97 protein-coding genes and 3 tRNA genes (1 of these 100 only partly in view) are annotated in these 98,226 nt (G+C 70.2%); 40 read left to right on the top strand and 60 right to left on the bottom strand.

All coding sequences use genetic code 11. The features are described from left to right. Window positions 1–178: 178 nt before the first annotated feature. Window positions 179–925, top strand: coding sequence for a DNA repair protein RecO (recO, locus tag IEY89_RS09890; RefSeq protein ID WP_189146909.1), 747 nt, complete (start codon window positions 179–181; stop codon window positions 923–925). A 58-nt stretch (window positions 926–983) separates the two neighbouring features. Next, a complete protein-coding gene (locus IEY89_RS09885) occupies window positions 984–1,832 on the top strand; it encodes an isoprenyl transferase (protein ID WP_189146908.1) in 849 nt (282 codons plus the stop codon). 81 nt (window positions 1,833–1,913) lie between these two features. Here the strand turns inward: IEY89_RS09885 and IEY89_RS09880 are convergent, their stop codons facing one another. The 5 genes from IEY89_RS09880 to IEY89_RS09860 all read right to left on the bottom strand — a co-directional run bounded on the left by IEY89_RS09880 (window position 1,914) and on the right by IEY89_RS09860 (window position 6,415). Continuing rightward, window positions 1,914–3,089, bottom strand: a complete 1,176-nt coding sequence (locus IEY89_RS09880) for an MFS transporter (protein ID WP_373287214.1) — start codon at window positions 3,087–3,089, stop codon at window positions 1,914–1,916. Window positions 3,090–3,248: 159 nt separating this feature from the next. Continuing rightward, window positions 3,249–3,668 (bottom strand): Fur family transcriptional regulator, encoded by a 420-nt coding sequence (locus IEY89_RS09875; protein ID WP_189146906.1) that lies wholly within the window; start codon window positions 3,666–3,668, stop codon window positions 3,249–3,251. Between the two features lie 59 nt (window positions 3,669–3,727). Continuing rightward, complete coding sequence (locus IEY89_RS09870) at window positions 3,728–4,630, bottom strand: metal ABC transporter permease (RefSeq protein WP_189146905.1); 903 nt, start codon at window positions 4,628–4,630, stop codon at window positions 3,728–3,730. Next, a complete protein-coding gene (locus tag IEY89_RS09865) occupies window positions 4,630–5,415 on the bottom strand; it encodes a metal ABC transporter ATP-binding protein (protein ID WP_189146904.1) in 786 nt (261 codons plus the stop codon). The genes IEY89_RS09870 and IEY89_RS09865 overlap by 1 nt, the downstream gene beginning before the upstream one ends. Before the next feature lie 28 nt (window positions 5,416–5,443). Beyond that, window positions 5,444–6,415: a zinc ABC transporter substrate-binding protein gene (locus IEY89_RS09860; RefSeq protein WP_189146903.1), complete on the bottom strand. Its 972-nt coding sequence runs from the start codon at window positions 6,413–6,415 to the stop codon at window positions 5,444–5,446. A 243-nt stretch (window positions 6,416–6,658) separates the two neighbouring features. Here IEY89_RS09860 and IEY89_RS09855 point away from each other — a divergent pair, with 243 nt between their 5' ends. Next, the gene (locus IEY89_RS09855; protein ID WP_189146902.1) at window positions 6,659–8,041 is read left to right on the top strand and encodes a glycine--tRNA ligase; all 1,383 of its coding nucleotides are present in this window, start codon (window positions 6,659–6,661) and stop codon (window positions 8,039–8,041) included. 153 nt (window positions 8,042–8,194) lie between these two features. Here IEY89_RS09855 and IEY89_RS09850 read toward each other — a convergent pair whose 3' ends face one another. From IEY89_RS09850 to IEY89_RS09840, 3 genes are all read right to left on the bottom strand, one after another. Beyond that, window positions 8,195–8,401, bottom strand: coding sequence for a hypothetical protein (locus IEY89_RS09850; RefSeq protein WP_189146901.1), 207 nt, complete (start codon window positions 8,399–8,401; stop codon window positions 8,195–8,197). 99 nt (window positions 8,402–8,500) lie between these two features. Further along, the gene (locus IEY89_RS09845) at window positions 8,501–9,223 is read right to left on the bottom strand and encodes a response regulator (protein ID WP_189146900.1); all 723 of its coding nucleotides are present in this window, start codon (window positions 9,221–9,223) and stop codon (window positions 8,501–8,503) included. After that, window positions 9,220–10,662, bottom strand: a complete 1,443-nt coding sequence (locus tag IEY89_RS09840; protein WP_229695126.1) for a sensor histidine kinase — start codon at window positions 10,660–10,662, stop codon at window positions 9,220–9,222. Before IEY89_RS09840 ends, IEY89_RS09845 begins: the two co-directional genes overlap by 4 nt. 225 nt (window positions 10,663–10,887) lie before the next feature. Between IEY89_RS09840 and IEY89_RS09835 the strand changes: the two genes are divergently transcribed. The 3 genes from IEY89_RS09835 to IEY89_RS09825 all read left to right on the top strand — a co-directional run bounded on the left by IEY89_RS09835 (window position 10,888) and on the right by IEY89_RS09825 (window position 14,842). Continuing rightward, entirely contained in the window at window positions 10,888–11,580 is a 693-nt protein-coding gene (locus IEY89_RS09835; RefSeq protein WP_189146899.1) for an ABC transporter ATP-binding protein, read from the top strand. A gap of 29 nt (window positions 11,581–11,609) precedes the next feature. Continuing rightward, entirely contained in the window at window positions 11,610–13,979 is a 2,370-nt protein-coding gene (locus tag IEY89_RS09830) for an ABC transporter permease (protein WP_189146948.1), read from the top strand. A gap of 200 nt (window positions 13,980–14,179) precedes the next feature. Then, entirely contained in the window at window positions 14,180–14,842 is a 663-nt protein-coding gene (locus tag IEY89_RS09825) for an MEDS domain-containing protein (RefSeq protein ID WP_189146898.1), read from the top strand. Here IEY89_RS09825 and IEY89_RS40505 read toward each other — a convergent pair. Then, a complete protein-coding gene (locus tag IEY89_RS40505) occupies window positions 14,823–17,507 on the bottom strand; it encodes an ATP-binding protein (protein WP_229695125.1) in 2,685 nt (894 codons plus the stop codon). The two genes, IEY89_RS09825 and IEY89_RS40505, sit on opposite strands and share 20 nt — an antisense overlap. A 130-nt stretch (window positions 17,508–17,637) precedes the next feature. Further along, a complete protein-coding gene (locus IEY89_RS09810; RefSeq protein ID WP_189146897.1) occupies window positions 17,638–19,149 on the bottom strand; it encodes an MFS transporter in 1,512 nt (503 codons plus the stop codon). Between the two features lie 65 nt (window positions 19,150–19,214). Here IEY89_RS09810 and dusB point away from each other — a divergent pair, with 65 nt between their 5' ends. After that, window positions 19,215–20,369 carry a tRNA dihydrouridine synthase DusB gene (gene dusB, locus IEY89_RS09805; RefSeq protein WP_189146896.1) on the top strand — a complete coding sequence of 385 codons (1,155 nt, stop codon included), beginning with the start codon at window positions 19,215–19,217 and terminating at the stop codon, window positions 20,367–20,369. Between the two features lie 136 nt (window positions 20,370–20,505). Here the strand turns inward: dusB and IEY89_RS09800 are convergent, their stop codons facing one another. The 3 genes from IEY89_RS09800 to IEY89_RS09790 all read right to left on the bottom strand — a co-directional run bounded on the left by IEY89_RS09800 (window position 20,506) and on the right by IEY89_RS09790 (window position 26,420). After that, window positions 20,506–22,209, bottom strand: a complete 1,704-nt coding sequence (locus IEY89_RS09800) for a sulfatase-like hydrolase/transferase (RefSeq protein ID WP_373287218.1) — start codon at window positions 22,207–22,209, stop codon at window positions 20,506–20,508. 768 nt (window positions 22,210–22,977) lie between these two features. Next, complete coding sequence (locus IEY89_RS09795; protein ID WP_189146895.1) at window positions 22,978–24,915, bottom strand: amylo-alpha-1,6-glucosidase; 1,938 nt, start codon at window positions 24,913–24,915, stop codon at window positions 22,978–22,980. Beyond that, window positions 24,912–26,420, bottom strand: coding sequence for an MGH1-like glycoside hydrolase domain-containing protein (locus IEY89_RS09790; RefSeq protein WP_189146894.1), 1,509 nt, complete (start codon window positions 26,418–26,420; stop codon window positions 24,912–24,914). The genes IEY89_RS09795 and IEY89_RS09790 overlap by 4 nt, the downstream gene beginning before the upstream one ends. A 119-nt stretch (window positions 26,421–26,539) precedes the next feature. Between IEY89_RS09790 and IEY89_RS09785 the strand changes: the two genes are divergently transcribed. The 3 genes from IEY89_RS09785 to IEY89_RS09775 all read left to right on the top strand — a co-directional run bounded on the left by IEY89_RS09785 (window position 26,540) and on the right by IEY89_RS09775 (window position 31,748). Beyond that, the gene (locus IEY89_RS09785) at window positions 26,540–27,751 is read left to right on the top strand and encodes an ROK family protein (protein ID WP_189146893.1); all 1,212 of its coding nucleotides are present in this window, start codon (window positions 26,540–26,542) and stop codon (window positions 27,749–27,751) included. Between the two features lie 439 nt (window positions 27,752–28,190). Further along, window positions 28,191–30,938 (top strand): pyruvate, phosphate dikinase, encoded by a 2,748-nt coding sequence (gene ppdK, locus IEY89_RS09780; protein WP_373287213.1) that lies wholly within the window; start codon window positions 28,191–28,193, stop codon window positions 30,936–30,938. 294 nt (window positions 30,939–31,232) lie between these two features. Further along, the gene (locus IEY89_RS09775; protein WP_189146891.1) at window positions 31,233–31,748 is read left to right on the top strand and encodes a VOC family protein; all 516 of its coding nucleotides are present in this window, start codon (window positions 31,233–31,235) and stop codon (window positions 31,746–31,748) included. Here IEY89_RS09775 and IEY89_RS09770 read toward each other — a convergent pair. Both IEY89_RS09770 and IEY89_RS09765 read right to left on the bottom strand, forming a co-directional pair. Beyond that, window positions 31,735–32,340 carry a hypothetical protein gene (locus tag IEY89_RS09770; RefSeq protein ID WP_189146890.1) on the bottom strand — a complete coding sequence of 202 codons (606 nt, stop codon included), beginning with the start codon at window positions 32,338–32,340 and terminating at the stop codon, window positions 31,735–31,737. The two genes, IEY89_RS09775 and IEY89_RS09770, sit on opposite strands and share 14 nt — an antisense overlap. 69 nt (window positions 32,341–32,409) lie before the next feature. Then, on the bottom strand, window positions 32,410–33,570 hold the full coding sequence (locus IEY89_RS09765) for an alkaline phosphatase PhoX (RefSeq protein WP_189146946.1): 1,161 nt from the start codon (window positions 33,568–33,570) through the stop codon (window positions 32,410–32,412). Window positions 33,571–33,813: 243 nt separating this feature from the next. Between IEY89_RS09765 and IEY89_RS09760 the strand changes: the two genes are divergently transcribed. After that, window positions 33,814–34,656, top strand: a complete 843-nt coding sequence (locus IEY89_RS09760) for an SAM-dependent methyltransferase (RefSeq protein ID WP_189146889.1) — start codon at window positions 33,814–33,816, stop codon at window positions 34,654–34,656. A 162-nt stretch (window positions 34,657–34,818) separates the two neighbouring features. Then, window positions 34,819–35,745, top strand: a complete 927-nt coding sequence (locus IEY89_RS09755) for an oxidoreductase (RefSeq protein WP_189146888.1) — start codon at window positions 34,819–34,821, stop codon at window positions 35,743–35,745. 63 nt (window positions 35,746–35,808) lie between these two features. Here the strand turns inward: IEY89_RS09755 and nirD are convergent, their stop codons facing one another. Genes nirD through IEY89_RS09740 form a run of 3 tightly spaced genes read right to left on the bottom strand, consistent with a single transcriptional unit; the run spans window position 35,809 to window position 40,039 of the window. Beyond that, window positions 35,809–36,171, bottom strand: a complete 363-nt coding sequence (gene nirD / locus IEY89_RS09750) for a nitrite reductase small subunit NirD (RefSeq protein ID WP_189146887.1) — start codon at window positions 36,169–36,171, stop codon at window positions 35,809–35,811. Further along, window positions 36,168–38,783 (bottom strand): nitrite reductase large subunit NirB, encoded by a 2,616-nt coding sequence (nirB, locus tag IEY89_RS09745; protein ID WP_189146886.1) that lies wholly within the window; start codon window positions 38,781–38,783, stop codon window positions 36,168–36,170. Before nirB ends, nirD begins: the two co-directional genes overlap by 4 nt. Next, entirely contained in the window at window positions 38,783–40,039 is a 1,257-nt protein-coding gene (locus IEY89_RS09740; RefSeq protein WP_189146885.1) for an NAD(P)/FAD-dependent oxidoreductase, read from the bottom strand. Before IEY89_RS09740 ends, nirB begins: the two co-directional genes overlap by 1 nt. 185 nt (window positions 40,040–40,224) lie before the next feature. On the opposite strand from IEY89_RS09740, the gene IEY89_RS09735 reads away from it, so the two are divergent. Further along, entirely contained in the window at window positions 40,225–41,010 is a 786-nt protein-coding gene (locus tag IEY89_RS09735; protein ID WP_189146884.1) for a sulfite exporter TauE/SafE family protein, read from the top strand. Between the two features lie 12 nt (window positions 41,011–41,022). Here the strand turns inward: IEY89_RS09735 and IEY89_RS09730 are convergent, their stop codons facing one another. After that, window positions 41,023–41,667 carry a class F sortase gene (locus IEY89_RS09730; protein ID WP_229695133.1) on the bottom strand — a complete coding sequence of 215 codons (645 nt, stop codon included), beginning with the start codon at window positions 41,665–41,667 and terminating at the stop codon, window positions 41,023–41,025. 183 nt (window positions 41,668–41,850) lie between these two features. Next, entirely contained in the window at window positions 41,851–42,402 is a 552-nt protein-coding gene (locus tag IEY89_RS09725) for a GVDTG sorting domain-containing protein (protein ID WP_189146882.1), read from the bottom strand. Between the two features lie 285 nt (window positions 42,403–42,687). Between IEY89_RS09725 and IEY89_RS09720 the strand changes: the two genes are divergently transcribed. The 4 genes from IEY89_RS09720 to IEY89_RS09705 all read left to right on the top strand — a co-directional run bounded on the left by IEY89_RS09720 (window position 42,688) and on the right by IEY89_RS09705 (window position 45,210). After that, window positions 42,688–43,290 carry an NADPH-dependent FMN reductase gene (locus IEY89_RS09720; protein ID WP_189146881.1) on the top strand — a complete coding sequence of 201 codons (603 nt, stop codon included), beginning with the start codon at window positions 42,688–42,690 and terminating at the stop codon, window positions 43,288–43,290. Between the two features lie 246 nt (window positions 43,291–43,536). Continuing rightward, window positions 43,537–43,857, top strand: coding sequence for a hypothetical protein (locus IEY89_RS09715; protein WP_189146945.1), 321 nt, complete (start codon window positions 43,537–43,539; stop codon window positions 43,855–43,857). A gap of 314 nt (window positions 43,858–44,171) precedes the next feature. Then, complete coding sequence (locus IEY89_RS09710; protein ID WP_229695124.1) at window positions 44,172–44,687, top strand: hypothetical protein; 516 nt, start codon at window positions 44,172–44,174, stop codon at window positions 44,685–44,687. Window positions 44,688–44,883: 196 nt separating this feature from the next. Beyond that, the gene (locus IEY89_RS09705) at window positions 44,884–45,210 is read left to right on the top strand and encodes an antibiotic biosynthesis monooxygenase family protein (RefSeq protein ID WP_189146880.1); all 327 of its coding nucleotides are present in this window, start codon (window positions 44,884–44,886) and stop codon (window positions 45,208–45,210) included. 74 nt (window positions 45,211–45,284) lie between these two features. Here the strand turns inward: IEY89_RS09705 and IEY89_RS09700 are convergent, their stop codons facing one another. Next, window positions 45,285–46,082 carry an SAM-dependent methyltransferase gene (locus IEY89_RS09700; RefSeq protein WP_189146879.1) on the bottom strand — a complete coding sequence of 266 codons (798 nt, stop codon included), beginning with the start codon at window positions 46,080–46,082 and terminating at the stop codon, window positions 45,285–45,287. A 157-nt stretch (window positions 46,083–46,239) separates the two neighbouring features. After that, on the bottom strand, window positions 46,240–47,865 hold the full coding sequence (locus IEY89_RS09695) for a M4 family metallopeptidase (RefSeq protein ID WP_189146878.1): 1,626 nt from the start codon (window positions 47,863–47,865) through the stop codon (window positions 46,240–46,242). Between the two features lie 227 nt (window positions 47,866–48,092). Between IEY89_RS09695 and IEY89_RS09690 the strand changes: the two genes are divergently transcribed. The 8 genes from IEY89_RS09690 to IEY89_RS09655 all read left to right on the top strand — a co-directional run bounded on the left by IEY89_RS09690 (window position 48,093) and on the right by IEY89_RS09655 (window position 56,461). Further along, window positions 48,093–48,506, top strand: a complete 414-nt coding sequence (locus IEY89_RS09690; protein ID WP_189146877.1) for a gamma-glutamylcyclotransferase family protein — start codon at window positions 48,093–48,095, stop codon at window positions 48,504–48,506. A gap of 205 nt (window positions 48,507–48,711) precedes the next feature. Beyond that, window positions 48,712–49,641: an SCO3242 family prenyltransferase gene (locus IEY89_RS09685; RefSeq protein WP_189146876.1), complete on the top strand. Its 930-nt coding sequence runs from the start codon at window positions 48,712–48,714 to the stop codon at window positions 49,639–49,641. Between the two features lie 49 nt (window positions 49,642–49,690). Continuing rightward, the gene (locus tag IEY89_RS09680; RefSeq protein WP_189146875.1) at window positions 49,691–50,539 is read left to right on the top strand and encodes a sugar phosphate isomerase/epimerase family protein; all 849 of its coding nucleotides are present in this window, start codon (window positions 49,691–49,693) and stop codon (window positions 50,537–50,539) included. A 110-nt stretch (window positions 50,540–50,649) separates the two neighbouring features. After that, a complete protein-coding gene (locus IEY89_RS09675; RefSeq protein ID WP_189146874.1) occupies window positions 50,650–51,267 on the top strand; it encodes an EboA domain-containing protein in 618 nt (205 codons plus the stop codon). Window positions 51,268–51,269: 2 nt separating this feature from the next. Continuing rightward, window positions 51,270–52,136 carry a TatD family hydrolase gene (locus IEY89_RS09670; RefSeq protein WP_189146873.1) on the top strand — a complete coding sequence of 289 codons (867 nt, stop codon included), beginning with the start codon at window positions 51,270–51,272 and terminating at the stop codon, window positions 52,134–52,136. 7 nt (window positions 52,137–52,143) lie between these two features. Continuing rightward, a complete protein-coding gene (eboE, locus tag IEY89_RS09665) occupies window positions 52,144–53,310 on the top strand; it encodes a metabolite traffic protein EboE (protein ID WP_189146872.1) in 1,167 nt (388 codons plus the stop codon). Further along, a complete protein-coding gene (locus tag IEY89_RS09660) occupies window positions 53,307–54,743 on the top strand; it encodes an alkaline phosphatase family protein (protein WP_229695123.1) in 1,437 nt (478 codons plus the stop codon). Before eboE ends, IEY89_RS09660 begins: the two co-directional genes overlap by 4 nt. Window positions 54,744–55,270: 527 nt before the next feature. Next, a complete protein-coding gene (locus IEY89_RS09655) occupies window positions 55,271–56,461 on the top strand; it encodes a cytochrome P450 (RefSeq protein WP_189146871.1) in 1,191 nt (396 codons plus the stop codon). A 27-nt stretch (window positions 56,462–56,488) separates the two neighbouring features. On the opposite strand, the gene IEY89_RS09650 is transcribed toward IEY89_RS09655, so the two are convergent. Both IEY89_RS09650 and IEY89_RS09645 read right to left on the bottom strand, forming a co-directional pair. Further along, on the bottom strand, window positions 56,489–58,597 hold the full coding sequence (locus IEY89_RS09650) for a molybdopterin oxidoreductase family protein (protein ID WP_189146870.1): 2,109 nt from the start codon (window positions 58,595–58,597) through the stop codon (window positions 56,489–56,491). A 207-nt stretch (window positions 58,598–58,804) separates the two neighbouring features. Then, window positions 58,805–59,509, bottom strand: coding sequence for a SanA/YdcF family protein (locus IEY89_RS09645; RefSeq protein WP_189146869.1), 705 nt, complete (start codon window positions 59,507–59,509; stop codon window positions 58,805–58,807). Window positions 59,510–59,730: 221 nt separating this feature from the next. On the opposite strand from IEY89_RS09645, the gene IEY89_RS09640 reads away from it, so the two are divergent. The 4 genes from IEY89_RS09640 (at window position 59,731) to dnaG (ending at window position 65,592) form a co-directional block, all read left to right on the top strand. Next, window positions 59,731–60,639 (top strand): sirohydrochlorin chelatase, encoded by a 909-nt coding sequence (locus IEY89_RS09640; protein WP_189146868.1) that lies wholly within the window; start codon window positions 59,731–59,733, stop codon window positions 60,637–60,639. 147 nt (window positions 60,640–60,786) lie between these two features. Beyond that, the gene (locus IEY89_RS09635) at window positions 60,787–62,148 is read left to right on the top strand and encodes a deoxyguanosinetriphosphate triphosphohydrolase (protein WP_189146867.1); all 1,362 of its coding nucleotides are present in this window, start codon (window positions 60,787–60,789) and stop codon (window positions 62,146–62,148) included. A gap of 206 nt (window positions 62,149–62,354) precedes the next feature. Then, window positions 62,355–63,620, top strand: a complete 1,266-nt coding sequence (locus IEY89_RS09630) for an NAD(P)/FAD-dependent oxidoreductase (RefSeq protein WP_189146866.1) — start codon at window positions 62,355–62,357, stop codon at window positions 63,618–63,620. A 58-nt stretch (window positions 63,621–63,678) separates the two neighbouring features. Continuing rightward, entirely contained in the window at window positions 63,679–65,592 is a 1,914-nt protein-coding gene (dnaG, locus tag IEY89_RS09625) for a DNA primase (RefSeq protein ID WP_189146865.1), read from the top strand. A gap of 152 nt (window positions 65,593–65,744) precedes the next feature. Here the strand turns inward: dnaG and IEY89_RS40500 are convergent, their stop codons facing one another. Next, window positions 65,745–66,014 (bottom strand): hypothetical protein, encoded by a 270-nt coding sequence (locus IEY89_RS40500; protein WP_229695122.1) that lies wholly within the window; start codon window positions 66,012–66,014, stop codon window positions 65,745–65,747. A gap of 296 nt (window positions 66,015–66,310) precedes the next feature. Between IEY89_RS40500 and IEY89_RS09615 the strand changes: the two genes are divergently transcribed. After that, window positions 66,311–67,714, top strand: coding sequence for an RNA polymerase sigma factor (locus tag IEY89_RS09615; protein WP_189146864.1), 1,404 nt, complete (start codon window positions 66,311–66,313; stop codon window positions 67,712–67,714). Window positions 67,715–67,782: 68 nt separating this feature from the next. Here the strand turns inward: IEY89_RS09615 and IEY89_RS09610 are convergent, their stop codons facing one another. The 4 genes from IEY89_RS09610 to IEY89_RS09595 all read right to left on the bottom strand — a co-directional run bounded on the left by IEY89_RS09610 (window position 67,783) and on the right by IEY89_RS09595 (window position 73,519). Further along, window positions 67,783–69,717: an ABC transporter ATP-binding protein gene (locus IEY89_RS09610; RefSeq protein WP_189146863.1), complete on the bottom strand. Its 1,935-nt coding sequence runs from the start codon at window positions 69,715–69,717 to the stop codon at window positions 67,783–67,785. Then, on the bottom strand, window positions 69,717–71,450 hold the full coding sequence (locus IEY89_RS09605; protein WP_189146862.1) for an ABC transporter ATP-binding protein: 1,734 nt from the start codon (window positions 71,448–71,450) through the stop codon (window positions 69,717–69,719). The genes IEY89_RS09610 and IEY89_RS09605 overlap by 1 nt, the downstream gene beginning before the upstream one ends. 149 nt (window positions 71,451–71,599) lie before the next feature. After that, window positions 71,600–73,060 carry an FGGY family carbohydrate kinase gene (locus IEY89_RS09600; protein WP_189146861.1) on the bottom strand — a complete coding sequence of 487 codons (1,461 nt, stop codon included), beginning with the start codon at window positions 73,058–73,060 and terminating at the stop codon, window positions 71,600–71,602. Between the two features lie 153 nt (window positions 73,061–73,213). Beyond that, a complete protein-coding gene (locus IEY89_RS09595) occupies window positions 73,214–73,519 on the bottom strand; it encodes a YtxH domain-containing protein (protein WP_189146860.1) in 306 nt (101 codons plus the stop codon). Window positions 73,520–73,719: 200 nt separating this feature from the next. Here IEY89_RS09595 and IEY89_RS09590 point away from each other — a divergent pair. The 5 genes from IEY89_RS09590 (at window position 73,720) to IEY89_RS09570 (ending at window position 74,822) form a co-directional block, all read left to right on the top strand. After that, window positions 73,720–73,792, top strand: a tRNA-Asn gene (locus tag IEY89_RS09590). Window positions 73,793–73,798: 6 nt separating this feature from the next. Beyond that, window positions 73,799–73,871, top strand: a tRNA-Asn gene (locus IEY89_RS09585). A gap of 167 nt (window positions 73,872–74,038) precedes the next feature. Beyond that, a tRNA-Ile gene (locus tag IEY89_RS09580) sits at window positions 74,039–74,112 on the top strand. 103 nt (window positions 74,113–74,215) lie between these two features. Further along, on the top strand, window positions 74,216–74,560 hold the full coding sequence (locus tag IEY89_RS09575) for a hypothetical protein (RefSeq protein WP_189146859.1): 345 nt from the start codon (window positions 74,216–74,218) through the stop codon (window positions 74,558–74,560). After that, entirely contained in the window at window positions 74,553–74,822 is a 270-nt protein-coding gene (locus IEY89_RS09570; RefSeq protein ID WP_189146858.1) for a hypothetical protein, read from the top strand. Before IEY89_RS09575 ends, IEY89_RS09570 begins: the two co-directional genes overlap by 8 nt. A gap of 249 nt (window positions 74,823–75,071) precedes the next feature. On the opposite strand, the gene IEY89_RS09565 is transcribed toward IEY89_RS09570, so the two are convergent. Then, window positions 75,072–75,272 carry a hypothetical protein gene (locus IEY89_RS09565; protein WP_189146857.1) on the bottom strand — a complete coding sequence of 67 codons (201 nt, stop codon included), beginning with the start codon at window positions 75,270–75,272 and terminating at the stop codon, window positions 75,072–75,074. A gap of 157 nt (window positions 75,273–75,429) precedes the next feature. Here IEY89_RS09565 and IEY89_RS09560 point away from each other — a divergent pair, with 157 nt between their 5' ends. The 3 genes from IEY89_RS09560 (at window position 75,430) to IEY89_RS09550 (ending at window position 77,503) form a co-directional block, all read left to right on the top strand. Further along, window positions 75,430–75,678, top strand: coding sequence for a GntR family transcriptional regulator (locus tag IEY89_RS09560; protein ID WP_189146856.1), 249 nt, complete (start codon window positions 75,430–75,432; stop codon window positions 75,676–75,678). A gap of 155 nt (window positions 75,679–75,833) precedes the next feature. After that, a complete protein-coding gene (locus IEY89_RS09555; protein WP_189146855.1) occupies window positions 75,834–76,112 on the top strand; it encodes a hypothetical protein in 279 nt (92 codons plus the stop codon). Window positions 76,113–77,221: 1,109 nt separating this feature from the next. After that, window positions 77,222–77,503 carry a hypothetical protein gene (locus IEY89_RS09550; RefSeq protein ID WP_189146854.1) on the top strand — a complete coding sequence of 94 codons (282 nt, stop codon included), beginning with the start codon at window positions 77,222–77,224 and terminating at the stop codon, window positions 77,501–77,503. 163 nt (window positions 77,504–77,666) lie between these two features. Here the strand turns inward: IEY89_RS09550 and IEY89_RS09545 are convergent, their stop codons facing one another. The 26 genes from IEY89_RS09545 to IEY89_RS09420 form a co-directional block, all read right to left on the bottom strand. After that, window positions 77,667–78,335 (bottom strand): collagen-like domain-containing protein, encoded by a 669-nt coding sequence (locus IEY89_RS09545; protein ID WP_189146853.1) that lies wholly within the window; start codon window positions 78,333–78,335, stop codon window positions 77,667–77,669. Further along, entirely contained in the window at window positions 78,332–78,601 is a 270-nt protein-coding gene (locus IEY89_RS09540) for a Z-ring associated ZapG family protein (protein ID WP_189146852.1), read from the bottom strand. The genes IEY89_RS09545 and IEY89_RS09540 overlap by 4 nt, the downstream gene beginning before the upstream one ends. Before the next feature lie 9 nt (window positions 78,602–78,610). Next, window positions 78,611–78,805, bottom strand: a complete 195-nt coding sequence (locus IEY89_RS09535; protein ID WP_189146851.1) for a hypothetical protein — start codon at window positions 78,803–78,805, stop codon at window positions 78,611–78,613. A 9-nt stretch (window positions 78,806–78,814) separates the two neighbouring features. Then, the gene (locus IEY89_RS09530) at window positions 78,815–79,561 is read right to left on the bottom strand and encodes a peptidoglycan recognition protein family protein (protein ID WP_229695121.1); all 747 of its coding nucleotides are present in this window, start codon (window positions 79,559–79,561) and stop codon (window positions 78,815–78,817) included. Between the two features lie 77 nt (window positions 79,562–79,638). Continuing rightward, window positions 79,639–79,893: a hypothetical protein gene (locus IEY89_RS09525; RefSeq protein ID WP_189146850.1), complete on the bottom strand. Its 255-nt coding sequence runs from the start codon at window positions 79,891–79,893 to the stop codon at window positions 79,639–79,641. A gap of 11 nt (window positions 79,894–79,904) precedes the next feature. Then, window positions 79,905–80,417 carry a hypothetical protein gene (locus IEY89_RS09520; protein WP_189146849.1) on the bottom strand — a complete coding sequence of 171 codons (513 nt, stop codon included), beginning with the start codon at window positions 80,415–80,417 and terminating at the stop codon, window positions 79,905–79,907. A gap of 9 nt (window positions 80,418–80,426) precedes the next feature. Beyond that, complete coding sequence (locus IEY89_RS09515; protein WP_189146848.1) at window positions 80,427–83,309, bottom strand: hypothetical protein; 2,883 nt, start codon at window positions 83,307–83,309, stop codon at window positions 80,427–80,429. 4 nt (window positions 83,310–83,313) lie between these two features. Further along, window positions 83,314–85,218, bottom strand: a complete 1,905-nt coding sequence (locus tag IEY89_RS09510) for a phage tail tape measure protein (protein WP_189146847.1) — start codon at window positions 85,216–85,218, stop codon at window positions 83,314–83,316. After that, complete coding sequence (locus IEY89_RS09505; protein ID WP_189146846.1) at window positions 85,202–85,549, bottom strand: phage tail assembly protein T; 348 nt, start codon at window positions 85,547–85,549, stop codon at window positions 85,202–85,204. Before IEY89_RS09505 ends, IEY89_RS09510 begins: the two co-directional genes overlap by 17 nt. Window positions 85,550–85,599: 50 nt before the next feature. Continuing rightward, window positions 85,600–86,007 (bottom strand): hypothetical protein, encoded by a 408-nt coding sequence (locus IEY89_RS09500; RefSeq protein WP_189146845.1) that lies wholly within the window; start codon window positions 86,005–86,007, stop codon window positions 85,600–85,602. Between the two features lie 23 nt (window positions 86,008–86,030). Beyond that, on the bottom strand, window positions 86,031–86,462 hold the full coding sequence (locus IEY89_RS09495; RefSeq protein ID WP_189146844.1) for a phage tail tube protein: 432 nt from the start codon (window positions 86,460–86,462) through the stop codon (window positions 86,031–86,033). 33 nt (window positions 86,463–86,495) lie between these two features. Further along, window positions 86,496–86,915 (bottom strand): DUF3168 domain-containing protein, encoded by a 420-nt coding sequence (locus IEY89_RS09490; protein WP_229695132.1) that lies wholly within the window; start codon window positions 86,913–86,915, stop codon window positions 86,496–86,498. A 2-nt stretch (window positions 86,916–86,917) separates the two neighbouring features. Further along, window positions 86,918–87,295 (bottom strand): HK97-gp10 family putative phage morphogenesis protein, encoded by a 378-nt coding sequence (locus tag IEY89_RS09485; RefSeq protein WP_189146842.1) that lies wholly within the window; start codon window positions 87,293–87,295, stop codon window positions 86,918–86,920. Window positions 87,296–87,301: 6 nt separating this feature from the next. Next, window positions 87,302–87,481 (bottom strand): hypothetical protein, encoded by a 180-nt coding sequence (locus IEY89_RS09480; RefSeq protein WP_189146841.1) that lies wholly within the window; start codon window positions 87,479–87,481, stop codon window positions 87,302–87,304. Next, the gene (locus tag IEY89_RS09475) at window positions 87,481–87,819 is read right to left on the bottom strand and encodes a hypothetical protein (RefSeq protein ID WP_189146840.1); all 339 of its coding nucleotides are present in this window, start codon (window positions 87,817–87,819) and stop codon (window positions 87,481–87,483) included. The genes IEY89_RS09480 and IEY89_RS09475 overlap by 1 nt, the downstream gene beginning before the upstream one ends. Continuing rightward, on the bottom strand, window positions 87,812–88,180 hold the full coding sequence (locus IEY89_RS09470; RefSeq protein ID WP_189146839.1) for a phage head completion protein: 369 nt from the start codon (window positions 88,178–88,180) through the stop codon (window positions 87,812–87,814). The genes IEY89_RS09475 and IEY89_RS09470 overlap by 8 nt, the downstream gene beginning before the upstream one ends. Continuing rightward, a complete protein-coding gene (locus IEY89_RS09465; protein ID WP_189146838.1) occupies window positions 88,177–88,770 on the bottom strand; it encodes a head-tail connector protein in 594 nt (197 codons plus the stop codon). The genes IEY89_RS09470 and IEY89_RS09465 overlap by 4 nt, the downstream gene beginning before the upstream one ends. Before the next feature lie 18 nt (window positions 88,771–88,788). Continuing rightward, window positions 88,789–89,262, bottom strand: coding sequence for a hypothetical protein (locus tag IEY89_RS09460; protein WP_189146951.1), 474 nt, complete (start codon window positions 89,260–89,262; stop codon window positions 88,789–88,791). A 1-nt stretch (window position 89,263) separates the two neighbouring features. Continuing rightward, complete coding sequence (locus IEY89_RS09455) at window positions 89,264–89,632, bottom strand: hypothetical protein (RefSeq protein ID WP_189146837.1); 369 nt, start codon at window positions 89,630–89,632, stop codon at window positions 89,264–89,266. Window positions 89,633–89,647: 15 nt separating this feature from the next. After that, entirely contained in the window at window positions 89,648–90,511 is an 864-nt protein-coding gene (locus IEY89_RS09450; protein ID WP_189146836.1) for a phage major capsid protein, read from the bottom strand. Window positions 90,512–90,526: 15 nt separating this feature from the next. Further along, on the bottom strand, window positions 90,527–91,252 hold the full coding sequence (locus tag IEY89_RS09445) for a hypothetical protein (RefSeq protein ID WP_189146835.1): 726 nt from the start codon (window positions 91,250–91,252) through the stop codon (window positions 90,527–90,529). Between the two features lie 49 nt (window positions 91,253–91,301). Continuing rightward, window positions 91,302–92,285 (bottom strand): hypothetical protein, encoded by a 984-nt coding sequence (locus IEY89_RS09440; RefSeq protein WP_229695120.1) that lies wholly within the window; start codon window positions 92,283–92,285, stop codon window positions 91,302–91,304. Continuing rightward, complete coding sequence (locus IEY89_RS09435) at window positions 92,282–93,778, bottom strand: phage portal protein (protein WP_189146833.1); 1,497 nt, start codon at window positions 93,776–93,778, stop codon at window positions 92,282–92,284. The genes IEY89_RS09440 and IEY89_RS09435 overlap by 4 nt, the downstream gene beginning before the upstream one ends. 10 nt (window positions 93,779–93,788) lie before the next feature. Then, the gene (locus IEY89_RS09430) at window positions 93,789–95,414 is read right to left on the bottom strand and encodes a terminase large subunit domain-containing protein (protein WP_189146832.1); all 1,626 of its coding nucleotides are present in this window, start codon (window positions 95,412–95,414) and stop codon (window positions 93,789–93,791) included. Further along, window positions 95,398–95,877, bottom strand: a complete 480-nt coding sequence (locus tag IEY89_RS09425; RefSeq protein ID WP_229695119.1) for a hypothetical protein — start codon at window positions 95,875–95,877, stop codon at window positions 95,398–95,400. The genes IEY89_RS09430 and IEY89_RS09425 overlap by 17 nt, the downstream gene beginning before the upstream one ends. A gap of 164 nt (window positions 95,878–96,041) precedes the next feature. Continuing rightward, the gene (locus IEY89_RS09420; RefSeq protein ID WP_189146831.1) at window positions 96,042–96,188 is read right to left on the bottom strand and encodes an HNH endonuclease signature motif containing protein; all 147 of its coding nucleotides are present in this window, start codon (window positions 96,186–96,188) and stop codon (window positions 96,042–96,044) included. 241 nt (window positions 96,189–96,429) lie between these two features. On the opposite strand from IEY89_RS09420, the gene IEY89_RS09415 reads away from it, so the two are divergent. Further along, entirely contained in the window at window positions 96,430–96,735 is a 306-nt protein-coding gene (locus IEY89_RS09415; RefSeq protein ID WP_189146830.1) for a DUF4873 domain-containing protein, read from the top strand. Between the two features lie 106 nt (window positions 96,736–96,841). Beyond that, window positions 96,842–97,291, top strand: a complete 450-nt coding sequence (locus tag IEY89_RS09410; RefSeq protein ID WP_189146829.1) for a hypothetical protein — start codon at window positions 96,842–96,844, stop codon at window positions 97,289–97,291. A gap of 87 nt (window positions 97,292–97,378) precedes the next feature. Here IEY89_RS09410 and IEY89_RS09405 read toward each other — a convergent pair whose 3' ends face one another. The 4 genes in view from IEY89_RS09405 to IEY89_RS09390 are tightly spaced (at most 14 nt apart) and all read right to left on the bottom strand, a layout consistent with a single transcriptional unit that may run on beyond the window. Beyond that, window positions 97,379–97,579, bottom strand: a complete 201-nt coding sequence (locus tag IEY89_RS09405; RefSeq protein ID WP_189146828.1) for a hypothetical protein — start codon at window positions 97,577–97,579, stop codon at window positions 97,379–97,381. A 14-nt stretch (window positions 97,580–97,593) separates the two neighbouring features. Beyond that, complete coding sequence (locus IEY89_RS09400; RefSeq protein ID WP_189146827.1) at window positions 97,594–97,842, bottom strand: hypothetical protein; 249 nt, start codon at window positions 97,840–97,842, stop codon at window positions 97,594–97,596. Beyond that, the gene (locus IEY89_RS09395) at window positions 97,835–98,035 is read right to left on the bottom strand and encodes a hypothetical protein (protein WP_189146826.1); all 201 of its coding nucleotides are present in this window, start codon (window positions 98,033–98,035) and stop codon (window positions 97,835–97,837) included. Before IEY89_RS09395 ends, IEY89_RS09400 begins: the two co-directional genes overlap by 8 nt. After that, window positions 98,032–98,226, bottom strand: the 3' portion of a protein-coding gene (locus IEY89_RS09390) for a hypothetical protein (protein ID WP_189146825.1). Its footprint extends 60 nt past the window's final position; only the last 195 of its 255 coding nucleotides appear in the window; its start codon lies beyond the right edge, outside the window; its stop codon occupies window positions 98,032–98,034. Before IEY89_RS09390 ends, IEY89_RS09395 begins: the two co-directional genes overlap by 4 nt.

Raw genomic sequence — 98,226 nt, 5'->3', positions numbered from 1 at the left:
TCCGGAAAGCAAAAGGGTCCACCGACTCCGTCGGCGGACCCTCAAGAAAGATCGAGGCTAGGCTCATACCGAAAGTCTTACCGGTTGAGGGGGTTCGGCACCAGCTGAATCCGCCTCCTTCACCGGTAAGAGGTACGGCCCCGCCTGAGGCTGCCGTTCCGTACGCGACAATGACCCCATGAGCCTGTTCCGTGACGACGGTGTCGTGCTGCGCACCCAGAAGCTGGGGGAGGCCGACCGGATCATCACGCTGCTCACGCGCGGTCACGGGCGGGTACGGGCCGTGGCCCGGGGAGTGCGCCGGACCAAGTCCAAGTTCGGGGCCCGGCTCGAACCGTTCTCCCACGTCGACGTGCAGTTCTTCTCGCGGGGGAGCGACCTGGTCGGGCGCGGGCTGCCACTCTGTACGCAGAGCGAGATCATCGCTCCGTACGGTGGCGGGATCGTCACCGACTACGCCCGGTACACCGCCGGGACGGCCATGCTGGAGACGGCGGAACGGTTCACCGACCACGAGGGCGAGCCCGCCGTGCAGCAGTACCTGCTGCTGGTCGGCGCCCTGCGCACCCTCGCCCGCGCCGAGCACGAGCCCCATCTCATCCTCGACGCGTTCCTCCTGCGCTCCCTCGCCGTCAACGGGTACGCGCCCACCTTCAGCGACTGCGCGCGGTGCGGGATGGCGGGGCCCAACCGGTTCTTCTCGGTGGCCGCCGGAGGCTCCGTCTGCGTCGACTGCCGGGTGTCCGGCAGCGTCGTACCCTCTCCCCAGGCCCTCGAACTGCTCGGCGCGCTGCTGACCGGCGACTGGGAGACCGCGGACGCGTGTGAGCCGCGTCACGTCAGGGAGGGGAGCGGACTGGTGTCCGCCTACCTGCACTGGCACCTGGAGCGCGGGCTGCGTTCCCTGCGCTATGTAGAGAAGTAGAGAAGCAGAAGCAGCACCACAAGAACCTGTACAGCAGCAACAAGGAGACGAGAAGCGCATGGCCGTACGCGGAATCCTGGGGCGCCAGCGCCGCGAGTACAAGACGCCGGAACCGCACCCCTCCGGCGCCACCGCGCCGAAGCTCCCCGGCGAGCTCGTACCGAACCATGTGGCGTGCGTGATGGACGGCAACGGGCGGTGGGCCAAGGAGCGCGGGCTGCCGCGTACGGAAGGGCACAAGGTCGGTGAAGGCGTCGTCCTCGATGTCCTCAAGGGATGCCTGGAACTCGGCGTCAAGAATCTCTCCCTCTACGCCTTCTCCACCGAGAACTGGAAGCGGTCACCGGAAGAGGTCCGCTTCCTCATGAACTTCAACCGTGACGTCATCCGGCGCCGGCGCGACGAGATGGACGAACTCGGTATCCGGATTCGGTGGGTCGGGCGTATGCCCAGGATGTGGAAGTCCGTCGTACAGGAACTCCAGGTCGCCCAGGAGCAGACCAAGAACAACGACGCCATGACGCTCTACTTCTGCGTCAATTACGGCGGCCGAGCCGAACTCGCCGACGCCGCAAAGGCGATGGCGCGTGATGTCGCCGCCGGAAAGCTCGACCCCGACAAGGTTTCCGAGAAGACCATACAGAAGTACCTCTACTACCCGGACATGCCGGACGTCGACCTTTTCCTTCGCCCCAGTGGTGAACAGCGCACCTCCAACTACCTGATCTGGCAGTCGAGTTATGCCGAGATGGTGTTCCAGGACGTGCTCTGGCCCGACTTCGACCGGCGCGACCTGTGGCGCGCCTGCGTCGAATTCGCCTCCCGCGACCGGCGGTTCGGCGGCGCGGTCCCGAATGAGCAACTGCTGGAAATGCAGCGGGACATGAAGGGCAACGTAGAGGCCTGAGCCGAGCGTGGGGCAGCGGCACCCGGCGTCTTGCGACGCGACGCCGGGTGCCGGGTGGTGCGACAGCCCTGGGTGCGTGCGTCAGTCCCCGGTACGGGGCAGCAGCAGCGGCGTCGTGAGGATCAGGACGCCCGCGGCCCCGACGGCGGCCAGGGGCGTGGTGAGCGCCGCCAGCAGCCCCCACAGCGCGGTCAGCGCCGCGACGGTCAGCTTGCTGGAGACCGACCAGGCGGAGAGGGTGCGGGCGACCCGGTCCGCCGGGGTGTGCTGGAGCCGGTAGGTGGCGTACACCGGGTTGAACACGCCCATGCTGGTGATCAGGCCGAACTGCACGACCATCACCAGGACGAGTCCCGTCGTACCGCCGTGCACGAACACCATCCCGACCGGCCAGCACACCCGCAGCGTGCCGAAGGTGAGCATGATCCTGCGCTGACCGTACCGCGCCACGAGCGGCCGGGACAGGCGCGAGCCGACGAGGCCGCCGACGCAGGGCACGGCGAAGGCGAGGGCGTACTGCCAGGGCGCGAAGCCGAAGCGGCCGAGCATGAGGACGGCGACCAACGGCGCCGTCGCCATGATCAGCCCGCTGACCAGCACGGTGTTGAGGAACAGGGGCCGCAGCACCGCATCGGCCAGGATGAACCGCCACCCGTCGACCAGGTCACCGGCGCGCGGACGCAAGCCGCCGGCCCGTACCTCCTCCCGTACGGGCAGAGCTTCGCGCTGCCCGCCGATGGCCCGGAGACCGGCCGCCGACAGCAGAAAGCTCACCGCGTTCGCGACCACCGTGGTCACCGGTCCGAGCAGTCCGATGGCGGCCCCGCCCAGCGGCGGCCCGAGCACGCTCGCCGTCCACATCGTGGACTCGAACCGGCCGTTGGCGACCAGGAGTTGGGACGGCGGCAGCAGTCCCTTGAGATACGCCCCGCTGGCGGAGGTGAAGGTGATGTCGGCAGCGGCGACCACGACGGCCACCACCACGAGCTGCCCGAAGGAGAGCACGCCGAGCGCGTAGGCGGCGGGGACGGTGAGCAGCGCCCCGCACCGCACGAGATCCATGGCGACCATCACCGGCCGCTTGCGCCGGAACTCCACCCAGGGCCCCAGCGGCACCGCCACCACCGCCCCGACGGCCAGCCCTGCCGCGGCCAGCAGTGACACCTGCGCGGGCCCCACCTGCAGCACGAGAACCGCGATCAACGGAAACGAGTCGAACGCGAGCCAGGTCCCGGCCAGACTGGCCGCATAGGACACCCACAACCACCGAAACGGCGCCCCCAAAGAGGCACCGCTCAATCGACCGTCTGTTGCCCTGACATGACCCACGGCAAGAAGCTATCCGACGGGGGACGGCATTCAGGGGCGCGGGGAACTGCGCGACAAGCCACAACGCACCCGCAGCCGAACCCGAACCTACCCCCGCCCAACCGCAGAGCACTCCGCACAGGTACCGAAGATCTCCACCGTGTGAGCCACGTTCACGAACCCGTGCTCCACGGCGATCGCCTCCGCCCACGTCTCCACGGCCGGTCCCTCGACCTCCACCGCCTTGCCGCACATACGGCAGACAAGGTGATGGTGGTGGTCACCGGTCGAACAGCGCCGGTAGACCGACTCCCCGTCCGACGTCCGCAGGACATCCACCTCACCCGCGTCCGCCAGGGACTGGAGGGTGCGGTAGACGGTCGTCAGGCCTACCGAGTCGCCCTTGTGCTTGAGCATGTCGTGGAGTTCCTGGGCACTGCGGAACTCGTCGACCTCGTCCAGCGCCGCCGCCACAGCGGCACGCTGGCGGGTGGATCGTCCCTTGACGGGCGGGCCGGCCGTCGTCACCGTTGTTCTCCTCACGTCCGCGCTTGCCGGGCCATTGTGCCAGCCCGGACCGTGCGCGGTCAGACGCCCGCCTTGCCGGCGGCTTCCCTGCTGGCCGGAATCACACACTCCGCCGGGTCCCCGGCCGTCTGCGCGGCAGCCGCCGCACGGGCCCGGCGGCGGGCCACCGGTGTCGCCAGCGCGGTCAGCGCGACGAACGCGCCGATGGTCAGCAGCACGATCGTCGCACCGGGCGGAACATCCTGGTAGTACGAGGTCACCGTGCCGCCGATCGTCACGGACACCCCGATCGCCACCGCGACGGCGAACGTCGCCGCGAAACTCCGGGTCAGTTGCTGGGCGGCGGCGACCGGAACCACCATCAAGGCGCTGACCAGCAACAACCCCACCACCCGCATCGCCACCGTCACCGTGATCGCCGCCGTGATCGCGGTGAGGAGGTTGAGGACCCGGACCGGCAGGCCCGTCACCCGGGCGAACTCCTCGTCCTGGCTGACCGCGAAGAGCTGCCGGCGCAGACCGATGGTGACCAACACCACGAAGGCCGCGAGCACGCAGATCGCCGTCACGTCGGATTCGCTGACCGTGGACAACGACCCGAACAGGTACGAGGTCAGGTTGGCGTTCGAGCCCGTCGGCGCCAGGTTGATGAACATCACGCCGCCGGCCATACCGCCGTAGAACAGCATCGCGAGGGCGATGTCGCCGCGCGTCTTCCCGTACCAGCGGATGAGTTCCATCATCACCGCGCCGATGACGGCGACGCCCGTAGCCATCCACACCGGTGAGGTGTTCAGCAGGAAGCCGAGGCCGACACCCGTCATCGCGACATGGCCGATACCGTCGCCCATCAGCGCCTGGCGGCGCTGGACCAGGTAGATGCCGATCGCGGGGGCCGTGATGCCGACGAGTACGGCGGCCAGCAGGGCCCGCTGCATGAAGGCGTAGTCGAGGAATTCCATCAGCTCAGCAGTCCCGTCCGGATCGGTTCGGCGTCGTGAGCCGCGTGCGGGTGTACGTGGTCGTGGCCGGGCAGGGCGTGCTGTCCGACCGCCTTGGGGGGCGGCCCGTCGTGCGTCACGCACCCGTCGCGCAGGACGACGGCCCGGTCGATCAGCGGTTCCAGCGGTCCGAGTTCGTGCAGGACGAGCAGCACCGTCGTACCGGCCGCGACCTGCTCCCGCAGCGTCCGGGCCAGCACCTCCTGGCTCGCCAGGTCGACGCCCGCCATCGGCTCGTCCATGATCAGCAGCTCGGGTTCGGCGGCGAGGGCGCGGGCGATCAGTACGCGCTGGTGCTGACCGCCCGACAGCGCGTTCACCGAGTCCTTCGCGCGGTCCGCCAGCCCCACGAGAGCGATGGCCCGCTGTACGGCCACGTGGTCGGCCTTGCGCAGCATGCCGAAGCGGGCACGGGAGAGCCGGCCCGACGCGACGACCTCGGTGATCGTCGCGGGCACGCCACCGGCCGCGGTCGTCCGCTGCGGTACGTAGCCCACGCGCCGCCAGTCGTCGAAGCGACGCCGGGGGACACCGAACAGCTCGATCTCGCCCGCGCTGACCGGGACTTGGCCGATGACCGTGCGGATCGCGGTCGACTTTCCCGAGCCGTTGGCGCCGAGCAGCGCGACGACCTCACCGTGGCCCACGGTGAGGTCGATGCCCCGCAGGACCGGGCGCGAGCCCAGCTCCGCGCGAACACCGCGCAGGGAAATGACCGGTTCGGGCCTGCCCGGCTCGCTGCTCATGCGTGGTACCTCCGCTGTGTCACTGGCGTTACTTGGCGCCCAGAGCCGTCTGCAGCGCCTTGAGGTTGGCTTCCATGACCGTGATGTAGTCGGTGCCCCGGGACTTCTCGGTGATGCCCTCCAGCGGATCGAGAACGTCCGTCCTGAGGTTCGCGTCCTTGGCGAGGGTCTTCGCGGTCTTGTCGGAGACCAGTGTCTCGTAGAAGACGGTGGTCACTCCGTCCGCCTTCGCCTCCTGCTGGAGCTCCTTCATCCGCGCGGCACTCGGCTCGCTCTCCGGGTCCACGCCGGTGATGGCCTCCTGGGTCAGGCCGTAGCGCTCGGCGAGGTAGCCGAAGGCCGCGTGGTTGGTGAAGAACACCTTCGTGGCGGTGTTCTTCAGGCCGTCCTCGAACGAGGTGTTGAGCGAGGTCAGCTTCGCGGTCAACGCCGTGGTGTTCTTCTCGTATTCCGCCGCGTTGGCCGGGTCCGCCTTCTGGAGGGCGGCGGACACACCGCCGGCGATCTCGGCGTACTTCACCGGGTCGAGCCAGACGTGCGGGTCGAGGGCGGAGGCCTCCTCGTCGGAGTGCGCTTCCTCGGCGGGCTCCTCGCCCTCGTGGCTGTGCTCGGTGCTGCCGTGGTCCTCAAGGGTGGTGAGGGTCGCCGCGTCGATCTTCGTCTTCGCCTCGGACTGCGCCACCGCCTCGTCGACGGCGGGCTGGAGGCCCTTGAGGTACAGGACCGCGTCGGCCTTCTGCAGGTCCACGGTCTGCTTGGCGCTGATCTCCAGGTCGTGCGGCTCCTGGCCGGGCTCGGTCAGCGTGCTGATGGAGACATGCCTGCCGCCTATCTGCTCGGCGAGGTACTGCATCGGATAGAACGACGCCACGACGTCGAGCTGCCCGGTGATGTTCCGGTCGGAGGCGTTCGAATCCGAGGAACAGGCGGACAGGGCGCCGAGGCCGAGCGCGGTGGCCGCCGCGATCGCGGTGCCCGATATGAGTCGTCGTACGTTCATGACAGTCATTTTCAATGATTCTGGAAACGATTGTCAACAAGCGGGTTTTTTGGGCGCCCGTCGGGCACGGCGCGTGGTAGTGGCGGGGGCACCCGCACGGCCCGCTACCGGAACCGATTTGATTGGGGGGCGGGCCCCGCCGGTAACCTGAGTCATTCGCTCTGAAGCGCGTCCGCCTCCGCCCGTACGGAGCGCGTCCGCTTCATCGCCCGTCGTCTTAATCGTCGTAATGAAGAGAGCACCGTGGCCGCCGACAAGATCGACACCATCGTCAGCCTGAGCAAGCGCCGTGGCTTCGTATTCCCGTGCAGTGAGATCTACGGCGGTCAGCGCGCCGCCTGGGACTACGGACCGCTGGGTGTCGAGCTCAAGGAGAACCTCAAGCGTCAGTGGTGGCGCTACATGGTGACGTCGCGCGAGGACGTCGTCGGTATCGACTCGTCCGTCATCCTGGCCTCCGAGGTCTGGGTGGCCTCCGGCCACGTCGCCACCTTCTCCGACCCGCTCACCGAGTGCACCTCCTGTCACAAGCGCTACCGCGCCGACCACCTGGAGGAGGCCTACGAGGCGAAGCACCACCGCCTCCCGGAGAACGGCCTCGCCGACATCAACTGCCCCAACTGCGGCAACAAGGGCCAGTTCACCGAGCCCAAGCAGTTCTCCGGTCTGCTGTCGACGCACCTCGGCCCGACCCAGGACTCCGGTTCGGTCGCCTACCTGCGCCCCGAGACCGCCCAGGGCATCTTCACCAACTTCTCCCAGGTGCAGACCACTTCGCGCCGCAAGCCGCCGTTCGGCATCGCCCAGATGGGCAAGTCGTTCCGCAACGAGATCACGCCCGGCAACTTCATCTTCCGCACCCGTGAGTTCGAGCAGATGGAGATGGAGTTCTTCGTCAAGCCGGGCGAGGACGAGAAGTGGCAGGAGTACTGGATGCAGGAGCGCTGGAACTGGTACACCGGCCTCGGTCTCCGCGAGGAGAACATGCGCTGGTACGACCACCCGGCCGAGAAGCTCTCGCACTACTCCAAGCGCACCGCCGACATCGAGTACCGCTTCCAGTTCGGCGGCAACGAGTGGGGTGAGCTGGAGGGCGTCGCCAACCGCACGGACTACGACCTCACGGCCCACTCCAAGGCCTCCGGCCAGGACCTCTCCTTCTTCGACCAGGAGGCCGGCGAGCGCTGGACGCCGTACGTCATCGAGCCCGCCGCCGGTGTCGGCCGCGCGATGCTGGCGTTCCTCCTCGACGCGTACATCGAGGACGAGGCGCCCAACGCCAAGGGCAAGATGGAGAAGCGCACGGTGCTCCGCCTCGACCCGCGCCTGGCGCCGGTCAAGGTCGCGGTCCTGCCGCTGTCCCGCAACCCCGAGCTGTCCCCGAAGGCCAAGGGTCTGGCCACCGCCCTGCGCCAGAACTGGAACATCGAGTTCGACGACGCGGGCGCGATCGGCCGCCGCTACCGGCGCCAGGACGAGATCGGTACGCCGTTCTGCGTGACGGTCGACTTCGACACGCTCGACGACAACGCGGTCACGGTTCGTGAACGGGACACGATGAAGCAGGAGCGCGTGTCGCTGGACCAGATCGAGGGGTACTTGGCTCAGCGTCTCGTTGGCTGCTAGGTCCTGCTGACCTGCTGCCGTTCTGGGGGCTGCCGCCCCCAGGCCCCCGCTTCGGCCTGAACGGCCCCGTCCTCAAGCTCCCCCAGAGGGGGGACCCCCGGACGGGCTGACAAGTGGCCCCGGAGTCCTGTGACTCCGGGGCCACTTGGCGTTCTAGCCCGCCGTCGGGTCCACCGTTGCCTGGTGCTCCTCGGCGAGGTGTTCCTCCGCCTTCAGCCAGGGCAGGAACTGCACCTTCTTGCGCCAGCCGCACGTGTCGCAGTTCATGAGGCGCTGTGCCCCGGTGCGCGTGACGTGGACGATGTGTTCCCGCCCGTGCTGGTCCCAGCGGCTCACCTTGCTCGTGTTGATCTGCAACATGACCTCTCCGCTGTCCAGGGGATGCGTCAGCTAGGAGTGTGCAGCAAGAGCAACATCAACAGGGGTCGGCTGTGTGAAGAGTTGACAGTCCCTCGGCGCTCAGGGCTCGGTACCGGGGGCGATCAGGCCCGTCTCGTAGGCCAGTACGACCGCCTGGACCCGGTCGCGCAGCTCCAGTTTCGACAGGATGCGGCCGACGTGCGTCTTGACCGTGGTCGGGCTCAGGAACAGACGTTCCGCCAGCTCGGCGTTGCTCAGGCCCGTCGCCATCAGGCGCAGGACCTCCAGTTCACGGGGTGTCAGACCCGACAGGTCGGCGTGCCGGGCGGGGGCCCGCGCGGGCTCCTGGCGGTGGGCGAAGCGTTCGATCAGGCGGCGGGTGATCGCGGGGGCGAGCAGGGCGTCGCCGGACTGGACCAGGCGTACGGAGGCGACCAGGTGCTCGGGGGTGACGTCCTTGAGGAGGAAGCCGCAGGCGCCTGCCGTGAGGGCGGCGTAGACGTAGTGGTCGAGGTCGTAGGTGGTGAGGATGACGACGCGGGTCCGCCCGGCCTCCGGGGCGTCGTCGGCGAGGATCCGCCGCGTGGCCTCGATGCCGTCCATGCCGGGCATCCTGATGTCCATCAGGACCACATCGGGCCGGGTACGGCGTACGGCGGCCACCGCCTCGGCCCCGTCGGCCGCCTCGGCGGTCACCTCGATGCCGTCGGCGGCCAGGATCATCCCGAAGCCCGTACGGACCAGCGCCTGATCGTCGGCGATGACGGCACGCAGCGGTGGGTGGGGCGGGCGCTGCGGCTGGTGTGGACGGGGCTGGTTCACGGGGTCCGCCACGGGACTCTGGCCGTGATGCGGTAGCCGCCGGCGAGGGTGGGGCCGGCGGTCAGCTCGCCGCCGTAGACCGCCAGCCGTTCCCGCAGCCCGATAAGACCGCGGCCGGTCCCGTTGTCCTTTCCGTTGCTGTCGCCTTCCGGCGGTGGGGAGTTGGGTGCGGTGGCGCGCGTGTTGCCGACCTCGATCTGGAGGCAGTCGTCGGTCCAGCCGATCAGGACGGAGGCCTCCGCGCCGGGCGCGTGCCTGATCGTGTTGGTCAGCGCCTCCTGCACCACGCGGTACGCCGTCAGGTCGACCCCGGGCGGCAAGGGGTCGGGCGGCAGTGACACGGCGACGACGACCGGGGTCCCGGCGCCGCGCACCCGTTCCGTCAGGGCGTCGAGCCGGTCCAGGCCGGGCTGCGGCTCCAGACCGTCGGCGGGTGTCTCCTGGGGACCGCCGGTGTCCGGGGCAGTCAACAGGCCCATCACATGCCGGAGTTCGGCCATCGCGGCCCGGCCCCCGGCCTCGACCGCGAGCAGCGCCTCCTTCGACCGTTCGGGCGCGACGTCCATCACCTTGCGTGCCGCGCCGGCCTGGATCACCATCACGCTCACATTGTGCGTCACCACGTCGTGCAACTCGGCGGCGATCCGGGCCCGTTCCTCCGCCACGGCCCGCCGCATGGCCTCCTCCTGGGCCTGTTGCAACCGTGTGAACCGGTCCCGGCCGGCCGCGAGTCGCCGCCGCCAGAAACGGACCAGGCCGGCCAGCACCCCAGCGATCAGCAGCACGACGCCGGGACTCGACCAGCCGGGGAGCAGGGGCTCGGCCCGCTGGAACGCGAGGCCGGCCAGGACGGCGCCGACGACCATCGCGGCCATGGCCCCCACCCGGTAACGGCTGTGCATGACAGCGCTGTAGGCGCCGATGACGCAGGTCAGCACAGTGATCCAGGAGGCTTCGTCGCCGATGGCCACGGCCGCGGCCAGTACCACCGCGAACACGGCGAGCGGGTACCGGCGCCTGGCCAGCAGCGGCAGCGCCGACAGGACGACCAGGGGCCAGGGAGCGAGGGGCGCCTCGCCCTCCATGACCGGCGGGCGGGGTACGGGCGGGACGGGCGGCGGGGTCGGCGGCACGACGTCGGCCCCCGGCACGCGCACGCTCACGCCGCCGCTCTCGTACACCGTCTTCGGGAGGAAGCGCACCGGGCCGTCGCCGGGATAGGCCGCGGCGACGAGCAGCGCGACGACGGTCAGCACGACCGCCAGCGCCAGATCGACGCGTACCGCCCGCCGCGACAGCGGAGCGGGTTTCGACTCCGGCCGCAACGCGTCACGCAGTTGCTGACGCCAGTGCCGATGCCAGTGCCAAGAGCGCCGGTGCCGGTCCTCCGTCTCCCTCGGCGTCTCCAACGGCGTCGTCTCCATCGGAGTCGTGTCCATCGGCACATTGTGCGGCCGGTCGTCCCGCCCCGCGCCCCTTCGCACCGAACAGCTCAACAAGCCGTTCGTCAGGCCTACTTCGCAGGGATGACCCCACGGGCGGATCCTCCGCGGGGAGGGCCGGACGTCGGTGCTGCGGCCGACGCGCCGGGGCGACGCCCGCCCCTACGTTCACCGGGTCCGGACAACTTTCCGCTCGAACCGACCGTAGGGACAGGCGAGTTCATGACTCAGGTGATCCAACTGGAGGACGTGGCCAAGCGCTACGGAAGTGCGGGCAGGCCCGCGCTGGGGCCGCTCACGCTCTCCGTCGAACAGGGCGAGGCCCTCGCCGTGACCGGCCCCTCCGGCAGCGGCAAGTCCACCCTGCTGAACCTCGTCGCGGGCCTTGACCGGGCGACCGAGGGCACCGTGTCCGTGGCCGGCCGACGGCTCGACGACCTGACCGAGCACGCGTTGGCCCGGTTCCGCCGCGAACAGATCGGTATGGTCTTCCAGTTCTTCAACCTCCTCGACGACCTCACCGTCACCGACAACATCCAGCTCCCCGCCCAACTGACCGGAACCGCACGGCGCGAGACGGCGGCCCGCGCCGGGGAACTGATGGAGCTGCTCGGCATCCAGAAGCACGCCCGCGCCTGTCCGGGCCGGCTCTCCGGCGGCGAACGCCAGCGCGTCGCGGTGGCCCGGGCCCTGGTCAACCGCCCCGCCCTGCTGCTCGCCGACGAGCCGACCGGCGCCCTCGACACCGCCTCGGGCGAGGACGTACGGGAGCTGCTGGTCGAGCTGCACCGTGGCGGGCAGACCATCGTGCTGGTCACACACGACCTGGCGCTCGCCGAGGCGTGTGCGAGCCGGACGATCCACCTCGTCGACGGTCACCTCGCCCTCGACACCCGGGCGGGGGCGGCCCGGTGAACGGATTCGGCGCCGGCTTCGGTTTCGGCATGGGAGGTGCGCTCGGCCGGGTCGTACGGTCGGGAGTGGGGCGCCGCCGGGTGCAGACCGTGGTGATCGCCATCGCCACGATGATGGCCGTGGCCTCGGCGGTGGTCGCCGGGTCGCTGATCGTCGCCTCGAACGCGCCCTTCGACCACGCCTTCGCGCAGCAGCACGGCGCGCATCTGACCGTCCAGTTCGACCGGGCCAGGGCGAGCACGGAGCAACTGGCGGCCACCGGGGAGGAGGCGGGTGTCACCGCGAGCGCGGGACCGTACCCCGCCACGACGATCAAGCCGGTGGACGCGGGGGGCGGCCACCTGCCGACGCTGACGCTCGTCGGACGGTCCGGTCCGCAGGCCGACGTGGACGATCTGGACCTCAAGTCCGGACGCTGGGCGGCGAAACCGGGTGAGATCGTGCTGAACTCGTCGTTCTCCGGCCCCAACCTCGGGCTCGGCTCCACACTCCGGACCTCGGACGCCGCCGACAGCCCCACCCTGACGATCGTCGGCTTCGCCCTGTCGGTCAGCAGGACCGCCGACGTCTGGACGACCCCCGCCCAGGCCAGGGCACTGGCGTCGAAGGAGGCCCCGCTCACCAACCAGATGCTGTACCGCTTCGACTCGGCCGCGACGGAGAAGGAACTCACCGCCAACCGTGAGCGGCTCGGCGCGGCCGTGCCGTCCGGTGCGCTGCTGGGCAGCCAGTCCTATCTGGAGACCAAGCGCGACGCCGACGAGGGCGCGGCGCCGACCATCCCCTTCCTCATCGCGTTCGGTGTTCTCGGCATCGTGATGTCGGTGATCATCGTCTCCAGTGTGACCAGCGGCGCGGTCGGCTCCAGCCTGCGCAGGATCGGCATCCTCAAGGCCATCGGCTTCACCCCGCGCGAGGTCGTACGCGCCTATGTCGCCCAGGCGTTGATCCCGGCCGCCGTCGGTATCGCGCTCGGCGTCGTCCTCGGCAACCTGCTGGCCGTCCCCCTCCTCGACGACACCGAGCAGGCGTACGGCGCCGCCACGCTGGGCGTGACGTGGTGGGTGGACATCGTGGTGCCGGCCGCCGGGCTGCTGGTCGTCGGGCTCGCCGCGCTGGTGCCCGCGCTGCGCGCAGGACGGCTGAGCACGGTCGAGGCCATCGCGGTGGGCCGGGCCCCGCGCACGGGGCGTGGCCAGTGGGCGCACCGGGCGGCGGGACGGCTGCCGCTGCCCAGAGCGGTGACGTACGGCCTCGCGAGCCCCTTCGCGCACCCGGTGCGCACGGCCGCGATGCTGCTCGCGGTGGCCTTCGGCACCGTCGCGGCGACCTTCGCGGTGGGGCTGACCGCGTCCCTGACGGCGGTCGGTGCCGCCGCCGATCCCGAGGAGCGCGCCGCGGTCACTGTGTTCGGCGGCGGCGGACCGGGGACCGGCCCCGGTGGACCTGTGCGGCAAGAGGGTGCGGGCAGGTCCGAGGCCCCGGCCGCCGATCCGGAACGCATACGCGCCGCCGTCGAGGCGCAGGAAGGTACTGCCTCGTACTACGCCATGACCCGGAACGACGCCACCGTGGCCGGCGTCACCGGCTCGGTACCGGTCGCCCTCTACCAGGGGGACTCCCGGGCCGGCAGCTACGAGATGATCTCCGGACACTGGCTCGACGGGGCCGGGCAGACCGTGGTGGGCTCCGGTTTTCTGGAACGCACCGGCACCGAGATCGGCGACACCGTGCGGGTGACCTACGAGGGGGACACCCGCACCCTGCGCATCGTCGGCGAGGCCTTCGACACGTCGGACGGCGGCATGGCGATCCACGGGAACACCGCCGACTTCCCCTCGGCCCAGCCCCGGATGTTCCTCGTCGAGGTGAAGCCGGGCGTCTCTCCCGCCGAGTACGCCGCGAAACTCGCCGACGCGGTGCGGCCGTTGGGCGGCGACGCCATGGCCAACGCCCCTTCGGAGCAGGACAACTTCATCATCGTCCTGGAGTCGATGGCGGCACTCCTCACCCTCATGCTGGTCTCCGTGGCCGGCCTCGGCGTCCTCAACTCCGTCGTCCTGGACACCCGGGAGCGCGTCCACGACCTCGGCGTCTGCAAGGCGCTGGGCATGTCACCACGCCAGACGGTGAGCCTCGTCCTCGCCTCGGTGGCCGGGATCGGCGTGCTCGGCGGCCTGATCGGCGTACCCGCAGGCTTCGCGCTGCACGGCTTCGTACTGCCGGTGATGGGCCATGCGGCGGGTACCGAGCTACCGCCGTCCGTCCTCGACGTGTACGTGCCGTGGCAACTGCTGCTCCTGGGACTGGCCGGGGTCGCCATCGCGATGCTGGGCGCGCTGCTCCCGGCGGGCTGGGCGGCGAGGGTGCGTACGGCGACGGCACTGCGCACGGAGTGAGGGGGAGTGTGAGTGGGGAGTAGGAGGCGAGGGAGTGGTCGGGAAGGGGGGATAGCTGGTCGGGTTCGGTTGAATACTCGGTCGAGGGCGGTCAATTCCGGTCTCTGTGCGGGGTGTTGGGGGTGGCGACAATGTCTGCGCGCAGATGCTTCCCTACCGTCGCCAGGAGTTGATCATCAACGCCCGGGGAGGCGCCCTCGATGACGGAACACGCCCATGGAGTGCCCGACGCCCAGGCCCACTGGCAGGTGCTGACCTCCTGCACCCGCACCGGACAGGCCCGCGGCGAGAAGGTGCTGCTCGTCCTCGACCCCGTCGACGACGGCGCCCTCGCCCGTCTCGACACCGACATGGCCTGGGGAGCGCGGACCGGCGTGAGCGACGACCAACTCCTCGACTACGAGGCCTGCATGGAACCGCTGTTCGTGGATCCGCGCCTCACCGCGATGTGCTGGTACAGCCGCTACCAGTACACCGACCACCTGGTGGCCGCGATGCGGACGGTCCACCCGCTCCGGGTGATGGCCCACCTCGACGCCCTCGAAGTGACCCCTGCCGACGGCTCCTCCCCGCTCCGGTACGCCCTCGACCTGACCAACCTGACCTATATGGAGGCCCAGACCGCCTGGCAGCTCATCGGCTTCGCCCGGGGCCTGCCCGACGGCGACACCCTCGACGTCCGCTGCGGACCGATCCCCGAAGCGGTCCTCCGAGGCCTCGGCTCCGACGACGTACGGCAGTTGAGGCTCCGCACGGTAGACGTGGAAGCAGGGGCAGCGGCAGCGCTGGAAGGCGAGCCGGTGTCGGCTGCGGAGTCAGAGGCGGAGGCGGGCTCGGGAACAGTCAGCGGGACAGGCCGCTGAACCAGGCCGCGACCTGGCTCCGGGCCGCGAAACCCAGCTTGGCGAGGATGCGCTCGACATGCCCCTCCGCCGTACGCCGGGAGATCACCAGTCGCTCCGCGATCTGCCGGTTCGTCATGCCCGACGCGATCAGCGCGGCCACCTCCAGCTCGCGGCGCGTGAGCCCGCTACCGGGCACCGGCGGTGCGGTTCGCGCGGTGCGCCCGGCTCCGGACGCGCTGCGCGGCTCGCCCAGTGCGTACGCGAGGGCCTCGCGTACCGACAGCTCGTAACCCCGCCGGTGGGCCTCGCCGTACGGGCCGTCGCCGGGCGCCCCGCGGGTCTGCCTGCGCCCGGCCGGCGGGTCGTGGCCGAGGTCGTACCGGATGCGGTGCGCCGCGCCCCGCAGCACGGCCGCCCGCTCGGTGTCGCCCCGGGCGGCGGTGACGACGGCCAGCATCTCCAGGGCACCGCCGACGGCGTGCGGCTCGCCGGTGACGTACGGCAGCCGCAGACAGCGCCGGGCGCTCTCGGCGGCGGCCTCGTGCTCGCCCAGGGCCCAGCGCGCGGTGGCGAGTGCGCTAAGGACGTACGAGCGGACCCACTGCTCGCCGTACGCCTCGCACACGGCGAGGGCGTCCACGCACAGCGGCACGGCACGCTCGGGACGGCCGTGGAAGGTGAGCGTGGCCGCCATCTCGACACGGCTGAGGAGGTGGAAGGCGAGCAGACGTCGCTCGTCGTCCCCGACGCGCCCTGTTTGCCGCCCCAGCACGTCGGCCAGGGGTCTGACGTCCGGTATCTGGTGCGGGGCCAGCGTCGGGGGACAGGGTGCGCCGGACCGGAGGACGGCGTTCGTACGGCTGCGGACCAGCGGAATCAGGGCGGCGGCCCAGTGGGCCCGGGTCAGCTCGGGCGGCGGGCGTCGGCCCCCGCGCAGGAGGAGCCGCTGCCACCAGTGGCGCAGCTCCGACCAGGCGCCGCGCGCGATCCAGTAGAACCACAGGCTGCCGATCAGCCGCAGCCCGCGCGGGGCCTCGCCGGGGGTGGTCAGACAGAAGTCGAGTGCCGCGCGCAGATTGTCGTGCTCGGCGCGCAGACCGGCCAGTGTGGCCGGCTGATCCGGCCCGAACCAACCCCGCTCATGCTCCTCCGCGACCCGCACGAAGTGCGCGCACAACCGCCGCCGGGTGTCCCCGGCCGCACCGAGCGCCTCCAGCTTCTCCAGCCCGTACTCCCGGAGAAGGGCGAGCATCCGATACCGGGTACCGCCCACCTCTCCGGCCCCACCCACCTCCCTGACCAGAACAGACTTCTCCACCAGCCCGACCACGGCATCCAGCACGGCGGCCCGGGCGACACAGGCGGCTGCACCGACCGCTCCGGCCCGGGCACTCGTTCCGGTCCCGGTCCCCCTTCCTGTTCCGGACCCGGCTTCGCCTCCGGCCAGGGTCGGCGGCTCGTTCGCGTCGGCGGGAGCGGCCGGGGCGGGGTCGCCGTGCGGGCGGTGTGTCGTGTCCGGCTGGGCCGTCTCCGACCTGTTGTCGGCGCGGGTGGTTCCTGGCGGGTGGGGCTCGTCTCCGGGGTGGGCCTGTTCCGCTCGGGTGGCAAGGGTGTTGGTACGTACGGCTTCGGCTCGGGTTCCGGGGGCGGCCGGGCTTCCGGGCCGGGTCGGCGGCGGGGTGGACTCGCCGGATGGGCGGGTCGTGTCCGATGGGGCCGTCCCCGTCCCCTCAGCGGCGCGACCGGCTCCCGCCGGGGCGGGCTCACCGGCGGCGCCGACTCCGACCGTGTCACCCGATCCCCCTCCGAAGGAGTCACCGCACACCGCCTCCGCGCCCGCCAGGTCGAAGCTTCCGGTGAACACCGAAAGGTGGGCCCAGGCGAGCTGTTCTGCCGGGGTGCACAGGTCGTGGCTCCAGTCCACGGCCGAGCGGAGGGTCTGGTGACGGGGTGGGGCGGCCGGGCTGCCGCAGGTGAGCAGGCGGTAGTGGGCGCCCAGGTGGTCCCCGAGGCGTTCGTCGAGTTGCTCCACACCCAGGGCGTGCATCCGTACGGCCGCCAGTTCGATGGCCAGCGGGAGGCCGTCCAGGCGGTGGCAGAGACGGGCCACGGCCGCCCGGTTGTGGTCGGTGATCTTGAAGCCCGGCGCCACGGCAGCCGCCCGGTCGGCGAACAGGCGCAGCGCGGGGAACTCCCTGCCGGAGCGGACGTCCCCGGGGGCCGGAGTCGCCAGCGGGGACACCGGGAGCAGGTGCTCCTCGGTGAGGCCGAGCCGGTGGCGGCTGGTGGCCAGTACGCGGACGCCCCCGGTCGCCCCGAGCACCGCGGCCGCCAGCGAGGCACAGGCGTCGGTCACGTGCTCGCAGTTGTCCAGGACCAGCATCAGCCGTCTGTCGCGCAGCTGCTCGACGACCGTGTCCAGCGGCGCCCGGCCCGTCTCGTCCCGGATGCCGAGCGCGTCCGCCACCGCGTGCGGCACCAGCGCGCCGTCCCGTACGGCGGCCAGCGGCACCAGCCACACCCCGTCAGGGAAACCCCGTACGGCTTCCTCCGCCACCCGGGCCGCCAGCCGGGTCTTGCCGACCCCGCCGGGGCCGGTGAGCGTCAGCAGCCGGGTGGCGGCCAACAGCCGTCTGGCCTGCGCGAGTTCAGGGCGCCGGCCCACGAAACTGGTTGCCGGCACGGGGAATCCGACCGTACGCCGCGACCCGACTGCCCCCACGATCGGCCACGCCCTCTTCGAGTTCGACGAGTTGCTGGTGCCCTTGCGTGATCTTCAACGGTGATCGTCGGCAATGGGTTACCGCAACGGTTCACCTCGTGGTGCGCGCCCCCGACGCACCCCGCACGCCCTTCTTCCCGCCCCCGTCCTCCGGCGAGGCACCCTCGCCGTCCCCGTATGCGTCTCCGTCCCCGTCCCCCAGACGACCGGCCGCCCGCTCCGCCGTACGCCGGGCCCAGCCGCCGGTCGTGACGGCGCCCAGGATCAGTACGGCCAGACCGCAGCCCGCGATGATCCACCAGCCGGGCCGCGCCGCCGCGGCGAACACCTCCTTGTACGGACCCGCCCCGATGCCCGACGCCAGCACCGCGCCGATCACCGCGACCCCCAGCGTGCCGCCGGTCTGGCGGCTGGTGGAGGCGACCGCGGCGGCCACCCCGGCCTGGGAGCGGGGCATGCCCGAGACGGCCGTGTTGGTGATGGGCGCGTTGACGAAACCGAAGCCGAGGCCGAACAGGAAGTACCCGATGACCAGCGTCACGTTCGACGACTCCGCGTCGAAGGCGGCGAACAGGACCCCGCTCACCGTCATCCAGACCCCGGCCATGAGCAGCGGGAACCGTGGACCCCGGCTGCCGACCAGCCGCCCCGAGATCGGCGCGCACACGAAGCACATCACCGCCATCGGCAGCATCCACAGACCGGCGTGCAGTGCGGACAGCCCCCGCACGTTCTGCAGGTACAGCGTCGACAGGAACAGGAACCCGCTCAGCGCGGCGAACGCGCTGACCGCGATCACGGTCGCCCCGCTGAACGGCACCGACCGGAAGAACCGCAGGTCGATGAGAGGTTCGGTGCGCCGGGGCTCGTAGTACAGCAGCCCGAGCAGCGCGGCCAGGGCGAGCGCCCCGAAGGCGAGGGTGTGGGTGAGCGGCGAAGCGGGCGCCTCGATGATCGCGTACGTCAGCGAGCCGAGCAGCGCGATGACCAGGACCTGACCGACGGGGTCCGGACGGCGGGCCCTCGGCGCCCGGGACTCGGGGACGTACCGCAAGGTCAGCAGGAGCGCGGCGAGGCCCACCGGCAGGTTGATCCAGAAGATCGAGCGCCAGCCGACGGTGTCCACGAGCAGGCCGCCCACGATCGGGCCGGCGGCCATGGATATACCGACGACCGCGCCCCACGCCCCGATCGCCCGGGCCCGCTCGCGCGGGTCGGTGAAGGTGTTGGTGATGATCGACATGGCGACCGGGTTGAGCATCGAGCCGCCGATCGCCTGGATCATGCGGAACACGATCAGCCAGTCGAGGCTCGGGGCGAGCGAACAGAGCACCGAGCCGAGCGTGAACAGCACCAGCCCGGTCAGGAAGACCCGGCGGCGGCCGATCCGGTCGGCGGTCGAGCCCGCCAGCATCAGCAGCGAGGCCAGCACCAGCGTGTACGCGTCGAGCGCCCACTGCATACCGGCAACACTCGCGCCCAGGTCCCTCTCCATGGAGGGGAGCGCGACGTTGAGCACGGTGACGTCGAGACTCACGATCAGCAGGCTCATGCAGCAGATCGCGAGCACCAGCATGCGGCGGCGGGGACTCAGCTCGGACATGCGGTCCATAGTACGGCTAACTAACGACTTTGGCTGTACTCCGTTCGGTGCGCGAGAATGGCCCGATGTCCACGCCCGTGACCACCCCCGCAAACCTCCTCCGGATCGGCCCGCACACCGTGCAGCCGCCGGTCGTCCTCGCCCCCATGGCCGGGATCACGAACGCGCCCTTCCGCACCCTGTGCAGGGAGTTCAGTGGGGGCAAAGGCCTGTTCGTCAGCGAGATGATCACGACCCGGGCGCTGGTCGAACGCAACGAGAAGACGATGCAGCTGATCCACTTCGACGCGACCGAGAAGCCGCGCTCGATCCAGCTGTACGGCGTCGACCCGGCGACCGTCGGCAAGGCCGTCCGCATGATCGCGGAGGAGGACCGCGCCGACCACATCGACCTCAACTTCGGGTGCCCCGTCCCGAAGGTGACGAGGAAGGGCGGCGGCTCGGCCCTCCCGTACAAGCGGCACCTGCTGCGCGCGATCCTGCGCGAGGCGGTGTCCGGCGCCGGGGACATCCCCGTCACGATGAAGATGCGCAAGGGCATCGACGACGATCACATCACCTACCTCGACGCCGGCCGGATCGCGGTGGAGGAGGGCGTGACGGCCATCGCGCTGCACGGCCGTACCGCCGCCCAGCACTACGGCGGCACAGCGGACTGGGAGGCGATCGCCCGCCTCAAGGAGCATGTGCCGGAGATCCCCGTGCTCGGCAACGGCGACATCTGGTCCGCCGAGGACGCGCTGCGGATGGTCCGGGAGACCGGGTGCGACGGCGTGGTGGTCGGCCGCGGCTGCCTCGGCCGGCCGTGGCTGTTCGCGGACCTGGTGGCCGCCTTCGAGGGGCGTACGGAGGCCATCGCACGCCCGTCCCTCCGCGAGGTCGCCGACATCATGGTCCGGCACGCCACGCTGCTCGGTGAGTGGATCGGGGACGAGCCGCGCGGGGTCATCGACTTCCGCAAGCATGTCGCCTGGTACCTGAAGGGCTTCGCGGTGGGCTCCGAGATGCGCAAGCGCCTGGCCATCACGTCGTCCCTGGAGGAACTCCGGTCCGGCCTCGACGAGTTGGACCTCGACCAGCCCTGGCCCCTGGGCGCGGACGGACCCCGCGGCCGTACGTCCGGCAACAACCGGGTGGTGCTGCCGGACGGCTGGCTGAAGGACCCGTACGACTGCGCGGGCGTGAGCGAGGATGCGGAGCTGGACACCTCCGGGGGGTGAGTTTTCCCCGGTAGCCTGTCGTCCGCGGGTTCGTCGTGGCTGGTCGCGCCCACGCGGCGGAGCCGCAGATCGACACAGCCCCGCGCCCCTGTGTGGGGGGCGTTGCCCCCGCACACACGGGCACATCTCCCGTCGTTCACGGATGGGGTGTCGAGCCGTACGCCGTCAGGAACTTGTCGCGGAAGGCGCTCATCTTCCAGACCGGGGCGTCGCCGGCGGGGCGGAGGCCGTCCGTCCAGTTCCAGTCGGCGATCCTGTCCAGGATCTTCGGGTCCTTGGCCACGACCGACACCGGTACGTCACGGCTGGCGTTGCTGCCACTGACCCGGGACATGGGCTGGTGGTCGCCGAGGAAGACGAGGACGGTGTCGTCGGTGCCGTACCGGGTCAGCCAGTCGATGAGACTGGTGATCGAGTACTGGATCGACTTGCCGTACTCCGCCTTGGCCTCGGGGCCGTTGTAGAGGACGTCCTTCGGGTCCTTGCCCGCCTTCTCGATCGCGTTGAACACCGTGCCGTCGCCGAGCTGGTCCTGCGGGACCGTCTTCGGAAGCGGCGCCCAGGGCTGGTGGCTCGACGTCAGGATGATCTCCGACATCAGCGGCTTGTCGCTCTTCCTGCCGTGCTCCAGACGCTGGAACGCCTCCAGTGCGTACTGGTCCGGCATGGTCGACCAGCTGAACTTCGGTCCCTTGTAGCCGAGATCCCTGGACGAGTAGTTCTTCTCCAGGCCGTAGAACTTCTCTTCCGGCCAGCCCTTCTGCACGCCGGGCATCACACCGACCGTCCGCCAGTCGCCGGTGCGCCGGAAGACCTCGGGGAGGGTGAGGCGGTCGCTGTTGACGAGGGTGTTGTAGCGCTGTTGGTTGTTGATCCACAGGCCCGACAGGAACGTGGAGTGGCCGAGCCAGCTGTTGCCGCCGAATGTGGCCGACGTCAGCCAGCCGCTCTTCGCGGCGAAACCGGCGTCCGTGATGGCCTGCGTGCTGTCGGCGAGCGTCTTGTCGACGCCGGGCGCGATGCTCGGGTCCTCGATCGCGCTGCGGCCGTAGCTCTCGATGAACGTGAAGATGACGTCCTTGCCGCGCAGGTCCGGCACCAGCTGGTCGCCGGGCGTCTTGGCGAAGGGGTCGTTCTTGGCGAACTTCTCGAACGCCGCCTCGTCGCGGAACGTGTCGCTCGCCCGGCGCGCGTGCACCTTCACGACTCCGGCGGTGTGGTCCGAGGCGATCGGCACCCCGCCGATGGTGAGGCCGAGAGACATGGAGGTGATCCAGACGGTGCCGGCGATGAGAGTGGCCTTGGTGGCGACGACGTTGTTGCGGGCGAGCAGGTTGCTGAGCCGCACGCTGGCGAGGGCGGTCCCGACGGGCAGGCACAGCGCGAGCAGGATCACGGCGACGGTGACGGCGATCGACCCCGTCGTGCCGATGGCGTCTGAGATGTACGACTGGGCGTCGTCCAGCAGTACCCAGTCGAGCACGACGTTGAAGTGCCGGCCCAGGAACTCGACGAACCCCATGTCCAGCAGGTTCAGCACGGTCAGCGCACCGAGGGACGCGCCGATGCAGGCCGCCGTGATCACCCGCGGCCGACGCGGCATCGCGAGGAGCACCACGGCCCCGACGATCGCCTCCGCCGGGAGCCGGAGGAACTCCGAGATCCGGAAGTTGCCGACGGTGTTCGGCATCTGCAGCGCGAAGAGAACGAGCAGTGCGGAGAGGGCGGTCGCCGCCCAGCCGAGGTTACGGGGGGCGAGGGGCAGCCGGGTGCGCCAGTCATCCTTGGGGGCCGCGTCCTCGGCCTCGGTGGCTCCCGTTGGCTTATGGGGCCCTTCGATGGCCCCGGTCGGCTTGGCGGGTGCGCCGGTGGCCGTGCCGGGCTCGTCGGGCCTCAGGGTGGACGTGGTCGGGTCCTCGGCTGCCGGTGCGGGCTCCGTCTCCCCCTTCGGTTCGCCCTCGGCCCCCGTCGCCGGACCCTCGCGAGCCGGTTCGGTTTCCGCCTCCGTGGCCGGTGCGTCCCCGGTCTCCGTCGCCGGGTCCTTGGGCGTCGGTTCGGTCTTCGCCTCTGCGGCCGGTGTGTCCCTGGGCTCTGCGGTCGGGTCCTCGGCTGCCGGTGCGGGCTCCGTCTCCCCCTCCGGTTCGCCCCCGGTCTCCGTCGCCGGGTCCCCGGGAGCCGGTTCGGGCTTCGCCTCTGCCGCCGGTTCGCCCCCGGTCTCTGTCGCCGGTTCGGCGTTCGCCGACGGTTCCTCGATCGCCGTATCGGCCGCGGCCGTTGTTTGAGTGACGGTGGCCGCCTGGCTCTCCGTCGCGCTGGCGTCCGTGTCCGGCGATGGCGTCTCGGTCGAAGGCGCCTCGGACGGTGCCTCGGAAGGTCCCTCGGGGGTGGCGTCCGTCGATGGGTTGGTGCGAGTGAACAGAGGCACCCCGGAGGTCCTTCCGTGTGAAGCCCGTGCAGGAAGCGGCGGACCCGGCGCGGGAGCCGAGGTCCGCCACCATCCCGTACGGCGGGCCCTCGGCCTCCGTTCAGCCTCCGGGCCCAAGCACCCGGCAAACACCGGGTAAACGCCTCACCACGTGACCGGCCACACACCTCGTCGTACGTTCCCTCAGGCGCCCCCGACCGCCGTGAGCAGCGCCAGCGGGGCCGCCGCGGACCGGGACTCCCGTACGCACGCGTGCGGGTAGGGCACCGGTTCGCCATGGGTGTCGCGGCCGTAACCGGCGAGGACCTCGGGGAGGCGGTGGCCCGTGGCGGTCGCCGCGTCGACGAGCGCGTGGGCGACCGTACGGGCCTCGTCGTGCAGGCCGTACCGGGAAAGGCCCAGCGTGATCAGGGCGTTGTCGTGCGGCCAGACCGAGCCCCGGTGGTAGGAGAGAGGGTGGTAGGCGGACTGACCCGAGGCCAGCGTCCGGACGCCCCAGCCGGAGAAGAAGTCCGGTTCGACCAGGCGCCTGCCGACCTTCTCGCCGAACTCCTTGTCGAGGAGCCCCGACCAGAGCAGATGGCCCGCGTCGGAGGCGAGCGCGTCGACCTGTTTGCCCTCCCCGTCGAGCGCGAGGGCCGGGAAGGAGTGCCGGGTCATCCAGAAGTCCCGCTGGAAACGGTCCCGGAGGTCGGCCGCCGCCTGTTCGAGGAGGGCGGCGTACACCTCGTCGTCCCATACCGTGCGGGCGAGTTGGGCGGTACGGCGCAGGGCGTCGTACGCGTAACCCTGGGCCCCCGCCGCCATCACCGGGCCGCTTGCGCGGGTGCCGTCGGCCGAGCAGATGGCGCCGGGGGAGTCCTTCCAGTTCTGGTTGGCGAGGCCGCCCTGGTCGGCCCGGTAGACCAGATAGCCACGGGACGTCAGGCCGCCGTGGTCCAGCATCCAGCCGATCGCCGCGCGGGCGTTGGCTTCGAGGCGCCGGGCCAGCGCCGTGTCGCCGGTCTGCTCGACGTACGCCCCGAGGAGCACCAGGAACAGCGGTGTCGCGTCGACCGAGCCGTAGTAACGGCCGTACGGCACCTGCCCGAAGTGCGCCAGCTCGCCGTGCCGTACCTCGTGCACGATCTTGCCCGGCTGGGCCACGGAGTCGGGGCCGACCTCGGTCGCCTGGGTCGCGGCGAGCGCCGGGAGCGTGGCGGCGGCGAGCTGGGGACGGTAGGGGAGGGCGAAGAGGGAGGTGAGGAGGGCGTCGCGGCCGAGGAGGGTGAGGAACCAGGGCGCGCCGGCGGCCGGTACACGCAGTTCCTCGCCGTCCGGTCCGGTCGCGGGGACCTGGAGGGACGCCAGGTCGGAGAGGCCGCGTGCGCAGGCCGCCGCCAGCTCCGGCCAGCCGGTGGGGAAGGCGACGCCCTCGACGAACTCCCCTTCCAGAGCGCGGAGTTGCTCGTTGGCGGCGGTGGGTGAGACGGGGACCTGCGGCGCCTTGGTCGCGCCGTGCGGGCGGGCCGCGACGCGCAGCGTCAGTTCCGCCGAACCGTGCGGTTCGAGGTCCAGGGTCCAGACGAGGCGCCGGGCGCCGGTGCCGGTCTCCTCGACGCCGTCGGGCGCGGGCTCGGCGGTTACCGTCGTACAGGACAGCCACTCACCGCGCCGGTAGCTGAACTCGACCCCGTCGTCGAGGACTTCACGCTTCCGGACGGCGCCGGACTTGACGTACGTCCGGTAGTCGGAGCGCAGCTCGAACTGGTCGGTGAAGTCGGCGTCGGCGGTGACCGCGATCCGGACCGTCACCGGCACCGGACGGTTGCTGGTCACCCGCAGCGCCTCGACGAACGCGCCGTCCGCGACGGCCTGTTCACGGAAGAGTGTGTAGGCGGGCGGCTCCTGACGGCCCCCGCGCGGCACGAGCACACAGCGCGCGGTGTCCCCGTCGGCGACCGGGCTGAGCGTCTCGGGCACTGCGCCGTCGACGGTGAGCTGCCAGCGGCTCAAGTGCCGTGCGTCGCGCACGAATAACCCGTCGGGCTGGCTGCCCCCGCGTACGCCGCTGATGTCCCCTCCGTCGCCCACCGCCGCGAACGTCCCGCCGTGCACGAGCAGATGATGCCGGTCCGTCATGCCCGTTCGCCTCCCTTGTCCTTCATGTCGCTCGTCTGACTCATGCCACTCATGCCACTCACGTCGTACCTGTCGAACGCGTGGGTGATGTCGCTGTCGCCGAAGGGCTGTTGGTGCAGCAGATCGAGGGTGAGCGCGGCGGTCCAGCCGAAGCCGAGCGCCCCGCAGGCCTCACCCGTGTACGGGTCCACGTACTCCGCGAACTCCGAGGCGTCGGCGGTCTCCAGCAGGGCCGTGCGCAGCGCGTCGGCGTGCGCCTGCTCGCCGTGCTGCCGCAGTCCGCGCTCCACCAGCCACCCGGTGTTGAACCAGGCGGGCCCCCGCCAGTAGCGGTGCGGGTCGAAGGCCTCGCCGAGCAGGTCGTAGGACGGTACGAGGCGGGCGGCACCGCCGACCTCGAAGTGCGGCCCGCGCGCCGTGCGGACGAGGGTGGCGGCGATGTCCCGGGGCAGCGTGGGCAGGAGGAGCGGGACGAGCCCGGAGACGCCGCGCTCGGGGACGAGGGTGCCCTCCACCACGTCGCGGCAGAAGAACAGTCCCTCCGCCGGGTCCCACAGGCGCTCCACCAGGGCCGCCGTCAGGCGTTCCGCGCGGGCGTGCCGGGCCGTCCCCGTCGCGCCCAACTCCCGGGCGATACGGGCCAGCGCGTGCTCCGACGCGATCAGCAGCGCGTTGAAGGAGGGGTCCTCGACGGCGAACTCGCCGGTGCCGGCTCCATATCCCCCGCCCAGCCCATCCCTGTATCCCCCGTCCCGGTAGTCGGTGGCCAGCCGCACGTACCGCCCGTAGTCCAGGTCGGTCGGCCGGTCCTCGGCGGCTCCGTGGTCGAGGTCGGCGCGGCGGAAGGAACGGGCCGGCGCCGGGGTGACGCGGCTCAACGGGGCGTCCCAGCAAGGGCTGTTGTCCATACCCTGTTCCCAGGGGTGCACGACCGACGCGAGGCCGCCCCCGCCCAGGTCGCGGCGGTGCAACAGATAGCGGTGCCAGGCGGCGAGCCGTGGGTAGGCGCGGGCGAGGAAGCCGCGTGCCCGGGACAGGCCGGGGTCGGCCTGGTGCACCAGCCAGACGGCCAGCGCGTGCACCGGTGGCTGCACGATGCCGGACGTCTGTACGGTGCGCGGGGCGCCCGCAGCGCGCCCCGCGGTCGAGGAGCGCCAGAAGTCGGGGCTCGGGAAGTACGCGTCGAGCGGGACGGAAGGGTTGAAGACGATGTGCGGGATCCGCCCGTCGCCCCACTGGGCGGAGAGCAGCGTCTCCAGCTCCGTCTGCGCACGCAGGGGCGACAGATGACGCAGACCGATCGCGATGAACGCGGAGTCCCAGGACCACTGATGCGGATACAGGCCGCGCGAGGGCACCGTCGAGGTGCCGGTCCAGTTGCCCTCCAGCACCTCGGCCGCCCTGATGTGCAGGGCGTGCGGGCCATGTGTCGTAACGTCCGCTTCGTATACGAAGGAGTGCGCCGTCGTGCGGGCACGGGAGGTCAGCTGGGCAGTGCGATCCACTCGGGGCTCCCCGAAGACGTTCGGCCCGACCGGTTCGGTCGCGCCACCGTAGAGTTACGTCTATTTAACACGCATAACTCAATATGTAATGCAAGCTTGAGAAACACAAGGGGGTGCGCATGAGTGGTCGTGCTCAGGCGAGCGCCGGCGATCTGCTCGAACTGGTACGCAGTGGACGCGCCACGACTCGCGGTGCCCTGCAACAGGTGACGGGTCTCTCACGCGCGACGGTCGGACACCGTCTGGACCGGCTGTTCCGCGCGGGCTGGCTGCGCGAGGGCGCCTCGGGCCCGGTCGACTCGCCGCTCGGCGGGCGCCCGTCGATCACTCTGGAGTTCGACGACGCCCACGCCGTGGTCCTCGCGGCGGACCTCGACACCCGTCACGCCCGCGCCGCCGTTCTCACCCTCACGGGTGAACTTCTCGCGGAACACTCGGGCGCGCTGGCCGTCGACGACGGCCCCGAGGTCGTCCTCGGCGAACTCGGCCGCTGGTTCGCGGAACTCCTGACGAAGGCGGGCCACCGGCCGTCCGAGGTCTGCGGCATCGGCCTCGCGGTACCCGGTCCGGTCGACATGGACACCGGTCGCGTCGTCCAGCCGCCGATCATGCCCGGCTGGGACGGCTACGACACCAGAGCCCGGCTGGCCCGCGCCTTCGCCGAGCACACGGGCGAGCCGGGCGCGGCGGGGGTCCCGGTCCTGGTGGACAACGACGCCAACCTCATGGCGTACGGAGAGCAGCGCTCCGGCTACCCCGGCTGCTCGGCCTTCGTCCTGGTGAAGGTCTCGACGGGTATCGGCGCGGGCGTGGTGGTCGGCGGTTCGGTGTTCCGGGGCATCGACGGCGGCGCCGGGGACATCGGGCACATCCGCGTCCCGCAGGGCGCCGAGGCGCTGTGCCGGTGCGGGTCGTACGGCTGCCTGGCCGCCATCGCGAGCGGTGGTGCCGTCGCCCGTCGGCTCGCCGAGACCGGGGTGCCGGCGGCGTCGGGCTCGGACGTACGGGACCTGCTCGCGGCCGGGCATCCGGGGGCGCTCGCGCTCGCGCGGGAGGCGGGCCGGAGTGTGGGGGACGTACTGGCGACGGTGGTGACGCTGCTCAACCCCGGTGTGCTGATGATCGCGGGGGACCTGGCGGGCACGCCGTTCCTGACCGGCGTACGGGAACTCCTCTACCAGCGGGCGCTGCCGCGCTCGACCGCTCGTCTGGACGTGGTGACGTCGAGGCTGGGGGAGCGGGCGGGGCTGGTGGGGGCCGGGGCGATGGTCGTGGAGTACCTGTACGCGCCGGAGCGGGTGGAGGAGCGGTTGACGGCGCTGGGGGTGTGAGCCGGCGAGGGGCCTGCGGCAAGGGGCCCTGTGACAGGGGTGTTTCCCCTTCGCGTCGGTGTCCGCATGGTGAAATCCGGGCGCCCGCGAGTGCGTGATTCTCGCCACCCTTGATAGGGGTTGCGCTCAGATGAGCGCCACGCAGGCGACTGCACTTCTCAAAGGGTGGCACTCAGTGCCACCCTTTGATCGTTCATCGAGAGAACTCAGGCGTGTCGTCATCCGCTCAACTGAGCGATAAAATGCGCATAGGGACGTGCCTGCGTTCAAGAAGTGAAAACATGCCGCTCGTGCAGCCTGCCAAGCTGTGACTTTGGATCTGCTGGCTGACGACTGGTTACAGGCACATGACGCGCAAGTGGACGTACCCAGACGCCTTCGATCTGGGTATGTTCCTGGCCGTCAGGGCAGCCACCGCGTCCTCAAGGAGTTGGGACCCGTGTCGGAAAACAAAGATCCCCACGTAGTTCAGCCGGGCAACAGCGTTGAGGGCGTGAAGTTCGTTTACGACTTCACCGAGGGCAACAAGGACCTCAAGGACCTTCTCGGTGGCAAAGGTGCCAACCTCGCCGAGATGACCAACCTGGGCCTGCCGGTGCCTCCGGGCTTCACGATCACCACCGAGGCCTGCAAGACCTACCTCGACAGCGGTGAGGAGCCGGCGGCACTGCGTGACGAGGTGAGCGCGCATCTCGCGGCCCTCGAAACGGCGATGGGCAAGAAGCTCGGCCAGGCCGACGACCCCCTCCTCGTGTCCGTCCGCTCGGGGGCGAAGTTCTCGATGCCGGGCATGATGGACACGGTGCTGAACATCGGCCTCTCCGACAAGTCGGTCCAGGGCCTCGCCAAGCAGGCCGGCGACGAGCGCTTCGCGTGGGACTCGTACCGCCGCCTCATCCAGATGTTCGGCAAGACGGTTCTCGGCGTCGAGGGTGAGCTGTTCGAGGACGCGCTGGACGCGGCGAAGACGGCCAAGAAGGTCGCGGTCGACACGGAGCTGGAGGCCGCGGACCTCAAGAAGCTGGTCACCAAGTTCAAGAAGATCGTCAAGACCGAGGCGGGCCGCGACTTCCCGCAGGACGCCCGCGAGCAGATGGACCTCGCGATCCACGCGGTCTTCGACTCCTGGAACACGGACCGCGCGAAGCTCTACCGCCGCCAGGAACGCATCCCGGGCGACCTCGGTACGGCGGTCAACATCTGCTCGATGGTCTTCGGCAATTTGGGCCCCGACTCGGGCACGGGCGTCGCGTTCACCCGCGACCCGGCCAGCGGCCACGCGGGCGTGTACGGCGACTACCTGCAGAACGCGCAGGGCGAGGACGTCGTGGCGGGCATCCGCAACACGGTCCCGCTCGCGGAGCTGGAGCAGATCGACAAGAAGTCGTACGACCAGCTGATGCAGATCATGTCGACCCTGGAGAACCACTACAAGGATCTCTGCGACATCGAGTTCACCATCGAGCGCGGCCAGTTGTGGATGCTCCAGACGCGCGTCGGCAAGCGCACGGCGGGCGCGGCCTTCCGTATCGCCACACAGCTCGTCGACCAGGGGGTCATCGACGAGGCGGAGGCGCTCCAGCGCGTCACCGGAGCCCAGTTGGCCCAGCTGATGTTCCCGCGCTTCGACGAGGCGACGAAGGTCGCGCAGGTCGGCCGGGGCATCGCGGCCTCGCCGGGCGCGGCGGTCGGCAAGGCGGTGTTCGACTCGTACACCGCGGTGAAGTGGTCGCGTTCGGGCGAGAAGGTCATCCTCGTCCGCAGGGAGACCAACCCCGACGACCTCGACGGCATGATCGCGGCCGAGGGCATCCTCACCTCGCGCGGCGGCAAGACGTCCCACGCGGCCGTCGTGGCGCGCGGTATGGGCAAGACGTGCGTGTGCGGCGCCGAGGAGCTGGAGGTCGACACCAAGCGGCGCCGGATGACGGTCCCCGGCGGGCACGTGGTGGAGGAGGGCGACCTCATCTCCATCGACGGTTCGAGCGGCAAGGTGTACCTGGGCGAGGTCCCGGTCGTGCCGTCCCCCGTGGTGGAGTACTTCGAGGGCCGGATGCACGCGGGCGCCAACGACGCCGACGAACTGGTCGAGGCGGTCCACCGGATCATGGCCTTCGCGGACCGGAAGCGTCGTCTCCGTGTCCGGGCCAACGCGGACAACGCCGAGGACGCGATGCGGGCGCGGCGGTTCGGCGCACAGGGCATCGGCCTCTGCCGTACGGAGCACATGTTCCTCGGCGACCGTCGCGAGCTGGTGGAACGCCTGATCCTGGCCGACACGGACGCCGAGCGCGAGGAGTCCCTGAAGGCGCTTCTCCCGCTCCAGAAGCAGGACTTCGTGGAACTGTTCTCGGCGATGGACGGCCTGCCGGTGACGGTCCGTCTCCTCGACCCGCCGCTGCACGAGTTCCTGCCGGACATCACCGAGTTGTCGGTACGGGTCGCCCTCGCCGAGTCCCGCAAGGACCCGCACGAGAACGACCTGCGCCTGCTCCAGGCGGTGCACCGGCTGCACGAGCAGAACCCGATGCTGGGCCTGCGGGGCGTACGGCTCGGCCTGGTGATCCCCGGCCTGTTCACCATGCAGGTACGGGCGATCGCGGAGGCGGTGGCCGAGCGCAAGAACGCCAAGGGCGACCCGCGCGCCGAGATCATGATCCCGCTGGTGGGCACGGTCCAGGAGCTGGAGATCGTGCGCGACGAGGCCGAGCAGGTCATCGCCGAGGTCATCGAACAGACCGGCGTGGAGCTGAAGTTGGCGCTGGGCACCATGATCGAGCTGCCGCGCGCCGCCCTGACGGCGGGGCAGATCGCGGAGGCCGCCGAGTTCTTCTCGTTCGGCACGAACGACCTGACCCAGACGGTGTGGGGCTTCAGCAGGGACGACGTGGAGGCCTCCTTCTTCACGGCCTACCTGGAGAAGGGCATCTTCGGAGTCTCCCCCTTCGAGACGATCGACCGGGACGGCGTCGGCGCGCTGGTCAAGCTGGCGGTCGAGGCGGGCCGCGCGGTCCGCCCCGACCTGAAACTGGGCGTGTGCGGCGAACACGGCGGCGACCCGGAGTCGGTCCACTTCTTCCACGAGGTCGGCCTGGACTACGTCAGCTGCTCACCGTTCCGGATCCCGGTGGCGCGACTGGAGGCGGGGCGGGCGGCTTCGTCCTCGGCGGGGAGCGATCACCGGTAGGGCGATCACAGGGTAGGGGCACCAGCGGCTCCACGAGGCCCTAGAGACGCCGGAACCGTCGCCTGTCACCCCGACCCTCAGCGACACGGCAGCGGTTCCGGAGCACGAGAGAGGGCGGCACCCCTGTGCGGGGGGTGCCGCCCTCTCGTTGTCCGTGCTCATGGCGACGCGTGTCCGGACGCCCGCCGCACCACTTGGCCCCTCCGACTCGGCTCCGGCGGTCATGTAGGTCACCCCCTGGCCTAGACCGCCCCTAGCGTCGGGAGGACCAGCACGTGCTCAGGAGGGAAGAAGATGACCGTAAAACCGATTCCGGACGGCTACCGCACCATCACACCGTGGATCATCTCGCAGGACACGGCCGGGCTCATCGAGTACCTGAAGAAGGCGTTCGACGCCGAGGAGATCGCCCGGGTCGTCGGGGAGGACGGCCGGATCGGGCATGCGGAGGTGCGGATCGGCGATTCCGTGGTCATGCCGTTCGACGCGCCGCCCGGCTGGCCGCCGACGCCGGCCTTCCTGCGCCTCTACGTCGAGGACGCCGACGCCACGCACCGCAGGGCTGTTGAGGCCGGCGGCACGTCCGTGACCGAGGTGACGCACCTCTTCTTCGGCGACAGGATCGGGCGGGTACGCGACCCGCTGGGCAACCTGTGGTGGTTCCAGACGCGAGTGGAGGACGTCGGCCCGGAGGAGATGGAACGCCGTCTCGGTGACCCGAAGTGGGCCGAGGCGATGGCGTACGTCCAGGGTGCCGACTTCTTCCCGGGACCTCTGGGCTCGGGGGACGATCCCCTCAGCAATAGGTGATCGGGCACCCCCGTCTGAGCGAGTGCTGTGCCGCCCGCAGGTACAGCGCAACGTAGAAGGCGGCGTCCAGATCCTCGCCCCACGGCCCCGGCCGGGCCGCCGCCAGCTTCGCCGCCGTGCCGTCCAGGAACCAGTTGGTCAGGTCCAGGTTGTCGCACAGCTCCGGGACCTCGGGCGGCAGTGCGACCGCCGCTGCCAACTTCTCGGCGATCAGCAGGACTTGAGGGGCACCCGCGATCACCGTCACGTCGGAGTACGAGGACTCGACCGGCAACTCGATCTCCTCGTCCAGGGGCACCGGCACCAGTACCGTCCAGCCGCAGAGCCTCTCCGTCTCCGCCTCCGAGAGGTGTGCCCGGCACAGCGCCACGAAGCCGTCCATCGGCGGGGCCAGTTTCTCCTCGAAGGACCGGCCCGAACCGCGTACGAAGTCCGCTGCCTCGGGTACGGAGTCGTACCGGGGCAGGCCGCGGCGTACCAGCTCCGCGTTCAGGCCGGCGGCGATCTTCGCGCGCCCACCCTCGTCCTCGCCCTCCTCCTCGCCCTCACCGAACCAGTCCTCCGCACCGACATCGACCAGGTATACGCCCATGCCCGCAACGTACCGCGCACCACTGACATCGACGCCGGTGCGCAGTACGGACGTACGGCCCGGCGGTGCCTACGAGCGGAACGGGCCCGTCACCTCGTAGGTGATCCCGCCCGAGGAACTGCCGCTCGTGCCGCGCTGGCTGGAGAAGTACAGGCGGCTGCCGTTGGGGGAGAACGCCGGGCCCGTGATCTCCGAGCCCGACTGGCCGTCGATGCGCAGGAAGGGGGCGATCACGTCGTCCGGCGTGATCACGCAGATCTCCATGTTGCCGCCGTCCTCCGCCACGAACAGGTCGCCCGACGACGTGCCGGTGATGTTGTCGACGCCGGTCAGCGGGGCCGTGCCCGAGGTGACGAGGGAGTCGTCGTACGCCAACTCGTAGGTGTTCGTCAGCAGGTTGAGCTGCCAGACCCTGTTGTCGCCCTTGGTGGTGAACCAGACCTTGTCGTCGGCGTAGTAGCAACCCTCGCCGCCGTTGAAGGACTTGGAGCCGGAGACCTGGGTGCGGGTGGTGGTGGGGGAGCCGTCCGGGTCGGGGATCGTCGTCCAGGTGTACGAGCCCGAGGTCGCCGTGCCGGCCACCAGGACCTGGAGGGTGCCGGACGACAGGTTGCCCCACGTCGTGGGAACGAAGCGGTAGAGGCGGCCGTTCGTCTCGTCCTCCGTCAGGTAGACGACCTGGCGGACCGGGTCCACTGCCGCCGCCTCGTGCTTGAAGCGGCCCATCGCGGGGCGCTGCACCGCGGCGCTCGTGCCCCACGGGTCCGTCTCGTAGACGTACCCCAGCGACACCTCCTCGCAGGACAGCCAGGTGTTCCAGGGGGTCTGTCCGCCCGCGCAGTTCTGGCGCGTGCCCGACAGGATGCGGTACGCGGAGGTGATGGTGCCCGTCGACGAGAACCTGACCGCGCTCGCGCCGCCCGAGGGATTGATCTCCGAGTTGGAGACGTAGATCCAGCCCGTGCCGTCGGCGTAACAGGCCCCGCCGTCAGGGGCGTTGTGCCAGGTGTACGACGTTCCGGTGACCGTCTGGCCGGAGCGGGCGATGACCCGGCTGGTGAAACCGGCGGGGAGTCTGATGCCGTTGGCGTTGGGCGCGGCGAGGGCTCCGTACGGGCCTGTGCCCGGCTGGGCGGGGGCGGCGTGGGCGGCGCCGCGCCACAGGGTGCCGCCGAAGACGGCCGCCGAGCCGCCGATGACGGCGGCGCGCAGAAGGGTGCGGCGTTCCACGTGTGCGTTCACTCGTGCGTCCACTCTCGCTCCAAAGGGGGGTGGCGTGACGTGCGGTGACGTCAGGGACCCTAGGACGGCGGAATGGAATTGTCATGTACGCGCAGTGGAGTCCCGGTTACCGTTTCGATGGCCGGAATTCTCTGGTGCCCGAAGGTGGATCTTCGTAACTTCGCTGGCGCGAGGGCGAGTTGACCTACGTTGGTGCTCAATGATCAGCACCGGAACCCAGGAGGCTCTGCCGTGTCAGACGACGACCCCACCGTCACCCCCACCCCCTCGGTCGGCACCGGCGCACGGGCACGGGCGCACATCGACACCTCCAAGCCGCACTCGGCCCGCTTCTGGAACTACTTCGTCGGCGGCAAGGACAACTACGAGGTCGACCGGGAGATCGGGGACCAGATCAAGGAGATCTTCCCCGGTCTCGTCGACGTCGCGGTCACGAGCCGGCACTTCCTGGGACGCGCGGTCCGCTATCTGGCCGACGAGCGGGGCGTACGTCAGTTCCTGGACGTCGGTACCGGGCTGCCGACCGCCGACAACACCCACGAGGTCGCGCAGCGCGCCGCCCCGGACGCCCGGATCGTGTACGTCGACAACGACCCCATCGTGCTGGCCCACGCGGACGCCCTGCTAGGCAGCACCCCCGAGGGCCGGACCGTCTATCTGAACGCCGACCTGTACGCGCCCGAGACCATCCTCGAAGCGGCGGCCGACACCCTCGACCTCTCCCGGCCGGTCGCCCTGATGATCCTCAACACGCTCGGCCATGTCGCCGACCACGACCAGGCGCGCGACCTGGTGAGCCGGCTGATGGCGGGCCTGCCGTCGGGCAGCCATCTGGTGATCAGCGACAGCACCGCCACCAGCGAGGGCATGATCGCCGCGTCGGAGGCCTACAACGCGAGCGGTGCCGTGCCGTACTACGTACGCAGCATCGGGGAGATCGCCGCCTTCTTCGACGGCCTCGACCTGGTGGACCCGGGTGTGGTCCAGGTACCCGAGTGGCGCCCCGACCTCCGGAGCCCGGCCGGTCCCGCCGTGTCCGTCGACGCCTACTGCGGGGTGGGGCGCAAGCCCTGACCCGGCAGGAGCAGAGGTCCGGGGGCGGGAGGTGACCCGGACGTGGATCTGGCCATCGGGGTCCCTTCCGGCGCAGTCTGGGACCCGCATCCGGATCTGGACCTGATCCGGACCTGATCCGGAACCGCCGGACTCGTCGTCGCCCACGGAGGTAACCCGAACATGCCGGACTGGAACACACAGGACATCCCCGACCAGAGCGGTCGCATCGCCGTCGTCACCGGCGCCAACAGTGGGCTCGGGTACGTCACCGCACGGGAGTTGGCGCGCAAGGGGGCGCGGGTGGTGCTCGCCTGCCGGAGCGAGGCGCGCGGGAACGAGGCGGTCGGGCGACTGCTGGCCGAAGTGCCGGACGCCATCGCCGAGTTCTGGCCGCTCGACCTGGGAGACCTGGGCTCCGTACGGGAGTTCGCGGACGAGCTTCCGTACGAGCGGCTCGATCTCCTCGTCAACAACGCGGGCGTGATGGCGTTGCCGTACGGGACGACGGCGGACGGGTTCGAGACGCAGTTCGGGGTCAACCACCTCGGGCACTTCGCGCTCACCGGCCTGCTGTTCCCGGCCCTGCTCGGTACGCCCGGCGCCCGGATCGTGAACCTCTCCAGCGGTGCCCACGCGCTCGGCAACATCGACATCGACGACCTCAACAGCGAGCGGAAATATCGGCGTTGGACCGCGTACGGGCGTTCCAAGACGGCCAACCTGCTCTTCACGCACGAGCTGGCGCGCAGGCTGGCCGCGATCGGCTCCGGTGTCGTGGCCGCCGCCGCGCACCCCGGGTACGCCGACACCAACCTCCAGACCGCCTCGGCGAAGATGGAGGGCCGCAGGGGCACCGAGCGGGTCATGGAGATCGGCAACCGGTACCTCGCCCAGTCCGCCGAGGCGGGCGCCCTGCCCACGCTGTACGCGGCCATCGCGCCGGACGTACGGCCCGACGCGTTCATCGGGCCGTCCTTTCTGGGCTGGCGCGGTTCGCCCGCGAAGTCCTGGCGGGCGTCCTGGACGCTCAACGACCGCGCGGGGGAGCGGCTCTGGGCCGCCTCCGAGCAGCTCACCGGGGTGACGTACGAGGGTCTGAAGACGTGAGTGCGAGCGGCGCCCCGGCCGGGGAGGCCAAGGCGCCGCTCACACGATCTTCGCTCGGATGCGTCAGGCGGCGGCGCGTACCTCGTACGCCCGCACGGCCACCGTCTCGTCGTCCAGGCAGCGGCCCGACTCCAGGTCGAAGCGCTGCTTCAGGAGCGGGGAGGCGACATACGGGCGGCCCTGGTGGGTGCCGGTCAGGCCGCGGGAGAGGACCGCCGCGCCGCCGAACGGGTCGCGGTTGTCGATGGCGTACAGGCTGCCCGCGCGGTCGCGGAAGATGGCCGCCTGCCTGCCGTCCGGCAGCAGGGCCGCCACGCCACGGCCCGGCAGCAGGAGACTCAGGTCGCAGACCGTGAACCAGTCGTCGGCGCTGTTGTCGAGGCGCAGTTGAATCTTCAGGTCGGTCGTCTCGGGTGCCAGGGTCATCGCTGGGCGCTTCCTTCCAGGACGTCATCGGCGGGGCGCAGGCCGATGGACAGCAGCGGCAGGTCGGGCTTGATCTGGTCGCGCTCGGGGACGAAGCCGACGACCGGGTCGGGGGTGTCCGGCGCGTTCACGAAGGACACGAACCGGGAGAGCTTCTCGGGGTCGTTGATGGTGTCGGCCCACTCGTCGCGGTAGTGGGCGACGTGCGCGGTCATCAGCGACTCCAGCTCCTCGCAGATGCCGAGGGAGTCCTCCACGACCACGTCCCGCACGTGGTCCAGGCCGCCGGGGATCCGCTCCAGCCAGGTCGACGTGCGCTCCAGACGGTCCGCCGTGCGGATGTAGAACATCAGGAACCGGTCGATCAGCTTGATCAGTTCGGCGTCGTTCAGGTCCTGGGCCAGCAGGTCCGCGTGGCGCGGGGTGGCGCCACCGTTGCCGCCGACGTACAGGTTCCAGCCGCCCGAGGTGGCGATGATGCCGAAGTCCTTGGACTGGGCCTCGGCGCACTCGCGGGCGCAGCCCGACACCGCCGACTTGAGCTTGTGCGGCGACCTGAGACCCCGGTAGCGCAGCTCCAGGTCGATCGCCATCCGGACCGAGTCCTGGACGCCGTAACGGCACCAGGTCTGGCCGACGCAGGACTTCACCGTACGCAGCGACTTGCCGTAGGCGTGGCCCGACTCGAAGCCTGCGTCCACCAACCGCGTCCAGATCAGCGGGAGTTGCTCGACGCGGGCGCCGAACATGTCGATCCGCTGACCGCCGGTGATCTTCGTGTAGAGGCCGAAGTCGCGGGCGATCTCGCCGATGACGATCAGGCCCTCGGGGGTGATCTCACCGCCGGGGATGCGCGGGACGACCGAGTACGAGCCGTTCTTCTGCAGATTGGCGAGGAAGTGGTCGTTGGTCTCCTGCAGCGCCGCCTGCTCGCCGTCGAGGACGTAGCCGCTCGCGCCGATGGTCGGGGCGAGGGAGGCGATGATCGAACCGACAGCCGGCTTGCAGACGTCGCAGCCGTCACCGCCCTTGGCGCTGTCGCGGCCGTAGCGGTCGAGCAGGTCCTGGTAGGTGTTGATACGCAGGGCGAGGACGATCTCGTACAGCTCCTCGCGGGTCTGCGAGAAGCAGCCGCACAGGCCCTTGTCGACGACGACACCGCTCGCCTCCAGCTCGGCGGTGACGAGCTGGCCGAGGACCTTGACGCAACTGCCGCACGTCGTACCGGCCTTGGTGCACTTCTTGACCTCGGGCACGGTAGTGCAGTTGTGCTCGGTGACCGCGCCGCGGATCGTGCCCTTGCGGACGTTGTTGCAGGAGCAGATGATCGCGTCGTCCGGCAGCGCGGTCGGACCGAGCTGGACCGGGCCGCCGGCGCCGGCCGGGAGCACCAGGGACTCGGGGGAGACCGGCGGGACCGTACCGGTGAACGCGCGCAGCGTGCCGTAGGCCTCCGCGTCGCCGACGAGGATGCCGCCGAGCAGCGTGCCGTCGCGCCCGATGACGAGCTTCTTGTACAGACCCGAGCGGGAGTCGGAGTAGACGACGTCCAGGCAGTCCTCGGCGGTGCCGTGCGCGTCACCGAAGGACGCCACGTCCACGCCGAGCAGCTTCAGCTTGGTGGAGAGGTCGGCGCCGGTGAACGTCAGCTCCTCGGCCTCGTCCGCGGCGATGGCGGCGGCAGCCGTCTCCGCCTGCTCGTAACCGGGGGCGACCAGGCCGTACACCCGGCCGTCGGAGGCGAGCGCGCACTCGCCGATCGCGAACACGTGCGGGTCGTTGACCGTACGGCACTGCTCGTCGACCGCGATGCCGCCGCGCTCGCCGACCGTCAGGCCGGACTCGCGGGCCAGCTGGTCGCGGGGGCGGACACCGGCGCTGAACACCACGAGGTCGGCGGAGAGTTCGGAACCGTCGGACAGCTTCATACCGGTGACCGCGCCGTCCTCGTCGACGACGATCTCCTGGGTACCGACGCCCGTGTGGACGGACAGGCCCATGTCCTCGATGGTCCGCAGCAGCGCGGCGCCGCCGCCTTCGTCGACCTGCACCGGCATCAGGCGCGGCGCGAACTCGACGATGTGGGAGGTGAGTCCGAGGCCCTTCAGCGCGCCGGCCGCCTCAAGTCCGAGCAGACCACCGCCGACCACGGCACCCGTCGTACGGGTACTGGCGTACTCCTCGATGGCGAGGAGGTCCTCGATGGTGCGGTAGACGAAGCAGCCCCTGGCGTCCTTGTTGGGGACCGGCGGCACGAAGGGGTAGGAGCCGGTGGCGAGGACGAGGACGTCGTAGTCGACGACCAGACCCGAGCGGGCGGTCACCCGCTTCGCCTCGCGGTCGATGGTCTCCGCCGGGTCACCGATGTGCAGCTCGATGCCCTCCTTCTCGATGAACGCCATGTCGGTCATCGAGAGCTCCTCGGGCGTCTTGCCCGAGAAGTACGAGGTCAGCGCGACGCGGTCGTACGCCGGACGCGGCTCCTCGCAGAGCACGACCACGCGGTGCGCGGCGGTCAGGCCGCGCTCGGCGAGGGCTTCGAGGAAGCGCTGGCCGACCATGCCGTGGCCGACGAGCACGATCGTGGGGGTGGCCCCATCAGTGGCGGTCATTAGGAGCCTCCATCGTTGGTGAGCAGGTGGAGCAGTGGACCGCCGTCAGTGGGGAGCGGCTCTGCTCCCTCCCAGGCCCGAGCGAGGGCGCCGACGGTGCCGAGTTCGCCGACGAGCACCCCGCCGACCAGCCGGTCGTCGCGGACGACGACCTTGCGATACGTGCCCCGGGTGGCGTCGGCGAGCTGGATGACGTCGTCGCCGGGGCGGGGGGTCGGCTCGCCGAAGGCGGCGAGATCGAAGGGGTTGCCGGTGTCGGCGGTGAAGTCGGTGAGGGTGAGCCGGGTCAGGGCACGGGTGCCGGTGTAGCGGGCGGTGGCAGCACCCGACGCACCCGCCTCGCTCGCGATCAACTCGGCCAGGACATTTGCCTGTTCGAGCGCGGGGGTGGCAAGCCCGTAGATCGTTCCCTGGTGCTGGGAGCAGTCTCCGAGGGCCCGGATGTGCGGGTCGGAGGTGCGGAGTTCGTCGTCGACGAGGATGCCCTTGTGCACGGCGAGCCCCGCGTCGCGCGCGAGCCCCACCCGGGGGTGGACACCGCAGGCCAGCACGACGAGGTCGGCGTCGAGGGCGTAGTGGTCGGCCAGCTCGACCGAACGAACCCTGCCGCCCACGCAGCGCACGTCCCGCACCCGGCACTCGGTGTGCACCTCGACGCCCAGCTCGTTGAGGTGCCGCAGCACCAACGCCGAGGCACCAGGGTCGAGCTGACGTTCCATCAGCCGCTCGCCCTGCTGGGCGAGAACGACCTGGGCACCGCGTACGGCGAGGGCGCGCGCGGCGGACACACCGAGGAGACCACCGCCGATGACAACGACCCGCGCCCCCGGACGTACCGCCTTGGACAGCCCCAGGCAGTCGTCCATCGTCCGGAACGCGTGGACGCCTTCCGGGAGTTCGTGATCCGGGGTGAACAACCCACGCAGGGGCGGGAGTACGGGGTTGGAGCCCGTCGCCAGCACCAGCGTCTCGAAGCGGATCGCGGAGCCGTCGGAGCAGTGCACGGTCCGGTCGGCGCGGTCGATGTGCTCGGCGCGGGCCCGGACCAGCCGGTCCGGCGTCGGCAGGGCGATCACCTCGGGGGCGTACCGCCCGGCGAGGACCTCGGCGAGCAGCACCCTGTTGTACGGGCGGTGCTCCTCCTCGCCGACGAGCACGACGTCCGAGGCGGACAGGCCGAGCTCGCCGAGCCGCCGGGCGAGCCGTACGCCCGCGAGCCCGGCGCCGATCACCACCACACGCGCATTCGAGGTCATGTACTGCAGCGTGCGTTGCCGGTGTTACCCGGCCGCATCACGTCTGTTTCCCGGGGGGCACGCTTCCCTCAGCGGGGGCCGGGAGTGGGTGTGAGGGTTCGGGAGGGGCGGGGCGGGTGGCTGTGAGGTGCACGAACGATATCCCGTGGCCGTCACCGGCGGACGTGCCACCTAAGCTCGTGATCATGCCCGACATATCTCTGCCCATGATCGTCGCCCTCTGTGCCGCCGCCCTCGCGGCCGGCTGGATCGACGCCGTCGTGGGCGGCGGTGGCCTGCTCATGATCCCCGTACTGCTGCTGGGGCTCCCGAACACGTCGTCGGCGGCGCAGTACGCGCTCGGCACCAACAAGGCCATGGCGATCGTCGGCACCACGGGCGCGGCCGTGACGTATACACGCAAGACACCGGTGGACGTACGTCTGGCGGTACGCATCGGACTGGCCGCGGTCGCCGGGTCGACGGCCGGGGCGTTCGTGGCGGCCGGTATGAGCACGGACGTCCTGAAGCCGGTCATCATGGTCGTCCTGCTCGGCGTGGGCGCCTTCGTGATCTTCAAGCCCGCCTTCGGTACGGCCCCCGCGACCACCCCGGTCTCCGCGCGCCGCGTCCTCGCCGCGATCGGACTCGCGGGCCTGGGCGTCGGCTTCTACGACGGCCTCATAGGCCCCGGCACGGGCACGTTCCTGGTCCTCGCGCTCACCGCGCTGCTCCACCTCGATCTGGTGACCGCCTCCGCCACCGCCAAGATCGTCAACTGCTGCACCAACGCGGGCGCCCTGGCGATCTTCGCCTGGCAGGGCACGGTGTACTGGCAGCTGGGCGCGCTGCTGGCCGCGTTCAACCTGGCCGGCGGGATGGTGGGGGCTCGAACGGCACTGAAGAAGGGGAGCGGGTTCGTACGGGTGGTGCTGCTGGTGGTCGTGTTCACGCTGGTGGCGAATCTGGCGTACCAGCAGTGGCTGGCCTAGCGGGGCTCAAGCCTAGCCCGACGGGTGTCGGCTGCTGCCGGTGAGGTGGGCGAAGACGACGACGTTGCCGTCGTAACCCGACCCCGGTGTGTAACCGCCCCCGCAGGTGATGACCCGCAACTCGGCCCGTTTCGCGGCCCCGTACACCTTCTCGTCGGGGAAGTCCTTCGTGTCGTACACCTCGACGGCGTCCACGGTGAAGAGAGCGGTGCTCCCGTCACGCCGCTCGACCTCGATCGCGCCGCCCTTCTTCAGAGCGCCGAGCCGGTAGAAGACGGACGGCCCGTCGGCGTTGTCGACGTGCCCGGCGACGATCGCGGTGCCCGTCTCGCCGGGCGCCGTGCCGGCCTCGTACCAGCCGGCCAGGTCCTCGCGCTCGGCGGGCGGCACGTCCAGGCTGCCGGTGGGGGTGAGGCCGAGGCCCATCAGCGGGGCGTTCACGCCGATGGCGGGGATGCGGATGCGCAGGGGCGGGGAGGGTGCGAGGGCCGGGGACTCCGGTACGGCGGACTCCGGGTGGGCGGGCTGCGTACGGGCCTGGGCGGCGGACGGCTGCGGCGGGGCGTGCGTCGCACCGCCGCCGCGTACCAGCCAGGCGCCCGAGCAGAGGGCGGCGACGGTGACGACGGCTATGGCGAGGTTGGCGAGTCTGCGCACGGGGGCCTCCTGGATGCCCCTTGTTCCACCCTGATGCTTCTTGCACTTCTTGTGCTTCTTATGCCTCTTCATGCGTCTTGTGTTTCTGATGGTTCGTCCTGCCCCCCTCCGGGCCGCGAGGGGCGTCGGGCCCGGAGGGGAGGGGACGTGCGGTACCGGCTGACGGGCGGCGGAGGACGTCCGTCAGATCCTGTCGCCTCTCGCCCGGCGATGCAGGAGCCAGGTACCGCCCGCGGCGGCGACGGCGAGAGCCGCCACGCCGGCCGCGGTCTGCACGGGGTCGGGACCGAGCGCGCCACCGACCCCCGTCTTCACACTCCCCCTGGGGTGCGCGGGAGGATGTGCGGGCGGCCGGGTCGAGGTGAGCGTGACAACAAGATCACCGCTGAGCCGTCGGCCGTCCCCCTCTCCATCACACCGGGCGACGATCTCGTACGTCCCCGGCTGCGCGCCCGGCGGTACCCGGAACTGCCCGACGGTGGCCTCCTTGTGCGTACCGGGCGCGAGGACGAAGGCCCCGGCGCCCACCGCGCTGGCATCCCCGGCGGCGGTACCGCCCGCTCCGCAGGCCGTCGTGTTGACGGTGACCTGGGTACCGGGGGTGACGGTCGCCGGGTACACCTCCAGCGTCCCGCGGCTGCCTGCGTACGCGGGCGCGGCCACGACCGCCGCCCCCGTGAGGGCGACGGCGAGCGCGGTACCGGTCAGCAGACCGGCGGCGGCGGTACGTCGCATCGGGCTCGCTCCTCCGAGAGCTTGCGAACGGGGTGGTCTGCTACCGAGGTAAGTGGCAGGGGTCCGGACGCGCTCCCTGAGGGGCCGTCAGGAATACGGTGAACGGGTGGCGGAGGGCTGCCGGAAACGACCGGCGCGTCGGCATTCGGGCAGGTCACCGCCGTACGACTGGCGTGTCGCGAAAAGAACCGGAGGGGCGGGGCCGGGGGTGTGAACGGGTGACGAGGAGGGGAGACGAATCCAGGGCTTGACCTCAAGAAAGCTTGAGGTATGAGGCTGTACCGCATGCGGACACACACTGAATCGACTGAATCTGTTGAACCCGTACGGGTGACCGTCGTCGTCGGCAGCAACCGCGAGGGCCGCTTCGGCCCGGTGGTGGCGGAATGGCTGCTGAACCGGATGGAGAAACGCGACGACGTCGTGGCGGAGGTCGTGGACGTCGCGGACACCGCTCTCCCGACGACGTTCGCGACCGACGCGGACGCGAAGGCCCAGCTGGCGGCGATCACCCCGAAGCTGGCGTCGGCGGACGCGTTCATCGTCCTGACCCCCGAGTACAACCACTCCTACCCGGCCGGTCTCAAGAACCTCATCGACTGGCACTACACCGAGTGGCAGGCCAAGCCGGTCGCCTTCGTCTCGTACGGCGGCGTCTCCGGAGGCCTCCGCGCGGTCGAGCACCTCCGCCAGGTCTTCGCGGAACTCCACGCGACGACGGTCCGGGACACGGTGTCGTTCCACAACGCGGGCGCGTCGTTCGACGAGGAGGGGCAACTGAGGGACCCGTCGGGGCCGGACGCGGCGGCGAACGTGATGCTCGGGCAAGTGGCTTGGTGGGGGCGGACGTTGAGGGAGGGGAGGGCGGCTCGGGCGTACGGGGGGTAGGGCGGCCGGGTCCCCCTGCCGCGCCCCAGGTCCATGACCGGCGACCATGCCGGTCATGGACACCATCGTCGAGATCCCCATACCCCCTCCGACGAAACAGCCGGTCCGCACCGGTTCGCCGCACCCCTCCGTGGGGGACGACATCACCCCAGCGCGGGACTGTCACGTTGTGGGTCCATAGGGCGCCGCCATAAGGTCACCTGCATGTCTGTACGTCTTCGTATGCGTCAAGCACTTCCGGAAGCGATGCGCGCCCGCGACAAGGTCGCGGTGAGCGCACTGCGGGCGACACTCGGTGCGCTGGACAACGCCGGGGCGGTGCCCGTGGGCGAAGCCGAACTCCGCGGCGTAGCCCTTGAACAGTCGCCGGTCGGGGCCGGCACCACCGAGGCGGCGCGGGTCGAGTTGAGTGAGCGCGATGCGGAGGATGTCGTACGCGCCGAGGCCGCCGAACGCCTGGAGGCAGCGGCGCAGTTGACCGCACCCGCACACGCCGACCGAGCCGCACGGCTCCGTGCGGAGGCCGCCGTACTGCTCCGCTTCCTCGACGGTCCCGGCGCCGCGTAGGAAACGGCGGGATCCCATTCGGACGGACTTGAAGTGCAGTGCGGTTCCAGGGGAGTTGGAGCCTTCGGGCTGACACTGCCCGCGCATGCCGGCGAAACCGAAGGGGATTCGGCCTCGCAGCCCGGGAGGCCGGCTGTCACCGCGCTCGCTGCGACGCGATCGTCCCTGCCTACGGCGTCGATGCGATGTCTCCTCCGGCTACGGGGCCACAACGAGGGTGCAACGGGTAGGCGGCGGCGCGGCAGTTGGACGCGGATCGTCCCTACGATCCGGCGTACGGGGATACAGATGGTGACCCCGGGTCAGGGGGCGCTGTGCAGCCGACAGTTTCGTACTCGTTGGTCCAGCGCGTCGTGGGTGCTTTCGCTGCCTGCGCGGCCCTGGCCGCAACCTCGGGGTGCACAGTCCCCGTTGACGCCGTCACCGGCATCTCGGTGACCGACGACGGTCATCTGGTCGGCGTCATGATGGTCTGCGGACATCACATCGACGGCGCGACCCTCCACGGGGCCGGCGCCGACGACGACAGTGAGGTGACCGTCGGTTCATGGGACGCCGCCCGACCCCTCAAGGCCGGTCTCGCCACCTGGACCCTCGACGCGCCTGCCGCAGGCTGGACCGCGACCACATCTCTCAAACCGCTTACCGCCAGGACCACTTACACCCTCTACGGCTGGACCGAGGACAACTCGTGGTCGTCGAGCGGTGTCACCTTCACCCTGACCGACCGGGACCGGCTCACGCCGGGAACGGTCCGCTACGGGGGCGAGGAATCCGCGATCACCGTCCCGGTCGAGGAGTTCAAAGCGAGGGCCTGCGAAGACGGTTGACGGCGTGAGCCGGTGATCGTCGGTGCCGTCGTCGACGGCTGAGGCGTGGCCGAGCCGGCTGTCGGCAAGCCTGTCCGGTGCGAGCTGGACGTCGTACACGGCGCAGGTCCGAACGCGAACCAACAGGAGTCGCAAGCCGTGCCTGCCACGCCCCCGCGCGAAACCGTCAGCGGCACCCTGCGGCAAGATGGGCCTCATGAGCATCGTAAAGATCAACGTCCTCACCGTTCCCGAAGAGCAGCGCGAGACGCTGGAGAAGCGGTTCGCGTCGCGGGCCGGTGCCGTCGAGGGGTCGGACGGGTTCGAGTGGTTCGAGCTGCTTCGGCCGGTCGAGGGCACCGACAGCTACCTGGTGTACACGCGGTGGCGCAGTGAGGAGGACTTCCAGGCCTGGATGGCGGGACCGATGCAGTCGGCGCACCGCCCCGCGTCCCCGGGCGGAGAGCAGCCCAAGCCCGCCGCCTCCGGCTCGACGCTCTGGTCCTTCGAGGTGGTCCAGCAGGCTGCCCCCAAGCAGGGCTGAGCCCGCCGTTGCGGCGCGCCGAGCCGCAGTAGCCGTACTCGGCGCGCCGGAACATCCGTCACGGGACGATCGTGTCAGGGCTTGCGTCCCACTCCGCCGTGCTGACCGATGGCCGGCGCCGCCACCCCGGACGCGCTCGTCTCCGGCCGCCACAACGGCACCGAGACCACCCCCGGCTCCACCAGCTCAAGCCCTTCGAAGTACCCCTCGATCTGCTCCACCGGCCGCAGGAAATACGGCACCGCGCCCGTCTCGTTGTACGCGTCCTGCGCCTGCTCGTAGTCGGGGTCCGTGCCCCGCGAGCCCTCGTTCAGGGAGAGGTAGCTGCCGGACGGGAGGCCCGCCAGCAGGTCGCGGACGATGCCGCGCGCCACCTCGTAGTCCGCCACGTGGCCCAGGATGCCGCTCAGGATCAGGGCTGTCGGGCGGGTGAGGTCGAGCGTCCTGGCCGCCGCCTCCAGGATGCGGTCCGTGTCGTACAGCTCGGCGTCCACATAGTCCGTCGCGCCCTCGGGAGTCGACGTCAGGAGCGCTCGGGCGTGGGTCAGGACCAGCGGGTCGTGGTCCACGTACACGATGCGCGCGTCGGGGGCGACCGACTGGGCCACCTCGTGCGTGTTGTCCACCGTGGGCAGGCCCGTGCCGACGTCCAGGAACTGGCGGATGCCCGCCTCCCCGGCCAGATGGCGGATCGTACGGCCCAGGAACGCGCGGCTGCTGCGGGCGATCGTGACGATGCCGGGGAAGACGGCGGTGTACGCGTCGCCGGCCGCCTCGTCCACGGGGTAGTTGTCCTTGCCGCCCAGCCAGTAGTTCCAGATGCGGGCGGAGTGCGGTACCGAGGTGTCGATCCTCTGTTCGAATTCGGACATGCTGGCATCGTCTCCTCGGTCGCGGCGGGCGCATTGGTGCAGGGTTCAACTTAAGGCCCAAGGTCAACCATACGTATCCCGCTTGCCCGAGTCAGCACGCAACCCGGTGACCACCCCGGCGAATTCCCGGGGTGGCCCCCGTCCCGCACTCTCCGGCTCAGCCCACCGACACGGCACTCCAGGCGGCGCCCACCGCCGCGTACTCCGTGCTGCTCGTCCCGTACAGATCACGCGCCGCGTTCAGCGTGGCCGTGCGGGCGCCCGCGTAGTTCGTCGACGACGTCATGTACGTGGTCAGCGCCTTGTACCAGATCGCACCCAGCTTGGCCTGGCCGATGCCCCCGACCGTCGAGCCGTTGCACGTAGGGGAGTTGTAGCTGACACCGTTCAGCGTCTTGGCGCCGCTGCCCTCCGCCAGCAGATACGCGAAGTGGTTCGCCACGCCCGAGGAGTAGTGGACGTCCAGGTTCCCGACGCCCGAACTCCAGCAGTTGGCGGAGTTCCCGTCCTTCGACGGCTGGTCCATGTAGCGGAGCGCCGACCGGCCGAAGCCCGGCTTGACGATCTTCTCGCCGATCAAGTAGTCCCCGGGATCGGTGGAGTTGGCCGCGTTGAACTCCACCAGCGTGCCGAAGATGTCCGACGTCGCCTCGTTCAGGCCACCCGACTCGCCCGAGTACGTCAGGTTGGCCGTGGCCGACGTCACGCCGTGCGTCATCTCGTGGCCGGCCACGTCCAGCGAGACCAGCGGGCCGAACGTCGTACCGTCACCGTCGCCGTACGTCATGCAGAAGCAACTGTTGTCCCAGAAGGCGTTGTTGTAGTTGTTGCCGTAGTGCACGCGGTTGTACGAGCCGACCCCGTTGCCCTTGATGCCGCTGCGCCCGAACGTGTCCTTGTAGTAGTCCCACGTCTCGTCGGTGCCGTACTGCGCGTCCACCGCCGCCGAGGCCCGGTCCGCCGTCGCACCCGCGCCCCAGTGGTTGTCGGCGTCCGTGAAGAGCGTCGCGGGGGCGCGGATGATGCAGATGCCGAAGATGCACAGGTCGGTGCCGTTCTCGGCGTCGCCGGTGTACGTGTTGCCGCGCGTCGGGTCCTTCAGCTGGTACGTCGATCCGGAGACCGTCGTCTCCAACGGAACCGTGCCGCCGTACAGGGACTTGCCGTCGCCCGTCGCGGTCTCGATGCTGTCCCAGGCGTCGATCTGGGCGCCCGTGCGCGCGTCGGTCACCACGGTCCGGGCGACCGGGTTGCCGGCCGAGTCCAGCGCCACCGCGTTCGTCTGCCAGGCGAGCTTCGGGGTGCCGTGCAGGGCGTCAACCACCAGCTGGGGCTTGGAGGTTGTCCTCTTCAGCGCCTCGCCCCGGTTCGCCGCGCGCAGCGCCGAGGCCGCCAGGTCGGCGGCCTTCGGGGCCGACACCGCCGGGCTGATCGTGGACAGGGATATAGGCCGGGTCGTGGCGCGGCTCGCACCCCGGTAGGTGCCACCTGGCGTCAGGTGGACCACGAAGTCGCCGCCCAGGACGGGGAGTTGCCGGTAGGTGCGGTCGTAACGGACGTGCTGGCTGCCGTCCTTGTCGATGACGACGTCTCGAACCGTGGTGCCCTGTGCGGCGGTCAGGCCCAGGTGAGCGGCCTGGTCCGCGAGTGCCGTCACCGCGTTCCTGATCGCGGTGTCCCTGGTCGGCCTGTCGGCCGCGTCCGCGGTGGGGGAGAGCGCGGCGGCCAGCAGAACGGCGGTGGTGGCGGCTGTACCGGCCGCGGCGAGACGGGAGGATGTCATCGGTCTCCTTGGGGACGAAGACGGCGGGGAACGCTCAGATTTAAGGGTTCATGACATGTCGTGTCCATAGCGAAGGCATCTTCACCTCGACTTATGGCGAGAATCGTTTCCCCATCCCCACGAACCCCTCTCACGAACCCATGAACCCCTCTCGCGAACCCATGAACCCGCCCCGCGAACCCACGATCCGCCCCACGAACCCGCCCTTACGAATGCGAGACCGACGCGTGAGACTCCCGTTCTTCGTCTACGGCACCCTCCGCCCCGGCGAGCCCAACCACGACCACTTCCTGCGCGGTCGTACACAGTCGGAGCGGCCGGGACGGCTCGCGGACGCGGTGCTGTACGACGGGCCCGGCTACCCGTACGCCGTGCCGGAACCCGGCGGAGTCGTGCACGGGGAACTGGTCGCGGCGTCGCCGGATGAGTACGACGAACTGCTGGCCGAACTGGACGAGTTGGAGGAGTGCGTACCGGGTGACCCGCACAGTCTGTACGAGCGGGTCGCGCGGCAGGTGACCCTCGACGCCGACGGGAGCGCCGTACGTGCCTGGGTGTACGTCGCCGGCCCGATCGTCGCCGCACGGTTGCGGGCGCACGGAAGGCTCATCAAGGGCGGGGACTGGCGGGCACGTTACTGAAGGCGGCGGCATGGTCACACGAAGGAAATGTCAATGAGGTCCAGTTGTCGTGTTCCTCACAAGAAGCAACATGGGTCAAGAGTATTAGCTTTCAATAATTTTCGGTAATGATTGGCGCATGAGTGACCGGAAATTACTTCCCCCCGCCGGTTCCCGACAGCCCCCGCAACACGCCAATTTTCAACTGCCCCCACTTTCTGACCTGGTGAGCCTTGTCAGAGCCCCGGCCGCGCTGAGTGTTCCCGGCGACATCCTGGCGGGCGCGACCGCGGCGGGCCGTCCCCTTGGTCCCCGGACGGCCGGCGCGATGGCGTCCTCCGTCTGTCTCTACTGGGCCGGCATGGCCCTCAACGACTACGCCGACGCCGCCGTCGACTCGGTCGAGCGGCCCACCCGGCCGGTGCCCTCCGGCCGGGTGCCGCGCCGGACGGCGCTGGCCGTCGCCACCGGCCTGACCGGCGCAGGCCTCGGACTCGCCGCCGTGTCGGGCGGCCGACGCGGACTCGCCGTCGCCCTGCCCCTGACGGCGCTGATCTGGGCGTACGACCTGAAGTTGAAGTCGACTCCGGCCGGTCCGGCGGCGATGGCGGGCGCGCGTGCGCTCGACGTGCTGGCGGGCGCGGTGGCCGGCGGCGGCAGCCCTCCGTGGCACGGGCCCCGTGGGGGCGGCACGGCCGGAGCGCTCGCTCGCGGCGCCGTCCCCGCCCTCCTCACCGGGGTGCACACCTACACGCTCACCGCCCTCAGCCGCCACGAGATCTCCGGCGCACCGGCGCGGCTGCCCGCCACGACGCTCGCCGTGTCGTCTGCCACGGCACTGTCGACGGTGCTGCCTTCCGTACTTCCGGCCCTTCTGCCGCCCCGGCGCACCCTGCCCCGAGAGGAGGTCGCCCGAACAGCCGTCGCCTCCGCCGGAGTTCTCGCCTACCTGGGGACGTACGGCTGGGCCCAGGTGCGGGCCGTACGCGATCCACGCGCGAGTTCCGTACGGCGTGCGGTGGGAGCGGGCATCCTCGCCATGGTCCCCCTGCAGGCGGCGCTCACGGCGCGCGCCGGAGCGCCCGTCGCCGCCGCGCTCCTGGGAGCCCTGCACCCGGTGGCGCAGCGCCTGGCGAGGCGGGTGTCCCCGACGTGAGCCATGTCATCAATTGTCCCATGAGTCGTGTGACGAAGGGTGGCGGGCCATGGGCCTGAGATTCGGCTACGGCACCAACGGATTCACCCACCACCGCCTCTCCGACGTCCTCGGCGTCCTCGCCGACCTGGGCTACGACGGCGTCGCCCTCACCCTCGACCACAACCATCTCGACCCGTACGCAGACGACCTTGACCGCCAGGTCGCCACCGTGGGGCAGCAGTTGGCGAAGCTCGGGCTGACCGTCACCGTCGAGACCGGGGCGCCCTACTTCCTCGACCCCTGGGGCAAGCACCAGCCGACGCTGATGTCCGGCCGACCGGAACGCCGTGTCGAGCTGCTGCGACGTGCCGTACGCATCGCCGCCGGACTCGGCTCGCCCAGCGTCCAGTTGTGCAGCGGACCGACCCCGGACGACATCCCGGAGGCGGAGGCCTGGCGGCGGCTGGCCGCGGGCGTCGGGGCGGTGCTGGAGACGGCGGAGGCGTACGGGGTCGCGCTGGCCTTCGAACCCGAGCCGCACATGTTCGTCGACACGATCGGGAAGTGTCTGAGACTGCGCGAACTGCTCGGCGGGCACGAGCTGTTCGGCGTCACCCTGGACATCGGACACGCCCATTGCGTGGAGGAACCGTCGCTGCTCGACTGCGTCGACCTGGCCGCACCGCACCTGCTGAACGTCCAGATCGAGGACATGGTCCGCGGTGTCCACCGGCATCTGGAGTTCGGCGCCGGCGAGATCGACTTCCCGCCGGTGCTGGCGGCGCTGACCGACCTCGGGCATCGCGGCCTGGTGTCCGTCGAGATCCAGGGCGGCGCTCTGGACGCCCCCGACATCGCCCGCAGCTCCCTGGAGTTCCTGCGTCGCGCCGAGGCCCGCAGCCTGCTCGCCTCCTGAGGCTGCCGCCCCACCACTTGTCCACGAGAATTTCGCGATCCCCTCCTCGGTCTTCTCCAGCCTTCTCCGGCCCCCGTCTTCCCCTCCAACTCCCTTTCTGGAACCGCGCCATGCCGCTTTCCGATGCATCCCCTCTGCCCCTCACCCCCGAAGCCCGCGCCTGGCTCGACACCGCCCTGGCCGAGGTCGCCGCCGACCCCGCTGCCATCCGCACCCGCTTCCCCGCCGTCCGACGCCACTGCGGACGCGGCCCGTTGCCCGACGGCCGCACCATCGACGAAGCAGCCCGCGTGCTGCTCCTCGCCGCCCTGCCCCTGCGCGACCAGGCCCTCGCCGACGAGGTGGCAGCGCTGCACCGCTACGGCGACCCCGCCGAACAGCGCGCCGTTCTAAGGGCGTTGCCACAGATCGACCGGGAGGGGACCGGCCGGTTCCTGGATCTCGTACGGGGGACCCTGCGCGGCAACGACAACACGCTGATCGAGGCCGCCCTCGGCCCGTACGCGGCGGCCCACCTCCCGGCGGACGAGTACCGCCAGGCCGTCCTCAAGTGTGTCTTCTGCGAGATCCCGCTGGCCCGCGTCGCCGGACTCCACGACCGCGCCGACGCCGAACTCACCCGCATGCTCGGCGACTTCGCCCGCGAACGGACGGCGGCCGGACGCCCCGTACCCGAGGACATCGCCCCTCTGGTGCGCCCCTTCACCACCACCCACGGAGCCATGTGACCATGCGCATCTTCGACCCCCACATCCACATGTCCTCCCGCACCACCGACGACTACGAGGCGATGTACGCGGCCGGGGTCCGGGCCGTCGTCGAGCCCGCCTTCTGGCTCGGCCAGCCCCGCACCTCGCCCGACACCTTCTACGACTACTTCGACTCGCTGCTCGGCTGGGAGCCGTACCGGGCCGCCCAGTTCGGCATCCAGCACTTCTGCACGATCGCCCTCAACCCGAAGGAGGCGAACGACCCGCGCTGCCTCCCCGTCCTCGACGAACTGCCCCGCTACCTCGCCAAGGACCGGGTCGTCGCCGTCGGGGAGATCGGCTACGACTCGATGACCAAGGAGGAGGACGAGGTCCTCGCCCGTCAGCTCCAACTCGCCGTCGCGCACGGCCTGCCCGCCCTCGTCCACACCCCGCACCGCGACAAGGCGGCCGGGACCCGGCGGACCCTGGACGTCGTACGGGAGTCGGGCATCGCCCCCGAACTCGTCGTCCTGGACCACCTCAACGAGCTGACGGTCGGCATGGTCCTCGACAGCGGCTGCTGGGCCGGGTTCTCCGTCTACCCGAGGACGAAGATGAGCGAGGACCGCATGGTCCGCATCCTCCAGGAGTACGGCCTCGACCGTGTCCTCATCAACTCGGCTGCGGACTGGGGTAGTTCGGACCCCCTGAAGACACGTAGGACCGGCGACGCGATGCTCGCCGACGGCTTTACGGACGACGACGTCGACCGCGTCCTGTGGCGCAACCCCGTCGCCTTCTACGGCCAGAGCGGACGCCTCGACCTGGACGTCACGGACGGTGAGCCGAAGCCCGACGAGACCTCGTCGTTCGAGGGCAACTCCATCCGGCGCGGGGGAGAGTGAGCCGACCGTGCGCTTCCTCCACCCCGACGGCACCCCCGTCCACCTCGCGTACTGCAGCAACGTCCACCAGGCCGAGGACCTCGCCGGGGTCGTCGCCCAGCTCGGCGCTCACGCCGAACCCGTACGGAAACGGCTCGGCGTCGGCAGGCTCGGCATCGGCCTCTGGCTGGCCCGCGCTGCCGTCAGTGAACTAGCTGCCGACGAAAGGGCGTTGGCGACCCTCAAGGGTGAACTCGCGGCGCGTGGCCTGGAGACGGTCACTCTCAACGCCTTCCCGTACGAGGGGTTCCACCGCGAGGTCGTCAAGAAGGACGTCTACCTCCCCGACTGGGCGGACCCGGCCCGTCTCGCCTACACCCTCGACTGCGCCCGCGTCCTCGCCGCCCTCCTTCCCGCCGACGCGCGACGCGGCAGCGTCTCCACCCTCCCGCTCGGCTGGCGCACCCCGTGGGCGACAGAGCGCGCGGACACGGCCCACCGCGCTCTGGACCAACTAGCGGAAGGGCTGACGGAGTTGGAGTCGGACACCGGCCGCCGTATCCGAGTCGGCTTCGAACCGGAACCGGGGTGCGTCGTGGAGACCACCACCCAGGCGGTACGGGAGTTCGCCGACGTGGACCGTGACTATCTTGGTGTCTGCCTGGACGCCTGCCATCTCGCCGTCCAGTTCGAGGAGCCCGGTGAAGCACTCGGGCGGCTGGCCGACGCCGGCCTGCCGATCGTGAAACTCCAGGCGTCCTGCGCGGTCGAGGCTCCCGACCCGACCGACCCGCGCGCCCGCGCAGCCCTGCGGGAGCTGGCCGAACGGCGGTTCCTGCACCAGACGCGAACGGTCAGCGAGGGGCGGGTAGTCGGCGTCGATGACCTGCCGGACGCCCTGGACGGCGGCGGGCTTCCGGCGGCCGGCGCCGACAGCCCCTGGCGCACGCACTTCCACGCCCCGCTGCACGCCGAGCCCGAACCACCCCTCCGCACCACCGCCGACCAACTCACCACCGTCCTCACCGGACTTGTCGGCGGCCCGCGCGCCGCCTGCGACCACATCGAGGTCGAGACCTACACCTGGTCCGTCCTGCCCCGCCCGCCCGCCGACCTCGCCGCCGGCATAGCCGCCGAACTCGTCTGGGCCCGCGACCGGTTGACCGGCCTGGGCCTCAAAGAGGACCACTCATGACCGGCCGCAGGGAACTCCTCATGATCGAAACCCCGAACACCAACCGACTTGTCGTGCTGGACATCGTCGGTCTCACCCCCGCCCTCCTGCGCCACATGCCCGCCGTCGCCGCCCTCGGCGACCGCGGCTTCCAGTCCACCCTCGGCACCACGCTGCCCGCCGTCACCTGCACCGCCCAGTCGACCTTTCTCACCGGCGAACTCCCTTCCACACACGGCGCGGTGGCCAATGGCTGGTACTTTCGCGACCTCGGTGAAGTACTGCTCTGGCGGCAGCACAACGCCCTCGTCGGCGGCGAGAAGATCTGGGACGCGGCCCGAAAGCGGTCGCCCGGCTACACGGTCGCCAACATCTGCTGGTGGTACGCCATGGGCGCCGACGTCGACTGGACGGTGACCCCGCGCCCGATCTACTACTCCGACGGCCGCAAGGAACCCGACTGCTACACCTGGCCGCCCTCCCTGCACGACGAACTCACCGACCGCCTCGGCCCGTTCCCCCTGTTCACCTACTGGGGACCGAACGCAGGCATGCCCTCCACCCAGTGGATCCTGGGCGCCGCCCGCCAGATCTTCGACGAACACGACCCCGACCTGACCCTGGTCTACATCCCGGAGATGGACTACGAACCCCAGCGTTCCGGCCCGCAGTCCGACGCGTCGATCCGCGCTGCCCGCCAACTCGACGACGCCCTGCGCCCGTTGATCGACCACTTCCTCGCCGCCGGCGCCACGGTGGTGGCGCTGAGCGAGTACGGCATCACTCCGGTCTCCCGCCCCGTGGACATCAACCGGGCCCTGCGCCGGGCCGGACTGCTGGAGGTGCACACCCAGGACGGCATGGAGTACCTCGACCCCTGGACCTCCCGCGCCTTCGCCGTCGCCGACCACCAGCTGGCGCACGTCTACGTCCGGGACCCGGCCGACGTTCGGGAGGTCGCCAAGATCGTCGGTGAACTCGACGGTGTGGAGCAGGTGCTGGGCGAGATGGGCAAGGCGGCCCAGGGCCTGGACCACGAGCGCTCGGGAGAGCTGGTCGCGGTGGCGGACGCCGACGCCTGGTTCACCTACTACTACTGGCTCGACGACGACCGCGCCCCCGACTTCGCCCGCCAGGTCGAGATCCATCGCAAGCCCGGCTACGACCCCGCCGAACTGCTGTGGGACGACACCAACCCGTCGGTGAAACTGCACGCGGCCGGTCAACTCGCGCGCAAGAAGCTGGGGTTCCGCTATCGCATGCAGACCGTCCCGCTGGACCCCTCGGGCGTCCGCGGCAGCCACGGCCGCCTCCCGAGCGACCCCGACCACGGCCCCGTACTGCTCTGTTCCGAACCGGAGCACGGCAGCGAGGCCATCGCCGCCACCGACGTCAAGGGCCTGCTCCTGAAACTCGCCGGCCTGCCGTCGGACACACCCACGGAGCACGCCTAGGCCCCGACGGCGGTGTGGCGCCAGCCGTGCCTGGGCGCTGGCTTTGTCTCGGGCCCGACCGTGGCTTGGCCCCGACCGTGGTGTGGGCGCCAGCCGTGCCCAGGCACTGACCTTGCCTCGGCCCGACCAGGGCTTGGCGTCGATCGTGCGGCAGGCGCAGGCCAGGCTCGGGCACACCGCCTGTGCCTGGGCAGCCGCCTGTGCTTGGGCACGGCAGCCCGGGCACCGGCCGTGCCGTAGGCGCCGCTGATACCCGGACATTCCCCCCTTCGCCCCCTTCGCTGCCCCCTGGCCCCGGAAACCCGGCCCCTGGATCCTCCGGATCGCCCCCGGACCGACCACCCTCCGCGCACCAGTCACATCCCCGGCCTCGGTCACATCCCGCGCACCGGCCTCGACCACGCCCCCTGCATCGACCACCCTCCATGCCCCGACCACCTCCCCCGGCCCCGACCACACCCGCCAGACCGACTACCCCGCCCCGCCCCCCGCCCACGCCACACCCCCACCACGCGGAGACACCGACCATGTCCGAGACCACGTTCCCCCCGCTCCCCATGCGGCGTACCGCCCTGCTCGACCCGCCCGCCGAGTTCACGCTGCTGCGCGAGCAGGGCCGGATCAGCCGTATCGCGCTCTGGGGCGGCAACACCCCCTGGCTGATCACCCGGCACGAGGACGCCCGTGCCGTGCTGGCGGACGCCCGCTTCAGCGCCGAGAACCGCCGGGAGGGGTTTCCCGGCCTCCAGCCGACCCCGCCGCCTCCCACCCCCGGCCAGCTCTTCGCCATGGACGCGCCCGACCACACCCGGCTGCGCCGGATGCTGATCCCCGACTTCACCTTCCGCCGCGCCGAGGAACTGCGCCCGTCCATCCAGCAGTTGACCGACCGGCTCATCGACGACCTGGTGGCCAAGGGGCCCGACGCCGATCTGGTGGAGGACTTCACCCTGCCGCTGCCGCTGCTCGTCATCTGTGAACTCCTCGGAGTGCCGTACGCGGACCGGGAGTTCATTCATCGCCAAGCCGCCGCGTTCGCCACCGTGACCGACGGGCCCGAGGCGATGCGGGCGGGCTGGGGCGCGCTGTTCGGGTATCTCATGGAGCTGCTCGCTGCCAAGACCGCCGACCCCGGCGACGACCTGCTGAGCAGGCTCGCGGCCGAACGTGTGGCCACCGGCGAGGCAACCGCCGCCGAGGCGGCCGGGCTTGCCGTGATGCTGCTCATCGCGGGACACGAGACGACGGCGAGCATGCTGTCGCTCGGCGTGGTGACCCTGCTGTCCCACCCCGCCCAACTGGCCGCGCTGCAAGCCGATCCGGAGCTGGTGCCAGGAGCGGTCGAGGAACTCCTGCGTTATCTCACGGTCGTTCACGTCGGGATGCGGCGCATCGCCACGCAGGACGTGGAGATCGGCGGTGTGACCGTACGGGCCGGGGAAGGTGTCGTCGTCGCGCTCCAGGCCGCCAACCGGGATCCCAGCGCGTTCAAGGACCCGGACACCTTCGACATCACCCGGGAGTCCCAGCATCACCTGACGTTCAGCCACGGCCTGCACAACTGCCTCGGCCAGTCCCTCGCCCGCGCCGAACTCCAGATCGCCCTGCCCACCTTGTTCCGCCGCCTGCCCGGCCTACGGCTGACGGCGCCGGCCGAGGTGAACGCCCACGAGGGCCGCGCGGTCCACGGAGTACGCGCCCTGCCGGTCACCTGGTAGTACGACGACCTCCAACTCGCCTGTCCCTCAAGGGAGTACGGTCTCCAGCCGTACCGCGCACGCCTTGAACTCCGGCATCCGTGAGGTGGGGTCGAGGGCGGGGTTGGTCAGCGTGTTGGCCCGGCCCTCGCCCGGCCAGTGGAAGGGCATGAAGACGGTGTCGGGGCGGATCGCGGTGGTGATCCGCGCCGGCGCCACCGCCCGCCCGCGCCGGGACACGACGGCGATGGCGTCCCCCTCCCCGGCGCCCAGCCGCGCGGCCAGCCGGGGGTGCAGCTCCACGAACGGCCCGGGCGCGGCGGCGTTCAGCTCGTCGACCCGCCTCGTCTGGGCCCCGGACTGGTACTGGGCCACGACCCGCCCGGTGGTCAGCAGCACCGGGTACTCGGCGTCCGGCTCCTCGGCGATCGGCCGGTACGTCACGGGCGCGAACCGGGCCCGCCCGTCCTCGGTCGCGAACCGGTCGAGGAAGAGACGGGGGGATCCGGGATGCGCGGCGGCCTGTGACCGGTTCCCGTCCGGCTGGTCGTCCTGTGCCGGGCAGGGCCAGAAGACGCCGTTCTCCTCGGCGAGCCGCCGGTAGGTGATCCCCGAGTAGTCGGCGATCCCGCCCGCGCTGGCCCGGCGCAACTCCTCGAAGACCTCCTCGGGTTCGACCGGGAACCCCTTCTCCACCCCGGCACGGGCGGCGAGTTGGTGCAGAACGTAGAGATCGCTGCGGACCCCGTCCGGGGGACTCACGGCTTGCCGACGCAGCAGCACCCGACCCTCCAGATTGGTGGTCGTACCGGTCTCCTCCGCCCACTGGGTCACGGGCAGGACGACATCGGCGAGCGCGGCGGTCTCGGACAGCACGACATCCGCGACAGCCAGGAAGTCCAGGGATTCCAGGCGCTGTTGGATGTGCGCGGCCCGGGGCGCGGACACCACCGGGTTGGACCCCATCAGCAGCAGGGAACGGATGTCGGAGCCGAGCGCGTCCAGGAGTTCGTACGCGCTCAACCCGGGCCCGGGCAACGAGTCCGGGTCGACACCCCACACCCCGGCCACATGGCGCCGCGCCTCCGGGTCGGTGAGCTTGCGATAGCCGGGCAACTGGTCGGCCTTCTGGCCGTGTTCACGCCCGCCCTGCCCGTTGCCCTGCCCGGTCAGGCACCCGTATCCGGAGTACGGCCGCCCCGAACGCCCGGTCGCCAGGCACAGGTTGATCCACGCGCCCACCGTGTCCGTCCCCTTGGACTGCTGCTCGGGCCCGCGCGCCGTGAGCACCATCGCGTTGGCCGGCGCGCAGAACATCCGTACGGCCTCCCGGAGTTGGGGCACGGGCACCCCGGTGATCCGCTCCACGTACTCCGGCCAGTGGGCCATTGCCGCAGCACGCGTCTCCTCCCAGCCGCTCGTCCGCTCCTCGATGAACGCCTCGTCGGTACGCCCCTGGGACACGACCAGGTGCAACAGGCCCAGGGCGAGCGCGAGATCGGTACCGGGACGCGGCGCGAGATGCAGATCGGCCTGCTCGGCGGTACGGGTCCGACGCGGATCGATGACGATCAGCGTTCCCCCGTTCTCCTTGAGTTCGGTGAGATAGCGGAGAGCGGGCGGCATGGTCTCGGCGAGATTGGAGCCGACCAGGATGACGCACCCGGTCTTGGGGATGTCCTCCATCGGGAAGGGCAGCCCCCGGTCGATCCCGAACGCCTTGTTCCCGGCAGCGGCGGCGGACGACATGCAGAAACGCCCGTTGTAGTCGATCTGGGAGGTCCCGAGAACGACCCGCGCGAACTTCCCCAGCGCGTAGGCCTTCTCGTTCGTGAGCCCGCCCCCGCCGAAGACACCGCACGCGTCCGGGCCATGCTCCGTACGCGTGCGGGTCAGTCCCTCGGCGACCCGGTCGAGAGCCTCCTCCCAGGTGACGGGTACGAGGACCCCGTCACGCCGGACCAACGGCTCGGTCAGTCGCAGCGCCGGCGACAGCAGGGCGGGTGCGGTGCGCCCCTTGCCGCACAGGGCCCCACGGTTGACCGGGAAGTCGACGCGCTCGGAGACCGTGACGCCCCCGCCTGCTGCCGGCGTGAGGTTCATACCGCACTGCAGGGCGCAGTACGGGCAGTGCGTGGGCGTCACGGAGGTCTCCATACCGCCAGCGTGCGGCGCCCGTGTTACACCTCGGAACGTCCCCCGTTACGCAGCAGGCACGGGGACCTCCCGGGGACCCGGGCCCGCCGGTGAGGTTCCCTGGCTCTTCAGCCTGTCTGGGGGTCTCCCCTCCGGGAGAGGGACGGGACGGGTAGGGGCGGCGGGAGCGGCCCCATCCGTCAGCGGCTCCGCCGCGGGCCGCCGTGTTCACCCACCCAACGCCCGCTGAACCCCCACCTCCACCGGCCCCAGAAACCGCGGATCAGGCTCGAACACCGCATCCACCGCCGCCTTGCCCGCCGCGAAGATCTCCCGCGCCCCGCCGTAGTACCAGGTCACGTCATGCTTGGCCTCGACCCCGACCCCGTACGAGTCCACCCCCGCCGCCTCGCACAACGCGACAGCACGACGAATATGGAACCCCTGACTGATCAGCACCGCCCGGTCGACCCCGAATATCCTCTTCGCCCGGACACAGGAGTCCCACGTGTCGAACCCGGCGTAGTCGCTCACGATCCGCCCGTCCGGCACCCCGTGCCGTGTCAGATACGCCCGCATCGCATCCGGCTCGTCATAGTCCTCGCGACTGTTGTCCCCGGTGACGAGCACCACCCTGACCCGCCCCGCCCGGTACAGCTCCGCCGCCGCGTCCAACCGGTGCGCGAGGTAAGGAGACGGCTCCTCGCCCCACAAACCGGCACCGAAGACGACAGCGACATCGGTACGCGGCGCGTCCGAGACATCGCGCAGCCGGTCACCCGCGGCGACGAACATCCATGTGGCCGGCAACAACGCCAGCACGCACAGCGACATCACGGCCTGCACGGCCCGCCGCTGCCCGGTCCGCGTACGAGGCAGACGCACACGCGAACGCAAGGACACCCACGATCCACGCGCCTTCGGGCTGCTCATCGGACGGGTCCTCCTCAGGTGACCGCGGTGGCCTTCGACCAAGGAAGACGCCCCCGACACCGCCCCGGTTCATCCCTCCCGACGTGACCAGCTTCACTCGCTCGCGAAAGACCGCAGGTCAATCCACCTCACACACCCCTTGCCCCTCACCGTGAACCCCCGGAAAAGACCCGTCATTCATGCGCAACGGCGTGGCAACCTCCTGCCGTCACGATCGGTACATGACGTCGTCGCCCCGTTCTTACGACGAGTCCACGCAGCCCCCGCAGAGCCCCCGGCCGCCCGGAGGCGCCCACCTCGACAGGACGGCGCGAATCATGGACCGGATCACCAGCCACCTCGGCAGCCAGCTCAGCCTCGTACCGCTCGACGGCAGCCGTCGCCCCGCCCCGCCCGCACTCGTCCTGGTGGGCCACGGCAGCCGTGACCCGCGAGCCCTGAGCACCGTCGGCGCGCTCGCCGAACGCGTCCGCGAACTGCGCCCCGACCTGCCCGTGCACCTGGGGCACATCGAGCTGAACGCGCCCCTGCTCCCGGACACGCTCGCGGGCCTCGGCACCGCCGAGGCCGTCCTCGTACCGCTGCTGCTCAGCCGCGGCTACCACGTCAAGCAGGACATCCCGGAGATGGCCGCGGCGGCATCGGCACGCACGCGTGTGGCCGCGCCGCTCGGCCCGCACCCCCTGCTCGTCGAAACCCTGTACGCCCGCCTCGTCGAGGCCGGCTGGCGCACCCGGATGACCGACGAGCAGCGCCGGACGAGCGCGGTCGTCCTCGCCGCCGCGGGTTCCCGCGACCCCGACTCGGACGTGGACACCCGCCGCACCGCCCAGCTCCTCGCCGACCGCCTGGGCGTGCCCGTCGTCCCGGCGTACGCCACCACCGCAGCGCCGACCGTCCCCGCAGCCGTGCGCGCCCTGGCCGCCCGTGGCCGTCACCGCGTCGCCGTTGCCTCCTACTTCACCGCCCCGGGCCGCTTCGCCACGGAATGCGCCGAGGCCGCCCCCTGGATCGCCTCGGCCCCCCTGGGCGCCCACCCGTCCATGGCCCACCTGATCCTCCACCGCTACGACCAGGCGGTCGCGGCCCCAGAGATGTCCCTGACCCGAGAACTGGCCTCGGCCCGATAGGGGCGCGAGGCTGTATTCGATGTGCGGCTCCGCCGCGTGGGCGCGACAAGCCACAACGCGCCGGTACTCGCAGAGCAACAGCCCCCGGCAGACGCGCAGGCGCACACACACGCCCAAATTGTCAGTACCTGCGCTTACTGTCGAACCATGGAAGGCACACGCACCAACACAACCCGCACCCCCCAACCCCCCGAGAACGACAACACCCCCACCGCCTACCCCCCGGCGGCAGCCGCCCGCTGGGCCGCCGAACCCGACAAACGACCGGGCCGCACCGCCTTCCAACGCGACCGAGCCCGCGTACTGCACTCCTCCGCGCTCCGGCGCCTGGCCGGCAAGACCCAGGTGGTCACGCCGGGCACCCGCAGCCAGGTCTGGGACGCCAGCCCCCGCACCCGCCTCACGCACTCCCTGGAATGTGCCCAGGTCGGCAGCGAACTGGGCGCCGCCCTCGGCTGCGACCCCGACCTCGTCGAGGCGGCCTGTCTCTCGCACGACCTGGGCCACCCGCCCTTCGGGCACAACGGCGAACAGGCGCTCAACGAGTTCGCGGCGGACTGCGGCGGCTTCGAGGGCAACGCCCAGTCCCTCCGGCTCCTGACCCGGATCGAACCGAAGCGTTTCGTGCGCAGCGAACGGCTTGAGACCAGGGGCGGATCCGGAACCGCCGACGACCTCGTCAGCGTGGGTCTCAACCTCACCCGGGCCACCCTCGACGCCGCCACCAAGTACCCCTGGCCGCGCGGCGGGCACCCCACCGACCCGGCCTCCCCGAAGTTCGGCGTCTACGACGACGACCGACCGGTCTTCGACTGGGTCCGCCAGGGCGCCCCCGGGACCCGGACGACCTTCGAGGCCCAGGTCATGGACTGGGCGGACGACGTGGCGTACTCGGTGCACGACGTCGAGGACGGTCTGCACGCCGGTCACGTCGACCCCAACTGTCTGCACGCCGAGCCCGAGCGCCAGGAGATCTTCCGGGTCGCCACCGGCCGCTACGTGGCCGCGGACACCGACCCCGCCGAACTCGCGGCAGCTCTCGACCGTCTCCTCGACCAGGAGTGGTGGCCGCACGGCTACGACGGCACGGCCGTCGCCCAGGCCCGGCTGAAGGACGCCACCAGCCAGCTCATCGGCCGCTTCTGCCTGGCCGCGGAGAGCGCCACGCGCGCGGCGTACGGCCCCGGCCGGCTCACGCGGTACGCGGCGGAACTGGTCGTCCCGCGCGCGGCCCGGCTGGAGTGCGCGGTCCTCAAGGCGGTCGCCGACCGGTACGTGATGCAGCGCGCCGAACAGGAACTGATCCGCGCGGACCAGCGCGTCGTCGTCGCCGAACTCGCCGAGGCACTCACCGCACGCGCTCCGGACGGCCTGGACCCCCAGTTCCGCGCGCTGTTCGACGAGGCGGCGGACGACCGGGAGCGCAAGCGAGTGATCGTCGACCAGATCGCGTCCCTCACCGACGCGTCGGCGCGTTCGCTGCACGCGCGCCTGAGGGGTCGCATATGACCCGTATATGACCTGTATGTGGCTTCCAAGTGGCCCTGCATCAACCGCATATGACACAGATGTGACCCTGCGTGGCCTGATCGGGCCACACCCTCTTCCCCCATCACACTCCGTGCGGGACGCTCCCCAGGGGGCATCCGTACACAAGGCACGAGCAACACGCGGCACGAACAACACGCGGCATCCGTATTACGAGGAGGCATGAAGTGGTCGACGCGGATCAGACATTCGTCATCGTCGGAGGCGGACTGGCCGGCGCCAAGGCGGCCGAGACGCTCCGGGCGGAGGGCTTCACCGGCCGCGTGATACTGATCTGCGACGAACGCGACCACCCCTACGAGCGGCCCCCGCTCTCCAAGGGCTACCTCCTCGGCAAAGAGGAGCGCGACAGCGTCTTCGTCCACGAACCGGCCTGGTACGCGCGCAACGACATCGAACTCCACCTCGGCCAGACCGTCGACGCCATCGACCGTACGGCGAAGACGGTCCGCTTCGGCGACGACGGCACCCTCGTCCACTACGACAAGCTGCTCATCGCCACCGGTGCCGAGCCGCGCCGCCTCGACATCCCCGGAACGGGCCTGGCCGGCGTGCACCATCTGCGCCGCCTCGCGCACGCCGAGCGGCTCAAGGGCGTTCTGGCCGCCCTGGGCCGCGACAACGGCCACATCGTGATCGCCGGCGCCGGCTGGATCGGCCTGGAGGTCGCTGCGGCGGCACGGGAGTACGGCGCCGAGGTGACCGTCGTCGAGCCGGAGTCGACCCCGCTGCACTCGGTGCTCGGCCCCGAGCTGGGCAACCTCTTCGCCGAGCTGCACCGCGAGCACGGCGTCCGCTTCCACTTCGGTGCCCGCCTGACGGAGATCGTCGGCCAGGACGGCATGGTCCTCGCGGCCCGTACGGACGACGGCGAGGAGCACCCGGCCCACGACGTCCTGGCGGCCATCGGAGCCGCGCCGCGCACCGGCCTGGCGGAGGCGGCCGGCCTGACCCTCGCCGACCGCGCGTACGGCGGCGGCATCGCGGTCGACGAACGCCTGCGCACCTCCGACCCCGACATCTACGCGGCCGGTGACGTGGCCGCCTTCCACCACGCCCTGTTCGACACCAGGCTCCGTGTCGAACACTGGGCCAACGCCCTCAACGGCGGCCCGGCGGCGGCCCGCGCGATGCTGGGCCGCGAATCCACGTACGACCGCGTGCCCTACTTCTTCTCCGACCAGTACGACATGGGCATGGAGTACTCGGGCTGGGCGCCCCCGGGCTCGTACGACCAGGTGGTGATCCGGGGAGACGCGGCCAAGCGCGAGTTCATCGCCTTCTGGGTGAGGGAGGACCGGGTGCTGGCCGGGATGAACGTGAACGTGTGGGACGTCACAGAGCCCATCCAGCAGCTCATCCGCTCCCGGTCCCAGGTGGACACGGAGGCCCTGGCGAACCCCCACGTACCACTGGACAGCCTCGTCCCGTGACCGGGACAGGGCCCGCGACGGTCACAGCACTGTCGGCCCGCCCCCGTAGAATCACTGCGTGGCCGGAAGGATCAACGACGAGGACGTGAAGGCGGTTCGGGACGCGGTCCCGATCGACGCCGTGGTGTCCGAGTACCTCCAGCTGCGCAACGCGGGCGGCGGCAACCTCAAGGGCCTGTGCCCCTTCCACGACGAGAAGTCACCGTCCTTCCAGGTCAGCCCGAGCAAGGGACTGTTCCACTGCTTCGGCTGCCAGGAAGGCGGCGACACCATCACGTTCGTGATGAAGGTCGACCACCTCTCCTTCTCCGAGGCGGTCGAGCGCCTGGCCGGCCAGGCCGGCATCACCCTCCGGTACGAGGAGGGCGGCTACAACCCCGCGGGCCAGCGCGGCGAGCGCATCCGCCTGGTCGAGGCCCACAAGATCGCCGCGCAGTGGTACGTGGAGCAGCTGGCCACCAGCTCCGAGGCGGACGCGGGCCGCAAGTTCCTGGCGGAACGAGGCTTCGACCAGTCCGCCGCCGAACACTTCTCCGTCGGCTACAGCCCCCAGGGCTGGGACCACCTCACCCGCTACCTCCGCGGCAAGGGCTTCTCGGACAAGGAACTCCTGCTGTCCGGCATCGCCCAGGAGGGCCGCCGCGGTCCCATCGACCGCTTCCGAGGCCGTCTGATGTGGCCGATCCGCGACATCGGCGGCGAGGTCGTCGGCTTCGGCGCGCGCAAGCTGTACGAGGACGACAACGGCCCCAAGTACCTCAACACCCCCGACACGGCGATCTACCGGAAATCCCAGGTCCTGTACGGCATCGACCTCGCCAAGAAGGACATCGCGAAGGCGAGCCGCGCGGTCGTCGTGGAGGGCTACACGGACGTCATGGCCTGCCATCTGGCCGGTGTGACGACGGCGATCGCGACCTGCGGCACGGCCTTCGGCACCGACCACATCAAGATCCTCCGCCGGCTGCTGATGGACAACGGCTCGGCCCGCGTGATCTTCACCTTCGACGGCGACGCGGCCGGCCAGAAGGCCGCTCTGCGCGCCTTCGAGGACGACCAGAAGTTCGCCGCCGAGACCTACATCGCGATCGCGCCCGACGGCATGGACCCCTGCGACCTGCGCCTCGCGAAGGGCGACCAGGCCGTCGCCGACCTCGCCGAACCCCGCACCCCCCTCTTCGAGTTCGCCCTGCGCCAGATCGCCATCCGCTACGACCTGGAAACCCCGGCGGGCCGCGCGGCGGCGCTGGACGAGGCGGCCCCGATCGTGGCCCGCATCAAGAACAGCGGCGCCCAGCACGAGGTGGCGGTCCAGCTCGCCGGCATGCTCGGCATCCTGGACACGCAGTTCGTCGTCAAGAGGGTGGCCCAGCTGGCCCGCTGGGCCCGCGACCGCGGCGGCAAGGGCCCGGCCCCCGCCGGCCAACAGCGCCAGTCCCAGCCGTACGAGACGGCCTCGTCCCGGCCCGGCGGCCCGTCCGGACCCGCCCTGAACCTCCGCAACCCGGTCTACGCCACCGAACGTGAACTCCTCAAACTCGCCCTCCAGCGCCCCGACCTGGTCTCCCCGGCCTTCGACGCCTACGGCATCGACGAGTTCACGGCCGCCCCCTACGCGGCCGTCCGCCAGGCGATCATGGAAGCTGGCGGTGTGGAGTACGGCGTCCAGGACCCCCAGGAGTACCTGGTCCGCGTCCGCGAGGTGGCCCCGGACAACACGGTCCGCTCCATGGTGACGGAGCTGGCGGTCGAGGCGATCATGCGCAGAACGGTCGACGACGTGTACGCGAGCGACCAGTTGGTCATGGTCCGCCGCAGAGCGGTGGAACGCCGGATCCAGGAGGTCCAGGTCACCCACACTCGTCTGGCCACCCACGGCGACCCGGCCGAACTGGCCGCCGTACAGAACGAACTGTGGGTACTCCAGCAGTACGACCAGGCTTTGCGGGAGCGGGGCGCGGCGGCGCTCTGAGCAGGCCTCGGAGGCTCGGAGGCGCCGGAGTCAGTGCCCCGCGAACGTCGGCGTCACCGCCCGTACCAGCCGGCCGTTCCAGTGCTCCTCCCGCCCCCGCCGCGTCACGAACCGCTCGGTCGACGGTCCGCCCCGTGCCACCCGACGGGCGTTCACGACAGATGCGCGCCGTACGGGACCACCGGCGCGGCCAGGGCGTCGAGATCCGCGTCCGTCGGCAGCCGCAGCTTCACATGGTGCTCGAAGTACCGCTCGCCGTACCGCTCGTCCGCGCATGGTTCACACGGCACCTCGGGGGCCCACGGCGACGACTCGATCTTGACGCGCACCGGTTCGAACCCCTCCGCCCGCAGCAGCGCCCCGACGTCCCGCGCTCGGGCCGGTTCCTCGGCGTACGACGCGGAACCCGTGAGGGTGAGCATCGACTGGGTCGGCGTTCGGCCCCGGGCGAGGACGATGTGCGTCAGCTTGAGACCGGTCGCCGTCGCCCAGCGCCCAGCCGTTCCGCCTCGGCGGAGGTTTCGCAGCGGACGGTGATATGCGTTTCGTACACGTTGATGGAGCGGAGAGAACCGGACACGCGCCGATCGTGCCAGGTCGGACCCCGAACAGGCACCCGAGTTTGCCGCGACGGTAACCACGCGGTCACGGACCGGACCCAGAAAGTCGTCGCACGCCCCTCGTGGCAGTGATGTGCCGTACGCCACACTGGGTTCCGGTGCCTGAGTCCTCGGAGCGCGGCCGACCCGTCCCCAACGGGTCCGACACCCCCGCGATTCCGCTCAACGCGTACGGGACGGACAGCGGTGAGGCCGCCCACTCCGCCCCCCGAGTACCGCTGCCGTACGCCTCAGCAGCGATCATCCTGGAGGTCGCCCCCGTGCAGACCCAGACCCTCGCCCAGACCGACAGCAGTACCGCCGCCACGAAGCCCGGCGCCGAGACCGGCAACGGAGACCTCACGGACGTCACGCACGTCACGGACGTCACCGATGTCGCCGAGGTCATCGCGGCCGTGCCGCCGCAGAGCCGCGCCGCGCACCACCCCGAGAATACCGAGCACGACAGCCCGCCCGACCTGGACGAACCCCCGGTGGATGCGGTGGAGACGGCGGAACCGATCGAGGCGCTCGAACCCATTGAGCCCATTGAACCCGTCGAGCCCGTCGAACGGCTCCGCGCCCGCGGCCCCGCCCGAGCCGACACCAGCGGGCCCTCCTCCGACCTGTTCCGCCAGTACCTGCGCGAGATCGGCCGCATCCCGCTGCTGACCGCCGCCGAGGAGGTCGAACTCGCCCGCCGGGTCGAGGCAGGCCTGTTCGCCGAGGAGAAACTGCGTCTCGCCTCCGACGTGGACAGCCAACTCGCTCTGGACCTGGACCGGTTGGTCGTCATGGGCCGGATGGCCAAGCGCCGTCTGATCGAGGCGAACCTGCGCCTGGTGGTGTCGGTGGCGAAACGGTACGTGGGCCGCGGCCTCACGATGCTCGACCTCGTCCAGGAGGGAAACCTCGGCCTGATCCGTGCCGTCGAGAAGTTCGACTACGCGCGCGGCTACAAGTTCTCGACGTACGCGACCTGGTGGATCCGCCAGGCCATGTCCCGCGCCCTCGCCGACCAGGCCCGGACGATCCGCGTGCCCGTACACGTGGTCGAGCTGATCAACCGGGTCGTCCGCGTCCAGCGCCGGATGCTCCAGGAACGCGGCTACGAGCCGACCCCCGAGGAGGTCGCCGCCCACCTGGACCTCCTGCCCGAGCGCGTCAGCGAGGTGCTGCGGCTGGCCCAGGAACCGGTGTCGCTGCACGCACCGGTGGGCGAGGAGGACGACGTGGCGCTCGGCGACCTCATCGAGGACGGGGACGCCGCGTCGCCGGTCGAGTCGGCGGCGTTCCTGTTGCTGCGGGAACACCTGGAAGCGGTGCTGTCGACGCTGGGGGAGCGGGAGCGCAAGGTCGTCCAGCTGCGTTACGGCCTGGCGGACGGGCGGCCGCGCACCCTGGAGGAGATCGGCCGGATCTTCGGCGTCACGCGGGAGCGCATCCGCCAGATCGAGTCCAAGACCCTGAACAAACTGAGGGACCACGCCTTCGCGGACCAGTTGCGGGGCTACCTGGACTGAACTCCCCACCTACCCAAAATCCCCAAGGGGGCTGAGAAGCAGCCCCCTTGGGGATTCCCGCTACCCCGCTAATCCACCTCGGCCACCGCCTCCGCGAACTGCGCCTTGTACAACCGCGCATAGGCCCCGTCAGCCTCCAACAGCTCCCCGTGCGCCCCCTGTTCCACGATCGCACCGTTCTCCATCACCAGGATCGTGTCCGCGTCCCGGATCGTCGACAGCCGATGCGCGATCACGAACGACGTCCGCCCGTGCGCCAGTTTGGCCATCGCCTTCTGGATGAGAACCTCCGTCCGGGTGTCCACGGAACTCGTCGCCTCGTCCAGCACCAGGATCACCGGATCGGACAGGAACGCCCGCGCGATCGTGATGAGCTGCTTCTCACCCGCGCTGACCCCCGTCCCCTCGTCGTCGATCACGGTGTCGTACCCGTCCGGCAACGTACGGATGAACCGGTCCGCGTGCGCCGCCCGCGCCGCCTCCTCGATCTCCCCGCGCGTCACCTCGCGCTCACGCGCGGCCCCGTACGCGATGTTCTCCGCGATGGTCCCGCCGAACAGCCAGGTGTCCTGGAGCACCATCCCGATCCCGGCCCGGAGTTCGTCCCGGGACATGGAGGCGATGTCCACCCCGTCCAGGGTGATCCGCCCGCCGGAGACCTCGTAGAACCGCATCAGCAGATTGACCAGAGTGGTCTTCCCCGCCCCCGTGGGCCCGACGATCGCGACCGTGTGCCCGGGCTCCACCGCCAGCGACAGGTCCTCGATCAGCGGCTTCTCCGGCTCGTACCGGAACGACACGTGTTCCAGCGAGACCAGCCCCCGCAGCTCCTCCGGCCGTACCCCCGGCACCGGATCGGCCTGCTGCTCCTCCGCGTCCAGCAGTTCGAAGACCCGCTCGGCGGAAGCCACACCCGACTGCACCAGGTTCGCCATCGACGCCACCTGCGTGAGCGGCATCGAGAACTGCCGCGAGTACTGGATGAAGGCCTGCACGTCACCGATCGACAGCGCGCCCGAAGCGACCCGCAGCCCGCCCACCACGGCCACCAGCACGTAGTTGATGTTCGATACGAACATCATCAGCGGCTGCATGATCCCGCTGTTGAACTGGGCCTTGAACCCGGCCTCGTACAGCGCGTCGTTCTGCTCGGCGAACTGCTGCGCGGACTCCTCCTGCCGCCCGAACACCTTCACGAGGGTGTGCCCGGTGTACATCTCCTCGATGTGGGCGTTCAGCTTGCCCGTGGTCCGCCACTGCTGCACGAAGTGCGGCTGCGACCGCTTCCCGACGCGCGTGGCGATGTAGAACGACAGCGGTACGGTCACCAGCGCGACCAGCGCCAGCAGCCAGGACACCCAGAACATCATCGCCAGCACGCCGATGATCGTCAGCAACGAGTTGATGAGCTGGCCCATCGACTGCTGGAGCGTCTGCCCGATGTTGTCGATGTCGTTCGTCGCGCGGCTGAGCACCTCACCGCGCTGCCGCTTGTCGAAGTAGGACAGCGGCAGCCGCGACAGCTTCGCCTGCAGGTCCTCGCGCATCCGGTACACGGTCCGGTTGACCGCCCGGTTCACCAGACGCGTGGCGACCAGCATCAGCAGCCCGGCGAACACGAACACCACCAGGGCGAGCCCCAGCACCTCACCCACCGCGCCGAAGTCGATGCCCTTGCCCGGCGTGAAGTCCGTACCGGAGAGCATGTCGGCCATGCCGTCCTCGCCGCGCCTCCGCATGGCGGCGAGGACCTCGGCCTTCGAACTGCCGCTTTCGAACTGACGTCCGATGATGCCGGAGAAGACCAGGTCGGTCGCCCGCCCCAGGATCTTCGGGCCCACCACCGACAGGCCCACGCTCACGAACACCGCGAGCAGCATCACGTACATCGTGGCCCGTTCGGGCCTGAACTGGGAGAGGAGCCGTTTGCCGGACTCCTTGAAGTCCAGCGACTGCTGGTCGGGGCCGCCTCCGGCCATCATGCGCCCCATGGGCCCGGCCATCAGGCAGCCTCCGCTTCCGTGAGCTGGGAGAGGACGATCTCCCGGTAGGTCTCGTTGTCCGCCATCAGCTCGTGGTGGCTGCCGGTGCCGACGACCCTGCCCTCGTCGAGGACGATGATCCGGTCGGCCTCCCTGATCGTGGACACCCGCTGGGCGACGATCACGACGGTCGCCTCGGCGGTCTCGCGCGCGAGCGCCGTCCGCAGTGCCGCGTCCGTGGCGTAGTCGAGCGCGGAGAAGGAGTCGTCGAAGAGGTAGATCTCGGGCCGCTGCACCAGCGTCCGCGCGATCGCGAGCCGCTGCCGCTGACCGCCGGACACATTCGTACCGCCCTGCGCGATCGGCGCGTCGAGCCCGCCCTCCAGCCGCTCGACGAATCCCTTGCCCTGCGCCACCTCCAGCGCCCGCCACAACTCCTCGTCCGTGGCGTCCGGATTGCCGTACCGCAGATTGGTCGCCACGGTCCCCGCGAACAGATACGGCTTCTGCGGCACCAGTCCCACCGTCCTGGCCAGCAGCTTCGGCTCCACGGTGGCCACGTCCACGCCGTCGACGAGCACCTCCCCGTCGGTCGCGTCGAACAGCCGCGGTACGAGCCCCAGCAGCGTCGACTTCCCACTGCCCGTGGACCCGATCACCGCGGTCACCTCACCGGGCCGCGCCACCAGGTCGACGGCCCTCAGCACCGGCTCCTCGGCGCCCGGATAGTGGAACCCGGCCGCGCGGATCTCCAGATGCCCGTGCCGCCGTAGTTCGACGACCGGGTCGGTCGGGGGCACCACACTCGACGACGTACCGAGGACCTCCTCGATACGCTCGGCGCACACCTCCGCGCGCGGCACCATCATGAACATGAAGGTGGCCATCATCACGGACATCACGATCTGCATCAGATAGGCGAGGAACGCGGTCAGCGCGCCGATCTCCATCCCGCCGCTGTCGATGCGATGCGCCCCGAACCACACCACGGCAATGGACGAGACATTGACGACGGTCATGACGATCGGGAACATCAGCGCGAGCAGCCGCCCGGTGCCCAGCGACACCTCGGTCAGCTCGTGGTTCGCCTTCCCGAACCGGTCCTTCTCGTACTCGTCCCGCACGAAGGCGCGGATGACCCGGTTGCCGGTGATCTGCTCACGCAGCACCCGGTTGACGGTGTCGAGCCGTACCTGCATCGTCCGGAACAGCGGACGCAGCCGCCGCACGATCAACGTCACACAGATGCCCAGCACCGGCACGACGGCGATCAGCACACCCGACAGCCGCACATCCAGGCCCAGCGCCAGCACGATGCCGCCCACACACATGATCGGCGCCGACACCATCAGCGTGAACGTCATCAGTGCGAGCATCTGCACCTGCTGGACGTCATTGGTCGTACGGGTGATCAGCGAGGGCGCCCCGAACTGCCCGACCTCGCGCGCCGAGAACGACTGCACACGGTCGAAGACGGCGGCGCGTACGTCCCGGCCGAACGCCGACGCCGTACGGGCGCCGTAGTACACGGCGCCGATGTTGCAGAAGACCTGCACCAGCGAGATACCGATCATCACGGCACCGAAGGCCAGAATGTAGCCGGTGTCGCCCTTCACCACACCCTTGTCGATGATGTCCGCGTTGAGCGTGGGCAGGTAGAGGGTGGCGCAGGTCTGCAGGAGCTGGAGCAGCACGAGCAGGGCGATGGGTTTCCTGTAGGGCCGCAGATAAGTGCGCAGAAGTTGTATGAGCACGCTGAATCTCTCGGAGTCGGCGGTTTGTCCGTGGAGGACGATGGGGAGTGCCCCACGCACCCATCGTCCGACACTCCACCCGTGTTACTTCAACCGATTAACCCAACAGCGGACCAAGAACCGCGGGCCCGAGAGACGACCCGCCCCCCTCAGCTACGAAATGCCCCGGGATGAGTCTGCTCCCGCACGGACACGTACTGCTGCCGCACCGCCTGCCCCACCGCCAGCTCCTCACCGGGCTCCAGCACCTGCGCGGCGGCGCCCTGCCAGGCCGGCGGAGTGCGCGGGTCGAGCGTGCCCTGCGACACCCCGAGTGCCCAGGCGGCCTGCCGCGCGGCGCCGATGGCCGCGTAGTCGGCGGGCTGCGGTACGACGACCTGCGCCCCGAACAGCGGTGGCGCCGCGGTCTGCACGGCGGGCAGCTCGGCGGCGGACCCGAGCAGGAACACCCGCTGTACGTCGACTCCCCGCCCCCGCAGCACGTCCAACGCGTCGGAGAGCCCGCACAGCATCCCCTCGAAGGCGGCCCGCGCCAGATGCTCGGCCTTCATGGACTCCCGCCGCAGCCCGGCGAGCGTCCCGGCGGTGTGCGGCAGATTGGGCGTCCGCTCACCTTCCAGATAGGGCAGCATGACCAGCCCGTGCGCGCCGGGAGTCGACTTCATGGCGAGGTCGGACAAGCTCTCCAGATCACTCAGGCCCAGTAGTTCCGCCGTCCCACGCAACGTCCGTACGGCGTTCAGCGTCGTGACGACGGGCAGGTGCAGCCCGGTCGCGTCGGCCAGCGAGGTGATCATCCCGGACGAGTCGAAGAGCGCCTCGGGATGTACGGCCATCACGGACCCGGAGGCCCCGAGCGACACCACGACGTCCCCGAGCCCCAGCCCGAGACCGAAGGCGGCGGCCATGGTCTCCCCGGTCCCGGCGGAGATGAGCAGCCCCTCGGGCGTCGTACCGGCGGCATCGGACGGGCCGAGCACATCGGGCAGCATCGCCTGACGCCCGAGCGCGAGCTCGACGAGATCACCGCGATAGGCACCCATGGCGGCCGACCAGTACCCGGTCCCCGACGCCCCACCCCGGTCGGTGGTCCGCCGTACGGGCCGCCCGAGCAACTGCCACACCAGCCAGTCGTGCGCCTGCATCAGCACGGCGGTCCGCTGCGCCGCGTCCGGCTCGTTCCGCGCCAGCCAGCGCAGCTTGGTCACCGGCTGCGCGGCCTGCGGCACACACCCCACGGCCTGCGCCCACGCCTCACGCCCGCCGAGCGCGTCGATCAGATCGGCCGCCGCGACCTGCGCCCGCTTGTCCCCACCGACCATCGCCGGCCGTACGGTGTTGCCCTGCGCGTCGACCGGGACGAGCGCGTTCTGCTGCGCGGACACCCCGATGGCCTGCACGCCTTCGAGCAGCCCGCCGCCGGCCGCCTCACCGAGGGAGAGCAGCCAGGCCTGCGGATCGACATCGGAGGGCCGCCCGCCGCCCCCGCCCTCGACGCCTTCCATCGGATGCGGCGCATAGCCCTGCCGCAGCACGGACCCCGTGTCCGCGTCGCAGACGACGATACGAGTGAAATCGGGCGAACTGTCCAACCCGGCGACTATCCCCATGGCGAAAATTCTGCCGTACGCGGAGAGGTGAACGCGCCGGGTCGACGCTTCGTCAGGGGTGACCCGTGCGTTGTGGGTGACCAGGGGCGTGCGGGTGCGGCAGATGTGTCCATGACGACACCCCTACCGACACCCATGCCGACACCCTGACACTCAGGTGTTGCTGGTGCCCCAGTCGTCCTCGCCACCTCCCGTGGAGTTGCGCTCACGCAGGGAGCGCACCCGGCCGGCCACGGAGTCGGGCACCCGGTCCCCGACCTTCTCGCTCACGGTGTGGAACGCCTTGCCGGCGAACTCCCGCCCCTGCAGCGCGGCCGATTCGGCGGTGTTGCGGACGGCGGGGTTCTGCGAGATCCGACGGGCCGACTTCTTCAACTGCTCGTAGCGCTCGCGCCCGGCCCGTGTGCCCAGCACGTAACCCAGGGCCAGTCCGGCGACGAACGTGAGCCGGTAGCGCATGACGGCCACCTTTCCTTGACGAGTGTCGAGTGGTGAGTGAGGCGACGGACGGACGACGGCTGACAAGCGAGGGGCGCCGCATGCGAGGCACGCGGAACCGATTGGCGGAGCACCCCCCTGCTTGCGCTAATGTATGTGTCGCAGCGACCGCACGCCCCCTGGCGAATACCCAGGGAGTCACGATCGATGCAACGAGGCAATCCCCTGTAGCTCAATTGGCAGAGCAGCCGGCTGTTAACCGGCAGGTTACTGGTTCGAGTCCAGTCGGGGGAGCTTCGATCTTCCGTAGCTCAATTGGCAGAGCAGCCGGCTGTTAACCGGCAGGTTACTGGTTCGAGTCCAGTCGGGAGAGCACTTGGACGAGGGCCCCGTTGGGGTCCTTTTTCATGCCCGGGGGAACCGCTCGGGCCGCGTCGAGGTCTTCATGGTCATGCGAAGTCGACCATCCGAAGCAGGAGATCGTATGAGCGGCTATGCTGCGGCAGACGGCGCGCACAAATGTGCGCGACGCGCCGTAATGGGGCGGTAGCTCAGCCGGTTAGAGCAGCGGACTCATAATCCGTCGGCCGTGGGTTCGAGTCCCACCCGCCCCACCTCGGTGTCCTCGGCGCAGGAACGTTTCCACCTGGTGATAGCTGGCCAGCCTCTCGGAAGCCGAGGGGCCCTTCTTGTCTCTGGTGATCGTTAGCTCGGCCGATGCTCGGACGAAGTGCAGACGATCATGGCGAACGCGGCGCGGCGGAGACGCACGGCTGGGAGCCTTACAGGGTTGGCTCGCACCCGGGAGGCGCTCATGCCCGACGACACGGGGGCTACATCACCGACCCCCGCCAGACCAAGCTCATCCTCACCCAGGATGTCAGCGATGTCGTGCGCTTCATGGAGGGCGCCGAGATGCTCGGCACCGGTCTCCAGGTTCGGCGCATCGCACGCCCCAAGAAGGGTGAACCGCACGTCTTCCAAGAGTGGTGGGAGGTCCGAGTATTCGACGACCCACATCTTGGCGAGCGGCCGACCGAAACGGGCGATCAGAGTGAGTAGCGGCGACGACGAGCTGGACGGCATGCACGACCTCAGTCAGCCCGAGCAAGTCGTCCGTGTGCTCCGGCCCCTCGCCTTCGACGAGGCGCTGGAGGCTGCGAAGTCCGCGTGGCACCTCAACTACGGTGTGGCTCTTCGAACCGTGCTCGTGCGAGACAGTCTCGACGAGAATGCCTTGATCGAGAGGTACGAGGTCACTGTCTTCGACCGATCGCCACTCGTAGAAGGCGAGAGCGACGACAGCACGTGGGGTCCGAAGTAGCCAGCCTCGATTGAGACATGGAGCGGCCCCGGCCGGGGCACAGTTCCCGGCCGGGGCCTGGTCCCGCCGGCCCTCAGGTGTTCACGGGGTGCGAGGGCGGGCGGGGGCTTCTGGTGTGGCAGGTACAGCCACACTTCAGGACCATGATGGGCACCTCCCACTTGGGCGCCCCCTCGCGACGGATGACCTTCGGGCCGGTGCAGTAGTGGTGTGCGCCGAGGCCGCACTCGGGGGACAGGTCGTCGACACTCACAGCGGCCGGTCGGCGAACGGGACCAGGCCGTAGGAATCGCGGCACGGCCTGCAGGCGAACGCGCCACCGCCCGCGCCGGAGCCCTGCTCCTGTACCTGGATCAGCCGGACGCCCGAGGCGAACGCCTGATGCCACGCGCAGTATCCGTAGCTGCCATAGGTGTTCGAGGTATCGGGGGTTTGCGTAGGCTCTGCCATGTCGACTCCAACCAGTCGTCCATGCCCTCGGCCGGTGACACGGCGCGAGGGCGTTCTCGTGTCTCCGGACTGTACGACAACTTGGTACGTCTTGGTACGTCCTCAGACGGGCTAGGCAGATCTATGCCCACACGGGTGGTGCTCTTACGGTCGAAGCGTGATCAGCCTCGACCGGGACGCCATGACGCCGCTGTACGTGCAGCTGGCCAACGTGCTGCGTGACCGCATCCGGAGTGGGGAGATCCCGGTGGGCCGACGGCTGCCGTCTCAGGCCGAGCTGGAGGTGGAGACCGGCGGCACCGTGTCGAGGCGGACCATCAAGAGCGCGCTGGAAGTCCTCGTAGAGGAAGGGCTCGTGCAGGGCGTGCAGGGGAAGGGCGTGTTCGTCATCGCGCTGCCCGAGTAGCACCGCTGGTCGTCGAGGGTGCGCCCCGGGCGCGGACGGCGGTGGAGCGGGCGGAGTACGAGGCGCTGCGGGCGGAGTGGGCTGCGGCGGTGCGGGGTGAGGTGGCGGAGGCGGCGTGAGCCTCCCACGCCAAGAACGCTGCTTAAGATCCACTCGTGGCACATACCTTCGAAGAACTCGTAGAGATGCAGCGCGCAGCCGACCAGGCGCACAACCGGGTCAAAGAGTTGCGCGACACCTACGGGCCACCCATCACGGCCCCGTGGACGGAGCAGCAGACCAGCACCTACGAAACCGCATGGCGGGCCTGGCGCGACCTCGCCCGGGACGTGCAGGCTGCCGTGACCGAGTACGCCAGGGAGCAGGGGCAGTCTCGGCAGGAGGTCGAGGCGGACGTGCAGAAGGTCGTGCGGCGCCCGGCTGACGGCGCCTGACACACGTGGCCCCCGGCACCGAAGCGACGATGGCAGCCGCACAGCCTCCCGTGGGGAGGAAACCGGGAGGCGCGGCGGGCGCCCCGCCGAACACGCGGCTCGGCAGGGCCCGGGAGGGACCCCTTACCCGGGGGTGGTTCGGGATCCCGCACGCACACCATGCACCACATTCCAGCCACAGCGAAAGAGACCGGACACTAATATCTGCCGCGCCAGTCACGCGCTCTCGCCACCGACAACCCGGCATGACGAAACGCCCCCTGTACGGCCGCGTGGACCGTGCAGGGGGCGCGCTGTGTCAGTCGCGATCGCGGTAACGGCGGATCCAATCCACGATGCGGTAATCCGCCGTATAGGCGACACGACGAAGCGGCCCCGCCCTCCGGTCAGGGGGAGGGACGGGGCCGCTGCTGCGGTGCGGGGCGAGCGCGCCAGCGTCGGTGGGGCAGTCGCCCGCCCCGCACCACCCAGCCTGACAACGCTCGCCCATGGACGCGACCGGCCTGCGTCCACACGGGGGACCCGGCCCGCCGTCACTCACCCCGAAGGGCCGGTAACCCCTGATCGGGAAACCTACAGAGCTGCCGGCCGCCGGGCCAGGACACGCTGCGGCGTGCCCGGGAGTTCACACGATCGTGGCCCCCTTCCGTCCGCAGGGAAGGGGGCCAGCGCGGGCCTCGACTGCCCTCGGGAGGAAGGGGGAAAACAGGCAGCCGAGGTGATCCACTGCCTACCCTGACTTCCACCGGGCCAGCAGGCGACCGCTGCCACGCAGACGGGTGATGGCCCGAGAAGGGCGCCCCGAAATCTTCGAAGTCTGCTGCCCCCGGGCACGACAAAGGCGCCCCCTGTGCGGCCGCGTGGACCGTGCAGGGGGCGCAGTGGTGCTCATCTGGCGAACAGGGTGACGGCGCCCGTTGCGGCTCCGGCGAGAATGGCGAGGACCCCTGGGCGTGACGAAGGCCCCGCCCGGACCATCCCGGACGGGGGGATGGCGCTCGTATGGCACCGCCGGGGATGTGCTGGGGAGTGCATGCGCAGCACTGGTTAGCCTGACCGATTTCGGGTACTTCGTTCGGGTATCCACCCGCTTCGAATGGAGTACCGGCATGATCATCAAGAAGATGCACGACATGGGCATCCGCAGCGAACACGCCTACACCGCAGCCATGGCCTCCATAGGCCTCTCCGTCGTCACCTGGGTCATGAGCCTCAAAGCCGAACCCGGCTCCCACGCAGACCTCGCCCGCGCTGACCGGTGGGGAATCTTCGTCGGCGAATGGGCGCCCACCTTCTTCGGCCTCGGTGTCGCCCTCTCCCAGCACGAACAGAGCGAAGGCACGCTGACGGCCAGCGTCCACGAACTGCGGGAACAGAGGCAGACCGGCTGAACGCGAGCGAGCGCCCGTCTCGCAGGATCACCAGCCAGGCTCTTCGTCGACACGAGACGAGTGGTCCCCGCCTGTCAACTGCAGGCAGGGACCATTCGCACCCTAACCGCGCACAGCAAAGCGGCCCCGCCCTCCCGAAGGAGAGCGGGGCCGCATCATGTCGTTACGGGTACTCGCGGCGGGTGGGGTCGAGCGCGAGGGTGAGAGGGCTTGGGCTGTCGCTGGGTTGTGGTGCGCCATCCCGTCGGCAGACGAGGGCGTCGGGGTCGTCGGCCGGCGCCTGGAGGCTGTAGCCGTCGGGGCAGGTCTGCCCGTCGTGGCCGTCGTGGCCGTCGGCGCCGGGTGGCCCTTGCGGGCCTGCCGGGCCGGGGTCGCCCTGCGGTCCGGCGGGTCCTGGTGGTCCGGCAGATCCGTCGGCGCCAGCGGTCCCCGGGGCGCCGGCGGCACCGGTCGGGCCGGGTGAGCTGACACCGTCTTCACCGTCGCTGCCGTCCTCGCCGGGCGAACCCGTGGGGCCGGGCGATCCGGGCTTACCTTCCGGGCCTCGAGGTCCGGGGATGGGGACGGGGACCCGGGCACGGTCGTCCAGGTTCTCGACGGCCTGGCTCGGGTCGGGGGCCTTCGGTGTCTCGCCGGCCGCCTGGACTTGGGCGCGCAGGACACGAACGTCACCGGCGAGGGTGGCGACCGCGTTGCCGCGCCGGTCGGCTTCATCGGCGAGCTCGTTGTACCAGGACCGTCCGATGACCGCGACGCCGGACAGGGCGACGAGCCAGCAGAAGACGGCGATCCACCGCCAGCTCCCAGCGAGTGCGCGCTCTGCACGGGTCACGGTGGGTCGCCTCCCATGTTGATGACTTGGGCACGGAGGCGGGCGATCGCCACGTAGTCGTCGCCCTGTTGCTTGAGCAGCTCGGCGATCCGGGCGTCTCGCTCGGCGAGTTGCTTGCGCAGCCCGTCGCGCTCCTCTTGGATTTGGTCGATCTCGCTGTTCATGCGGGCGGTCGCGTTCTCGCCCCGCTTGCCGAGGAACGCCGCCACCGAACCGGACAGCACCCCGACGAGCGCGATCACGCTGCCGATGGTGGTGGCGTCCAAGGCGGCTCCCTACAGGTCGCGCTGGGTGGTGCTCGTCTGCCGGTTGGGTACGGCATAGGTGATGCCCCACGCGCCGAGGACGGCGAGCACGATGGTGACGCCCTCCCCGGTGGTGAGGACGCTGTCCTGCACGGCGGTGACCGCGGCTGTGGTGCCGGCCGCGACACCGGCGACGAGCGACTTGGCGTAGCTGCTGATCCTCATGTGTGCCTCCTAGTTGGCGAGTCGCGCGGCGAGCTTCGCCGCGACCTTCTCGGCGATGGCCTCGGCGAGCGTGGGGTTCGTGGCGAGGGCCTGGACCTGGGCGTCGGTCAGGGTGGCGGGCCGGGCCGCGACCGCCTTCGCGATGCGGTCCACGTCGCTGTTCTCCAGTACGCCGCCCCCGGCAATCAGCTTCCTGGCGACGGCGTCGGCGATCTCGGCGGTGGTGGGCATGTCGTCCTCCTCAGTGGTCGGTCGCGGGGCACCCTTCTGCACCCACGCGTAGAGCGGTCCGCCGGGGCAGCTGGTCGCGTGGCCGTCCTTGTGGCCCTTGATCTCGGTCCCGGCGCCGTGCGTCTGGAGGTGCTCGGTTGCGTCGCGGATCGCGTTGAGCAGCTCGTCAGTGGGCTCGGTGACGCCGCTGTTGCCGATCAGGCCGAGTACGGCGTAGTGCGCCTTGTTCAGCGTCTGGCTGCCGTTGGCCCCGGTGCGGCGGCCGATGCCGCGACCTTCGAGGACGTACCCGTGGACGCAGGCCGCGTAGTTGTAGGCGACGTCGGAGTAGTTCTCCTGGACGTTGGCGAGGTGGGCCTCGCGAATGTCCTGCCACAGGGCGAGGCACAGGCTGTGGTCCTTCAGCAGGGCCGTGGAGACCGCGCTGCCGGTGTAATGGACCTTGACGCCCTTCGTGGTGGCCTGCAGCGGAGCCGATGAGACAGGCCAGCCGAGCTGTGCGCGCGTGACGAGCCGCATCACCATGAACGCCTCCAGACGTGACGAAGCCCCGGGCCTGGTGGCGCGGGGCGGCGGGGCTGTGCTGTGGGAGTTGCGGGCGCCTACGTCTCGGGGAGCTCGTAGTAGCGGCTCTCGTACTCCGCCTGAGTAAAGATCATCGGGTCATTGGAGTCGGGCCCCCAGACGACCATCCATTCCCCCAGGTTCATCGATCGGTTTCCGTCGTACATGACGTACGTCAGGACCGTTCCTGTGTCGGACACGAGGGTGATCCCGGTGCACCACGTGCCGGCGATATGGGCACCGTTCGTGCCGTCGTACTGGATGCTGTAGTAGGGCTGGACGACCTTGGGCATGTCGGTGCTCCTTATGCGGTGCGGCGCAGCCACAGGGAAGATCCGGCGCGCACGTTGGTCGCGGTGGCGCTGGTCGCTCTCTGCGCCCACCGGAAGTTGAGGGTTCCGGCTGTGCCTGCGGTGAGCAGAGTTCCGGTCACCCAGGCGACCGTGCCGGCCGATGGGCCGCCTCCGAGGTCCTGTACCTCGTTGATGAGCCGTGTCTGCATGCTGACGTCCGGCACCGTTCCCGACGACGTCACGTTGACCTGGGCGCCGATCGCTGCCCAGTTCATGGTGGCGCCGGTCGGGCCGGCCCAGCCGAGCGTGATGTCCGCGGCGGTCGCGCAGTCGTACAGCAGCTTGAGGGTGACGTCATAAGTCGCGTTCGCAGCGACCGCAGCCAGCAGCTCGTCGTCGTTCTGCATGGCGATGCTGCTGGCAAGGGGCTCGGTCACCGCTTTGACGGCGAAGATCGGCAGCATCGACTCCAGCAGGGCGTCGGTGAGCCGCCGCCCCGCTGGGATGGACGGGTATACAGCCATCCGGTCCTCCTACAGGGCCACGGGCGTGGGGTCGGCCAGCTCGATCGGGGTCCCGGTGACGTGGGTCTTGACCACCCCGTTGACCGAGCGGACGACGGTGAACGTCTGGGACGAGGTCGCGCCGGTCACCGCGGTCACGCGCATGCGCTCGCCTCCGACGACGATGTCGAAGGGGAAGTCGGCCGGATAGGTGGCGGTGGTGATCCACTTGCGGCCGTTCGCGGTCAGCACGTTGACGCCCGTCTCGGTGGCGTCGAGGTCTTCGTCCAGCTGCGCGCCCGAGGTGTCCGCGCGCGGGTCGGTAGGCGAGACCGCCGACCCTTCCTCGACGACCAGGCCAGTCACGTAGGGCCGGTACGGGGAGCAGTTGAAGGTGATGTCGAAGACGCCCTCGGCGTGGGTCTCCTTGCTGCCTCGGACCAGCAGGTCGAAGCCGTCCGGCCCGTACCGCTTGGGGGCGTTGACGACCTGGATGCGGGAGCCTTCCTTCAGCCCGAGCACCGTGTCGAGCAGCACCCTCATGCGCGGGTTGGCCATCTTCAGGGTGAGGCTGGCCACCCGCATCGCGTCCCACGCGGCCACGTGCAGCCGCCATCCCGCCTGGGAGGGCAGCTGGTCGTCGGAGGAGACGATGGTGTCGGCGCTGTCGTCGTTGACGTTGATGCCGTTGGGCGGCGGCTGGACGGACAGCGGCCCCTCGCTCACCTCGGCGCTGGCCTCGGAGCCTTCCCGGCGTTTGACGGTGATCCGGTTGATGAGGCCCTTGTCGTCGTCCTTCGGCTTGAAGGGGGAGAAGATCAAGCCGCTGCGGTAGTCGAGGACTAGGTCGACGGGCCGGTCGTAGAGGGCCTGGCGGGAGACGTAGCGCAGTCCGAGCCGGTCACGGTGCTCGGTGAGCAGGCCCATGTCGGTGCGGGCCGCAGCCTGGACCAGGCCGATGAAGGTGTCGTCGTAGTACGGCCCGAGCAGCGTGTCCGCCGGCCCCTCGGTCTCCAGGGCTTGGCGCTGGTCGGTGCCCAGGATCGACAGCCAGTCCTTCGTCGTGAGCCCAGGGCAGCCGATCTCGAAGGACAGGTCCGTGTTCTCGAATTGCTGGGTGTAGGCGTCGGTGAACGCCACTCCCCACACGCTCAGGTGGCCGATTCCCATGCCTGCCACGCCGGTGCCGAAGGTGGTGTTGACGGCGCGTACCCGGTCGGCGCCGTGTGCGGCCGTATCCAGGCTGACCGCGAGTCCGGTGTCGTCGAGGTCGATCAGCGACAGGGTGTACGTGGTGGACCCGCCGGACTCCTGGGCCCTCACCTTGACTCGCTGCCACCTGTCCAGGAACCCCAGCTTGCCCGCGTTGATCAGGTTTTCCTGGCTGATGGCCGCCAGGGTGACGCCGATTGCGGCACCTGAGGAATCCACTCCGCGAAGAATGATCCTGGGGTCGGCCACGTTGACTGCCGCGTACAGGGTCAGGGTAACGTTGTTGGTGGAGAAGGACAGGATCTGGTGTTCCGCACCGTCCATGGGATAGCCCTGGGTGGTGAACTTCATCATGAAGTAGACGGCCCACCGGCCGGTGGCGAAGCCCGGGATGCCCGTCGAGCGCAGGGTGCCGCCGGCGCGCACGGTCGGCAAGGGGCCGCTGCCCGTGAGCGTGGTGTCGCGGGCGAAGTCGATCCGGCTGGCTGCCAGTGGTCCGGCGGGCGAGTTATCCGCCACCTGCGCGACCGAGGTGCTGCCCTGGGCTCCTTCCTCGAACGGCCAGTAGGCGCACGGCCGGTAGCCCGCCACATGCCGGGCCAGTGCCGAGCGGGCGGGTTTCTGTGGTCCGTCGTAGCGGCGCAGGACGCCGGCCGCGTCGACGTCGACGTAGGCGTCCGCCCCGGACTCGTCCTCGTATGACTCGAAGGCGGCGAGTTCGCCCACCATGCGCACGGTGCCGTCGTCCTCGGTGAGCGGCCTGATCTCCAGGTTGTCGAAGGAGTAGACGATCGGGGTGGTGGTGTCGTCCGCGTCGCAGCGGGCGCGGAACCCGAACTCTCCCGAGGTGAACGACTCGTCGTAGGTCTGCGCGTGCCAGTTCTCCGGCTCGGCCTCTCCGTCGGTCCACACGCGAACGAAGATCTCCGGGCCCGCGCAGCGGACCCGCACCCTCAGCGAGGTCTCGATGGCGTAGCCGAGTCCCGGAACGGTACGTGCCGGGCAGAGCCCCCGGGTGTCGTTGTTCAGCAGGTCGACCTTGGTGATCTGCACCCCGACCGACAGGCCGCCGATACCGAACACGCCTGTGCGGGGGCGTAGCGCGATGGGCACCATGTAGTACTGGTGGTTGGTCCGGTTGACCCGCAGGATCGGCGTGAGCCAGATCGGCTCTTCGGTGTTGGTGTCCTGCGCGATCTGGTTCGCGTTGATGGTGAAGGTGGCTTCGTAGTCCCCGATGTTCAGCCCGCTGGTGGCGATGTAGCGGCTGGCGTTCAGGGTCGACGAGGTGATCTTTCCCGCCCCGCCGGACACCGAGTACTCAGCTGCCGGGGGTGAGACGCCGGTCGGGTCGTAGATGGACCAGGTGGTGCCCGAGGTGGAGGTGCCCCACCCGTTCGCGACGGTGCGGGTGAAGGTGTCCGACAGGACGGCGGCCGGGGTTGCGGGGGCGTCGGCGACCCGGAATCGGAACTGCGTGTTGCGGCCGAACTTCCCGTACAGGTCCGACTCGGCGTTGCGCGGACTGTAGATGGCGTCCGGGTCGTTGATCCGTACCGAGGTGCCGGCGGGCTGTGCGGTGACGGCCTCCGCACCGATACCGCGGGTAATGGTGACGGAGGTGTCCTCGCGCATGGGCACGCGCGCCCACACGCCGTCGATGAGTACCTCGCCGATCCGCTTCAGCGGCCACTGCGCCATACCGTCATCCCTCCCCTGCGAGCTTGGCGATCGAGCCGCCGCCCTTGCGGTGGGTGATCTCCTGAAGGAACGTCACGAAGGCGTTGTCGGCGCCCTCGAAGGCCAGCACGAACCGCGCCTCTGCCGGCTGGAGTTTGGAGGACACCCGCGACGAGGAGTTGAGCAGCTGCTCCAGCCGGGACAGCGGCAGGACCACCTCGTCCTCGCCGCCCTCGCCGATCATCGCCAGGGTCGGCCCGGTGGCGATACCGCCGTCGGCGAGCATCGGGATGTTCGGCGTCGACAGGGTGAGCGACGGAATGTCGACGCCCATGATCGACCCGCCGCCGATCGTGAACGACAGTCCGTTCCAGGCACCGATGACGGCGTTGAGCGCGCCACGGAAGGATCGCGGGATGCCGTCGAACATCCCGCTCACCGCGCGCCCGACCCGCCCTGGAAGGCCGGCCAGCCACGACACCAGCTCCAGCATTTTGCGGATCGCCCAGTCCTTGGCCTGCCCGAACCAGCCGCCGATTTTGCCGGGCAGAGCGGCCAGCCACGCGATCACGGCGAGGATCATCCGCACGCGGGCGGCGATGGCCTCGCTGACGACGCGCCAAACGGCGAGGACGATGTCGCGGAACGTCTCGCTCTTCTTCCACAGCAGCACGATGATCGCGATCAGCGCGATGACGGCGAGGATGATCCAGGTACCGGGGAAAGCTAGGAGCGCGGAGTTCATCACCCACTGCGCGGCGGCTGCGACGGCCAGCCCGGCGGCCAGGCCGAGGACGATCGGGATGAGGATCTGCAGCAGCCCGGGGTGTTCCTTGAACAGGCCGGAGACGAACCGCAGGGCGGGCAGCAGCATCTGACCGAGCGTCGTCGACACGGTGCGCATGATGCTGTCCCACTGCTGCGCGGGCGAGGCGGCCATGCTGTCGGTGACGCCCTTCGCGGCGCCGGCGACGTCATCCATGCCGGTGGCGGCCTTCGCCGTCTCGGGGTTCATCGCCAGCAGTGCGCCCGCCGCCTCACCGGCCATGTCACCGAACAGGGCCACGCCCAACTCGGCCTGCTTGGCGGGGTCCTTGACGCCGCGCAGGGCATCGAGGGTCAGGGCGAGCGCGTCCGCTGCCGGTTTGCCGCCCTTGCCGATGTCGGTGAGCATCTTGTCCGCGTCCAGGCCCAGCGCCTTGAAGCCTTCCGCGGCGCGGGGGGTCTCCTCGGAGGTGATGCGTGCGAACTCGTGCAGAACGTCGGCGGCCTGGTCGATGTCGCGTCCGCCCGCCTGCACGAACTGGCTCATCATGCCGAAGGCCTGCGCCGCGTCCAGGCCGATCCGCTTGAAGTGGGTGCCGTACTCGCTGACGATCGCGGGGATGTCCGCGGCCATCGAGGAGGGCAGGGTCTGCGCGGCCTTGGTCAGGACGTCGAACGCCTCGGTGCCGTCCTTGACGAGGCCCTGCTTGATGAGTGCTCCGGCGGCGTTGGTGGCCTCGGGGATGTCCATCCCGAAGACCTTTTCCAGGGCGGTCGCGCTCTTGGTCATGTCCTTCAGCTCGGCGTCGGTGAAGTCACCGACCTTGCCCATCGCGCCGATCACCGAGCCCATGGCGTCCCCGACGCCCTCCATGGATTCGCCGAACCCGTCGGAGAACACCTCACCGGCCAGGGTTCCGGCGCGGTCGGCTTCCTGCTTGGTCAGGCCGAGGCCTTGCTGAAGCTTGTCGGTGGCCGCCGAGATGTCCATCGCGGACTGGAGGCCCACGGCGAACGCGGCGCCGAGGCCCACGGCTGCGGCGCCGCCGGCCACGGCCAGCCCGTCGAGCTGGCCGGTGATGCCGTCCGCGCCGCGCTCGACCTCGCCCTCGGCCTCCGACATGTCGACGCCGAGCCGGACCAGGACCTCATCGAGAACCGTCACGCGATGCCTCCTTCGTCCGCAGGGCGCGCCGGGCACGGCGGGCGCGCTCGCCGCGCTGTTCGCGCTCGGTGTCGTGGTCCTGGTCGAACTGCGCCTGGATGCCCTGGACGATGCCGAGCATTTCCCTGCCGCTACGGCGTGGCCGGTCCGCACGCGACCACGTCATCAGGTGATCCCGCAGCCGGGGCCGGGCGCCCTTCTTCAGGTGCGGTGAGACGACGTCCATCCCGAGTCGGGCCAGGACGATGTCGAGGCGGCGCGGGGTGATGAACCCGTAGAGGTTCTGGTAGGCGACCAGGTTCACCATCTGCTCCTCGGTGAACCTGTCCATGACCTCGTCCGGCGGAATCTGGTAGGCGACAGACAGGTCGTAGAGGAGCCTCAGCTCTGGTCGCCGTCGGAGTTTCCCTCCGCGTCCTTCACCTTCTGCTCGAAGTCGCGGTCCTCGCCGGAGAGGTGACGGCACAGCTTGAACAGACCGTCGACAGTCCCCTGATTCTTCTTGCTGAGGGTCGCGATGCCCTCGGCCAGGTCGGGGAAGACGAGCCGGTCGGTGCCCGGTTCGTACAGGGCCTTGGCGACGATCTGCGCCCGGTTGGACTTGACCGCCATCTCGGCGCCGGCCTTGCCCTCCTGGAAGTGGATCCTGTTCAGCTTGTTCTGGTAGGCCTCCCAGTCACCGGAGGGCAGGCCCCACACGTCGACGGTGACGTCCCACTCGGGGAGCTCCACGTCCTTCTGGGTCTTGATGTCCTGCGCGGCGCGGATGGCGTCTCTGATGCTGCCCACGGCAGTGCTCCTCTGGTTGTTCGTCAGCCGGTGGGGGTCAGGGTGGGCTTGCCGGAGATCTTGAAGGTGACCTCTCTCGCCATCTTGTCGTCGAGGGGGAACTCGTCGCTGATGTCGCTGATGCCCGCGGTGAAGTCCCAGGTGTGCTCGTCCGCATCGCCCGGGAGGATCACCAGCTGGTAGTCGCGCAGGTCGTCCTCTTCGAAGTCGGCGTCGAGTTGCTGGTGGGTGGTCTCGCCGGGGCGGTAGTTGATGGTGGCGGTGACCTCGCCGCCGTCCTTCATGCCCTTGACGTACTCGCGGTACTTGTCCGGGCTGTCGTGCGCGGACACGTCGATCATGTTGCGGGACCGTCCTGGGCCCGACAGGTCTTCGACGCTCGCGATCACCACGAAACTGCCGGAGCCTGTGGAGTCCCTCAGGAGCTGTGTCCCGGTTGCGTCCTCACCGGCCATGGTCGGTCACTTCCTCTCGGTGCTGGTCGGATCTCAAGGGCTGACCTGGGTCAGGACCCGGAACGAGACGGGTACGTGCCGGATGTCGCCCGGCGGTTCGGGGTCGGTCAGCGTCTGCTGCGACACGAAATAGGTGGCCACGTGCCGGTGCCCGGCGATCGTCAGCGGCCGGTGTTCCAGCAGTGCGCGCAGCCGCGCGGCGATCGTCAGGGCCTGCGCGTAGCCGCGGTACTTCGACCACACGTGCAGCGTGATGACGGTGACCGATCCGTGGGAGTCGTGGGTGTTGTCGGGCGTCTCGACCGAGTCGCCGATCACGACGTACGGGTAGGCCTGGCCTTCCTTGACCCAGTCGAAGACGCCCTTCGCCAGGGCCATCAGCTCGGCGTCCGCGCCCAGTTTGGCGAGCACGGCGATTTGCAGGGGCAGGACGGCGGAGTCGGAGACGGGCATGCTCACCGCAGATGCCCCCTCACCTCGGCCCGCAGCCGGGTCACCAGCTCGGTGCCCTCGCGGGCCAGAGCGGGGATCAGCGTGGGGTTGGCTGGCATGCTCTTGGTGCCGGCTTCGTGGAAGGCGGCATACAGGTCGTCCTGGTTGCTCCAGCCCACCGACGTCTGCAGACCGTCGTTGTCGTAGGTGTCCCCGACACTGTCGTGCAGGTTGTTGGTGTCACGGCGCACGTTGTTCTGCACGTCCGCCTTCATGGCCTTCCCGGACTCCTTCACCGCGGCCTGCGCGGCCTCCTTCAGCTGCGGCACCACCTCGGCAAGGCGGCGCTCCAGCCGGTCCAGGCCGATCACTTCCACGCGCGCCCGCCCACGTCGAGGCATGAGCACTCACCTCTTTCGCTGCGACTGCCTGCGGATCTCGTGCAGTTCGCCCGCGACGGCGAGCAGTGCCCACGCGACGGCGCGCGGCACGGCCTCGACGGTGGCGCCCACGGCGAGCAGCTCCTCGGCCCGCGAGCGGCATTCCTGCGGTTCGCACTGGGGCAGCTGCCACTCTCGCTCGGCCATCAGCTGCCCAGCTCGAACGAGGCGACCGTCACCGAGGTGACCGCGCTGTAGGTGATGGCGGCGCGGCCGGTGGCGCCGCGGTAGACCTCGGCGAGCGGGATGATCGCGTGCTTGCCGGCGGCCACGACGACCGTCGCGTCCGCGATGGCGAGGCCTTTCACAGTGCCGGGGGTGGCGAGCGTGACCGTCTTCGACGAGGCGTCGGCGTTGTTGACGTACAGGAACCGGCCCGGTCCGACGAGCGCGGTGTCACCGAGGGCAGCCGCGGCGACGGCCTGGGCGGCGACGTCGACGAGGCCGGTGGCCACCGGTACCGCGATGAGAGTGAGGCTAGCCATCGGGTTCTCCTTCTGCCTGGATCAGCTCGACAAGAGCCTTGGAGTAGACGGGGGTGGACGGCTGCACCACCGACTGGACCCGGAACACCTGGGCGTTGCCGAGGTCGTCGGTGCCGCGCAGTTCGTCGCCGCGGCGCACGTCCGTGCGCGGCAGCAGGAAGATGTCGTGCGAATGCCGGGAGCTGGACTGCGCGGCGACCATCCGTTCGGTGGGCGTGGGCTGGTCGACCTTCGCCCGCACCGGCAGCGCCTGCTTGACGAGCGTGGTGCTCTGCCCGCCCGCCCCGTCCGGTACCTGGGTGGGGCGCCACACCTCCAGCCACCGGTTGAGGTGGCGGCCGACGTTGCCGCGGCCCCTCACCTCGACCTCAGCAGGGAGACGCCCCCACCGAAACGGGCTTCGAGCCGCTCGCGCAGGTAGTCGGGCAGTTCCATGGTGGTGATCAGCCCGGCATCTCCGTAGGTGACGGAGTAGTCGCCGATCCGTTCGGCGCGGATGTCCACGGCCGCGAGGCCCGCGCCGTCCGGGTCGGCCCGGTAGTCGGCGAGCGCGGTGGCCGTGATCCGGCACACCAGGTCGACGATGTCCGAGGGCACCGTGGCGAGGCCGTGGGTCTGGGTGACGTCGACCTCCGACGGATCACAGCCGGGTGACCAGCCGCACCGGCGCCACAGCCGGTGGGAGCGCAGCTTGAAGTCGGTGACCGCCTCGCCGTCGATCTCCACCGACGTCACCGACACGATGGGCGGTCCGGGCAGGGTCAGCCACTGGGTGGCCGGCCCTTCCAGGGAGACCGTGGAGGTGGTCTCCGAGATCGGCACGCCCGCGGCTTCCCGCACGGCGGTCGAGGCGACGTCGAGATAGGTCTCGGCGACGGTCTCCTCCTCGGCGGTCACGGTCAGGCCGCGGGCCGCGAGGTCGGTGAGCGTCGCCAGCGGGGCAAGCGCCACAGTCGCCTCCTTGCCCGGTCAGCTGACCATGTCGATGAGGTCATCCTTGGTGTAGGCCTCGGCGTCCTCGCGGGCGAGCAGGCCCCGCTTGACGACGTGGTCCACCCACTCCGCCTTCGTGGCGTCCTCGGACGGGCGGCCGTCCCCAGGTGCGGGCGGCCCGCCCTCGGTGGGCTGTTCGGGCAGCTCCTGAAGCTGCGCCTTGGTCATCGCCTGGGCATCGGCCTCGGGCAGGGCGTGCACGGCCATGGCCCACAGCACCCAGTCGTCCTTGCCCGCCCGGAAGCCAGGGCGAGGCACCAGCCCCTCGGTCAGCACGCTGCCCTTCGCGGGCTTCGGTTTCGGCGCCGGGGCGACGGCGTAGGGGGTGCCGTCCTCGTTGACGCGCTGGATCAGGCCTCGGTCGAAGCGTTCCTGGATCGCCTCGGGGAGGGGCAGGTCCATCGCGATGATGGCCCCGCCCTCCCCGCGCACGTAGATCGTCTCGGCCATGTCAGGTGTTCCTCGGGATCTTGAACGCGGTGATCGTGGCGTCGACGGTCGCGGCCTCGATCATCATGCTGCCGTCGGACTGCACGAACCGGCCCGACTCGAACGGGCCGATGAACTGCACGCCGGTCGTCGCGGCGACCGTGACGGCGAGGTCGCCCTGTCCTGCGGCGAGCGCGGGCGGATTGTCGCCTGCCTTCACCGTGATGACCTGCTGGACGCCGGTGTTCACCACCCGCAGCACGGTCAGTTCCGGGAACGCGTTGGAGATCTGCATGTTGTTCGTCGGCGCGACGACCGTGGTCGTACCGGCCGGCTGCGCCAGGTTCCCGTTCGGGACCAGGCTGGAGTACGGGATCTGCGTTGTCGCCATGCTGTGACTCTCCGATCAGGCGGCGGGGTTGATGAACGCGGCGGCCAGGTGGTCGGGACGGATGACCTTCGCGCCGTACAGGGCCAGGCCCTTGACCGCGTCCTCGAACCCGTTCTCGGGGCGGTAGGCCTCGGTCTTGTTGATCTGCTCGGCGAAGGTGACGGCCTCCTTCACGCCCGCCTGCACGACCGTGGTGTCGCCGGTCGGGACGGGGCAGTTGTTCGACTCGTAGATGTCGAAGTTCGCCGCCCGTCCGACGAACCCGTTGCGCAGGCCCTGGTCGGTGCCGGCCTTGTCGGCCGCGATGAACCGCTCGTCGAGCAGCAGCGAGGCGTAGAACTCCGGCGGGACGATGCAGTACCGGCCGGTCTTGGGCACGTTGGCCTTCGACAGCTTCGTGCGCAGCGGCACGAGGACCTTGTTGTAGGCGTCGGTCGGGGTGGTGTAGGTGTCGATCGGGGCGCCGACCAGGTTGAGGAAGTTCGCCGCCTGGATCTGCGTGTACAGCCCGGCGACGTACTGGTCGACGACGTCGGCGAGGGAGTACGCGGCCTCGCTCATGGCCTGCGGGATCAGGTTGGACTTGGCCTGCCGCTTGTCGACGTCGTCGATGGAGAACGCCCAGTACTTCGACTGGTCCACCAGCAGCGTGCGCTGTCCGGTGGTCAGCTTCTCCGGGGTGATCGTCGTCGAGCCGGGGGTGTAGGTGCCGACCGCCGGGCGGGACACCGAGGTGATGCGGACGGTGTCGCCGGCTTCGGCGATGTCGCCCTCGTAGTCGCGGTTGACGACGGTGGGGCTGGCGTAGATGAGTTCCTTGCGGGTCGCGACGAGCAGCCGCGAGCTCCAGATTTCGGGAACGAAGTTCCGCACGGTCATGGGTGTGCCTCCTGGCTACTTGCCGCCCATGAGGTCGTCGAGCCGGCCGTCGATACGGGCCTGGTCGATCGCCTCGGGCGTCATGGTTTTGAGGTCCTGCTTGCTGAGCTGCTTCGGCCGGGACGCCTTGCGCGCCGCTCCGCCGTCGCCGGTGCCCTGGAACCTCTTCGCCGTTGCGGCTGCCAGGTAGGGCTTGGACTTGATGAGCTCGTCGATCGCGTCTGCGACCTCGTCGCTGTCGACGTTGCCGTCGTCGTCGACCTCGAACTGGTCGAGGTCGAGGAACTTGAAGGCGTCGGCCGGGTCCGCGAGCTTGCCCGCGGCGGCGGCCTTCACCTCGGCCCGCAGGATCCGGGCGTTCGCCTTGGCGAGGGCGTCCTGCTCCGCCTTACGGCGCACAGTCTCGGCCTCGTCCGCGCTGCCCTGCTGGGCGAGCTGGTCTTCGAGCTCCTTGCGCTTGTCGCGCTCGCTCTTCCACTTCCCCTTCATGGATGCCAGCGCGCGCTTGCCCTTGTCGCCGAGGTCGTCGGCTCCCTCGTCCTCATCGCCGTCGTCGTCCGCGTCCTGGCCGCCGTCCGCGTCGCCGTCCTGGTCGCTGTCGTCCGCGTCCTGGTCGCCGTCGTCGTCCTGGTCGTCGTCACCGTCGCCGTAGAAGACGGGTGAGAACGGGCCGGCCGGATAGGGGTGCACCCATCCGGGCGCGTGCGCGCGGGCATGGCGGGGCAGCGTTCTGCGGTTCATGAGGGGCTCCCATTGCGGGTGTGGGCCTGCGCGTTGCGCGCGGGCAGGGTCAGAAGATGTAGCCGTACCGGCGCAGCAGACGAACCGCGTGCTCACGGTCCCCGGCCTGCCGGAAGATCTCCTCGGGCATCAGCCGGACCGCCTCGGGGCGGAACCCGCGGATGCTGCGGGACGAGGGGATGGCGCCCTCGGCCTTCAGCCGCTCGAACTCGCGGCGCCGGAACGTGCCGCGCTGGGTCTGCTCGCTGGTGGCCTGGACGGTGCGGCCGAACGCGGTCGCGGTGGCCATGCCGCGCCGTGCGTTGACGACGAACCCGATGTCGGCCCCGGCATCGATCGCCTTCACGGCCGCCTCACCGAACGTCCTCTTGCGCTCCGCGTCGGACATCGCGTCGTAGGCGGCCTTCGGGCTGGTCGGCTTCGGCCGGTGCTCGCGCGTGACCGGCTCCATGCCGCAGTGGCAGCGAGGATGCCGGGCGAACCCGGTGCTCACGCTGTACTCACGGCCCGCCAGGACCACGCACCGCGAGCAGGCGCCGGACTCCACGACCCTCACGTACGAGGTCACCGCGGGCCGGGCCATCATGCCGACCGAGTCCGCGGCCCGCCCGGCATCCGCCACGGCGGTACGCACCACCAGGTCCAGCAGCGCCTGTCCGCGCGCCATCGCCTGCAACACCGGCATGCCCCGGGTCACCAGCTGCAGCGCCGTCCACACGGGGACCTGCAACGCCGTGACGAGGGGCGTGCCGTCGCCGGTCACCCCGGCCAGTGCGGCCGGGTTGAGCCGGTCCGAGTCGGCCTGGTCCGGGTCGTTGCCGAGCAGGGCGGCGAGCCACGGATCCGTGCCCTGTGCGGCGGCCAGCTGCGCGCCGGCGACCGCGGCGATGACCGGTCCGAGAGCGGTGAGCCACGACGGGCCGGGCGCGTTCCGGTCGACCTGCCGCCACGCCAGGCGTGCGGCCCGGGCGGCGGCCAGGGCCAGGCGCAGCCGCGCGGTGGCGTGTGCGACCGCCACCGGCGAGGGGCTCACTCCGCTGCCCCGTCATCCGCCTCGTCCTCGTCCTCGTCGCCGTCGTCCGGCTCCGGGGTCGGCTGCGGCGCGGGGCCCGCGGACCCTGTCAGCTGCCGGGTGATCTCCGAGACCGGGTCCATCTCCATCTCCCGCTCACGCATCGCCACGACATCGGCAACCTCGGTGGGGGTGAGGCCGTAGCGCAGGGCCAGCCACTCGAAGGGGAAGCCGAGCTGCTTCAGCTTCAGCAGTGCGTCCGCCATCTGCGCGTGGCTGCGGGATTCGGTCTCCGCCCACAGCACGCGGCCCGAGCGCAGCGCGGCGGCCTTCGCGTCCTCGCCCTTGGCCAGGGCGATCAGCCGGGCCACCTCGCGCAGGCCTTGCCCGTACCAGAGCGTCTTCTCGTCACACCGTTTTACGAGGCCGGTCTCGGCGGCGAGCAGTGCGCCCTCGGCGAGGTTGGCCATCTTCCCGATGAGGTAGTGCTGCGGGGTCCGTGTCTGCGCGGCGAGGTGGCCGACGGCGACTTCGATGATGCCGGTGTACATGGTCAGGTTGGCGGCCGACCACTCGGCGATCCGCGCGTCCTTGCCGGTGATCCACGCGACCCGGTCGACCTGGAACTTGTCGAGGTCGACGGGTGTCTTTCCGATGATCTCGCCCGCGCTGTTGAGCTTCGGGAGCATCGGCCGCTCGGCACCCATGATCACGCGCTGCGGGAACGACGCGGCGTCGGAGGCGGTGAACAGCTGCGCCCAGATCAGGTTGATGGCGTCCTGCATCGCCACCACCCCGGCGACGTCGCTGATCGGGTCCTCGACCAACATGGGTTTGTTCGGGAGTTCCACCATCGGCACCACGCCCATGGGGTTGGGCTGCGGGTTCGGCTCGGCGCCCATCTCGCGCGGCGTCCACCGCTTGATTTCCTCGTCGACGTCCGCCATCTGCGGAGACTTGTCCTGCCGCGCGAGCGGGCGGGAGAACTTCCACACCTCGTTCTTCAGATACAGCGTGGCGAAGTCGGCGTTGCCGTCCTGCCACCGCTTCAGCGCCGCCTTGCGCAGCCGTCGCGAGCCGGGCTCGTAGACGACGATGCACTGCGAGGCGTCCTCGAACGTCACGCACGGCATGTCCGGGTCGTCCGGGTCACCCCACACCAGGACGAAGCACCGGCCACCGGTGACCGCACCGAGGAACCCCAGCTGGGAATCGGCGTCGAGGCCGTTGACCTGCCACACCTTCCACAGATCCTTGTCGGCCGACATCTCCCCGTCGGCGACGAACCCCGTCACGGTCAGCCGCTCGACCGGGGAGTCGGCCACCACCTGCACCCAGTTGTCGGAGAAGTCCCGGTAGCGCTGACCGTGGAACTTGGCGAACTCCTCCGACGCGAACCTCAGCGGGTGCTTGCCCCGGTAGTAGTCGTTGTGCCGGTCGATCGGACCGCGCCGCCGGATCAGCTCGTTCTCCAGCAGCGACACCAGCTGGAGAGCCTGCGCCTCGGTAGCCATCGGGCCCTCCTCACTTGCCGTAGTAGTAGGACACTTCGCGCTCGGCCAGGCCGGCCGCGATGACGTCGCCGAGCGCCTCGTGGGCGAGGATGCTCGGGATGGTGGCGTCGATCTTCTGCGTGGGGCTGGCCTTGCGGAGCACGTACCGGTCCATCGGCCGCGCTGCCGCCCGGGTGTGCTCGATGTGCTGCTGCGTGATCTCGCAGCCGTCGTGCCGGAACGTGCCGTCCCGCTTGATGACGTCGGTCTTCAGCCGCTCACACGCCGCGTGCATCTGCACGATGCGCCGGGTATGCCACCGGATAACCCGCTCCTCACCGAACTCGTCGACCCAGTCGTCGATCTCGGTGTCCCAGTACGGCGGATCCGCGTACAGGCGCACCACGTCGTACCGGCGAAACACCTGCTCCATGGCCGCGCGCACTTCCGCGCGCGGCACCTGGCCCCCGTAGTCGGCGGGGTTCCAGATGGTCGGCTCGTCGTTCGGCCCGTACTTCGGGGTGAACTGGTAGCCGGTCATCGTCTCGGCCCGCAGCGCCGTCCAGTCGTCGCTGTCGGAGCCGTCGAACCCGAGGACGATCCGGGTCATTGGCCGCACCCTGCGCGGCTTCGCCTTGGCCGCCCACTTCGCGCCGTCCAGCCAGGCCGCCGAACCCGCCACGCACCGGTTGCCGAAGAACCGCTCGGCCTGCGCCTCGTCCAACTCCATGATCTCGGCGGCCTCGGCCTCGATCGCGTCGAGATCCACGTGCGACGAGCCCGCGTACACCACGGCATGGATCTTCCGGCGCTGCCGCTTGTCCTTGTACGACAGCGACTTCGGAGCCTGCGGGTGGTACCGGAAGATGTCCCGCGCCTTCGCCTGTGACGTCGTCTGCGCCACCGAGTTCTCCGACGGATCCCACCCGTTCGTCGTCTCCATCGACCGGCCGCCCATGCCAGCCGCGCCACGGCGCTGCGTCTCGGCGACCTTCCGCAGCTTGTTCTGTGTCGTGTACAGGCCGGTCTCGTCCTGCATCGCGAAGATGATCGGGTTGCCCAGACGGGACAGCGCCGAGGACGTGACGACGTCGATGCGGCCGTCGTCGCCGACGCGCGTGAACTCCTCGCCCGTCTGCATGATCTCGGCGAGCGGGCCGCGCTTCACCATCGACCGCAGCGGCCGGTACACGTTGTCGACCTGGTCCTCGGACGTGGCCGTCAGCTGAATCAGCGGAGTCGGCCACGGCACACCCATCGGCTCGCTTGGCCGGTAGTCGTACCACCAGCCACAGCCGCAGCCATGCTCCGAACACCGGTACCGCTCGCCGCCCTTGGCCCAGCCGTCGAATACCACCGGTCCGGCGGCCTCGGCCAGCACGATCGTCGCCGACCACGGGCCCTTGCCCGTCTTCTGCGGGGCGACGATCTGGCTACGGCGGTAGTGGAACGCCGGCGCCAGCTGCCCGACCGTAGCGGTCGGCTTCACCCGGTAGTGGTTGACCGTGCACCACAGCTGCCACGGGTACAGCACCAGGTCTTCGCCCACGCGGAAGCCGTCGGGGATCGGGCAGTGCGCCTCGATCCAGTCCGGGACGATCCAGAGGGTGGGGAAGTCGACGACGAACTCGGCCCCTGCGTCAGGTCCCTTCGCCACTGGGCACGACCCTCAGCCGGTCACGGGCCGACGGTCGGCGGACAGGTTCCTGCCCGGCCTCGCTCGCCTCGGCAGGCTCCTCGACCGCCGGGGCGATCTTCCACCGGTTGCGGTTCATGCCCGCCACGCTCAGCCCGAGCGAGTCGAGGTACCCGCGCACCATCTTCTTCACGTCGACCCGCGCGTCCGCCCGCTCCGCCTCCGCCAGCGTCCGCACGAACAGCGCGACCTCCAGCTCCTGACCCATGTCCTCCCACGCCACGGCCTGCGGCTTCGCCCACAGGTCATCCCACAGGTCCAGCTCACGCTGAGCGGCCTCGGTCAGCGGCCACTCGGGCGGCTCCGCCTCGCGTCCTTCCGCCGGCAGCGTCCGCCAACCGCCCTTGTCCATGGCCTTCGTACTGCGCAGCGACCTCGGGTCCGGCGCAGGACCGGACACCGCGCGCGCTCCTCCACGGGGCATGTCGATCACTCCTCATCGCTGCGTTGCGCAGCACAGAGAGCCGTCACCTTGCGTGACAGCTGGGACCCTTTGAACCTGGCGCACCCCTCGGCGCCCTCCCCCGCGCTCTGTCCCCCCAGGTCAGCCGGGGGTACCCCCCTGGGTCGGGTCACTGTGAGCGACCGTCAGGTTCCCCAGGTTTCGGCGGCGGTCTTACGGGAGTGGTGCCGTTTGCTCATGGCCTGCCAGTTGTCAGGGTCGTAGCCGCGGGGTCCGAGTGGTCCGAGTCCGTCGATGTGGTCGACCTCGGTCGCCAGGTCACGCTGGAGCATGGGCAAGGCCGCGCACTGGGGGCACTCGCACCACGGATGGTCACGCAGATACTCGGTACTGGCCCTCCTCCACGCTGCGTTGTAGCCCTGGCTGTGTGAGCTGGGCCGTTCGGTCCTGGCCTTGGCTGCGCATGTAGGGCACTTGCCCCCAGCGGTGAGGTTCGGGCATCGAGGGGTGGGGCAGACCTGCATGGCCTTGCGTCGCATGGCCACCTCGGTGAACGAAGAGCAGACTGGGACCATGCGTACATACCAGGGCAGAGCCACGGTCATTGTTGAAGGTGCCGAGTACGAGGTTGATGCGGACCTGTGGTCTGAGTCTGGTCACGTGCGCGTGGCTGCCATGGGCGACGTCAGCTCTGTGAAAGGCCTGGCCTCTTGGGGCGGCACGCTGGACGCGAATCACGAAGAGGCGTGCTGGAACATCCTGAACGGCGGTGTCATGCGACTGCAGCTAAGGGATGGCGGCGAGGGGGAGTTCTTGGCGAGCGGCGGCACTTTGGGCGGCCCCGTGCGGATCACTGGGAATGGCGAACCGCCGTTCTGAGCGCGCCGTCTGACATGACGCAGCCCCAGCCGGGGGGATTGGCTGGGGCTGCGTCATGCGTCTGTGGACTGCAGCGCGGGGGTAGGTCAGAGGAGGGGGTGGTCAGATGGCTGACGCTAGCGATGTTGTTCTGGAAATCTGGCGTGACCAACGACAGGCAGCAGTCCACTCGGAGGACCAGCGAGCGACGCTTTCCAACATTGTCATTCTGGTCGTTGCTGCGGGGTTGGGCCTCATCTCGCAAAGAGGCATCCATGCGTCGACGTTGGTGATCTCAGTGCCGATGATCTTCTTGGGCTTGTACGGAGTACTGGTGTGCCTCAAGTTCCGGGAGCGTTTCGAGTATCACAACACCGTGGCTCGGCAGTTGAGGGATCAGCTGACTGCCTTGCATCCTGAGCTCAATGTCCAATCGGCCTGGCCGGCCGCCCTCGACAGGCATCAGTCGAGATACCCGAAGCTCTTCAGGGTCCGCCTCTATGTGCTGTGGGCGCTTCTGCACGCCGGGGTCGCCCTGGCGGGGGGCATCGTCTCTGCCTACGCGTTGGCGAAGTGAGAGATCGGCCGCGCCTGGTGCCCTCGCCAGCCAACCGCTTGAGGGCACAGTTGTACACCCAGATCGTGACACGGCGCTGACCTGCGGTCAAGCGGCGTTGCGGGTGCGGCGTTCGATGACGAGTGCGGTGACATCTTTGACGGTGTACCAGGGCTGTCGAGGGGTGCCTCCGGAGCGCTGGAGCTGGCCGCGCTGGACGAGCTTGCGGACACCGTCGAGGCTGATGCCGAGCTGTCTGGCGGTCTGGTGTGCGGTGAGGTGGCCGGGCCTCAGGTTCTGGGACTCCATGCGCCCATGGTGCGCTACTCGTCCTCGGCGCCGTCGTCGGGTACGAGTTCGTCGGGCTCCAACGCGAAGAACACCACGTAGCTACTTTCAGGCGCGTCGCCTCTCCTGATGGCGCTCTCATGGAGGTGGTTGAAGAGCTGTTGTCTACTTGCGCCTGGCAGTGGGGCGCAGGTTCCTTCGGACGTCGTCATCTCCCAGAAGCGGCCCTCACGCCACGCGATGGTGATGATCCAGTGCCAGCGCTTCCGCACGAATTCACCCATGCACTTCGACTGCCCCGTTCCCGCTTCTGCCCACTGCTGGCCGTGACGTGGGGATCTCGCCCGCGGGGTTCGTCATGATTCGGCGGAGTTCCTCGACGAGTTCGTCGGACGGCTCCGGGGCTTCTTTCACCCGGGCGTGGATCTTCGCGACGGTCTCGGGGCCGAGGATCGCGAGCCGCTCTTCGCGGGTCATGCGGCGGCCGTCGACCAGTTGCGGCCGTCCGTCGCGTTCGCCTCGTGCCAGGCCTGGCACTTCGCCAGGTCGTAGCGGCGGCCCTGGCCGGCGAACGGCTCCTCGGGCATGCCGGCCTTCAGCCACTGGGTGATCTGCCAGGTGGAGACGCCGTAGTACGTCTCGATCGCGCGCTGCGTCAGCAGGGGGAC

It is taken from the genome of Streptomyces lacrimifluminis (genome assembly GCF_014646095.1).
In the GTDB taxonomy this organism is placed as follows: Bacteria; Actinomycetota; Actinomycetes; order Streptomycetales; family Streptomycetaceae; genus Streptomyces; species Streptomyces lacrimifluminis.
The sequence above is the reverse complement of the archived record's forward strand: the minus strand, read 5'-3'. Positions and strand labels throughout refer to the sequence as shown.

Bases quoted from the DNA above. Each gene is read 5' to 3' on its own strand.
- recO (WP_189146909.1), top strand. From the start codon at position 179: ATGAGCCTGTTCCGTGACGACGGTGTCGTGCTGCGCACCCAGAAGCTG.
- IEY89_RS09885 (WP_189146908.1), top strand. From the start codon at position 984: ATGGCCGTACGCGGAATCCTGGGGCGCCAGCGCCGCGAGTACAAGACG.
- IEY89_RS09870 (WP_189146905.1), bottom strand. From the start codon at position 4,630: ATGGAATTCCTCGACTACGCCTTCATGCAGCGGGCCCTGCTGGCCGCC.
- IEY89_RS09865 (WP_189146904.1), bottom strand. From the start codon at position 5,415: ATGAGCAGCGAGCCGGGCAGGCCCGAACCGGTCATTTCCCTGCGCGGT.
- IEY89_RS09860 (WP_189146903.1), bottom strand. From the start codon at position 6,415: ATGAACGTACGACGACTCATATCGGGCACCGCGATCGCGGCGGCCACC.
- IEY89_RS09850 (WP_189146901.1), bottom strand. From the start codon at position 8,401: ATGTTGCAGATCAACACGAGCAAGGTGAGCCGCTGGGACCAGCACGGG.
- IEY89_RS09840 (WP_229695126.1), bottom strand. From the start codon at position 10,662: ATGGACACGACTCCGATGGAGACGACGCCGTTGGAGACGCCGAGGGAG.
- IEY89_RS09835 (WP_189146899.1), top strand. From the start codon at position 10,888: ATGACTCAGGTGATCCAACTGGAGGACGTGGCCAAGCGCTACGGAAGT.
- IEY89_RS09830 (WP_189146948.1), top strand. From the start codon at position 11,610: ATGGGAGGTGCGCTCGGCCGGGTCGTACGGTCGGGAGTGGGGCGCCGC.
- IEY89_RS09825 (WP_189146898.1), top strand. From the start codon at position 14,180: ATGACGGAACACGCCCATGGAGTGCCCGACGCCCAGGCCCACTGGCAG.
- IEY89_RS09810 (WP_189146897.1), bottom strand. From the start codon at position 19,149: ATGTCCGAGCTGAGTCCCCGCCGCCGCATGCTGGTGCTCGCGATCTGC.
- dusB (WP_189146896.1), top strand. From the start codon at position 19,215: ATGTCCACGCCCGTGACCACCCCCGCAAACCTCCTCCGGATCGGCCCG.
- IEY89_RS09795 (WP_189146895.1), bottom strand. From the start codon at position 24,915: ATGACGGACCGGCATCATCTGCTCGTGCACGGCGGGACGTTCGCGGCG.
- IEY89_RS09785 (WP_189146893.1), top strand. From the start codon at position 26,540: ATGAGTGGTCGTGCTCAGGCGAGCGCCGGCGATCTGCTCGAACTGGTA.
- IEY89_RS09775 (WP_189146891.1), top strand. From the start codon at position 31,233: ATGACCGTAAAACCGATTCCGGACGGCTACCGCACCATCACACCGTGG.
- IEY89_RS09770 (WP_189146890.1), bottom strand. From the start codon at position 32,340: ATGGGCGTATACCTGGTCGATGTCGGTGCGGAGGACTGGTTCGGTGAG.
- IEY89_RS09755 (WP_189146888.1), top strand. From the start codon at position 34,819: ATGCCGGACTGGAACACACAGGACATCCCCGACCAGAGCGGTCGCATC.
- nirD (WP_189146887.1), bottom strand. From the start codon at position 36,171: ATGACCCTGGCACCCGAGACGACCGACCTGAAGATTCAACTGCGCCTC.
- nirB (WP_189146886.1), bottom strand. From the start codon at position 38,783: ATGACCGCCACTGATGGGGCCACCCCCACGATCGTGCTCGTCGGCCAC.
- IEY89_RS09740 (WP_189146885.1), bottom strand. From the start codon at position 40,039: ATGACCTCGAATGCGCGTGTGGTGGTGATCGGCGCCGGGCTCGCGGGC.
- IEY89_RS09735 (WP_189146884.1), top strand. From the start codon at position 40,225: ATGCCCGACATATCTCTGCCCATGATCGTCGCCCTCTGTGCCGCCGCC.
- IEY89_RS09725 (WP_189146882.1), bottom strand. From the start codon at position 42,402: ATGCGACGTACCGCCGCCGCCGGTCTGCTGACCGGTACCGCGCTCGCC.
- IEY89_RS09720 (WP_189146881.1), top strand. From the start codon at position 42,688: ATGCGGACACACACTGAATCGACTGAATCTGTTGAACCCGTACGGGTG.
- IEY89_RS09715 (WP_189146945.1), top strand. From the start codon at position 43,537: ATGCGCGCCCGCGACAAGGTCGCGGTGAGCGCACTGCGGGCGACACTC.
- IEY89_RS09705 (WP_189146880.1), top strand. From the start codon at position 44,884: ATGAGCATCGTAAAGATCAACGTCCTCACCGTTCCCGAAGAGCAGCGC.
- IEY89_RS09700 (WP_189146879.1), bottom strand. From the start codon at position 46,082: ATGTCCGAATTCGAACAGAGGATCGACACCTCGGTACCGCACTCCGCC.
- IEY89_RS09695 (WP_189146878.1), bottom strand. From the start codon at position 47,865: ATGACATCCTCCCGTCTCGCCGCGGCCGGTACAGCCGCCACCACCGCC.
- IEY89_RS09680 (WP_189146875.1), top strand. From the start codon at position 49,691: ATGGGCCTGAGATTCGGCTACGGCACCAACGGATTCACCCACCACCGC.
- IEY89_RS09675 (WP_189146874.1), top strand. From the start codon at position 50,650: ATGCCGCTTTCCGATGCATCCCCTCTGCCCCTCACCCCCGAAGCCCGC.
- IEY89_RS09670 (WP_189146873.1), top strand. From the start codon at position 51,270: ATGCGCATCTTCGACCCCCACATCCACATGTCCTCCCGCACCACCGAC.
- IEY89_RS09660 (WP_229695123.1), top strand. From the start codon at position 53,307: ATGACCGGCCGCAGGGAACTCCTCATGATCGAAACCCCGAACACCAAC.
- IEY89_RS09655 (WP_189146871.1), top strand. From the start codon at position 55,271: ATGTCCGAGACCACGTTCCCCCCGCTCCCCATGCGGCGTACCGCCCTG.
- IEY89_RS09650 (WP_189146870.1), bottom strand. From the start codon at position 58,597: ATGGAGACCTCCGTGACGCCCACGCACTGCCCGTACTGCGCCCTGCAG.
- IEY89_RS09645 (WP_189146869.1), bottom strand. From the start codon at position 59,509: ATGAGCAGCCCGAAGGCGCGTGGATCGTGGGTGTCCTTGCGTTCGCGT.
- IEY89_RS09640 (WP_189146868.1), top strand. From the start codon at position 59,731: ATGACGTCGTCGCCCCGTTCTTACGACGAGTCCACGCAGCCCCCGCAG.
- IEY89_RS09635 (WP_189146867.1), top strand. From the start codon at position 60,787: ATGGAAGGCACACGCACCAACACAACCCGCACCCCCCAACCCCCCGAG.
- IEY89_RS40500 (WP_229695122.1), bottom strand. From the start codon at position 66,014: ATGCTCACCCTCACGGGTTCCGCGTCGTACGCCGAGGAACCGGCCCGA.
- IEY89_RS09610 (WP_189146863.1), bottom strand. From the start codon at position 69,717: ATGGCCGGGCCCATGGGGCGCATGATGGCCGGAGGCGGCCCCGACCAG.
- IEY89_RS09600 (WP_189146861.1), bottom strand. From the start codon at position 73,060: ATGGGGATAGTCGCCGGGTTGGACAGTTCGCCCGATTTCACTCGTATC.
- IEY89_RS09595 (WP_189146860.1), bottom strand. From the start codon at position 73,519: ATGCGCTACCGGCTCACGTTCGTCGCCGGACTGGCCCTGGGTTACGTG.
- IEY89_RS09575 (WP_189146859.1), top strand. From the start codon at position 74,216: ATGCTCGGACGAAGTGCAGACGATCATGGCGAACGCGGCGCGGCGGAG.
- IEY89_RS09565 (WP_189146857.1), bottom strand. From the start codon at position 75,272: ATGGCAGAGCCTACGCAAACCCCCGATACCTCGAACACCTATGGCAGC.
- IEY89_RS09550 (WP_189146854.1), top strand. From the start codon at position 77,222: ATGATCATCAAGAAGATGCACGACATGGGCATCCGCAGCGAACACGCC.
- IEY89_RS09535 (WP_189146851.1), bottom strand. From the start codon at position 78,805: ATGAGGATCAGCAGCTACGCCAAGTCGCTCGTCGCCGGTGTCGCGGCC.
- IEY89_RS09530 (WP_229695121.1), bottom strand. From the start codon at position 79,561: ATGGTGATGCGGCTCGTCACGCGCGCACAGCTCGGCTGGCCTGTCTCA.
- IEY89_RS09525 (WP_189146850.1), bottom strand. From the start codon at position 79,893: ATGCCCAAGGTCGTCCAGCCCTACTACAGCATCCAGTACGACGGCACG.
- IEY89_RS09520 (WP_189146849.1), bottom strand. From the start codon at position 80,417: ATGGCTGTATACCCGTCCATCCCAGCGGGGCGGCGGCTCACCGACGCC.
- IEY89_RS09515 (WP_189146848.1), bottom strand. From the start codon at position 83,309: ATGGCGCAGTGGCCGCTGAAGCGGATCGGCGAGGTACTCATCGACGGC.
- IEY89_RS09505 (WP_189146846.1), bottom strand. From the start codon at position 85,549: ATGGACAGGTTCACCGAGGAGCAGATGGTGAACCTGGTCGCCTACCAG.
- IEY89_RS09495 (WP_189146844.1), bottom strand. From the start codon at position 86,462: ATGGCCGGTGAGGACGCAACCGGGACACAGCTCCTGAGGGACTCCACA.
- IEY89_RS09490 (WP_229695132.1), bottom strand. From the start codon at position 86,915: ATGCCCGTCTCCGACTCCGCCGTCCTGCCCCTGCAAATCGCCGTGCTC.
- IEY89_RS09485 (WP_189146842.1), bottom strand. From the start codon at position 87,295: ATGCCTCGACGTGGGCGGGCGCGCGTGGAAGTGATCGGCCTGGACCGG.
- IEY89_RS09480 (WP_189146841.1), bottom strand. From the start codon at position 87,481: ATGGCCGAGCGAGAGTGGCAGCTGCCCCAGTGCGAACCGCAGGAATGC.
- IEY89_RS09475 (WP_189146840.1), bottom strand. From the start codon at position 87,819: ATGGCTAGCCTCACTCTCATCGCGGTACCGGTGGCCACCGGCCTCGTC.
- IEY89_RS09460 (WP_189146951.1), bottom strand. From the start codon at position 89,262: ATGGCCGAGACGATCTACGTGCGCGGGGAGGGCGGGGCCATCATCGCG.
- IEY89_RS09455 (WP_189146837.1), bottom strand. From the start codon at position 89,632: ATGGCGACAACGCAGATCCCGTACTCCAGCCTGGTCCCGAACGGGAAC.
- IEY89_RS09450 (WP_189146836.1), bottom strand. From the start codon at position 90,511: ATGACCGTGCGGAACTTCGTTCCCGAAATCTGGAGCTCGCGGCTGCTC.
- IEY89_RS09445 (WP_189146835.1), bottom strand. From the start codon at position 91,252: ATGAACCGCAGAACGCTGCCCCGCCATGCCCGCGCGCACGCGCCCGGA.
- IEY89_RS09435 (WP_189146833.1), bottom strand. From the start codon at position 93,778: ATGGCTACCGAGGCGCAGGCTCTCCAGCTGGTGTCGCTGCTGGAGAAC.
- IEY89_RS09425 (WP_229695119.1), bottom strand. From the start codon at position 95,877: ATGCCCCGTGGAGGAGCGCGCGCGGTGTCCGGTCCTGCGCCGGACCCG.
- IEY89_RS09420 (WP_189146831.1), bottom strand. From the start codon at position 96,188: ATGCTCCAGCGTGACCTGGCGACCGAGGTCGACCACATCGACGGACTC.
- IEY89_RS09415 (WP_189146830.1), top strand. From the start codon at position 96,430: ATGCGTACATACCAGGGCAGAGCCACGGTCATTGTTGAAGGTGCCGAG.
- IEY89_RS09410 (WP_189146829.1), top strand. From the start codon at position 96,842: ATGGCTGACGCTAGCGATGTTGTTCTGGAAATCTGGCGTGACCAACGA.
- IEY89_RS09405 (WP_189146828.1), bottom strand. From the start codon at position 97,579: ATGGAGTCCCAGAACCTGAGGCCCGGCCACCTCACCGCACACCAGACC.
- IEY89_RS09400 (WP_189146827.1), bottom strand. From the start codon at position 97,842: ATGGGTGAATTCGTGCGGAAGCGCTGGCACTGGATCATCACCATCGCG.
- IEY89_RS09395 (WP_189146826.1), bottom strand. From the start codon at position 98,035: ATGACCCGCGAAGAGCGGCTCGCGATCCTCGGCCCCGAGACCGTCGCG.